This window comes from Paraburkholderia sp. D1E (assembly GCF_052682275.1).
Genome location: NZ_JBQYMB010000001.1, coordinates 401,835 through 517,177 on the forward strand (window position 1 = coordinate 401,835; position 115,343 = coordinate 517,177).

The 115,343-nt window shown below is 58.0% G+C and carries 97 protein-coding genes and 10 pseudogenes (1 of these 107 only partly in view); 70 read left to right on the forward strand and 37 right to left on the reverse strand.

Annotation, left to right across the window (positions count from 1 at the left end; genetic code table 11):
- Window positions 1–631 precede the first annotated feature (631 nt).
- The 5 genes from ACUN0E_RS01950 to ACUN0E_RS01970 form a co-directional block, all read right to left on the reverse strand.
- On the reverse strand, window positions 632–910 hold the full coding sequence (locus tag ACUN0E_RS01950; protein ID WP_445565448.1) for a hypothetical protein: 279 nt from the start codon (window positions 908–910) through the stop codon (window positions 632–634).
- Window positions 911–936: 26 nt separating this feature from the next.
- Complete coding sequence (locus tag ACUN0E_RS01955; RefSeq protein ID WP_445565449.1) at window positions 937–1,389, reverse strand: universal stress protein; 453 nt, start codon at window positions 1,387–1,389, stop codon at window positions 937–939.
- Window positions 1,390–1,441: 52 nt separating this feature from the next.
- Window positions 1,442–1,627 carry a hypothetical protein gene (locus tag ACUN0E_RS01960; protein ID WP_121113918.1) on the reverse strand — a complete coding sequence of 62 codons (186 nt, stop codon included), beginning with the start codon at window positions 1,625–1,627 and terminating at the stop codon, window positions 1,442–1,444.
- Between the two features lie 435 nt (window positions 1,628–2,062).
- A complete protein-coding gene (locus ACUN0E_RS01965; RefSeq protein WP_445565450.1) occupies window positions 2,063–2,212 on the reverse strand; it encodes a hypothetical protein in 150 nt (49 codons plus the stop codon).
- Between the two features lie 889 nt (window positions 2,213–3,101).
- Window positions 3,102–4,760, reverse strand: a complete 1,659-nt coding sequence (locus ACUN0E_RS01970; RefSeq protein WP_445565451.1) for a peptidoglycan D,D-transpeptidase FtsI family protein — start codon at window positions 4,758–4,760, stop codon at window positions 3,102–3,104.
- Between the two features lie 684 nt (window positions 4,761–5,444).
- Here ACUN0E_RS01970 and ACUN0E_RS01975 point away from each other — a divergent pair.
- Window positions 5,445–5,849, forward strand: a complete 405-nt coding sequence (locus ACUN0E_RS01975; protein WP_445565452.1) for a BspC domain-containing protein — start codon at window positions 5,445–5,447, stop codon at window positions 5,847–5,849.
- Between the two features lie 502 nt (window positions 5,850–6,351).
- Here ACUN0E_RS01975 and ACUN0E_RS01980 read toward each other — a convergent pair.
- Window positions 6,352–6,534: a hypothetical protein gene (locus ACUN0E_RS01980; RefSeq protein WP_445565453.1), complete on the reverse strand. Its 183-nt coding sequence runs from the start codon at window positions 6,532–6,534 to the stop codon at window positions 6,352–6,354.
- A 1,414-nt stretch (window positions 6,535–7,948) separates the two neighbouring features.
- Between ACUN0E_RS01980 and ACUN0E_RS01985 the strand changes: the two genes are divergently transcribed.
- The gene (locus ACUN0E_RS01985) at window positions 7,949–8,659 is read left to right on the forward strand and encodes a DUF4396 domain-containing protein (RefSeq protein WP_445565454.1); all 711 of its coding nucleotides are present in this window, start codon (window positions 7,949–7,951) and stop codon (window positions 8,657–8,659) included.
- A 131-nt stretch (window positions 8,660–8,790) separates the two neighbouring features.
- Here ACUN0E_RS01985 and ACUN0E_RS01990 read toward each other — a convergent pair.
- A pseudogene (locus ACUN0E_RS01990) lies at window positions 8,791–10,142 on the reverse strand (chloride channel protein).
- Between the two features lie 111 nt (window positions 10,143–10,253).
- Window positions 10,254–10,622 (reverse strand): annotated as a pseudogene (locus ACUN0E_RS01995) (MarR family winged helix-turn-helix transcriptional regulator).
- A 517-nt stretch (window positions 10,623–11,139) separates the two neighbouring features.
- On the opposite strand from ACUN0E_RS01995, the gene ACUN0E_RS02000 reads away from it, so the two are divergent.
- Window positions 11,140–11,910: a DUF3047 domain-containing protein gene (locus tag ACUN0E_RS02000; protein WP_445565455.1), complete on the forward strand. Its 771-nt coding sequence runs from the start codon at window positions 11,140–11,142 to the stop codon at window positions 11,908–11,910.
- 838 nt (window positions 11,911–12,748) lie between these two features.
- Here the strand turns inward: ACUN0E_RS02000 and ACUN0E_RS02005 are convergent.
- Window positions 12,749–13,975, reverse strand: a complete 1,227-nt coding sequence (locus ACUN0E_RS02005; protein ID WP_445565456.1) for a tyrosine-type recombinase/integrase — start codon at window positions 13,973–13,975, stop codon at window positions 12,749–12,751.
- 157 nt (window positions 13,976–14,132) lie between these two features.
- Here ACUN0E_RS02005 and ACUN0E_RS02010 point away from each other — a divergent pair, with 157 nt between their 5' ends.
- The 10 genes from ACUN0E_RS02010 to ACUN0E_RS02055 all read left to right on the forward strand — a co-directional run bounded on the left by ACUN0E_RS02010 (window position 14,133) and on the right by ACUN0E_RS02055 (window position 22,621).
- Entirely contained in the window at window positions 14,133–15,179 is a 1,047-nt protein-coding gene (locus tag ACUN0E_RS02010) for a DNA-binding protein (protein WP_445565457.1), read from the forward strand.
- A gap of 35 nt (window positions 15,180–15,214) precedes the next feature.
- Complete coding sequence (locus ACUN0E_RS02015) at window positions 15,215–15,568, forward strand: hypothetical protein (RefSeq protein ID WP_445565458.1); 354 nt, start codon at window positions 15,215–15,217, stop codon at window positions 15,566–15,568.
- Between the two features lie 72 nt (window positions 15,569–15,640).
- Window positions 15,641–16,087 (forward strand): SET domain-containing protein, encoded by a 447-nt coding sequence (locus ACUN0E_RS02020; protein ID WP_445565459.1) that lies wholly within the window; start codon window positions 15,641–15,643, stop codon window positions 16,085–16,087.
- A 229-nt stretch (window positions 16,088–16,316) separates the two neighbouring features.
- Window positions 16,317–17,477: a PDDEXK nuclease domain-containing protein gene (locus ACUN0E_RS02025; protein WP_445565460.1), complete on the forward strand. Its 1,161-nt coding sequence runs from the start codon at window positions 16,317–16,319 to the stop codon at window positions 17,475–17,477.
- A gap of 284 nt (window positions 17,478–17,761) precedes the next feature.
- Complete coding sequence (locus ACUN0E_RS02030; protein WP_445565461.1) at window positions 17,762–18,634, forward strand: hypothetical protein; 873 nt, start codon at window positions 17,762–17,764, stop codon at window positions 18,632–18,634.
- Window positions 18,635–18,650: 16 nt separating this feature from the next.
- On the forward strand, window positions 18,651–19,868 hold the full coding sequence (locus ACUN0E_RS02035) for a hypothetical protein (protein ID WP_445565462.1): 1,218 nt from the start codon (window positions 18,651–18,653) through the stop codon (window positions 19,866–19,868).
- Window positions 19,869–20,074: 206 nt separating this feature from the next.
- The gene (locus ACUN0E_RS02040) at window positions 20,075–20,458 is read left to right on the forward strand and encodes a hypothetical protein (RefSeq protein ID WP_445565463.1); all 384 of its coding nucleotides are present in this window, start codon (window positions 20,075–20,077) and stop codon (window positions 20,456–20,458) included.
- Between the two features lie 777 nt (window positions 20,459–21,235).
- On the forward strand, window positions 21,236–21,622 hold the full coding sequence (locus ACUN0E_RS02045; protein WP_445570355.1) for an HU family DNA-binding protein: 387 nt from the start codon (window positions 21,236–21,238) through the stop codon (window positions 21,620–21,622).
- A 171-nt stretch (window positions 21,623–21,793) separates the two neighbouring features.
- On the forward strand, window positions 21,794–22,000 hold the full coding sequence (locus ACUN0E_RS02050) for a hypothetical protein (RefSeq protein WP_445565464.1): 207 nt from the start codon (window positions 21,794–21,796) through the stop codon (window positions 21,998–22,000).
- 180 nt (window positions 22,001–22,180) lie between these two features.
- Entirely contained in the window at window positions 22,181–22,621 is a 441-nt protein-coding gene (locus ACUN0E_RS02055) for an SET domain-containing protein (protein WP_445565465.1), read from the forward strand.
- A gap of 147 nt (window positions 22,622–22,768) precedes the next feature.
- Here ACUN0E_RS02055 and ACUN0E_RS02060 read toward each other — a convergent pair.
- A pseudogene (locus ACUN0E_RS02060) lies at window positions 22,769–23,621 on the reverse strand (aldo/keto reductase).
- Window positions 23,622–23,829: 208 nt separating this feature from the next.
- Here ACUN0E_RS02060 and ACUN0E_RS02065 point away from each other — a divergent pair.
- Window positions 23,830–24,362: pseudogene (locus ACUN0E_RS02065) on the forward strand (LysR family transcriptional regulator); the annotation flags it as partial.
- A gap of 56 nt (window positions 24,363–24,418) precedes the next feature.
- Here ACUN0E_RS02065 and ACUN0E_RS02070 read toward each other — a convergent pair.
- The gene (locus ACUN0E_RS02070; protein ID WP_445565466.1) at window positions 24,419–25,138 is read right to left on the reverse strand and encodes an IS6 family transposase; all 720 of its coding nucleotides are present in this window, start codon (window positions 25,136–25,138) and stop codon (window positions 24,419–24,421) included.
- A 91-nt stretch (window positions 25,139–25,229) separates the two neighbouring features.
- Here ACUN0E_RS02070 and ACUN0E_RS02075 point away from each other — a divergent pair, with 91 nt between their 5' ends.
- The 19 genes and pseudogenes from ACUN0E_RS02075 (at window position 25,230) to ACUN0E_RS02165 (ending at window position 44,408) form a co-directional block, all read left to right on the forward strand.
- On the forward strand, window positions 25,230–25,679 hold the full coding sequence (locus tag ACUN0E_RS02075) for an MFS transporter (RefSeq protein ID WP_445565467.1): 450 nt from the start codon (window positions 25,230–25,232) through the stop codon (window positions 25,677–25,679).
- Between the two features lie 33 nt (window positions 25,680–25,712).
- Window positions 25,713–26,348 (forward strand): MFS transporter, encoded by a 636-nt coding sequence (locus ACUN0E_RS02080; protein WP_445565468.1) that lies wholly within the window; start codon window positions 25,713–25,715, stop codon window positions 26,346–26,348.
- A gap of 2 nt (window positions 26,349–26,350) precedes the next feature.
- Window positions 26,351–26,470: an alpha/beta fold hydrolase gene (locus ACUN0E_RS02085; protein ID WP_445565469.1), complete on the forward strand. Its 120-nt coding sequence runs from the start codon at window positions 26,351–26,353 to the stop codon at window positions 26,468–26,470.
- Window positions 26,446–27,225: an alpha/beta fold hydrolase gene (locus ACUN0E_RS02090; protein WP_445565470.1), complete on the forward strand. Its 780-nt coding sequence runs from the start codon at window positions 26,446–26,448 to the stop codon at window positions 27,223–27,225. The genes ACUN0E_RS02085 and ACUN0E_RS02090 overlap by 25 nt, the downstream gene beginning before the upstream one ends.
- A gap of 244 nt (window positions 27,226–27,469) precedes the next feature.
- Window positions 27,470–28,039 carry a cysteine hydrolase family protein gene (locus ACUN0E_RS02095; protein WP_445565471.1) on the forward strand — a complete coding sequence of 190 codons (570 nt, stop codon included), beginning with the start codon at window positions 27,470–27,472 and terminating at the stop codon, window positions 28,037–28,039.
- A 447-nt stretch (window positions 28,040–28,486) separates the two neighbouring features.
- On the forward strand, window positions 28,487–28,852 hold the full coding sequence (locus ACUN0E_RS02100) for a YybH family protein (RefSeq protein ID WP_445565472.1): 366 nt from the start codon (window positions 28,487–28,489) through the stop codon (window positions 28,850–28,852).
- 279 nt (window positions 28,853–29,131) lie between these two features.
- On the forward strand, window positions 29,132–29,863 hold the full coding sequence (locus ACUN0E_RS02105) for an IS6 family transposase (RefSeq protein WP_445565473.1): 732 nt from the start codon (window positions 29,132–29,134) through the stop codon (window positions 29,861–29,863).
- A gap of 66 nt (window positions 29,864–29,929) precedes the next feature.
- Window positions 29,930–31,750 (forward strand): annotated as a pseudogene (locus tag ACUN0E_RS02110) (Tn3 family transposase); the annotation flags it as partial.
- An 826-nt stretch (window positions 31,751–32,576) separates the two neighbouring features.
- Window positions 32,577–33,383, forward strand: coding sequence for an enoyl-CoA hydratase/isomerase family protein (locus ACUN0E_RS02115; protein ID WP_445565474.1), 807 nt, complete (start codon window positions 32,577–32,579; stop codon window positions 33,381–33,383).
- A gap of 91 nt (window positions 33,384–33,474) precedes the next feature.
- Window positions 33,475–34,683, forward strand: coding sequence for a CaiB/BaiF CoA transferase family protein (locus tag ACUN0E_RS02120; protein ID WP_445565475.1), 1,209 nt, complete (start codon window positions 33,475–33,477; stop codon window positions 34,681–34,683).
- Window positions 34,684–34,910: 227 nt separating this feature from the next.
- Window positions 34,911–35,663 (forward strand): dienelactone hydrolase family protein, encoded by a 753-nt coding sequence (locus ACUN0E_RS02125; RefSeq protein WP_133748452.1) that lies wholly within the window; start codon window positions 34,911–34,913, stop codon window positions 35,661–35,663.
- Between the two features lie 177 nt (window positions 35,664–35,840).
- Complete coding sequence (locus tag ACUN0E_RS02130) at window positions 35,841–36,956, forward strand: MDR family NADP-dependent oxidoreductase (RefSeq protein ID WP_445565476.1); 1,116 nt, start codon at window positions 35,841–35,843, stop codon at window positions 36,954–36,956.
- Window positions 36,957–37,018: 62 nt separating this feature from the next.
- Window positions 37,019–38,101, forward strand: a complete 1,083-nt coding sequence (locus tag ACUN0E_RS02135) for a zinc-binding dehydrogenase (RefSeq protein ID WP_445565477.1) — start codon at window positions 37,019–37,021, stop codon at window positions 38,099–38,101.
- A complete protein-coding gene (locus ACUN0E_RS02140) occupies window positions 38,102–38,908 on the forward strand; it encodes an SDR family oxidoreductase (protein WP_208116933.1) in 807 nt (268 codons plus the stop codon).
- A gap of 108 nt (window positions 38,909–39,016) precedes the next feature.
- Window positions 39,017–39,400 (forward strand): nuclear transport factor 2 family protein, encoded by a 384-nt coding sequence (locus tag ACUN0E_RS02145; RefSeq protein WP_121113621.1) that lies wholly within the window; start codon window positions 39,017–39,019, stop codon window positions 39,398–39,400.
- Window positions 39,401–39,674: 274 nt separating this feature from the next.
- Window positions 39,675–40,271: a hypothetical protein gene (locus ACUN0E_RS02150; protein WP_445565478.1), complete on the forward strand. Its 597-nt coding sequence runs from the start codon at window positions 39,675–39,677 to the stop codon at window positions 40,269–40,271.
- A gap of 238 nt (window positions 40,272–40,509) precedes the next feature.
- A complete protein-coding gene (locus ACUN0E_RS02155; RefSeq protein WP_445570356.1) occupies window positions 40,510–41,610 on the forward strand; it encodes an alkene reductase in 1,101 nt (366 codons plus the stop codon).
- Between the two features lie 297 nt (window positions 41,611–41,907).
- The gene (locus ACUN0E_RS02160; protein WP_121113626.1) at window positions 41,908–43,044 is read left to right on the forward strand and encodes an acyl-CoA dehydrogenase family protein; all 1,137 of its coding nucleotides are present in this window, start codon (window positions 41,908–41,910) and stop codon (window positions 43,042–43,044) included.
- 617 nt (window positions 43,045–43,661) lie between these two features.
- A complete protein-coding gene (locus ACUN0E_RS02165; protein ID WP_121113944.1) occupies window positions 43,662–44,408 on the forward strand; it encodes a GntR family transcriptional regulator in 747 nt (248 codons plus the stop codon).
- Window positions 44,409–44,913: 505 nt separating this feature from the next.
- On the opposite strand, the pseudogene ACUN0E_RS02170 reads toward ACUN0E_RS02165, so the two are convergent.
- The 4 genes and pseudogenes from ACUN0E_RS02170 to ACUN0E_RS02185 all read right to left on the reverse strand — a co-directional run.
- Window positions 44,914–45,132, reverse strand: a pseudogene (locus ACUN0E_RS02170) (IS256 family transposase); the annotation flags it as partial.
- An 853-nt stretch (window positions 45,133–45,985) separates the two neighbouring features.
- Window positions 45,986–46,809: pseudogene (gene panB, locus ACUN0E_RS02175) on the reverse strand (3-methyl-2-oxobutanoate hydroxymethyltransferase).
- A gap of 278 nt (window positions 46,810–47,087) precedes the next feature.
- Complete coding sequence (locus tag ACUN0E_RS02180) at window positions 47,088–47,531, reverse strand: PaaI family thioesterase (protein WP_445570357.1); 444 nt, start codon at window positions 47,529–47,531, stop codon at window positions 47,088–47,090.
- A 125-nt stretch (window positions 47,532–47,656) separates the two neighbouring features.
- Window positions 47,657–48,598 (reverse strand): annotated as a pseudogene (locus tag ACUN0E_RS02185) (LysR substrate-binding domain-containing protein).
- A gap of 80 nt (window positions 48,599–48,678) precedes the next feature.
- Here ACUN0E_RS02185 and ACUN0E_RS02190 point away from each other — a divergent pair.
- The 8 genes from ACUN0E_RS02190 to ACUN0E_RS02225 all read left to right on the forward strand — a co-directional run bounded on the left by ACUN0E_RS02190 (window position 48,679) and on the right by ACUN0E_RS02225 (window position 56,059).
- Window positions 48,679–49,077, forward strand: coding sequence for a nuclear transport factor 2 family protein (locus tag ACUN0E_RS02190; RefSeq protein WP_445565479.1), 399 nt, complete (start codon window positions 48,679–48,681; stop codon window positions 49,075–49,077).
- Between the two features lie 295 nt (window positions 49,078–49,372).
- Window positions 49,373–50,443: a branched-chain amino acid ABC transporter substrate-binding protein gene (locus ACUN0E_RS02195; RefSeq protein WP_445565480.1), complete on the forward strand. Its 1,071-nt coding sequence runs from the start codon at window positions 49,373–49,375 to the stop codon at window positions 50,441–50,443.
- An 86-nt stretch (window positions 50,444–50,529) separates the two neighbouring features.
- A complete protein-coding gene (locus tag ACUN0E_RS02200; RefSeq protein ID WP_445565481.1) occupies window positions 50,530–51,447 on the forward strand; it encodes a branched-chain amino acid ABC transporter permease in 918 nt (305 codons plus the stop codon).
- Window positions 51,447–52,733 carry a high-affinity branched-chain amino acid ABC transporter permease LivM gene (livM, locus tag ACUN0E_RS02205; RefSeq protein WP_445565482.1) on the forward strand — a complete coding sequence of 429 codons (1,287 nt, stop codon included), beginning with the start codon at window positions 51,447–51,449 and terminating at the stop codon, window positions 52,731–52,733. Before ACUN0E_RS02200 ends, livM begins: the two co-directional genes overlap by 1 nt.
- The gene (locus ACUN0E_RS02210) at window positions 52,730–53,581 is read left to right on the forward strand and encodes an ABC transporter ATP-binding protein (protein ID WP_445565483.1); all 852 of its coding nucleotides are present in this window, start codon (window positions 52,730–52,732) and stop codon (window positions 53,579–53,581) included. The genes livM and ACUN0E_RS02210 overlap by 4 nt, the downstream gene beginning before the upstream one ends.
- Window positions 53,574–54,299, forward strand: a complete 726-nt coding sequence (locus ACUN0E_RS02215) for an ABC transporter ATP-binding protein (RefSeq protein WP_445565484.1) — start codon at window positions 53,574–53,576, stop codon at window positions 54,297–54,299. The genes ACUN0E_RS02210 and ACUN0E_RS02215 overlap by 8 nt, the downstream gene beginning before the upstream one ends.
- Window positions 54,300–54,695: 396 nt before the next feature.
- Window positions 54,696–55,505, forward strand: coding sequence for an NAD(P)H-dependent oxidoreductase (locus tag ACUN0E_RS02220; protein WP_445565485.1), 810 nt, complete (start codon window positions 54,696–54,698; stop codon window positions 55,503–55,505).
- Window positions 55,506–55,585: 80 nt separating this feature from the next.
- On the forward strand, window positions 55,586–56,059 hold the full coding sequence (locus ACUN0E_RS02225; RefSeq protein ID WP_445565486.1) for a VOC family protein: 474 nt from the start codon (window positions 55,586–55,588) through the stop codon (window positions 56,057–56,059).
- 96 nt (window positions 56,060–56,155) lie between these two features.
- Here the strand turns inward: ACUN0E_RS02225 and ACUN0E_RS02230 are convergent, their stop codons facing one another.
- The 7 genes from ACUN0E_RS02230 to ACUN0E_RS02260 form a co-directional block, all read right to left on the reverse strand.
- Window positions 56,156–57,634, reverse strand: coding sequence for an aldehyde dehydrogenase (locus ACUN0E_RS02230; RefSeq protein WP_445565487.1), 1,479 nt, complete (start codon window positions 57,632–57,634; stop codon window positions 56,156–56,158).
- Window positions 57,635–57,716: 82 nt separating this feature from the next.
- Window positions 57,717–58,544: an HpcH/HpaI aldolase/citrate lyase family protein gene (locus ACUN0E_RS02235; protein ID WP_445565488.1), complete on the reverse strand. Its 828-nt coding sequence runs from the start codon at window positions 58,542–58,544 to the stop codon at window positions 57,717–57,719.
- Complete coding sequence (locus ACUN0E_RS02240; protein ID WP_445565489.1) at window positions 58,537–59,913, reverse strand: MmgE/PrpD family protein; 1,377 nt, start codon at window positions 59,911–59,913, stop codon at window positions 58,537–58,539. The genes ACUN0E_RS02235 and ACUN0E_RS02240 overlap by 8 nt, the downstream gene beginning before the upstream one ends.
- Before the next feature lie 24 nt (window positions 59,914–59,937).
- Window positions 59,938–61,116, reverse strand: a complete 1,179-nt coding sequence (locus ACUN0E_RS02245; protein WP_445565490.1) for a CaiB/BaiF CoA transferase family protein — start codon at window positions 61,114–61,116, stop codon at window positions 59,938–59,940.
- Between the two features lie 10 nt (window positions 61,117–61,126).
- A complete protein-coding gene (locus tag ACUN0E_RS02250) occupies window positions 61,127–62,287 on the reverse strand; it encodes an acyl-CoA dehydrogenase family protein (protein ID WP_445565491.1) in 1,161 nt (386 codons plus the stop codon).
- A 20-nt stretch (window positions 62,288–62,307) separates the two neighbouring features.
- On the reverse strand, window positions 62,308–63,183 hold the full coding sequence (locus ACUN0E_RS02255) for an FAS1-like dehydratase domain-containing protein (protein ID WP_445565492.1): 876 nt from the start codon (window positions 63,181–63,183) through the stop codon (window positions 62,308–62,310).
- Window positions 63,184–63,287: 104 nt separating this feature from the next.
- A complete protein-coding gene (locus tag ACUN0E_RS02260; protein WP_445565493.1) occupies window positions 63,288–64,208 on the reverse strand; it encodes a LysR substrate-binding domain-containing protein in 921 nt (306 codons plus the stop codon).
- A 290-nt stretch (window positions 64,209–64,498) separates the two neighbouring features.
- Here ACUN0E_RS02260 and pruA point away from each other — a divergent pair, with 290 nt between their 5' ends.
- The 3 genes from pruA to ACUN0E_RS02275 all read left to right on the forward strand — a co-directional run bounded on the left by pruA (window position 64,499) and on the right by ACUN0E_RS02275 (window position 68,570).
- A complete protein-coding gene (pruA, locus tag ACUN0E_RS02265) occupies window positions 64,499–66,052 on the forward strand; it encodes an L-glutamate gamma-semialdehyde dehydrogenase (protein WP_445565494.1) in 1,554 nt (517 codons plus the stop codon).
- Between the two features lie 78 nt (window positions 66,053–66,130).
- Complete coding sequence (locus ACUN0E_RS02270) at window positions 66,131–67,345, forward strand: pyridoxal phosphate-dependent aminotransferase (protein ID WP_445570358.1); 1,215 nt, start codon at window positions 66,131–66,133, stop codon at window positions 67,343–67,345.
- Between the two features lie 61 nt (window positions 67,346–67,406).
- A complete protein-coding gene (locus ACUN0E_RS02275) occupies window positions 67,407–68,570 on the forward strand; it encodes an NAD(P)/FAD-dependent oxidoreductase (protein WP_445565495.1) in 1,164 nt (387 codons plus the stop codon).
- Between the two features lie 18 nt (window positions 68,571–68,588).
- Here ACUN0E_RS02275 and ACUN0E_RS02280 read toward each other — a convergent pair whose 3' ends face one another.
- The 3 genes from ACUN0E_RS02280 to ACUN0E_RS02290 form a co-directional block, all read right to left on the reverse strand.
- Window positions 68,589–69,353 carry a helix-turn-helix domain-containing protein gene (locus ACUN0E_RS02280; RefSeq protein ID WP_445565496.1) on the reverse strand — a complete coding sequence of 255 codons (765 nt, stop codon included), beginning with the start codon at window positions 69,351–69,353 and terminating at the stop codon, window positions 68,589–68,591.
- 130 nt (window positions 69,354–69,483) lie between these two features.
- Window positions 69,484–70,089: a thiamine pyrophosphate-dependent enzyme gene (locus ACUN0E_RS02285; RefSeq protein ID WP_445565497.1), complete on the reverse strand. Its 606-nt coding sequence runs from the start codon at window positions 70,087–70,089 to the stop codon at window positions 69,484–69,486.
- A gap of 8 nt (window positions 70,090–70,097) precedes the next feature.
- A complete protein-coding gene (locus tag ACUN0E_RS02290) occupies window positions 70,098–70,613 on the reverse strand; it encodes a phosphonopyruvate decarboxylase (protein ID WP_445565498.1) in 516 nt (171 codons plus the stop codon).
- A gap of 301 nt (window positions 70,614–70,914) precedes the next feature.
- Between ACUN0E_RS02290 and ACUN0E_RS02295 the strand changes: the two genes are divergently transcribed.
- The 4 genes from ACUN0E_RS02295 to ACUN0E_RS02310 all read left to right on the forward strand — a co-directional run bounded on the left by ACUN0E_RS02295 (window position 70,915) and on the right by ACUN0E_RS02310 (window position 78,028).
- On the forward strand, window positions 70,915–71,664 hold the full coding sequence (locus tag ACUN0E_RS02295; protein ID WP_445565499.1) for an electron transfer flavoprotein subunit beta/FixA family protein: 750 nt from the start codon (window positions 70,915–70,917) through the stop codon (window positions 71,662–71,664).
- A 13-nt stretch (window positions 71,665–71,677) separates the two neighbouring features.
- The gene (locus ACUN0E_RS02300; protein ID WP_445565500.1) at window positions 71,678–72,613 is read left to right on the forward strand and encodes an electron transfer flavoprotein subunit alpha/FixB family protein; all 936 of its coding nucleotides are present in this window, start codon (window positions 71,678–71,680) and stop codon (window positions 72,611–72,613) included.
- 754 nt (window positions 72,614–73,367) lie between these two features.
- Window positions 73,368–75,038, forward strand: coding sequence for a phage integrase family protein (locus tag ACUN0E_RS02305; protein WP_445565501.1), 1,671 nt, complete (start codon window positions 73,368–73,370; stop codon window positions 75,036–75,038).
- A gap of 8 nt (window positions 75,039–75,046) precedes the next feature.
- Window positions 75,047–78,028 (forward strand): Tn3 family transposase, encoded by a 2,982-nt coding sequence (locus ACUN0E_RS02310; RefSeq protein ID WP_445565502.1) that lies wholly within the window; start codon window positions 75,047–75,049, stop codon window positions 78,026–78,028.
- A gap of 8 nt (window positions 78,029–78,036) precedes the next feature.
- Here the strand turns inward: ACUN0E_RS02310 and ACUN0E_RS02315 are convergent.
- Window positions 78,037–79,122 (reverse strand): annotated as a pseudogene (locus tag ACUN0E_RS02315) (IS256 family transposase); the annotation flags it as partial.
- 624 nt (window positions 79,123–79,746) lie between these two features.
- Here ACUN0E_RS02315 and ACUN0E_RS02320 point away from each other — a divergent pair.
- The 3 genes from ACUN0E_RS02320 (at window position 79,747) to ACUN0E_RS02330 (ending at window position 83,638) form a co-directional block, all read left to right on the forward strand.
- Window positions 79,747–80,799 (forward strand): porin, encoded by a 1,053-nt coding sequence (locus ACUN0E_RS02320; protein WP_121113628.1) that lies wholly within the window; start codon window positions 79,747–79,749, stop codon window positions 80,797–80,799.
- 295 nt (window positions 80,800–81,094) lie between these two features.
- Window positions 81,095–82,486, forward strand: a complete 1,392-nt coding sequence (locus ACUN0E_RS02325; RefSeq protein WP_121113630.1) for an MFS transporter — start codon at window positions 81,095–81,097, stop codon at window positions 82,484–82,486.
- 219 nt (window positions 82,487–82,705) lie between these two features.
- A complete protein-coding gene (locus tag ACUN0E_RS02330) occupies window positions 82,706–83,638 on the forward strand; it encodes a LysR substrate-binding domain-containing protein (protein WP_445565503.1) in 933 nt (310 codons plus the stop codon).
- 73 nt (window positions 83,639–83,711) lie between these two features.
- On the opposite strand, the gene ACUN0E_RS02335 is transcribed toward ACUN0E_RS02330, so the two are convergent.
- Window positions 83,712–84,650, reverse strand: a complete 939-nt coding sequence (locus ACUN0E_RS02335; RefSeq protein ID WP_445565504.1) for an oxidoreductase — start codon at window positions 84,648–84,650, stop codon at window positions 83,712–83,714.
- 81 nt (window positions 84,651–84,731) lie between these two features.
- On the opposite strand from ACUN0E_RS02335, the gene tnpA reads away from it, so the two are divergent.
- From tnpA to ACUN0E_RS02355, 4 genes are read left to right on the forward strand one after another with little or no spacing between them, the layout of a single operon-like run.
- Window positions 84,732–85,154 carry an IS66 family insertion sequence element accessory protein TnpA gene (tnpA, locus tag ACUN0E_RS02340; protein WP_445565379.1) on the forward strand — a complete coding sequence of 141 codons (423 nt, stop codon included), beginning with the start codon at window positions 84,732–84,734 and terminating at the stop codon, window positions 85,152–85,154.
- On the forward strand, window positions 85,148–85,495 hold the full coding sequence (gene tnpB / locus ACUN0E_RS02345) for an IS66 family insertion sequence element accessory protein TnpB (RefSeq protein ID WP_445565378.1): 348 nt from the start codon (window positions 85,148–85,150) through the stop codon (window positions 85,493–85,495). Before tnpA ends, tnpB begins: the two co-directional genes overlap by 7 nt.
- A 59-nt stretch (window positions 85,496–85,554) precedes the next feature.
- A complete protein-coding gene (gene tnpC, locus ACUN0E_RS02350) occupies window positions 85,555–87,069 on the forward strand; it encodes an IS66 family transposase (RefSeq protein WP_445565413.1) in 1,515 nt (504 codons plus the stop codon).
- A 14-nt stretch (window positions 87,070–87,083) separates the two neighbouring features.
- Window positions 87,084–87,575 carry a hypothetical protein gene (locus ACUN0E_RS02355; RefSeq protein WP_445565412.1) on the forward strand — a complete coding sequence of 164 codons (492 nt, stop codon included), beginning with the start codon at window positions 87,084–87,086 and terminating at the stop codon, window positions 87,573–87,575.
- Window positions 87,576–88,145: 570 nt separating this feature from the next.
- On the opposite strand, the gene ACUN0E_RS02360 is transcribed toward ACUN0E_RS02355, so the two are convergent.
- Window positions 88,146–89,081 carry an electron transfer flavoprotein subunit alpha/FixB family protein gene (locus ACUN0E_RS02360; protein WP_445565505.1) on the reverse strand — a complete coding sequence of 312 codons (936 nt, stop codon included), beginning with the start codon at window positions 89,079–89,081 and terminating at the stop codon, window positions 88,146–88,148.
- Window positions 89,082–89,104: 23 nt separating this feature from the next.
- Window positions 89,105–89,854 carry an electron transfer flavoprotein subunit beta/FixA family protein gene (locus tag ACUN0E_RS02365; protein ID WP_445565506.1) on the reverse strand — a complete coding sequence of 250 codons (750 nt, stop codon included), beginning with the start codon at window positions 89,852–89,854 and terminating at the stop codon, window positions 89,105–89,107.
- A 334-nt stretch (window positions 89,855–90,188) separates the two neighbouring features.
- Here ACUN0E_RS02365 and ACUN0E_RS02370 point away from each other — a divergent pair, with 334 nt between their 5' ends.
- Window positions 90,189–90,812: a hypothetical protein gene (locus ACUN0E_RS02370; RefSeq protein WP_445565507.1), complete on the forward strand. Its 624-nt coding sequence runs from the start codon at window positions 90,189–90,191 to the stop codon at window positions 90,810–90,812.
- A gap of 161 nt (window positions 90,813–90,973) precedes the next feature.
- The gene (locus ACUN0E_RS02375; RefSeq protein WP_445565508.1) at window positions 90,974–91,948 is read left to right on the forward strand and encodes an oxidoreductase; all 975 of its coding nucleotides are present in this window, start codon (window positions 90,974–90,976) and stop codon (window positions 91,946–91,948) included.
- Window positions 91,949–92,144: 196 nt separating this feature from the next.
- Here the strand turns inward: ACUN0E_RS02375 and ACUN0E_RS02380 are convergent.
- The 4 genes and pseudogenes from ACUN0E_RS02380 to ACUN0E_RS02395 all read right to left on the reverse strand — a co-directional run.
- A pseudogene (locus ACUN0E_RS02380) lies at window positions 92,145–92,234 on the reverse strand (SDR family NAD(P)-dependent oxidoreductase); the annotation flags it as partial.
- 266 nt (window positions 92,235–92,500) lie between these two features.
- Entirely contained in the window at window positions 92,501–92,893 is a 393-nt protein-coding gene (locus ACUN0E_RS02385; protein WP_121113640.1) for a DUF4148 domain-containing protein, read from the reverse strand.
- Window positions 92,890–94,488, reverse strand: coding sequence for an MFS transporter (locus tag ACUN0E_RS02390; RefSeq protein ID WP_445570359.1), 1,599 nt, complete (start codon window positions 94,486–94,488; stop codon window positions 92,890–92,892). Before ACUN0E_RS02390 ends, ACUN0E_RS02385 begins: the two co-directional genes overlap by 4 nt.
- 281 nt (window positions 94,489–94,769) lie before the next feature.
- The gene (locus tag ACUN0E_RS02395) at window positions 94,770–95,696 is read right to left on the reverse strand and encodes an AraC family transcriptional regulator (protein WP_121113644.1); all 927 of its coding nucleotides are present in this window, start codon (window positions 95,694–95,696) and stop codon (window positions 94,770–94,772) included.
- Between the two features lie 239 nt (window positions 95,697–95,935).
- Between ACUN0E_RS02395 and ACUN0E_RS02400 the strand changes: the two genes are divergently transcribed.
- The 12 genes from ACUN0E_RS02400 (at window position 95,936) to ACUN0E_RS02455 (ending at window position 111,986) form a co-directional block, all read left to right on the forward strand.
- The gene (locus tag ACUN0E_RS02400) at window positions 95,936–97,012 is read left to right on the forward strand and encodes a zinc-binding dehydrogenase (RefSeq protein ID WP_445565509.1); all 1,077 of its coding nucleotides are present in this window, start codon (window positions 95,936–95,938) and stop codon (window positions 97,010–97,012) included.
- Between the two features lie 5 nt (window positions 97,013–97,017).
- Complete coding sequence (locus tag ACUN0E_RS02405; protein ID WP_121113648.1) at window positions 97,018–97,389, forward strand: glyoxalase; 372 nt, start codon at window positions 97,018–97,020, stop codon at window positions 97,387–97,389.
- A 142-nt stretch (window positions 97,390–97,531) separates the two neighbouring features.
- Window positions 97,532–97,798: a transposase gene (locus ACUN0E_RS02410; RefSeq protein ID WP_445565510.1), complete on the forward strand. Its 267-nt coding sequence runs from the start codon at window positions 97,532–97,534 to the stop codon at window positions 97,796–97,798.
- Window positions 97,799–98,868: 1,070 nt separating this feature from the next.
- Window positions 98,869–99,738, forward strand: a complete 870-nt coding sequence (locus ACUN0E_RS02415; protein ID WP_121113652.1) for a sugar phosphate isomerase/epimerase family protein — start codon at window positions 98,869–98,871, stop codon at window positions 99,736–99,738.
- Window positions 99,739–100,191: 453 nt separating this feature from the next.
- Window positions 100,192–100,965, forward strand: coding sequence for a TetR/AcrR family transcriptional regulator (locus tag ACUN0E_RS02420; RefSeq protein ID WP_121113654.1), 774 nt, complete (start codon window positions 100,192–100,194; stop codon window positions 100,963–100,965).
- A gap of 558 nt (window positions 100,966–101,523) precedes the next feature.
- Complete coding sequence (locus tag ACUN0E_RS02425) at window positions 101,524–102,312, forward strand: enoyl-CoA hydratase/isomerase family protein (RefSeq protein WP_445565511.1); 789 nt, start codon at window positions 101,524–101,526, stop codon at window positions 102,310–102,312.
- A gap of 463 nt (window positions 102,313–102,775) precedes the next feature.
- Window positions 102,776–103,654: a sugar phosphate isomerase/epimerase family protein gene (locus ACUN0E_RS02430; RefSeq protein ID WP_445565512.1), complete on the forward strand. Its 879-nt coding sequence runs from the start codon at window positions 102,776–102,778 to the stop codon at window positions 103,652–103,654.
- Window positions 103,655–104,258: 604 nt separating this feature from the next.
- On the forward strand, window positions 104,259–105,338 hold the full coding sequence (locus tag ACUN0E_RS02435) for an ABC transporter permease (protein ID WP_445565513.1): 1,080 nt from the start codon (window positions 104,259–104,261) through the stop codon (window positions 105,336–105,338).
- Window positions 105,339–105,423: 85 nt separating this feature from the next.
- Window positions 105,424–106,530 carry a sugar ABC transporter substrate-binding protein gene (locus ACUN0E_RS02440; RefSeq protein ID WP_166660475.1) on the forward strand — a complete coding sequence of 369 codons (1,107 nt, stop codon included), beginning with the start codon at window positions 105,424–105,426 and terminating at the stop codon, window positions 106,528–106,530.
- 37 nt (window positions 106,531–106,567) lie between these two features.
- Window positions 106,568–108,097: a sugar ABC transporter ATP-binding protein gene (locus ACUN0E_RS02445; protein WP_445565514.1), complete on the forward strand. Its 1,530-nt coding sequence runs from the start codon at window positions 106,568–106,570 to the stop codon at window positions 108,095–108,097.
- A gap of 1,332 nt (window positions 108,098–109,429) precedes the next feature.
- Window positions 109,430–110,206, forward strand: coding sequence for a glucose 1-dehydrogenase (locus ACUN0E_RS02450; protein ID WP_445565515.1), 777 nt, complete (start codon window positions 109,430–109,432; stop codon window positions 110,204–110,206).
- 688 nt (window positions 110,207–110,894) lie between these two features.
- A complete protein-coding gene (locus ACUN0E_RS02455) occupies window positions 110,895–111,986 on the forward strand; it encodes a porin (protein WP_445565516.1) in 1,092 nt (363 codons plus the stop codon).
- Between the two features lie 90 nt (window positions 111,987–112,076).
- On the opposite strand, the gene ACUN0E_RS02460 is transcribed toward ACUN0E_RS02455, so the two are convergent.
- The 3 genes from ACUN0E_RS02460 to ACUN0E_RS02470 form a co-directional block, all read right to left on the reverse strand.
- On the reverse strand, window positions 112,077–112,460 hold the full coding sequence (locus ACUN0E_RS02460; RefSeq protein WP_445565517.1) for a nuclear transport factor 2 family protein: 384 nt from the start codon (window positions 112,458–112,460) through the stop codon (window positions 112,077–112,079).
- A gap of 85 nt (window positions 112,461–112,545) precedes the next feature.
- Window positions 112,546–112,953: a nuclear transport factor 2 family protein gene (locus ACUN0E_RS02465; protein ID WP_121113672.1), complete on the reverse strand. Its 408-nt coding sequence runs from the start codon at window positions 112,951–112,953 to the stop codon at window positions 112,546–112,548.
- Between the two features lie 55 nt (window positions 112,954–113,008).
- Complete coding sequence (locus ACUN0E_RS02470) at window positions 113,009–113,794, reverse strand: SDR family NAD(P)-dependent oxidoreductase (protein WP_445565518.1); 786 nt, start codon at window positions 113,792–113,794, stop codon at window positions 113,009–113,011.
- Between the two features lie 310 nt (window positions 113,795–114,104).
- Here ACUN0E_RS02470 and ACUN0E_RS02475 point away from each other — a divergent pair, with 310 nt between their 5' ends.
- Window positions 114,105–115,004, forward strand: coding sequence for a LysR family transcriptional regulator (locus ACUN0E_RS02475; RefSeq protein WP_121113676.1), 900 nt, complete (start codon window positions 114,105–114,107; stop codon window positions 115,002–115,004).
- 116 nt (window positions 115,005–115,120) lie between these two features.
- Here ACUN0E_RS02475 and ACUN0E_RS02480 read toward each other — a convergent pair whose 3' ends face one another.
- Window positions 115,121–115,343, reverse strand: the 3' end of a protein-coding gene (locus ACUN0E_RS02480) for a zinc-binding dehydrogenase (RefSeq protein ID WP_121113678.1). Its footprint extends 797 nt past the window's final position; 223 of the gene's 1,020 nt are visible here — the last part of the coding sequence; the start codon falls outside the window, past its right edge; its stop codon occupies window positions 115,121–115,123.

Sequence of the window (115,343 nt, forward strand, 5' to 3'; positions counted from 1 at the left end):
CTACGCCAGCCAACGCAACGGCCGCCCGTTATTTCGCTGAAATTCCGGTGACGGTTGTCGGCGCGTGCGGCCATACGACACTCAATATGCTATCGAGCGGACCATTCATACTGGTGCAGTGGCCGGACGGCTGTTGTTCGGAAAGCAGCCGATGGCATATGGGTGGCACGCGTCAAAGCCCTACCGGCGACGACCAGCATGTGATCTTTCTCTGGCCCGCACTGTAGACGATCCGTCAGCGCGACGAACAATCCGAGTGATGCATCGTCCGGCCGCCGACGCTTGTCGCATCGGAGGCTAAGGTCCCGGAAAGCAGAGGGGAGATCACCGGACCGATGTTGCCAGCAGCGTCAGGGTCCGTGACGCGTGCGATTCCACCAGTGCCTGCCGGCCGCGTGCCGGAGAAGCCGTTCGCGAATATTGCTCCGGGGATCCTGAGCGATGACGAAAAGAACCACCATCGCCAGCACCGCAGCCGAAACAGCAATCTGTATGAGAAGATCTATGATCATCATCGCCTCCGCCATGGATGTGCGTTCAATAGAGAGGTCTTGGGTGCCTGGCGCACAGATCACCGTTACTGCACCCAGTGACGACTGTCCCGGTGTCCCGTATGCAAACGCCGGTCTGGCTATGTGACACAGACACGCGCGAGCGTCGTGTCGATATAGCGCTTCGCCATCGCGGCGGCGATTCTCAAAGCGTCTCCGGAACGATGGAAAATCCGTCGCTTCGGGTCACACAGGAGTTTTCTGTGCGCCCCGGTGCTGTCGTGCCATTCGATGACGGCCACCGATTGATAGATCGCGCCTAGCTCCAAACCTTCGCCGGCCACAGGATCAAGCTGCGCGCACGCGCAGAGCTGGAAACCCCTGTAGTTCTCGTATGAATGTTCGTTCATCGCGCCCATCCCGATTCGAATTCACGCAAAGATCGTCAGGCGGCCACCTTGAACAGGACGCCGCAAGATACGCGGTCGAGCAACAATGCGTGGTTTTCTCCCGTCCACCATCGCGCGAACAATCCGTGCGGGTGATGTCCAATGACGATCAGGTCAACCTTCAATGAATCCGCCAGGCGGGAAATCTGGTCAATCGCGTTGCCGACCGAATAATGTCCCGTTGCAGTCACGCCCCATGCCCGCAACCACTCAATACCCTCGCACAGTGTCTCTCGCGCGGCCTCCTCATCGACCTGGAATCTCATCGACGACAGCACGTCGAACCCGCTTGACCAGTATGTGCAGTCGAAGATCGAGAGCAGATGGGTTTCAGCCTGCAACTGCTGCGCAAGGGCCGCACCGCAGCGCAGCGCGATCCGTCCTTCCGGCGTGGCGTCGTAGCAGAGAAGGATCCGGTTGAATGGAGCCATGATGGATTCCTTTGCCAACTTTCGCGGTCTCGTCCATTCGAGAGAGCGAACCGGTTCGCCGCGAAATTGTTCAGGTGAACATCGGCACGGCCTCGATCAGCACGAAGCCCAGTAACGCGCCTACCGTTGCACCGAGCAGCTTGGGGTGCCAGCGCTGCAACTGCAGCATGTTGAGCAGGTCGCCAACCAGGATAGCGCCGAGCAGCGCAAATGAAATCAGCAGGTAGCTGATTTCAAAGTCGTTATTGATGATCACTGGGCCCCCTTCATGTCACGTGAGACTGTGTCGCCATAACTCTGAATGAAGTTCATTGCCGACGCGCCGTGGTCGCTTTCGCGGATTCAGGTTTCTTTGCTCCAGTTGCATTCTCGATGCATGCCGGATTCTGACGCGGACCTTCAAGTCAATTATATGTCACATCATGACAGGAATGATCAACTGTAGACCGTAAAATTCACCGTGGCCCGTGTTCTGGAATCGGGACAAATGGGTGAGCTGAACCATCCCCATTTTCCCGGGGTAAACCTGCCGCTTTGGCGCCGAACCGCGCACACGTCGGTATTAACGCTGCAAGACCGTCGGGCGTAAGATCCCTGCGCATTGAATGATGTCGGTTTCATAGCGTTGCCTTTGCCAGAAGGCTGAAACGTTTTGCCATAACGGACAGTAGCATCGTCTACACGCCCGGACTCAGTCACGCCGATCCGATCCACGGGTTTGCCGTGCATCAGCTTGACGATTCACGGAATCCGTTCCGAACAGCGCGGAGAGGCCGATGGCGATCACGCCTGGAACGATCAGACCAAAAAAGAAGAGAACCCAGTGGAAGTTGACGCTCATCGTCGTTTCCTGATCAGGTAAATTGGGCACTCGTCCCGCCCTGGTAGGTGGCTCCTGTAGCCGGCAGCCTCGTGCGGGAAATATTCCCGCGTCCGCGCACCTGCCTGCGGGCCGGCAGCCAGAAAATTATTCCGCACTGCCCCTTGAATTCACTCTCTCAAATAGGGCTGTATGTCACATCGTGATATTCTGTGACTATCCTTCGACGAAACTGATCCCAATTGAGGGTCGTTCTGTGCTCTTGAAATAAAAACTTTCGTCCAACGCAGCTTTGTCCCTATCATTTCTGGCTTGCCATAGCGGCGAAGATATCCCGACGCGGAACTACGTCTTCCGGTCCCAGGTCCATTACTGCGCGCTAACACAACCCGATCACTGCCTTAACCTTGAATCGAGCCGCCCACGCGCGAACTGCGATGGATTCCTTATCACCTTTGTTTGACTGAAAATTGTCTCTATTGTTCGCCTTTGCCGGCGCGCCGCGTGCGATCGCCGGCTCCTGAGAGGCAGCCGTCTCGATCGCCACGGGACAGGGATTGATAATCGACGCGATAACATCCATGCGTCGCATCAGCTTGGCGCTGGTTACTGAATGGGGAGGGTAACTGAACTGTTTACCGCCTTGAACTTGTTGCCATCAATCGCTCGGAAGAAATCGGAGAGGCGATCCAACTGACAGACCGGACGCGAACTGCCCGGATCGCCCTGCCTTTCGTTGTTTTGCGGAGGAGGGCGATAGTCTCAAGGGCTGGCATCAACCGCACGGTCGACGACATCAACTCGACATCGCACTGTACCTCGTGCCCCGTGCTTCAGCCGTCGACTCGACTGAATGCGTTAGCGGTAAATACCCGACGGGGTGCCACAACGTACTCTTCGCGATCATCTTTCATGTGACAGGACTCGACTCGCCGTGAACGAAGTAACGTTCCGGATTGTCTGGTGTGACGCCCAGCAGATTCATGGTTTTCTCGGCGATGTCGGAAAATACCGGCCCAGCCACTGCGCCGCCGAAATGCGAACCGCGCCGTGGACAGTCGATCGAAACCGCAATCACAACGCGAGGTTGCGTTGCCGGCACAACTCCGACAAAAGACGCCCGATACTGGCTGCGATCATATCCATGAGCCGTCCATCGATATGCGGTACCGGTCTTGCCCGCGACGGTGTAGCCCGGTACTGTGGCCTGAGGCGCCGTTCCATCCTCGGAGACAACCGATTCAAGCATGGTCAGCACTTGAGCTGCAACGTGCGGCGAGTAAACGCGCCTGCCTGGAAGGGATCCATCGCGCCGCATGGCGATGGTAGCGGGCACAAACACTCCGTTATTGCCGAACACTGTGTACATCTGCGCAAGTTGCAACAGCGACGTGGACAGGCCGTAGCCGTAAGACATGGTGGCCTGTTCGACGCGTCGCCAGTGTTGATAAGGACGCAGCGTGCCCTCGGCCGCACCCGGCAGTCCCGCATGCGGTGGACGGCCGAGACCGACCGCACGGAAATTGCTCCACATGTCGCGTGGTTTCATCAGCAGTGCGATTTTGCTCGTACCCACGTTACTCGACTTTTGCACGACGCCGCTTACGGTCAGTGTGCCGAAGTTCTTGTCGTCGTGAATCGTTACGCCGTCGAGATGCAGTCGGCCGCCGTTGGTTGGGACAATGGTGTGCGGTGAAACGTCGTTGCGCTGAAGCGCCAGTGCGATCGTGATGGGCTTCATCACTGAACCCGGTTCGAATACATCGGTTGCCGCGCGATTGCGCATCGCGTCAGCGGATCTCCTTCCGTGGAGGTTTGGATCGAAGCTCGGCCAGTTAGCCATGGCGAGAATCTCGCCCGTATGAACGTCCAGCACAATTGCCGAGCCTGACCGGGCGTCGGATCGCAGGACGGCATCATGCAACGCACGAAACGTCGCGTACTGGATGGGCCGGTCGATAGAAAGCGCCACGTCCTTGCCGGCGATCGGCCGCAGCAAGGCCAACGTATCGATGACCTGACCGCGGGCATTGCGCAGCACGCGGCGGCTACCGTCGGTCCCCATCAGCCGCTGGTTGTCGATTTTCTCGATCCCTTCCAACCCTTTGCCGTCGACGCCCACGAAGCCTGTGACATGTGCAGCAATATTGCCCTCCGGGTAGTACCGGCGGTAATCCGGTTGTGCGTAGAGCCCCGGCACACCAAGTCCCAACGCGCGTTGCGCGATGCTAAACGGCACCTGGCGCTTGAGGTAAGCGAATGATCGGTGAGAAGCGGAGATCGCTTCGATCCGTCCTGCGTCGAGATCCAGAACACTCGCCAACGCTTTTGCCTTGATATCGGAAAGCGGCGCGGAATCCGCAGCATCCATCCATAACGCGCGGGTAGGCAGGCTGAGCGCCAGCGTTTTCCCGCTGCGATCGAGGATGCGCCCGCGAGATGCATGAATGACGAATTCACGAACCTGCCTCGCCTCACCCTGCTTCCGATAGAAATCGTCGTTGATACCTTGCACCCACACTGCTCGCGCCGCAAGCACGAGAAAGCCCAGAGTGAACGCTGCACCCATCGCGTGGGAGCGCCATCGCGGCATGGTGCGAGATGTGATTGAGCGGGAGGAGAACTGCAAGGGCTTTGAGCGCAGGCGCATTGGGCTATTTTCGGAGAAGCGGCTTGCATCAAGTTCGCAAGAACCAGTGCAGGCCGTAGCTACATGAGGTAGCCGATCATTGCTGGTGAAGGCAACTCTTTACGAAGGCGACATAGATTTGGTCTGCCGAGCGCGCTTCGAAAAACTCCACCGTTGTTTGCTGAATGCCGCGAGTGATCTTGACGCCAATCGGCACATCCCGAAACAAAGTTCTGCCCTGCAAACGCACCGTTGCTCCAATATGTGTGCGGTGCAGGTGACGCGTGCTTCGCTCCCACCTGCCCGCAATACATTCGACCACGGACGAAAGACTTTTCTCCGAGACGCCGGAATATTGCGGCGCTCCGGAGAACACCGGATCAGGTCGGGAACACGACGCGACAACGAGGCAAATACTCGCCAGGAGCAGGAGTCTGAGCCCGGTTGCTCGCAAGGCGTATCCGTCGTCATGATGCGCCGGTGAGCAGCCAGGTTGCTTGGACGCACAAACGCCTCCGCTGCGAAATAGGTGGCAAATGCGGGCTGATTGTTCGAGAAGCGCGTGTATACTCATGTGCCGTCATGCTGTTCTGAAGTTACCCGCATCCGCGGGCACCCATCCCCATGAAGCTTACCACCGTCATTTTCCTGCTTCTCACTTTCAGCTGGATCTGCCTGCGTGCAAATGCGCAGCCGCAAGTGGATATCCCGGAAGACTATGCCTATCTACGTCGCATGCATGTGCCCGATGTGGTTGTTAATTGCGTGGCCGCTTTCGACCGCTGGGTTCGAACTACACCACGATATGACCTATTTGTTATCTCGGAGCGCCGCGCTCTGACTGCAAAAGTACTATCCGGTAAGGCCATTACGAGCGATACGGCGGCACTGCCGATCGACACCGTCGTGAAGACGCCGGCCTTCGCCAAAGTACGCGGCAAGTATGTATGGGTTCCGGTCAAGGCGACGTGCAAAGTGTGGCACGGACACGTCGTGGGACTGACGGCCCAGCCAACCACCGTTCGATGATGAACGAGCCGTAACCAGCGCGGCTTGTGCGACCAGGGGAACGAGTCCGATCGTGAGCCAAGGTGCGTTTGGTTCCGGGGTCGATTTTGGACTCCTGCTAGCCGGCAAGCTTTGCGAGACGCGGCTTACCTTTGCGGTCAGATATCCCCGACCCGACGCACGACAAGCGGGCGTATGCGTGCACCATTGATGTCACCCGGGTCAGCACGCAGGCCCCTGTTGCCGCGGCATCCAGACATGTTCCATCCTTCACTCGGATTGCCCAGTGAATCGCCGCCGAACCATCCGGCGGCCAGTTGACCCGGCTGGCAGCGTATCCTTTCGCCTTCCACGGTATCCACGGACCGTCAAGAGCTCATCGACAGAAGTTATCCAGTACCGCACTCCACCGACGGCGCGACCTGACCTGAGTCCATCACGACGGTGGCCACGATTTGTTTCAACATCAAGATGCCGTTTCCAGGGACATAACGATCCCCGGAACGTCAGCGTCTCACCGGGTTCAAGAGCCTCCGTGCCAGTGGTGGCCTTTGCGCTCGGGGCCGATCCCGATCGCCGGTGCCGCATAATAGCCGGCGGCGAATATAGATGCGTCGTCGAGCGCCGGGTCTGACCCGTGCGGCAGGGCAGCGATGCAGCCTGCAAAGCCGATCATCCGTGCGAAAACACCCAGAAGTCTGATCATGATTCTCCCGCTTTCACGAGGCACATTTTGGAGATGACCGGCGGTTTGCTGGCCCGTATTCCGTTTTCAGGGGCGTGTCAGCCGGCTGTCGCGAAGCAGGTCGGCGTAACCACACCCGCGACGAGCTTACATTCAGTCGCGGACAGCCGAAAGGTGGAGAACCCGGATGCCCTCGCCGGGCGCCTTGGCGCGACCCCGCGCATGTGGCGATCGGGAGTGCGAAAACGAGGCACAAATCGTTTCCTGGTTGCGCATCCTGGCCGCGGGTTCGACAAGTCTTCAAGACGTTGGCCGGTGATTACGCCGCGATCCGCGGCCATTGGATCTGGCGGAAAACGACAGGCTTGTTTCGTCGACTTGCAGTGCGGTTGCATTCTCGACCCAAACATTGCGGCGGTATCCTAAGGCAACTTGGTCCTTCGTTGACCATAGTAAGCTTCCGGGCAGTTTCCATGCAGGATCACGTATGTACAGACAGGGTTCGGATGTTTCAGAGAAAATCCATGTGCCGTCTAGGGTTGCGGGGTAGAAGATCTCTTCTGGGTGGTCTCGCGTTGGGACTGTTTTCGGCATCACTTTACGCAGTACCACCGTCGCCGTTAGACCCCCGAGTGACCCAGTCGACCATTGCACGGACTATCTGCGACCGCGATTACCTCGCGAAGGTTATGCCGTCGGTCGATGAGCGGATAGTTCGCAAGAGTCAGCTTCTTGCACAGCGCACCATTACGCCTGAGTTGGCGCCCGACTATGCGCTTGACTTTCGCGTACCAGTACTGCTCGGCGGATCGCCGGACGCGACGGAGAATTTCGGGCTGATTCCGTGGGATGGTCCAGACGGGGAGCGAAGAAAGCGCCGCTTCTCTGTTTTCCTTAACCGCTGTGTATGCGCCGGCGAACTGCCACTGACGAGGGCCCAGGCTGCCTTGTCGGGAGACTGGGCAAACAGGTATTCGAATCTATGGGTGTTGAAATGCACGGGCGTGACCGACGCGAGGTGAGATACGACGTGTGATGCGGGGCCGCACGAACTTCCGGTCTTCATCCATCGGGTAGCAGGGGCCAACATCGCTCGGACCAGCTGCAGAATGGGGCTTAGCTTGCCGCCTTCTACGGCGCCGCAGCTTCACGATCTGTTTTTGGAAAACCCCGCTGACTACGACTGCGATGCCGCCTTAACTGGCTAAGGTACGTCCGGCACCGGTTATCAACGCGCCGCGAATTTGTCGCGGCAATGCCCGACGCTCAGGGTGTGCTGCGGTACCGTAACCAGTTCACTGTTTCGTCGTGCAAAGTGCAATCCGGGCGTCCGTCCGACGCCGAGCGTGGTTTAAAGGCCGACTGACCGACGAGGACGATCCTTGCTGCTGATGCCGTCTAGCGTTGCCAGCACAGATATTTCCGGGAGCGAACAATGAGCTACGGCACTTTCCCTGCCTGGTTGCATGACCTGTCAACTGCATGGATTTCGTTGGGCGCGATTTGTACCGTTGTAATCGCCGCTGACGAGGTAAGACACCCTCAAAAGATGTGGATAATGAACCTGGTCTGGCCCCTGACCGCTTTATTCAGAACCGTTTTCTGGCTAACTGGCTACTGCGCATGGGGGCGAAACGCGTCGACGAGCATGGCGAACAGTTCAGAGCCACCATTTGCAGCAATGGTGATGAACAGAACGAGCCATTGCGGCGTGGGCTGTACGCTGGGGGACATCATCACTGAATGGGCTGCATTCGCCTTCCCGGCTGGCGGTCCGGTTCGGATGGCACAGGCTTTTCGACGAAAAAACCTTCGCCGTCTGGATCCCGGATTTCATCGTCGCTTTCCTGCTCGGCATCGTCTTCAGTACTTCACGATCAAACCAATGCGCGGCCTGTCGGTCGGGCGGGGTGTGATCGCCGCCGTGAAAGCTGACTTCGCCTCGATAACAGGGTGGCAGATCGGCATGTATGGATGCATGGCTATCGTCCAGTTTCTGTGGCTCAGGCCGTTATACGGCGGCGTCGCGGGTGTCGCGAGCCCCAAGTTCTGGTTCGCAATGCAGTTTGCCATGCCCGCAGGATTCGCCACCAGGTATCCCGTCAAATGGTGGCTGATTCGCCTGGGTGTGAAGGAGAAGATGTAAATGGAAGCTCCGGCCCTGAGGGAGCATCCCTGTCCGCAGCCCAGATGGCCGCACAATAATTCTGTACAGGCGACGTTTGTTGCGAGCTCAAGCGGCCGCATTCACCAGTCTGGAACAGCGGCAGTTCGGGATCATTCCCGACGCTGGTGTTCCGCGACGGCAGGTTTCGGTGCGTCGCTCGGGGTGCGATAGCGCTCCGACAGCGCTTCGTACAAAGCAGGGGCAAACAGCTTCGACACCTGGCTTGCTATCAGCGCAGTCGCCATCAGCGAGATGACGAGCGCATGGCCGTTGATCATTTCGATGACAATCACGAACGCGGTAATGGGGCTCTGTGTCACGGCTGCCAGATAGCCGACCATGCCGAGGGCAATCAGCATCGGAAGCTGCATCTGGCCGAATATCAGGTGCAGCGCATTCCCAATTCCCGCACCGATGGCAAGCGACGGTGCAAACAGGCCGCCTGGCGCCCCCGGCAGATACGACCCAACCATCGACGCCATCTTGAGCAGCGGATAGGTGGCGCCGAGCTGCGCTCGTCCTTCCAGCATTGCACGTGCCTCAGCGTAGCCGCTACCGAATGTGTGTCCACCCGACGCAACGCCAATCACAGCGACGATCATGCCGCAGACAGCACCGAACGCGACCGGCTGGCGGGCGCGCCAGTTCGTGACAGAAGTCGGCAACCAGCGGCGGGTATTCAGTAGCAGCCAGCAAAACAGGCCGCCTGCGACACCCGACACCGCGCCGATCAGCAGGACCGCTACGGCGAGCAGATCTGGAAAATGGCCGCCTACGTCGATCGTTCCAAAGTAGGTATAGTTTCCCTGCAGTCCCAATGAAACGACACCGGCGAAAATAATGGCGGTGATCAGCACGCCACTCGTGCGCTGTTCGAAGCTGCGGGTCAACTCCTCGATGGCAAAAACGACACCAGCAAGCGGTGCATTGAAGGCCGCCGACAAGCCGGCAGCAGCCCCCGCGAGCGCGAGCCTGCGCTCGAGCTCGTACCGCGAATGGCCCGGAATCGCTGCGGATAAAAACGCCGCAGATTGAACATTAGGGCCGCGCCAACGTGAATGGTTGGGCCTTCGCGGCCGATCGTGAATCCACCCAGTATTGACAGAAATGACACGAGTATCTTGCCCACCAGAATCCTGATGCTGAGAAGCCGGGGAGCGAGAGTGCCGTCGTCATGGAGTGTCGCGATTACCTGCGGAATGCCGCTGCCTTCAGCCCCCGGAAAATAGCGTCGGGTTAGCCAGACGCCTGTCGCTCCGATGACGGGCGTAACCGGCAACGGAAGCCACCAGTAGCGTGTCGCATACAACAGGAAAGTGTTGTATCCGAAGTCGATCAACTGCGCGTAGAGGACGGCAAGGAGGCCAGTCACGATGGCGCCCAGCCAGAACACACCGTAGTGCAGCCATAGCCGCCGGCAACGTTGTATTGCACGTTTGTCGATAAGTTCTGGAATATACATGCCGCCACCGCTGGAAACGCATCAGTATAGTAGATATAGCACAACGTGCCATATCTGGGCGCGGGCCGCGTATGACAACGCGGCCGCCGCTGGTCTGCGCAAAAGCGACATTCATGGCTGTCCAGTCGTTTTGCCAAATGCCCAGCCAAAAGACTCGATCTCCGGTTTGTGCAGCGCTGCCAGTTTCAACAGGCGTCGGTCACCCTTTACCGTGAGATGGACCGGTACCTGGCGTCGGTCGGCTTCGCCAGGTTTGCGAATCACCAGACCAGCGGATTCGCAGCGCGACACCAGGGCGGCTGTGCCATTGGGCGCCGCCTGCAGCCGTTCAGCCAGTTCGCCCACGGTTGCCCAAGACCGGCCGGGGAAACCTCTGACCTACAGCATGAGTTGATACTGCAAAGGCGTAACCCCCGCAGCATGAGTGACTTCTTCTGAAAACCGCAGGAAGCGTCGCAGCCTGTAGCGGAACTCGGACATCGTCTCCAGATCTTCTTTACTCAGTGTTTCAGGCAAAGCACCTTGCGCGAACTCATGTGCTCTCCGGGCTATCAATCATGTTTGAGATATTGAGCGCGGCGCATCTGTCGCCGCACCAACAAAAAATGCGTTCAGCCAAGGCGTCGATACAGCCGAGATGAATCGATGCTCGTTTGGGATTTTAAAGTGAGTCAGGCAAAGATGTGAACAGGTCAGACAAGCAGGCTGATGGTTACGCTTCAGCTGACAAGTAATGCTGTTATGTGGCTGGCGAAAGTGGGCAGCGTGCTGCCGATCATCGTCAGAATTGTCGCGCTCTATGGAGTATGAACAAGGTACGCGCTGATGTTCTGCAGCGCATAAAGCAGAGGATTTTTGGGTTAGCGATCGCGGGCGATCTTGCACGGCCTTGTACAATGATCGAGGCCACGGTCGCTAACCAAAAAATCCTTGCTGAAATGCCGTGCGCTGCGCCGACTACAATGGATGCCAGCCTAAAGACGGAATGCGACCAGCCATGCATTTTTCCTCGATCCATCAAGCGCGGAAACGAACGGTCCGGCCAGTCTGGATCGCCGCGTGCATCGTACTCCTTCTGTTGCCACCGGCCCTCCTTGCCCAGGACGAAAAACCGGGCATTGCCTTTTCCATGACCGAGGCCGCCGCACCACTGCCCGCAGGCTGGAAGAACTTGCCGGTCGCGCACGGCAAGCCCATGACGCAATACACGCTCGTTGACGACGGCCACACCACCGTCCTGCAGGCGGACGCGAACCGGTCTGCCTCCGCGCTGATGCACGAGGGTAATATCGACCTTGTCCGCACGCCCGTCGTGGCATGGCGCTGGAAAGCAGAAAAACCGATCGCGGGCGCCGACAACCGCGTCGGATCGAAGGAAGACGCGCCTGCGCGACTGGTGTTCCTATTTGATGGCGACAAAAGCAAACTATCGTTTTTCGACCGGGCCAAGATGGACCTGGCAAAGCGCCTCGGTGGCGAAGAACTGCCCTATGCCACGCTGATGTATATCTGGTCGACCACCGCTGCGCCAGGCACCGTCATTGCCAATCCCCACACGAACCGCGTAAAGATGATCGTGGTCTCTGGTCTGTCCGGCGATGCGGGTCAGTGGCAAAGCCTGCGCCGCAATATCGTGCAAGACTACGAACGGGTCTTTCACGAACCGCCAGGACGAATCACCGGCTACGGGCTGCTGACCGATACCGACAACACCGGTACTTCAACACGCGCCTGGTACGGAGACGTCGAGTTCCTGACAGGGCCTTGATAACGCAAAGCCATTGAACTAACTGGGCCCATCGGTACGATGCGAGTGGCTGTCGTCGAGCACTTTCGCCGTGCGACTGTCAGTCGCGACCATTCTCCCTGGGGCAACGACAACTTTGTGACGGCACGGGTCAGCGGGTACAACCCGCCATGAACCGCCATTCGTTACATCGCCGCCTATGGCAGAAGCTTGGCTGATTGCTATCGATACGCTCAACCGCGCGAACTGGTGTGACGCCTGGTACGTCAGCCAGCGCAACCCGGTCCGATCGCAAACGCCATGATACCGATGGACTCGAGCGTCTGGCGTTGGTTAATGTGGGATCGCTTCTAGTCTTCGCCCTTGCGACACTCGGCCGGGCTCCTGTGTTCGTCAATCCAGTCGATTGCTCATTTGTACGGCATCCGCCTCGTTGCCGAAGTCTCCAAAATCGCCCGACTCATGTACTTCGTCCAGATCTGCCTCCGATAAATAATCCTGGGAGGGCTCTATGCTGGCACGCGCAAAGTTACTGGCCGAGCGAACGCTCTGGAGTTACATCAATGTGGCATGTCCGATATAAAGATTGCACGATTCGCCTCCGAGAGTCATGCCAACAGCACGTCAAAGGTGACGCCGGCCAAAGTAGTTGTCGCTGACACGACCGGCCGTGGTGCTTGACGCTGTCTAGTTCAGCATCGCGACGCTTCGGGGGCATCTCCGTTTGCTCAGGTTTAAAGGCTCCGGTGCCAACCATACGTGGCAGCGATCCGTTCGCTGGCGGACACAACCGGTCGCGAGCGCAACGGCCTTACTGCCCAAGGCGGAGCGAGTGGCCCGGCCCATCTCGGACGGAAGTTCAGGCGCGGTTCTTCGTGGGAGCAGGCTCAGCGGCGGGCTGCTGCTCCCAGTTCATCCGGTGGCGTCCTACCGTTTCACGATGACGTTTGTCCTCTTCCTCATGCAGGTAGAGGCTCGTGGTGTTCAGTGACACATGACCGAGATTGTCGCGCACCGTGCGCAGGTCGACACCCCCGTCGGCCTGGTGCGAGCCCGATGTATGTCGCAGCCAGTGCGCCGATGCACGGTCCAGCTCGTCGGCGCGATCGGTGAACTCAGGTCCGCGGGCGCGCAGCCACGCGGCGGCGTTGCCGAATACGCTTTTGATCGCGTCATGCATGGCTGAGCGCGACATGCAGCGGCTTTTTCCCCGGAACGGGATGACCAGCGGCGTCGCGTCGGCGCGGCCTGGCAGTGGCGGCAGACCATTCGCCTGGCGGTAGCGGGCCAGCTCGGCGACCAGTTCGGGCGAGGCGGGGACGATCCGTTCCTTCTCACCCTTGCCGATGATGTCAAGCCACCACTGCTCGCGTCCGTCGGCACCGAGCCGGCGCGAGAAGTCGCCCATCCTGCCGGCGGCAACCTCGGAGAGCCGCATACCCTGCAGGTAGAAGAGGGTGGTCAGCCAACGGCAGCGGGCGTGGTACGCCTGCTGGAGGGCGGTGTCCCGCGGCAACTCCCCGACGAAGGCCTTGACCTCATCCCACAACGCGATCGACAGGTAGCGCGTGACACGCGGCGACGCGCGTTTTGCGCGCTGGCGCAGCAGCGCCAGCGGGTTGCCGCGCAGGTAACCGGCATCCACCAGCCAGGTGAACATGCCATTCAGGATGGTGTGTGCCTGGCGCTGGCTGGCCGGTGAGAGCGGGCCGTTGAACGGCCGCCAGCGGGCGTCGCCGCGTGGGTACTTGCCACCACCCGCCGATACCCAGCGGTCTGCGGGCTGCGGGTCGACGAGGAACGGCCTGTAGCGCAGCAGATCCTCGTGCGTGAGCGAGGACAGCGGCTTGCCGGACTGCACGACGGCCCATAGCAGCAGCCGTTCGGCTTCCTTGCGGTAACTGTCGAAGGTCGTCTTCGTATCGGCGTAGTTGGCAAGCCACGCGCGCACCGCGTCCAGGTCATTGCGGGCCGCCAGCTGCGAATTGCGGGCGTCGCCGCGGTTGGTGCCGTCGCGACCATCGAGGCGTTCCGGAATGACGAGGGATTCGACCGTCTGGATGGACGCAATCTGGCTGTTTGACACGGTTCGGGCGATTTCCAAGGGTGCAACGCGGCGTTGGTCGGATCATTCGGCGCCTTACACGACATTATAGGCCTAATGTCGTGTAAGACGCCATACACGTTGTATATTTTGCGTTTTACGTTGTATTATCAATGCTACTTATTCAAATTCCCGATCCATGTCTGACGCTCAGCCTGCTATCCAACCTGACGAGGCCCGTCTCGCCGCCGAGATCGACCGGCTGAAGGGGGAATTCCCGCGGACGCGCGAGCTGTACCGCGAGGTCTGTGCGCTGCTGTTTTTCCGCTTCGGCCAGACGCCGACCGCCAACCGGCTGTACCAGCTGGTCCGGCGTGGCAGCATGGGCACGCCCGCTGCTGTGCTCGGCGAGTTCTGGACGGAGTTGCGCGAGAAAAGCCGGGTGCGCATCGAGCATCCCGACCTGCCCGCCGATCTTGGTGCTGCCGCGGGCGAGCTGGTGTCGACCCTCTGGGCCCGCGCCACCGCGTCAGCGGAGGCCGCGCTCGACGCGCTGCGCGACGAGGTCGAGGCGCAGCGCGTCGAGGCGCAGCAGGCGGTCGTCGCCGCGCGGGACGAGCTGGGACGCGTGGAGACCGCGCTCGAGCAGCGCACCGCGGCGCTGCTGGCCGCGCAGGTCGAGATACGGGATCTGGACCGGGCACAGGCCGAAGGCCACGCGCAGCGACAGGCGCTGGAGGCAGAACTCGCGCGGGTCCAGGCGGCGCTGGCCGCGCGCGAGCGCGAACTGGTGGCGGCAAGGGAAGGGTTTTCGCGCGATCTGGCGAAGCAGCGGGAAGCGGCCGAGCGCGCCGAGGAGCGGCTCAGGGCGTCCGAAAAGCGCGCCCTGCTGGAGATCGACCGCGAGCGCAATACCGCGACGAAACTGCAGAAGGAGCGGGACGAAGCTACGCATCGCGCGGACCGGAAGGACGCCGACCATCGCCGTGCATTGGAAACCATGCAGGCGCAGCTGGGCGACGCGCGTCATCAGGCTGGCGTACTTCAGGGGCGGCTGGATGCTGTTCAGGCGGAGAGCACACGGCTGCAGACAGAGATGATGACGCTGCGGGAAGCGGAAACGCATGCACGGGAAACCCGGGCGTCGTCCGAATCGGCTGGAGTCCGGAAGGCACCACGGCCGACCCGGTCGCCTCGTGCCGTGCCGACCGCCAAACCAGCAACGCGTCGCAAAAAAGCGGTATAACCGCAAAGGTACTTGCCACCAGGGAAATGGGCTGCATGGCTGATATCTACCGGCTCGCCGGACTGACGCTTCCACAGGGCGTCGCGCATGAGTCCCTGCCCGGACCCGTGACGCAGTTCATGGCGGATTGCTGGTACGGGATGAGCCGCACGCAGATGATTGCTCGCGCGAAACGGCGGGGGCTGCGCCTGTCGTTCCGCGCAACGGCGCCATGTCCGTCTGGCGAAACCGGCGTGTTCGAGTTGAGCTTCAACGATGGCGTAGTCGAATATCTGATGCTGGCGCGGCTACAGCGGGTCGGAGCCCGGAGCAGTAAACGGCGACAGGCCAGCCGGACTGACGTATCCCGACCCCCGCCACGCGATCCCCGGCAGACCCGGTTGTTCTGACGCGATCGTGCCGGTTGCCGCGCAGCGCGCGGCTCGCTATGCTCGCAGGCTTCAACGGATCAGGAGTCAGAAGTGCGGCGCGTGACGGTCAGGAAATCATCGGTGCATGGGCGAGGCGTGTTCGCGCTACGCGCGATTCCAGCCGGCCAGCGGATCTTCGAATATCGCGGTGAGGTGACCTCGTGGCGACGGGCCTCTGCCCGGCACCGGCGTTCCGGAATGCCCGGCCACACGTTCATTTTCGGACTGGCTGACGGTCGCGTGATCGACGGCAGCGTCGGGGGCAACAGCGCCCGCTGGCTAAACCACTCCTGCCAGCCGAACTGTGAGGCGATCGAGGATGAGCGGGGGCGGGTTTTCATCGAGACGCTCAGAGACGTGATGCCGGGCGACGAGCTTTCTATCGCGTATGGACTCACTATCGATGAAGCGATGACTCCCGAATTAGTCGCCGGCTATTCTTGCCGCGGTGGGACGAAGAGGTGTACCGGTTCGATGCTGGCTTCGGCGAACGGTTAACATGCGTCGACTCGTCGACCGCATCCGGGCGCCGGTCGCAATGCTGGTTCTACTACGTATGCAGCGGAAGGATTGGCAACGTGGCACTAAGGGCCCGCGTATGCGATTTCGGGCCGGTCGGCTGCCAACATGGATTTTCATCGACGGACCGGGTGCGGACAGCGCAAGACCATGGTAGCCATGTCCACCGTGAACTCATTAACGCTGAAACTACCTGCTGATAGTACCCATGACTGATATCGCATTAAGCGGCGCCGATTACAGTGGCATACACGGCGATATCGTTGCGCTTCTGGAACACGGTCGCCGTGCTGCGGCCCGAAGTGTCAACGCACTGATGACGGCGACCTACTGGGAGATTGGTCGTCGTATAGTCGAATTCAGTCAGGGCGGGGAGGGGCGTGCCGCCTACGGTCAGGCCCTTTTAGAGCGACTGTCGGTCGACCTGACAGCCCGCTTCGGGCGGGGGTTTGGCGTGGACAATCTGGAGCTGATGAGGATGTTCTACCAGACCTACCCGCCAGCCACGATTTCCGAATCACTGATTCGGAAATCTACGCCCACAGGCCATCCGGGAAATTCCGAACCGGCGATTCGGAATTTCGATCTCGACCAGCTCGCGACCACATTCCAGCTGTCCTGGACGCATTACATCCACCTCATGCGGCGAACCCGGTCAGTTGAAGAAAGAGCGTTTTACGAGGCTGAAGCGCTTCGTGGCGGCTGGAGCGTGCGACAACTGGATCGACAGATCAGCAGCCAGTTTCACACCCGTGCGATGCTGTCGAAGAACAGGCCGGCGATGCTACAGAAGGCGGGCAAGGCGCAACCGGGCGACCTTGTGACCGCAGAGGAGGCAATCAAGGATCCTTATGTCCTTGAGTTCCTGGATCTCAAGGACGAATATTCAGAAAGTCAACTGGAGGAGGCATTGGTCCATCGGCTCGAAGACTTTCTTCTTGAGCTGGGTGGCGATTTTACGTTCGTCGGCCGCCAGCGTCGCCTTCGGATTGGTGAAAGCTGGTTCCGGGTAGATCTTCTGTTCTTTCATCGGCGTCTGCGATGCCTCGTTATTGTCGATCTCAAGCTCACCGAGCTCAACCACGCCGATGTGGGTCAGATGCACATGTACTGTAATTACGCGCGCGAGCACTGGACGCTGCCAGGAGAGAACCCGCCCGTCGGGCTGATCCTGTGTGCGCGAACGAATGCCGCGGTGGCGCGTTATGCATTGGAAGGGTTGCCAAACAAGGTGCTGGCGGCTGAGTACCATATGGTCCTGCCGGATGAAAAACTTCTCGCCGACGAACTGGCCAGAACCCGACGTGCATGGGAGGCCCAACATCGGTCGGAAGAGGGCGCTGACGGTTCAGACGGCCAACTGTCGTGACAGGGCGCACCATCACGATTGCGTCACGCCCGGTTAATCATCAACAACCATTCAGAGACGGACTGCTTGTTACGATGGCAATCTGTGTGCGGAAATACATCTCCTTAGCGGTTCGGCGAACCGTACAGGATGAGAATCAGAGCATGACACGGAGCGTGTGGTCGCCGACGCGAGCGGTCGACGCGCAATCGTCGAGAGTCGATGAACACCGCAGAAAATTGAGAAGCACGGTCAAATGGATTAATCTCGTCAGCCTGACCAGCCAACTGTTCTGAATCCGACGGATGCAGCTCGACATTTTCAACGACAGCCGCGACGTGATGCTGCGCAATGACGTCCTGTCAGCGTTGCAGCAGTACGATGCCGCAGGCGCGCGGCGCGCGCTGCAGGCCCTTGCGAACGAGTATCCGGACGATGTCGCCCAGGTGTATTTCGGGTCAATCGTCAATGCTCTCGAGGGGCGATCGACGGTACCGTTTGCCCGTCACGAAGCCGCCCTGCAGGCTCGCCAGGCGCTATCTCAAGAAGTCCAGCCCGCAGTCGCGCATGTGTTCCCGAGGCAGAGCGGGGCGACCTGGCTCGCGCCGCTCTGGGCAGAACTGGCCGGGCGCGCTGCTGCGTTGCCTTTCCGTGCGGACCACGCGGATGCGCACGCGGCGCCGCTCTTCCTGCTTGCTGCGCGGTGGGCCGAGGCCTCTGATGCGATATTGCGCATCGCGTCCTGGCGACGAATTCCAGCGCCGCTTTGCTGGATGACGGAGGCACGTTACCGGCTCGATGGCCTGGAAGCGGCCTGGCCGTTGCTGGTGGAACTTGCGTGGCTTTCTCCATCCCGGTTTGACCAGCTTTTAAGCCGGCTTGGCGACGCGTGCGTCAATACGCTGCGGCGCACCTTCGATACGTCGTTCGACGGCGCCGGCGACATTGACGATCTGGCATGGTTTCCGGCATGGGTACTCACGGAAAAGGCCGGCCTCGCGCCGCTGTTCAAACAGGCAGAGCCTTCGCGACGGAATGCTTCCGAGCGGGCGGCGAAGGTGATGCTCGAGTTACTCAGTCTGGAGCGTCAGGGCCGGCATCACGAACTGCTGGAAACCCGGCGCGAACTGCAGGCGCTCAACACGGCGCTGTACGCCGCCTATATGAAGACGCGCTGAGCTGGCACCCCGGAGCATGACACGCACAACCTCTCACCAATGGGCTTTCGCCACGCGGTTCCGGCGTGGCGCCTTCGGCTGGAAATCCGCGTTGCCAATCCAGCGTCTGAAAGAAGCGCTGGCGGAGATCCGGCAGATCGCCCGTGCCGATCCTGTTCTCGCGGCGGACGGTGCGGTCGCTTTGCTCGAAAAGCTTTCGCCGGCGCTTGAACACGTAGACAGCTCTTCGGGGGCAATCGGTACCGCCGTGAATCGCACAATCGATGCCCTTGTGCCGGTCATCGCCGGGGTGGACGTGCCCGCTCCGGTCCGGATGCGCTGGCTGGAACGCCTGTTTGACGCGCTCCAGGATGACCCGATGCCGTATATCGAACAGCTGGGCGATCGCTGGGGTGACCTGTGTACGTCGCCCGACATCGCATCCTTATGGGCAGACAGGTTGTTGCCGATTACAGCGCGCGTGATGGGCGCTGAAGGACTGGGAGAGCATTTCGCGGGTACCACCGCCTGCCTGAGTGCGCTCAATGCCGCCGGGCGCCATGAGGAACTACTCGCTCTCGTGAATGGCGCGCGCCTGAATTGGTGGGGGTATCGCCAGTACGGGGTGGATGCGCTGATCGCATTAAATCGTTCGGCTGAAGCACTGTGTTACGCGGAAGCGTCGGGGGGGCTGAACGCGCCCACTGTCGCCATTGCCCGCAAATGCGAAGCGATCCTCCTGTCGTCGGGCATGATGGACGAGGCCTATCGGCGTTACGCGATCGAGGCCAATCAGGCCACCACGCATCTCGCAACATTCCGTGCCATCGCGAAAAAATATCCGGACAGGAGTTCCGACAGCATCCTCCACGATCTGGTCGCGAGCAGTCCGGGCGCCGAGGGGAAATGGTTCGCGGCCGCGAAGGACGCCGGCCTGCTCGATCTGGCGGCGTCGCTTGCGATGCGCGGCCCCACCGACCCGCGAACCCTGACGCGGGCCGCACGCGATTTCGCGCAGCGCAAGCCTGAATTCGCGGTGGCCTGTGGCACGGCAGCGCTGCACTGGATGGCCGCAGGCTTTGGGTACGAAATCACGGGGAGCGATGTGCTGGATGCCTACGGGGCGCTGGCGGATGCGGCCCTTGCTTCCGGCATGGAACGTGATCAGCTCAACAGGCGTCTGAGGGCGCAGTTTGCGGCTCTTCCGGGGCGCTCGTTCGTCGCCACGGTGCTGTCGCATCATCGGTCGACATGACGTTGCGATGCATCCAGGTCGCGGGACGGACGGTTCCCGAACGGCCCGCGGCCCGGCGTGTTGTCGTCAACGGGTCGCCCCGGGTCGTGTGGGACGGGTGCCCGTTATGCCGCCGATGACTGAACTGAAGCGCAACGCAGCGGTAGACGCCAGTTTTACGACAGGCAAGATTTACGACAGGCAAGAGCCAGTACAGGACTAGCATCATGAAAGAGTACAACCCCGAATGCGCACCCGAACCTGAATCGTGGCTCGAACTCGATGAGCAGGAGCGAATTGTTCTCGTCGAAACGTATCACCGCGTTGCCCGGAGCAAGCTTTCCAACGTCGCGGCACACGCCGCGCTACATGCGATCGTCGAAAACCAGATCGCCCTGAATCTTGAGCCAGTGGTCCGCGCGATGCATCGCCTCGGGAAAGAAGGGCTTACGCGACACGACGCAGTTCACGCGATCGGCTCAGTCGTCGCGGAGCATCTGTTTGATATTTTGAAGATGGATCAGAACGACGATGCTGCGACTTCGCAGGCGCGTTACTACGCGGCGGTGGAGCGGTCGACCGCCGCAAGCTGGCGCAGAGGTGAACACTGATGCCGATACATCGAAACTTCAGCCGTGGTTTGAAGCGAGGCAGCGTTTCAGATTGAGCCATGCTCATATCCAGATGGCGCGCGAACTGCGAGCGAATCCCCGAAAATTCAGGTCACTGGCTAACGGGCAGCAGGAACCGTGGAAGCGCCCCCTGTCGGAATTTATCGCGCATTGCTATCACAAGCGCTTTGGTCGTACTACGCCAGAACACGTGCAATCTCTTGAGGACCTCGTGAAGCGAGTGGAAGGGTAGCGCAGCGAGCGGCGGGCAAGAAAAATGAACAGAGCGGTTCCACCCACGGCGCCATAACGTAGCGATGACGGATCAAGCGAAAAGTTGCCGGAGCTCTGCGCACCCGGCGGTGAATTGGGTACCAATGGCACGGACGGACATGACGACCGTCCAGGTGGGCGACGTCACGATTTGCGCCAATGTTGCTTCTACTTTTACTTCCAAAACGCTGCTACTTTCGCTTCATCGCACGGAGCCGGCGTGCGCGCAACCGGATAGCCGCCATGCGGCCCGGACGCCGGACAGCACGCCGGGCGCCGACGCAGCAGGCGCGACCGGCAGCGGGCGGTTCCTCAGACGTACCCGACGGTGCGCGCGGGCGCGCCTGGAGCGACCGCATTGCGCAGCCGGTGCGTCGCCGGAGCGGCTACGCCCGCCTGGTCATCAAACTCATGCCGCTGACACGGGCGATCGGCAGCACCAGGATGCGACCGGTGCGCAGGCCCGGTTTAATGGCGGCGGCATGCACCGCGCACGGCTGGGATATGCGTACAGTGCCTGTGATCGCAGATCAGTCCGGCCGTCGGCCAATTGCGCAAAGGCGGCCGGATCGGGTAGGGTGGCAACATTCACAACGACAGAGAGGAAACGCAATGAACAAGCAGGAACTGGTGGATGCGGTCGCCGCAACGACGGGCGCGAGCAAGGCGGCAACCGGCGAGGCGATCGATGCACTCATTGGCGCAGTCACGGCCGCCGTCAAAAAAGGTGACGCCGTGCAGCTGATCGGCTTCGGGTCGTTTTCGACGGGCGCACGCGCCGCGCGGGCCGGCCGCAATCCGGCGACCGGCGCCGAGATCCAGATCCCAGCAGCGAAGACCGTCAAGTTCACGGCGGGCAAGGCGTTCAAGGATGCCGTGAACGGCGCCTGAGACCGGACGCAAGCCGTCGGCCGGCAGCCGCTGCAGGTACTGGCGGTAGCGGCGGCACAGAGTGATCGGGCAGGGCCTGGACCCCGGCCAGTCGGCCTGGTAGCATCAGTGCGAGATGCCGGAATGTCCTGCGGCCCCTGCGATTTGCTGCATGTCTATATAGATATCCGTATGGAAAAGAAACGACCGCGGACCCGGCGCGAAACCTCGTGCCCAACGATCGGTGCGTTACTGCGCTACCGGACGCGCACCGTGCGCGTCATTGCGGAAGCCCGCGGGCAACGCGCGATGATTGAATCGCTCGACACCACAGGCAGGACCTTCGTGAGTACGGTGAAGTGGGTCAGCCTGCGTGAGCTGGGTAGTCAGCTTTTCTGAAGCCGGATCTCTTCGCGGGCGATCGGTCATTCCGGGATACCTGCGGGTCAGATACCTCGACTCTCCAGCTTCGATATGCCCGCCGGTGCCCGAACGTGGCAAGCGCGTGCTCTTCCCATCACACTGGATGCGGAAATTTGCTGCTCGTATACTGGCGCTGACATCGACAAAGGAAAGAGTATGCGGCGCGTGATTGTCCGGCGGTCTGCAGTTCACGGCAAAGGCGTGTTCGCCATTCGTCCGCTCGCGGCGGGCGAGCGCGTGCTCCAGTACAAGGGTGAAATAACGTCGTGGCGCAAGGCGGTGCGGCGTCACCAGCGCGAAGGCATCGCAGGTCATACGTTTCTCTTCGGGCTGTCGGACGGGACCGTGATCGACGGGAGTCGCGGCGGCAATAGCGCGCGCTGGCTCAATCACGCCTGTGAGCCGAACTGCGAGACCATCGAGGATCAGGGACGGATTTTCATCCACACGCTGCGCCCGATCGGGTCGGGCGAAGAACTGTTCATTGAATATCTGCTCGCCACTGAGGATCCGCTGGATGAAGACGTCCGGGCGCAGTATGCGTGCCGGTGCGCTGCGGCGGACTGTCGTCACTCGATGCTGGCCGAGGCAGCGTGAACAGCGCGGCGGCCGAGCCAGTTGGCAGCATCACGATCCAGAAAATTGCCGGGAGTCCGAACCGGGAGAATGTTGGATTTGTCCGGCTCGGCGTGGATTTGGTTTGCCGGTTGCGCATTGAATTTTCCTGGTCAACCAGATTGCGCATCAGAGGCCAAGCTTTCGTTCGCTCATCCACTTCACGATCGCCGGATCGCGATGGGAGAAGAAGCTGCTCTTGCCTGTTTCCAGCGTTGCGACGTCCTGCATGTCTTCCCCGGACAACTCGAAGTCGAAGACGGCCAGGTTTTCCAGCATCCGTTCTTTCCGCACGGACTTCGCGAGGGCAACGACGCCGCGCTGAACCAGCCATCGCAACACGACTTGTCCCACGGTCTTGCCGTGGCGCTGCGCAATCGCCACCAGTTGCTCGTTCTCGAACAGATTGTTCCGTCCTTCGGCGAAAGGCGCCCAAGCCTCCGGCTGCACGCCAAGCTCGCGCATGAACTCCACGCTTTCGGTCTGCTGGTGAAAGGGATTGACCTCGATCTGATTGACGGCCGGTGCGATCTCGTTGAAAGCCGAGATATCCATGAGACGGTCCGGCTGGAAGTTGCTCAGTCCGATCGCACGCAGCTTGCCTGCGCGATGCGCCTCCTCCATGGCCCGCCACGCGCCGTGAACGTCGGAGAACGGCTGGTGGATCAGGAACAGGTCGAGGTAATCGAGGTCGAGTCGCTTCAGCGACTTGTCGATGGCCGCTCGAGCACGTTCATAGCCCGCGTCCTCAACCCACAACTTGCTGGTAACGGAAAGCTGGTTGCGGGGTACGCCGCAACGCTTGAGGCCACGCCCGGTCGCCTCCTCGTTCTTATAGGACGCGGCGGTGTCGATGAGGCGATAACCCGCCTGCACCGCGTCCACGACGCAGCGTTCGCATTCCGCCTCGTCGGCGATCTGGAAGACGCCGTAGCCGAGGATCGGCATCTTCATCCCGCTGTTAAGCGGTTACATGTTGCATGGCATGTCCTTGGTGTTGAACGTCGCTGGCAGTATCCAGGATGCGCTTCTTGCAGTAGATGACGAGGGCTATGGCCCGATGCCCGTTACTCTAGGCGTGGCGGTTTCAAGCGACTAGTGGATTGCACCTTGCACCAGTATCAAGCTCAGGTTGATACTGGATGGCGCCGTGCGGCGCTTCCATCCGCATTTCAGCAAAAGAATCGACCATGCCCATCAACGACTTCAAGGCCATCGCGACCTTCGCCAAGGCAGTGGAACTCGGCAGCATCCGACAGGCGCCCTGGCCCAGGGCGTCACGCCCCAGGCTGCCAGTCAGGCCATTGCACAGTTAGAACAGCATCTTGGTGTCCGCCTGTTGCATCGGACGACGCGCAGCCTCGCCCTGACCGAGGAAGGCCAACGGTTCCTGGAGAATACGCAACCCGCCCTGGCGGCGCTGGGCAGGGCTCTGGCCTTGGCGCGCGAGTCCAAGGATGAGATCGCGGGGCCGCTGCGCATCGTTGGGCCGAAATCGTCGTTCGCCGTCATCCTCATGCCGCTGCTCGATGAATTCTGCCGGGAGCACCCCGGTATCCAGCCGGACGTCCAGTTTGATGACGGTATCGGCAACTGGGTGCTGGACCGGGTCGATGTCGGCTTCCGGATCGGGGCGTCAGCCAGCGAGGGCGTGATCGGTCGGCAACTCTTCCCGATCCAGATGATTGCGTGCGCGGCGCCAAACTACCTGAAAGCGCACGGAACGGCTCTGGTGCAAATAGCGGAGCTTGTCGAGCAAGTTGGTTTTGATAGGATGCCTCACTGAGCCGAGAGGACCGCACTCCAAACCGCAGGCACAGTGATATCCTTGAGGCGCAGTTGGGTGAGGCTAAATTGTCCTTTTCGAATGCGATGCATCAATTCAACGCCCGCCAGCGTGATCGCGGCGTTCTTGAATTGCTTGAAACCAAGCATGACGTTCGTCCTTGACTTGATGTTGCGATGGTCTTGCTCGACCTGGTTGTTCAGGTACTTCGAGGACCGGACCTTGGTGTCTTCGGGAAGCACGCCGTCTTCCTTCATCTCACGAACCGCGCGATGCGAAGCCGCGGAGCCATCGAGCGTGATGGTTTTCGGCAGCTGGCCCTGATGCTTGATGGCCTTCTTGAAAAATGCTTTTGCTGCGGCCACGTCGCGTTTGGCGCGGAGCATGAAGTCTACTGTCTGGCCTGCCCGATCCACCGCTCGATAAAGGTAGACCCACTTGCCACGCAGTTTGATATACGTCTCATCGACACGCCAGGACTGGCCGGTGGGCGCGCCGAACCGGTTCCAGCGTTTGACGAATTCGGGCGAATAGCGCTTCACCCAACGCAAGATCGTGGTGTGCGCCAGCGACAGTCCTCGCTCGGCCATCATTTCCACCAGATCTCGCAGGCTGAGCTTGTAGCGCAGGTACCAGCGAACACACACGATGATCACCTCGCGATCAAAGTGGCGGCCCGCGAACAACTCCTCCAGACTCTTAAACTTACTCATCGTAGGCTCTCAAATTCGTTCAGCCCCAAACTGTAACCGTTTCGACCACGCTATTTGCACCAGAGCCCCTGGCACCGGGTTATTGCTTTCATTGGCGACATTTGCTGCGGGGTTCCTTGCTCGCCTGGTCGGCGCCGCCATCTTTGGGCATGTTGGGGATCGTCTGGGTCGCAAGATAACTTTACAGATCACCTTGACGTTGATGGGCATGGCTACGATCGGCATCGCGCTGTTACCAACCTATCGAGAAATCGGTGAGATGGCGCCGATCATTCTCGTCACATTCAGGGTAATCCAAGGTATTGCAGTCGGTGGTGAATGGGGCGGCGCTGTACTTCTGATCGGAGAGCACTCCACCCGCAATCGGCGGGGTTATTCATCGAGCTTTGCTCAGCTTGGTTCACCTGCGGGGACGCTACTCGCGAACGCAGTCGTCCTCGTCACAATCGCTTCGATGTCGACGGACGACTTTGTAGCGTGGGGCTGGCGGCTGCCATTCGCAGTCGGCGCGCTCCTGCTTGCGGTGGGGTGGTATATGTGAAGTGAAGTCGAGGAGACGCCCGTTTTCGAGGAGTTGAAACGTACGCACAAGGTTGCCAGATCCCCGGTCTATGAGGTCTTGAAGAATCACCGGACGCGCCTGCTCCTGTCGATCGGCACCACGTCAGTGATTTTCGGCGGCTACTACCTGTTTACGACTATTTGCCTGGCGTTCATTGCCGCGCAACGCCTCACGCCTTCTGCTGGTCTTTATGGGACGATCATCGGATCAGCCGTCGCGCTGCCGATCATATTGTGCGCGGGACGTCTTTCCGACAGGATTGGTCGCCGACCGCTGTACATGATCGCGTCCATCGGCATGGGGACATGGTCTATGATTGCTTTCGCGTTGATCAACACCGGTTCATTGTTTTGGACAATCGTTGCCATCAGTGTGGGGCTTGCACTTTGGGCAATTGCTTACGGGGTGCAGGGCGCTTTCCTTCCAGAACTTTTCCCGCCCGAAATACGATATACCGCTGCGTCGCTTGCGTACCAGGTGACGGGTGCTATTGGCGGACTGTTGCCGCTGGCAGCTGCTTATCTGATGAAATCGTCAGGCGGCCATTTGGCCGTCTCGTGCATGATTCTGGCGACGGCTTTGCTTACGCTTGTTTCAGCTTTCTTCTGTCCCGAAACATCGAGAATCGATGAGATTCAAGAGAGGTAAAAATGGAACAAATCGAACACCACACTGCGGACCTGTCATGCGCCCGATTGCATTACGTGACGGCGGGTGAAGGCGAGCCCCTGGTTCTGCTGCATGGATGGCCGCAGACATGGTACTGCTGACGACGGGTGATCCCTTTGCTTACGACGAGGTATCGTATGTCGCGCCCGACTTGACAGGGCTGGGTGACTCAGTCTCAAAGACAGATCGCTTCGACAAACGTTCTATCGCCGCTGACATTGTTGAACTGGCGCATGAGCACCTTGGACTCGGCAGATTCAACCTCGTCGGCCATGACTGGGGCGGTGGCGTTGCCTGGGCCGTTGCCGCGCACCATCCTGGGCATGCGAAAACGTTGATGCTGGTGGACATCGCGATTCCAGGAGATGGCAATCCGAACATCAGTCAGGGAGGTGCCAGGTGGCACCACGCCTTCCACAATACGATAGGCCTTCCCGAAGAGTTAATAACGGGTAGAGAAGAGATATATCTTGGCTGGTTCTACAAAAATTATTGCGCCATGGAAGACGCAATTAGCAGCGACGAAATTGAAAAATACATCTGTTCGTATCGCAGGCCCCCGGTTTTGCATGCCGGATTTGAGTACTATCGTGCAGTCGGGCAAGATGTTGAGGATAACTCGTCCCGCGCGTTGCAATATCGTCCAGACATTCCAGTTCTCGCGATTGGCGGCGGGAAGTCCTGGGGCCGGGGCTCGCAGGTCGGCGAGTCAGCCAGGAGGATGGCAGACAACGTGACAGAAGCAATCGTAGAAGACGCGGGACATTGGATACCCGAGGAGCAGCCGGAGGAACTTGCCAACCTGATTGACGGGTTCTACCGAACTACCTATGAAAAGAAGTCGCGAGCCCTGTGAGACTGACCCGTAGCCAGGCATTAGTTCAGGCGGACCCATGGGGTTAAATTTACAGGCTGGCCACTTGTCAATCCAGCGAGGTCAGTCGGAACGCTCCAGGCGCCTCCAATGTCGGCAGTCACCTGCAGCCTCGAAATTGCGGGCTCTGATGAGCGTTGATCTCGCGCCGGCCCGCTGAGTAAACGATCGGTTCCCGAGGCGGTGCCGAATTCCAGATCGATTCCTAATTCGTATATCTACACACATGCGCTCCTCATTTCCTTCCGTTGGTGCCGTACTCTTGCTGATTGACTTGCAACGAGCGATTGACCATCGGAGTTGGGGAGAACGAAACAATCCTCAAGCCGAGCGGCAAGTTGGCCGATTGCTTTTCCATTGGCGCAGCAGACGTTGGCCGGTGTGGCATATCAGGCACGACTCCGCAAACCCGGAGTCTCACTACCGGTCCGGCCAGCCAGGAAATGAATTCAAGCCGGAGGTCGCGCCCGTGGCCGACGAACTCGTTATCGCAAAGCAGACAAACAACGCGTTCATCGGAACCGACCTGGAAGATCGTCTTCGAACTGGCCGCCACGATACGTTGGTCGTAGCAGGCGTTATTACCAACAATTCAGTCGAGGCAACAGTTCGCATGGCGGGTAACCTCGGATTCCAGACCTATCTCGTGGCTGACGGCTGCTTCACTTTCGCTCGCACCGACTGCAACGGGATGCTTCGAAGCGCCGAAGACGTTCACGCGATGTCGTTGGCCAACCTCGACTCTGAATACTGCACCGTCATTACTGCGGATGTGTTGTTAGACACGTCCGGCTAAGGTGGACGTGCAATGACACTTCGACTTCCAGAAGGCGTCATTCGAAGATTGACCACTCTTAAGTGCGCTCCGGGTCGACATCAGCGATGTGTCAGGCAAAGATGGGCCAATTTCAACCGTTCGACATCAGTGCCCCTGATCGTTAACAATCGGCATGCCATCATGGTGAAGTTCATTTCAAGGAGAGCCGGCTCTGCGTTACTGAGGTATTGCTGCTTATACTATCAACGGTGGCAAAACAGGAATCTGTCGGTAAGCCCATGGTTGGAGTACCCGGAAATCATCCAGAAACTCTCGTACAAAAGATCGCGAATTGTAACCACAACGAATCCGTCGCCAGCGCGACCACATCTCGTGTTTCCGATGGGACGAGTGTCGGATCGTGGATCGCAAGAGCGGTGCCTGGAGCACGATATCCGCAGGAAGACCTTGCTGAGGAAAACGAAGATGACGTACGAAGATGCTGAAGTGCATGCGAAGGACTGGATCGAAGCATGGAACGCTCACGATCTGGAGCGGATTATGTCGCATTACTCACAGGATGTCGTGTTCGAGGCCGAAACAGTTAGAGCACGCTGGAAGCAACCGGACGGTAAGCTCCTCGGAATCGCGGAGCTGAGGAGGCACTTCGCCTTGGGTCTGACACTGGCGCCGCAGCTGAAATTTCAGCTTGAAAACGTGCTCCTCGCACCCTCAGGCTATGCAATCCTATACAGGAGGGAAAACGGGAATCGAGTGATCGACTGCGTCACCTTGAATGATGTCGGTCAGGCGGCGAAGGTGACTGCATACTACGGAGGCGCGCAGCGATAGGCGCGTACGCGATTTCACCGCAAGCGTGTCGGCCGACGGAAGCAGGATCGATTTCCGCATTGTCTTATGCGACTGGCTTCACGGACTGCGCAATTACACACGAGGCACTTGAAGTCCATTTCTAGCTGTCACCACGCGCCGATGCGAGTCGTTTTCTCAAAACATTCGACGACGGTCGAAATCGCATCGTTGCAGTCGTGGAGAGAAAAATGCGGGGCCGGCCGGGCCATCCGGTTCGGCTCTGTCAGCTTGACGGGGAGGCCGCGGTAGAATGAAGTGATGAAGAAAACGAAATCGCTTTATCATGGTCACCGCTTCCCTGCCGTCGTCATCAGCTGCGCGGTTCGCTGGTATTTCCGGTTCAGCCTGAGCCTTCGCGACATCGAGGAATTGTTGCTTGAGCGTGGTGTCGTGGTCACATACGAAACGATCCGTTGCTGGTGCGACAAGTTCGGCGCTCGATTCGCCCATTGTGCCAAAGCGGCGCAGCGCAAGCCGGGCAGCACATGGCATCTGGACGAAATGTTCGTGACGCTGCGCGGCGAGCCGTATCTGTTGTGGCGAGCGGTCGACGAGCATGGCGCCGAACTCGACGTGCTGCTGCAAAAGCGGCGCGACAAGGCCGCGGCAAAACGCTTCTTCCGGCGGGTGCTGCGTTCAAACCCGCTGCCGCGCAAGATCGTTACCGACCAGCTGCGCAGCTATCCCGCAGCAAAGGCTGACATTCCCGAGCTCGCTCATGTAAAGCACGTCTTCGTCAAAGCGGCTGCACGCGTGAACAACCGTGCCGAGAACAGCCACCAGCCGACCCGTAGGCGCGAACGCCAGATGTGCGGCTTTCGCGATGCGCGTCGCACGCAGGCATTCCTCTCATGCTTCGGCCAAATCCGGCAGCACTTCGCGTTGCCCAGACATCAAATGAACGCGGCATGTCATCGTGCCGTACTCAAAGAACGCTTCGCCACGTGGCATGGTTGGACTGTTACTGCCGCAGTCGATAAAGTTATATGATAAGGATACCTACGCTTTTGCTACGCAGGCAGTCTACGGCCGCCAAGTTGACAGAGCCTTGATTACTACACACAGCTGCGGCGGTATTCGCCGGTATTTCTGGACACCTTCGACTTTCGTGGCGCACCTGCCCGGCAGTCTCTCCTTGACGCAATTGCCGCGTTACGGGAAATGAATCGCACAGAGACTCGTAAAGTTCCGGCCGACGCGCCTACGGCTTTCATAACGCCAAGATGGAAGCGATTCGTCTTTAAGGACGACGGCGTCGATCGTAAGTTCTACGAGCTTGCCGTCATGAGCGATCCAAAAAATGCGCTGCGCTCGGGTGACATATCCGTTATCGGCAGCCGGCAGTTCAAAGACTTCGACGAATACTTGATTCCACGTGCCACGTTCGACAACCAACGCCGCGACGACCGGTTAGGCCTGGCGGTCGATAAGTCCGCCCGAGCATGGCTTGACGAGCGCCTCGCGCAGTTGCGTGACGCGCTCGACGAGACGGCCAGGCTTGCGAAAGCGGGCGAGCTTCCCGACGTCGAACTGGACGACAAGGGTCTCAAAGTCTCGCCGCTGGATGATGCAACGCCGACAGAAGCCAAGCGATTCACACAACGAATGTACGACCTGTTACCCCGGGTGAAAATCACTGACTTGCTGCTTGAGGTCGATCAGTGGACCGGTTTTACCCGACACTTTACGCATCTGAAAAGCGATTCGGAACCAGCCGACCGGACATTGCTACTGACGGCGATTCTCGCTGACGCATTCAACCTCGGGCTCGAGAAAATGGCCGATGCCTGTCCGGGCACGAGCGTGGCGAAGCTTTCGTGGTTGGTCGCCTGGCATATCCGTGATGAAAGTTATCAGAATGGGCTGGCGGAACTGATCAACTATCAACATCGGTTGCCGTTCGCCGCATACTGGGGCGCGCGCACGACGTCATCATCCGATGGTCAGCGCTTTCATGCTGGCAGCCATGGCAGCGCAGCTGGCTACAGGAACGCGAAGTACGGGAACGAACCGGGCGTGTTGTTCTATACGCATATCTCCGACCAGTACGCGCCGTTTTATACGAAAGTCATCAACTCGCCAGTGCGAGACGCCACGCATGTGCTCGACGGACTGCTTTACCATGAGTCGGACTTGTTGATCGAGGAGCACTACACCGACACGGCCGGTTTCACCGATCACATTTTCGGTCTATGCCCCTTCGTTGGATTCCAATTTGCACCGCGCGTCGCCGATCTCGCCGACAAGAATCTGTACGTGCCTGGAAAAGCGACGGACTGGCCGGCGCTTGCGGCGTTGATCGGCGGTTCGATCAACAGCAAGGTAGTCGAACGGGAGTTTGACGACGTGCTCCGTTTGGCCGCATCGATCCAACAGGGCACGGTGACTGCGTCGTTGATATTGCGCAAGCTCAGCGCGGATCCGCGACAGAATGGCCTCGCAGTTGGCTTGCGCGAGATTGGCCGTATTGAACGCACGCTCTTCACTCTGAAATGGCTCAGGGATCCTGTGCTGCGCCGCCGCGTTTCAGCAGGACTGAACAAGGGCGAAGCCAGAAACACACTGGCCCGAGCAGTCTTCTTTTACCGGCTTAGCGAGATTCGTGACCGTTCGTACGACAACCAGCGTTACAGGGCCAGCGGCCTGAATTTGGTGGTGGCAGCAATTACGCTGTGGAACACGGTCTATTTGGAACGGGCAATCGCTGCGTTACGACAGCGTGAAGATATCGACGAGAGTCTGCTTCCACATGTGGCTCCGCTCGGGTGGAACCACATCGACCTCACCGGCGACTACATTTGGCACGCGAATAAGCGGGTTGCCAAAGGACGCTTTCGGCCACTGCGGGCGGTCAAATCGAAATTGCCGCCGCCTTAGCGTACGTAAAAATCCGTTTCTTGAGGGCACCCCGTATACGCCAGCCGGTACTCGCGGCCGCCTCTGTAAGTCCAGACTTCTTCTGGTCCTTCGACGAGAAACCTCCTCATGCCGTGTGGGCGTTTTCACAGGATTTTCCCTGGCAGAATCGAGTTTGACATGCGCTCATAATGGTTCTACCATTGGTTCATTGGACGAAGGGATGTAAGTGTTGGAGCGGCGGTTCGCGATCGCCCCGACCAATGAATATGCGGAACTCGCTTTCGGGCGCAAAGGTAGAAACCCACTGTCGCTGCGTGATGCCTCGATAACCATTCCATGGACTTGGGAACGCATGGCGGAAGTGGGAACTCATTGCGACGGGGCGGAGATGTAGGAGAAGGATATGGAAGCGCCAAAGAGGTCCCTGCGCGTGTTGGTTGATAAATGGCTGGCAGCGCCAACGATAAGGCCCGTCGGGGTTACACGGTTCCAATGGCACTACTCTGAGCGCCTTCGTTGTGTGCGCGTCGAAGGCGTTAGCGCACACGGGGCTGTTGCGTTCTTTTTCTTTCGGCATGACAACGGTGATTGGAGCATTTTGCCCCCAGGCCAACGATTCCCGTCCTTGAGCATCCTCGATGTTCAGTAACAGGTTGTCACGCATCCGGAGTAGAGGGTCTCTCCCACAAGCTACGGGGATCGAGGTGCATGGGGTCCGCACGACGCCACTTCAATGTCCGCGTGAGTGGCATAGCCCGGCATACGTTTTGACCACCACGAACCTTACGTCAGGCTGGGTTCTCGACTAAACACAGAAATCGTAAGAATTAATTTGGAGACGACGATGCACCGTTACGACCATTATCAGCACCTCAAAATCGAAGTTGAAGGCAAGTTGGCGACGGTCACCTTGAATCGGCCGGAAGCGCGCAATGCGATCAACCAACGGTTTATTCACGAACTTCGATCGATCTGGATCGACCTCGCCGACGACCAAGACGTGAATGCCGTGTTGTTGACTGGTGCCGGGGACTACTTCAGCGTCGGCGGCGACGTAAAGGCGATGTCCGAGCGTCCCGGCGGCGATGTGCTCGAGGAGGGCGAAGTGCATGATCCGATGGTCATGCGTCGGATCGTAAATCGCATTCTGGAGCTGGATAAGCCGATTGTCTGCGCGATCAACGGCGACGCGGCGGGTCTGGCTTGCACCATCGCGCTTCTGTGCGATATCACCGTGGTATCGGAGATGGCCAGGATCGGTGATCCGCATGTCCGTGTGGGCCTTGTGGCCGGAGACGGCGGCGCGGCAATCTGGCCGCTTTTGGTCGGTGTGAACCGGGCCAAAGAATGTCTCATGCGCGGGACCATGATCCGCGGAGCAGAAGCCGAGCGCATTGGTCTCGTGAATTATTCCGTACCAAAGGCCGAAGTACTTGAAAAGGCACGTGCGATTGCGGTTGAACTAGCAACGGGTGCGACTTGGGCGATACGGTGGACCAAACTGTCGGTGAACAAGCTTCTCAAGGAGCGTGTCAATCTCATACTTGAGACGTCCATGGCCCTCGAGCAGGTGACATTCGAGACGGCAGACCATCGAGAGGCCACCGCGGCGTTTGCAGAGAAGCGAAAGCCGGTATTCATCGGGTCTTGAGGACATGGTGACGGCCCGGGGTCATTGAAATCCATGAAATTGGGTACTTCCCCGTTGTGGGGGCACGCGTCATAACCAGAACTTCCGAACCATGTCTGAAACCACGGGTGTGCATTCATCGTCATCGATTCACGGGCCGTTGGAAGGGCTGCGAATCATTGACTTTAGTATCGTAATGTCTGGGCCAATGTGCGCTCGAATGCTGGCTGACGCCGGCGCGGACGTTGTCAAAGTGGAGGCGCCGGGCGGCGACGTGATTCGCGAACGCCCGCCGTATCGGTCGGGGTATAGCACATACTTTGCCGCCCTCAATTGTGGCAAGCGCAGTATTGTGCTTGACCTTCAGACTGAAGATGGGAAACGAGTGGCCCGTGACCTGATCGAGCAGGCGGATGTAGTGATAGAGAATTTCCGGCCGGGCGTGATGCGTCGCTTTGGGTTGAATTTCGACTCGGTGGCAGCGTCGAATCCTAGATTGATCTATTGCTCCCTGTCCGGATTCGGCCAGACTGGCCCTCTTGCCGATGCGCCTGCCTATGCTCCGGTAATCCACGCCGCCTCAGGGCTTGAACGTGCGCAGATGTTGTATCAACAGAACGGCGATCGTCCCGCAAATAGCGGAATTTTTGTGGCTGACGTTCTCGGCGCAATTCATGCTGCGTACGCAATTCAACTCGCGCTTTATGACAGGGAGCGCACGGGGAATGGGCAGTATATCGACGTGGCAATGATGGATGCGATTCTGGGCGCGCTGGTGTACGAGACACAGGCGGCACAATTTCCTCCGGTCCGAGCACGCCAGGTCTACCAGCCTGTGAAGGCCAGTGACGGATACGTAATGATCGCGGCCGTCACGCTGAAAAATGTGCACACGCTGTTCGACATCATCGGGTTTCAGGAGGGAAAGGGCGATCCGAGATTCGCTACTGTACAGGCGAGAGAAGAGAACTGGTTGGAATTGCTCGCACTCACCGAGCGATGGACTGCGAAGCGGACGGCGGCGGAGTGCGAACGAATATTGATGACTGGCGGCGTGCCATGCTCACGCTACAAATCTGTCGAAGAGGCAATGAACGAAGAACAAACGCGCACACGTGGTCTGCTATCGCGGATCGGATCCGAGTCAGAGCCATTTATGGTGGCAAACGGCCCGTTCAAGTTCTCTCGGAGCAGGAACGAAGCAAGGCACTTGCTGCCTGAACTCGGCGAGCACACGGATCAGGTACTGAAGGAAATTCTTGGCTACCAATCATCCGACCTCGTAGCGTTGCGGAAGAGAGGCGTGTTTGGTGGTGGATGAAACTTATGGAGCGGCTAGTTGCGCCGGCGTGAGACGGAAAAGTTCACGCATGACTGGGCGGACCGAGCTTTTACTCCACTTCTGTACGATGGAATAGGAAATCCGGACGGTCATTTATGGACTGTCCAGCGACGACAGGCAAGAATGTAAGGGATTCGATAAGAGCTTGATCGGTGCATTTTGAGCCGATGAGAACAAGCCTAGCTTGAATACAACAGGAGCGTGCAATGATCGAGAGACAGATCTATATAAAGACGGCGGCAGGTCAAATGAGGACGTTCGTGTGTCATCCGGAGCGTAACGGACCACACCGCGTCGTGATCTTCTTCATGGATGCGCCAGGCATTCGGGAAGAATTGCGTGATATGGCTCGCCGGCTGGCCACGTCTGGTTATTACGTCTTACTGCCGAATCTATATTACCGGTCAAACGTAGAGGAGCTTGAGCCGTTTATTGGCAAGACAGGTCCTGCGGCCGACGCATCGCGCGCAAAGATGGCCGAGTACATGAACAGCCTGACCATTCCGATGGTCATGGAGGATACCGCGACTCTGATCGACTTCGTGAACGCGGACCACGCTGCGTCTCCGGGACCAATCGGCTGTGTTGGCTACTGCATGAGTGGCCAGTTCTCGATCAACGCTGCAGTGCGATATCGGGACCGCGTGCGCGTGGCGGCATCTTTCTACGGCGTGAAGCTCGTCACTGACAGTGACGATAGCCCTCATCTAGCCATGCAAAGCACGAGATCCAGACTTTATTTTGGCTGTGCGGAGACCGATGATTGGGTGCCCCCAGAAATGCTGAACCGCTTAAAGTCCGATGCCGCAGTTGCAGGCACGAACACCGAGGTCGAAGTTTACTACGGCGTCGAGCACGGGTTCGCGTTCCCCCAGCGATCGGCCTACGACAAGCCTGCGGCCGAGCGACATTGGGAACGACTATTGGGACTGTTCGCCCAAGAGCTTAAGCCAGACTGATACCGCAGTTCAAATCCTTTCCCGCACACCGGAAGGGAAGCAGGCGTCGCTCGCGTCGTGGACATTGGCGGCACGGCGTTTGGGGGCGATGCCTTGCCGGACATACGTTGCGCATTGTCGAGTCAATACCAATCTATAGGGCCGGCTGATTTCCTTGGTAAATGGTTTGGAGTGTTGATGACATATAGAAAATGGATCATTACAAAACCGATGCTTGGCTCGGAGCTCAGCGTGGATTTGTTTGAGCAACGCGAGTTACCGATTCCTGAGTTAAAACCGGGTGAAGCCTTGGTTCGGGTAAAACTCCTGAATATTCATTCTGGAACTCGAATGCGCATCGCCCGTGGGATGACCACGATGGGCGAGACTGACTCCACCAACTATGCCTGCGCAGAGGTCGTTCAGTCACGCGACTCCGCTTTCCGTGAAGGCGACGTGATCGCCTGTCAGGCGGGCTGGCAGGACTACCAGATTATTCGCAGTAGCGATGGACCGGTGGGTGGGTACGCCGAAGCAAGTGAACTGGTCAAAGCATTGAACGGCACGAACTCGCCTTGGAACTATGTATTTCGGCCGGCTCTCGTGAAGATGTGGGCTCCTGAGGTTCTCATGGAGATGTTTGGTACCTCGGGCATGACTGCGTACTTCGGAATGCGAGAAGTCGGGCCGCTCATGCCTAAGGATGCGGTAGCAGTCGCAGGCACGAGCGGCTCCGTGGGGTCGATCGCCGCGCAGCTTGCGAAGATTGCCGGATGTTATGTCGTCGGGTTTGGCGGCGGTTCTGACAGATGTAGTTGGGTCTTGAATACCTTAGGTATCCACAGATGTCTCGACTACACGGTGAGTGACTTTGCGGCTGAGCTCAGGGCGGCGTTTCCGGGCGGCATCGATGTGTATTCGGACGGGGTAGGCGGATCTCTCACAGAAGTGGTGACCGGTCTGATGAATCCCAATGCACGGCTGTTTTCGTTTGGGACAGCTGCGGCATTTTATGCTGGAAAGCTAGCTTCCGTGACTGCGCAACGTCCTCCCATGCGCCAGGCATTTGGAATTTCCGAAAGCATCGAACGCCTATTGAAAACCCGAAACATCAAGTCTGTTGCGTGGATTGTCGATGCGTTTTATCACGAACGACTAAAGGCAGAGGACGACCTGTCCCGGCTACTGCGAAGCGGTGCGCTCAAGCCAACAACTAACGTTGTGGTCGGTTTCGACAATCTTCCCAAGGCGATCGTCGACCTGTATGCGACGGCTCGCGCCGGGAAGTTGCAAGTGCGATTCGATCATTCCTGATACGTAAAGCCGGTTCGATCGTGAGATTGAATCGCGATCAGGATTTTTTTGTGGGGACTCTCATGGCAACAAATATGAAGGCCTGGCGACTGGAGGGAATCGGCGGCAAGCTCAGTCTTTGCGACGTAGCCGTGCCCGAAGTACGGGCTGGCAGCGTGCTCGTACGAGTTGAAGCATCGTCGCTTATGTCTTACCTGAAGGCCTATGCTGAGGGAAAGTTGCCCAGCTATCACGCTCCCGAGATGCCGTTCACCCCGGGCGGCAACGGCATTGGTGTGGTCCATGCAGTGGGGCGCGATGTATGGCATCTGAAGGTAGGTCAGCGGGTGGCTTTGTCGTCTCACTTCGCCGCGACGGAAAACGTGCGGGATCCCGCGCAGATCCTGATTGGGGTGACGTCGTTCGGCCCTGAAAGTGAGGCCGTGCAAGCCGATTGGCCGGACGGGACACTCGCTGAATATGCGTTGATGCCCGTATCGGCGGTCACGCCCGTCGAAGGACTGAATGAATTTGAATCGGCTCAACTTGCCGTGTTGAGCCGCTGTGCCGTGCCGTTCGGTGGATTGTTGCGTGGTCGCCTCACGGCAGGCGAGACGGTTATCGTGAACGGGGCTACAGGCGCCTATGGAAGCGCTGCGGTGCTTGTCGCAATCGCCATGGGTGCCGCTAGGGTCGTAGCCGCAGGTCGCAATGCCGACGCACTTGAGGCGGTCGGGCGGGCGGCCGGTACCCGTGTGGTCACTGTGCGGCTCGAGGGTGATGTCCAGGCGGATGCCGAGTCGTTGAGAGCGGCAGCGGGCGGGGGCGCGCAATTGGCCTTCGACATGGTCGGGCAGGCGGGTGAACCGAGCTCGACACTCTCCGCACTCAGCGCTCTGCGACGGGGCGGCAGACTCGTTGTCATGGGAAGCATGACGGTCCCGCTGCCCGTTTCCTATATGCAACTCATGTTTCACAACCTGGAAATCATCGGGAACTTCATGTATCCAGCCGACGCCTATCGCCGATTGATCGAATTGGTACGGGGCGGTCTGCTGGATATCAACCCGATTGTTCCAAGGATTTTCCCCTTTTCGGCGTTGCCGGAGGCGATGGAGGCAGCTGCAAAGGCGGGAAACCTCGAATGTGTCGTGCTGCAGCCGTGAGTGGCGGAAGTTGGTGTTATCGCAAGCAGCGATAGGAGAGAGACATTGGAAATGTCAGTTAAAGGTCGCGTTGCGCTGGTGACCGGTGCAAGTCGCGGCATCGGACAGGCAACAGCCATTGCGCTGGCGGAGGCTGGCGCCGACGTTGCAGTGAACTACCGCGAGGATGCAGAGGGAGCCGAAGAGACAGTTGCGATGATCCGGCAGCGTGGTCGAAAGGCCAACGCGTACAAGGCTTCGGTCGGCAGTTATGAAGAGGACGCGCAGATGATCGCGGACGTCGTCCGCGATTTCGGGGGGCTCGGCATCCTGATCAACAACGCTGCCACGGGAACCGGAGGAAAGAAAGTCGCTGATTCAGACCCTGACGAGCTTGATCGGGTGCTGCGGGTAAATGCCGTCGGCCCGTATTGGCTTGCGCAACTGGCGATGCCTCATCTGCGTTCCGCGCGTCGCGGTGACATCGTTATGGTGTCCAGTGTTGCGACGCTGAAGCTATTGCCGAACACGGCCACTTATTCGATGAGTAAGGCCGCGGCAGAGGCTCTATGCGGCGTACTTGCGAAGGAAGAACGCGAATACGGCATTCGGTGCAACGTGGTTGGTCCGAGCCTTACCGATACAGTGATGGCAAGGGGGGCCGTACGTCGGCTGTTCGGTGTCGAGAACATTCACGATCTTGACGAAAAGCAACCGTTCGGCCACGTATGTAGTCCTCAGGAGGTGGCTGCGGCAATCGTCTACCTGGTCTCGGATGCGAATCCATACGCGAGCGGCCAGAAATTCTATATCGATGGTGGCGGTTGACGGATCGTGGACGAACGCCAGAGTCATTGAACCCGTTGACGTGAGGCGGAGAAAGGCGGGTGCGGTGGTTCCGAACCCGACAGATATTGTGAAAAGGAGGTTGAGATCGTGGCGCTTTCGATAGAAGACAAATTCGAGCTGCAGGACATTATGGGTCGTTACTGCCACCTGATGGACGATGGCGACGCCGCATGGGCAGACCTTTTTACCGAGGATGGGATTTTAGCCGGCGCTTTGCCTGATCCAGTGATCGGCCGGGATGCGTTGCGGAAGCTGCCAGGCCAGGTGATGGGCCGGAGCGACGGTTTTTACCGGCATCTGTTGGGAAGTGTTGTGATCGACGATGCAGGTGAAAACGCTGCGATGGTACGGGTGTACAACCTTGTGACCGACTGGCGGGAAGGCGGAAACCTGTTGCGGTTTTCGCGTGCCAGTATCGATGCGGTCAAAACGGCGGAGGGCTGGCGCCTGCAGCGCGTTCAGGCCTACTGAGCGGGACTGCCATCACGTCGATTGTCGGGCATGTTGAACAGAACGAAACGAAACCTCTAGTTTGGACATGGCGAAACGTGATCTAAAGCCTTGGCAGTATCGACGTTTCGCGTCCCATAGCATGTGGAGTTTCGTATACGGACGTGAGACTTCAAGAGCGGTCCTAGCAGTGCGCGCGGTAATAGTTTTAACGCGAAGAGGTCGGCGTGGCAGTCGTGAACGTATATCGGACACGAAGCGAAAACTGACTCCATCAACACTCGGGAGACTGGTAATGAAATTTGACATTGTAAAGCGCATGGAAGTCGTCGACCGCACGATCGATGAAACCACCAACCGACTCCACAAGGCGATTCTCGAGAACTATCGACGGCATGCCACCCTGGAAGTGACTGGCCTGTGGGAACAGATCCTGATTCCGGAAATGACCGTGGAGCATCCTTTATACAAGATCCACAATTTCGACAAGTTGATTGTCGCCGACGGCATGGATGCCGTAAGGAAAATCTATCGCCGAATGGCCGAAAACCAAAGCACGGTGATTTACCACACCGACGAATTCATCATGGTCTCTGACGATGGATTGATGACTCAATACGTCAGTCATCGCTTTTGGCCGGGAGACAAGCTTGCCGCTCTGGAGGGAAAGGATATCTACGGCAAGGATAGCCACTACATTGTCAGTCAGACGCTGATCAACTTCTTCACGTACAACGAAAATGGCATTCTCACCGGGGAGATCGTGTACCACGGCGCCGACCGATCTGTCCGACTTTGCGCACCAGAGGAACTAATCACGCTCGAAGAAGCCAGGGAGCGTTTGCTTCCCGGGCTTCGGCCGGTGGAATCATTCGCTCTTTGGGCGAATTGAATAACTGAGGTTTCCACCGGCTGTTGCGGGTGGTTTGTTAAAAAGGCGCCGATACAGTCAGGACGCGCTCTGTGCTCGCGCCGCGCAGGAGAGGAGCGCCTTGCTACGAAGCCGGCGGTGTGGGATGCCCGAATTTCGGGCGCGGCCGATGTGAAAGTGATTTCAGTCTAGACATGGGCAGAGAGTCCGTTCTCCTGCGTTCATGTACTGGCGCATTATCGGGGTTAGCGCAATTATGATTTTTGAGAAACTCTTGTCTCCCGTCACCCTCGGAGCGGTCGGTCTGCCTCATCGTGTCGTGATGGCACCGTTGACACGCAGTCGCGCTTCCCAGCCGGGCGATGTACCGAACGATCTGAACGCGGAGTATTACCGGCAGCGGTCCAGCGCGGCGCTGATTATCAGCGAGGCAACCTGCGTTTCCCGTCAGGGTAGAGGTTATTCGTTAGCACCAGGCATGTACAGCGATGAGCAGGAGGCCGGCTGGAGGAATATCGTTGAAACAGTGCATCGCGAGGGCGGTCGAATTGCGATGCAGCTTTGGCACGTCGGTCGAATATCTCATTGTAGCCTGCTGGATCGCGGAGAAGCACCCGTTGCGCCATCTGCGATTCGCGCCTCCACAACAAAAATATTCGTTGTGGACGCAGAAGGGCAGGGTGGCATGCAGTTGGCAGATGCGCCTCGGGCACTTGAGACAAGTGAAATTCCCGAAATCATTTCCCAGCACGTGCGCGCGGCCGAACGCTGCAAGCGCGCAGGCTTCGATATGGTCGAATTGCATGGAGCCAACGGCTACCTGCTGCATCAGTTCATGTCGACCAATACCAACACGCGAACCGATCGCTATGGTGGATCTCTGGCAAACCGAGCAAGATTTACGATCGAAGTTCTGGAGGCGGTTTGTAGCGTATTCGGTGCGAATCGCGTTGGCCTGCGTTTGTCTCCAAATTTCACCGGGCAAGATATGGCGGACACGGAATCTGAGAAAATGGCGCTATTCGTCGCACGGGAGTTATCGCGGCTGGGTGGGGCGTATCTGCACATTGCGGAGCCCGACTGGCTCAGCGGTGAACCGCTGTCCGACCAATTTCGTCACGCGTTACGTGAGGCATTCAACGGCAGCCTCGTGGTCTGTGGCAACTATACGGCGGAGGCAGCCGAGGCACGGATTGCTTCCGGACTCGCCGACGCGGCAGCATTTGGTCGCCCGTTCATAGCCAATCCTGACCTGGTGGAACGCTTCAGGCGCAACGCAACGCTGAGTCAGGCGGATCGCGCCACATACTACGGTGGTGACGGAAAAGGCTATACGGACTATCCGACACTTGCCGCGTAACGGTCGCCCGGTCGATGTCACCGTTTCGTGATGACGATACAGCGTCAATCGCTACTGGCGAGCATGTGCTATCAGGCGAATGGAAAAAGGGGTATTCGCACAGCACGTCGATGCGCTTGGGTTACACATGGCACGAGACAAGTAACCGGGTGCAGGTAGGCAGATCGCCACTCCATCTTGCGACGATATGGTCTAGAAAAATTAGTAATACGAAATTGTAGAAAACATTTTTCGACATGACGGCGATTGCCGCATGAGAAAAAGCATCTTTTATCATGCATAAAGAGGTACGACGCAATGGACTTTAATCTCCCTCCCGAAGCCGCTGAGATGCAGGCCGCGACTCGCGCGATGGTCGACGATATGCTCAAGCTGGAGGCACAATATCAAGAAACGGGGGTAGTACCCGCCGAGGTCGAAAATTCACTCCGCGAAATGGGCTTCTACGGGATGTCAATTCCGGAGGAGTACGGCGGGACACCGGTGGACCACATCACCAGCGTTGCCGTGCAGCTCGAACTTGCCCGGCTGCCACCGCAATTCTGGCCGTACGTTCGCTCGACCTTAGGGCCTGGGGTTCACATCATTGTCGACCACGGAAGTGATGCGATTAAACGCAAATGGCTTCCAGAGCTTGCAAGCGGCCGTTCGATCAACTGCATTGCCATTACTGAACCGCATGCGGGTTCTGATGCGGCACGCATGATCACAACAGCGGTTCGCGATGGCGACTACTATGTTCTCAATGGCCTGAAGACCTTCATATCGAATGCGAATCATGCGAATTCGATTACGGTTTTGGCGTCGACCGACCGGTCCGCCGGCAAGCGAGGGATATCGGCCTTTTTGCTTGACACCACTACGCCGGGTTTCAGTATAGTGCGGCGTATGAAAACGATGGGGTGGATGGACGATAGTCTGTGCGAGATCGCATTTACCGATTGCCGTATTCCGGCTGAAAACCTGTTGGGCGAAGAGGGTCGGGGACTATCATACGCGATGGCTGGCATGAACGAAGGCCGTCTCAACGTTGGGTGCCAGGCGCTTGGATCAGCACAGATTGCCCTTGACGTGACGATCGAACACGTCAAAACGCGCAAAACCTTCGGTACGCTTCTGGGGGAGCATCAGGTCATCCAACACGCCATCGCAGATATGGCGATGGACTTGCATGCGGCGAGGATGGTCTTGTTCGAAGCAGTCTGGCGCTCACAGCGTGGCGAGGACGCTCGAATGAAAGCTTCTATGGTGAAAGTATTCTGTACGGAAGCGGCTTGCCGGATCGCCGACAAGGCCCTGCAGATTCATGGCGGATCGGGGTACGTGTTCGGAACGATTGTCGAACGTGTCTATCGGGATCTTCGCGTGCTGCGCATCTACGAGGGTGCCTCGGAAATCCATCGCAACATGATTGCACGCCATCTGCTCGCGTGAGTCGAGCGATGCGCGTTCGTTGCATACTCGATCTTTCGTGCAGTCGTGAAAGAAACTCGCAAGAGGGCGGGCGTTCCGCGCCCTCTCATGGCGAGGATGCCGATGTCGAATGAGCTTCGCGTCAGTTACAGCAACGGGAGGCGGCCATGCTCGTTTGCCGTCCAACCTTATCTTTTTAAGCGAAGCCAAATTCCTGTTGCTTCGCGGAGGATTCCTCGGGCCATAGAGTTCCCAAATGAGCGGCCCGTGCCTCGCTCGTTGGAGGAGTGTCTGTAGGGCTAGATTGACTGGCCGTGCAAGTTGCGGCGTTGATAGGATTTATCAATGGTATGACCTATGATATAGTAGCCATTGAAATCTATGCGTTGCCGTGATTTGTCGCCCGTATCGCAGATGGTCCACAACTACAACCGGTGTGAGGCTGCTGGCTCCTCTTGGGCCTGCTGGTCGCGCAGAACGGCCCTCGCACTCTACATAGAGCGGGCAGCCGCTCTAGGATGAAGGACGATGCATACGGAGCGTTCGACATGCATCTGCTCACTATGAGTGGATTGCACATGACCCTTCGGTCTTGGTCATATGGCGAGCCATTAACCTACTTGGCGTCTGGACGTGCTATGGAACAAGAGAACGAATGGGCTGCGGCGGAGGAAGTCGCATTTGGCCGAATCTCAGTCAACAGAGCGCTTGACGAGATTGCGAACCAGATCCGTCAGGAGGTAATGGCTGGCCGCCTCAAACCTGGGCAAAAGCTGCCTGCAGAACGAGACCTCTGCGAAAGATTCGGGGTCAGCAGAAATACCTTGCGTGAAGCCCTGCGTGCGCTCGAGGTTACGGGGCTGATTGAACTAAAGAAGGGCGCAAAGGGGGGGGCTTTCATCAAAAGTGGCGACCGTGAGGTTGTGGTCAAAGCGCTATGCGACCTGTATTACCTCGGCTCCGTAACACCAGAGCAGTTGACCGAGGCGCGATTGATGTTGTCCGACTCAATCGTCAGAAGCGTCTGCAGGAAAGCGACGGAATCAGATATTCAAGCGCTGCGGGACAATGTGGCCCTAGCAGAAGCCGCTCACGAGGCGGGTGATTATGCGGGCCGCTCGCTCATCCACTTGCAATTTCATCTATTGTTGGCACAAATTTCCGGCAACCCAATAATCATGTTGACGATGGCGGCGATCCTGGAGGTTGTCACCCAGTACGTCAAGGTGATAGGTCCGGGTGACAATCGCTTCGTGATTCCATCCCGTCGACGCCTGATTAAACTCATCGAGGAACGTGACGAAGACGAAGCTGCCAAAGAGTTAGCTTCACACCTCAAGAGGATTCATCGCTTCTACCTGTCTAAGGTCAGTTCAAGCCGGTAAAAGTTCGTCCGCGAACTCGCCGACCGTAGCCCCGCCACGTGTCCGCGGCGGGAATGTTTGTATAAGCCCGGGTGCTCGTTGTCCATCAAACGATCCCTGCGGCCAGATTACACAGATCACTGATCTCACCGCAACGACATTGCGCTGTGCCCCCAGACGGTCCGCTCCCTACCTATTTTTCTCCGCATACTCGTCCTCAAATTCGGCTTCGGTTCTCAAGCAGCGCGTCACGGCGAGAGGCCATGACGCGATCGCTCTGGATGCTCGCTGCCACACCGCCCATCTTTGAGTGTTCAAACGGCCGGTCGACGGTCGGTCAGGACTGTCGCTGAGTTTTGCCGTATTTCCGACGGGAGTTCCGCCGTCGCTGTCGCGGAATCGTTATCCGCTCGCGGAGCGCAGTGAACGTACTACCATCGAGGAAGGTCTGCGAGCTCTGAGTCATGGTGGTTTGTCGGGAGCTAACGTCAAGAGTGGTGTATGGGCAGCTTGATAGCGTTCGACTTTAGGCGGCGAGTTTCTGCTGAACCGGTTGATCGCCTTGCACCGGTTCGCCGTCCCTGAAGGCAATGCCCTCCAGCAACAGCTTGATCTGTTCGGGGCCGTTGATACGGCGCCAGGTTTTTTCGGCTTCCTCGATCAGCTTGAATGCCAGACCGAGGAAGGTTGGTCGCGACACGCAGTTGCGGGTGCGAGTCGTCCGGTGGCTCACGGTCGCGAATGTCAGGCCTGGCCGGGATTCGTAAAAATTCCGCCACATCTCGGTCTAAGTGGCTAATTTAAATAAAAAATCGATGGTCGGATCGAGCGGTGGAACGGGGCGTTGAAGATCCAGCAGATAGTCCCCGAGCCGGTTAATGTGCTCCAGCCGGTACGGGGTGTCCCCAAGATTCGGGTCTTTTCGCACGCCAAGCGATGTCGCTTGCCGGCCCATGAACCGCCAAATGGACACGTTAGTCAGCTGACCGCTATGTGGCGTAGTACGGACAGTACGGTAGCGTTTGCTCCCATGGAGATCATCGCCCGATTCGCGCAGGACGAGCTATGTCGGCCACGCTGATTCACTGTAGCCGTGTCACCACGCGCTTGCTGATTTTTTATAGGCGTGATTGACCCGGACCGCTGTCAGGATATTCGCTGCGGCCTGCTCGCGGACCGCTCGCCTCACTCTCACGTTGCGACAGGCGCACAAGCGATCGAAGCGAGAAGCGGCGGCAACGCGTACTGGGCAAACCGCTTCACGATACGGAGATCGACGCCAATATAACGACCTTCTTCGTGAAGCATGTTCAACGTGCCTGCGGTGTCCGGTAGCGCTGTGACAGCAAACGCCTAGCCCGAAGAACTCAAGGTGCGCTTAGGGTCGCGTACCGTCTCTCGCAGAGCTTGGCGCACGCACTGCAATGCTCATCACTTGAGGCATTCCCCGGCCACTGGACCTAAACCGCTCGCGCTCCCGCATAGCCGTTCGAGCGTCGACTCCGCTCTGGCAGTGGAGCACCGCTCGACTGTCGTTGGTGCACAAGCCGTGCGCGGTCCTACATGGAAATGAGGAAAGCCTTTTGTTCTTGCCGTGCTTAAAAGCAGTGTTCCGACGCGGGGAAGAGATTCTCCTTCACTGCCTTGACATACGCGCGGATAGCTCCCTCGATGCTCGACTGACCATCCATGAAGTTGCGTACAAAGCGAGCGGTCTTGCCGGGAAAGACGCCCAACATGTCGTGCATCACAAGCACTTGCCCCGAACAGTCCGGACCAGCCCCGATACCGATTGTCGGGATATCCAGCAACTCCGTCACCTCCCTGCCGACGGAAGTCGGAATGGCCTCAAGAAGGAGAAGCGATGCGCCTGCTGCCTGCAGTGCAATGGCGTCGGCTTTCAATTGCTCCACGTCTTCCTTTTTTCTCTTGCACCTTAAACCCACCGAGTCGATGCACGGACTGCGGCGTGAGGCCAAGATGAGCGAAAACCGGTACGCCACGCTCAGTGAGAAATTTGACGGTATCGACCAGCCAGGCGCCCCCTTCAAGTTTGACCATCTGCGCACCCGCTTGCATCAATTTCACTGTCGAATGCAGATTGCGGAGTTGCATAGGTACCGAATGGCATGTCAGCGGCCACAAATGCAGATCGGTTTCCTCGAGTGACCGACGCTGTGTGATAGGCGATATCCGCCAGATTGACCGGCAATGTCGTGCTGTGGCCCTGCAGTACGTTGCCGAGTGAGTCGCCCACTAGCACCATATCAACGCCACATCGGTCCATCAACGATGCGAAGCTGGCGTCGTAACAGGTCAGCATTGCAATCTTCTCGCCTGCATTTTTCATGTTCAATAGCGAAGACACGGTGACCGCTTTGCGGCTTACGGCGCTCTCGCCTTCCTGGAGATATCCCGCCATATTTCCTACTCGTCGTTAAAAAGGGGGCACCGGTCGCTTGCTTTCCAAGCTTTCAACGGGGAGAAAGCACTCATTTCATGTTTTGACTGAGTTCAACTCGCAAATGCTTCCGGCGCACGCGCAGAGCGCCATGATAAAGGACCGGGTGCACTCGCCCGATATGGAGCAACACTTTGTACGCATCTGCGGGATTGGCCAAGCTCTCCGCGTTCCGCAGACGGGCCGGGTGCAACCGCACGCGAAGTCGTCATGCTGCGCCGGCCGCGCTCAACCTCGATCTACTTCTCTACCTTGCCGTGCATCACCATGATGGTTTGTTGCATCAACGCACATAGCGTTTCATTGCCTCCTTTGACGGCGAATACTTCTGCCTGAGTGACGATAAGCGTACGGCCGGGACGGACTACCCGGCCACGGGCAATCAGGCTGTTGGCGTCGGCCGCGGCAACCAGATTCAGCTTGTATTCGACGGTCAAGACTGAGGCGCTGGCCGGTACCAATGTCATAGCGGCATATCCGCCAGCAGAGTCGGCAATCATTCCCACGACGCCGCCATGTACGAAACCATGCTGCTGCTCGACACCATTCCAAACCGGTAGGTGAATTTCGGTGTGGCCATGTTCAACCACGGGCATAGTCGCCTGGATCAACGTCATCGCATTCTGGCGCATGGAGCTGGCGCGAATGCGTTCAGCGAATAGGGAGTCGGGTATATGTGCCATGAAGGGGATTGTATTGTCAGATTCCATATTATCGAGCGACGCAAGCAGCTCCAACTCCAATGACGCGACTGATGGATCTGCGAACGCATGTGGCGATCGCCTTCTGTTTGGCGTACCCGCGTCAGTCACTCTTCTTGCGCCAATCGCACGAGGATGTCGGCAAGCGCACGAATCTTCGGCTGGGCCGCACGTTGAGATGGATATACCAGGAAGTACGACGCACCGTTTCGCAATGCCTCGCGAAACGGTGTCGTCAGGGAGTCCGCTTCAAGCTTGTCTTGCGCCATGCGTGGGTCGCCGATTGCAACCCCATGACCTTCTGCTGCGGCAGTGAGCGTCAATTCAAGTGTGTCGAATACAAGCCCCTGTCGAGCATTGATGTACGTCGCCCCGACACTATCAAGCCAACCACGCCATTCCGCCTAACCAGGTCCAGGATGTAGCAACGTCACGTCCGCAAGATCAGCGACCGATCTGAGAGACGCAGCCAATGCGGGTGTGCACATTGGCGCGAGCGTCTCGGCAAACAGCGGTACCGCTTCTACGCCCACCCACTGTCCGGTGCCACGCACGACAATGGCGTCGACATCCGGCGCGGTGAAATCCGGCATGTCGTCAGCGGATGTCGAGATCCGCAGCTCAATGCCGCCCAGCGCAATTTTGATTTCTGCCAGCCGCGGGAGCAACCAGCGAATCGCAAACGTGGACGGTAACCGAACCGTGATCACCGACGCCGCGCCATGCTGAATTGCAGCATGTTGAACGAGTTGCGTCAGCACTTTGACTGCCACCGTAAGAAGCGTGTCTCCCTCTGCTGTCAATGCCAGCCCTGACGCGTGACGCACGAACAGTGCACATTGATAGTGCGCTTCCAGTTGCTGGATCTACCGACTGACCGCTCCCTGCGTGCGGCACAGATGCTCTGCGGCCTTACTCACGCTGCCGAGAGAGGCCGCAGCGACGAACGCCTGAATTCCGGCTAGCGACGGCAGCGGGCGGGTCAGATCTGCCAGCGGGTATGTTCCGGGCGCATACCCCGCTTGCGGATTTTTCGATTGTTCGGTCATCGGCGCGTCGCTATCGTGTTTCAACCAGGGGCGTGCTCGTTTGACCGGGCCGCATCTTTAACGAATTATCGGAGGTTACTGTGGTGTCATCGCCGGAATTACTCTATACGCGGCAAGTTCGCACCTACCTCGAAGAGTTGGAGCGCGGCGACGTCGCCGCGATCTGCGCCCTGTTTGCACCGGACGCACAGATTTTCTCGCCGTTTCTCGGTTGGATGCAAGCGGCACCGTTCTTTGCCAAAGTCAGCGAAGCATCGGGAGACAGCACGATCACGTCTATCGACATCTGTGTGAGCACAACGGGCGCTCGTCGTGCCACAGGTTACTTCATCTACGATTGGGTGCTCAAAGACGGTTCCACGGCCAGGTTCGAGTGCGTCGATGTGTTCGAGTTCGACGCCAACGGTCTGGTCGAGCGCATGATAATTGTGTACGACACTTATCCTATCCGCAGCACTGTCGGCGATAAGTACGCATAGTTTGCCGACTAGTCGTTTACTCGGTCATGTCTCTGGTCAAACCGCTGAATTGTGCGTTTTGCCGTGCATGCAACGCGGTATTCCGCATCTTTAGGCTGCACCTAATCCCCGCTTTCGAACAATCAAATTCCAACCTGTTTTTGGTGTCGGCAACCTGCGTCCTACCTCGTGAACGAACGCGAGGCGACACTCAGGAACGATAGCCGAGACCTGTTCGTTCCTGCATCGAAGCCTGCTCTTGGAGATGGTTATGAACGGCCGGAAAGGATTGGTTAAATTAGGTGCGGCACTCAGCATGGGCGGAATCGCTCTGGCCTGCTCGGCCACTGCGGACGCAAGCGTTGTGGTGGGAGTGGCGGGTCCGATGACGGGGGAGTACGCGTCGGGGGGCGACCAGTTTCGCAAAGGTGCGGAACAGGCGGTGAAAGACATCAATGCGGCAGGTGGTTTGCTCGGGCAGCAACTCGACCTGGTCGTCGGCGATGACGTTTGCGATCCCAAGCAGGCGGTTTCCGTCGCCAACAGTTTCGTCAACAAGAAGGTGGCGTTCGTCGACGGCCACTGGTGCTCCAGTTCCACGTTGCCCGCGTCAGATGTCTACAACGACGCGCAGATTCCGCAGGTGACTGTGTCGACCAACCCCAAAATTACGGAGCGCGGCATTAAGGGAATTTTCCGTATCACGGGCAGGGACGACCAGCAAGGACAGGTCGCGGCCGATTATATCGCCGCGAACTTCAAGGGCAAGAAAATCGCCGTCATTGACGACAAGACGGCTTATGGCGGCGGTCTGGCGGACGAGATTGCAAAAGATCTGGCGGCGAAGCAGACACCCGTGGCGCTGCGCCAGTCGATCACAGCCGGTGAGAAGGACTACTCTGGCTTGATCAGCAAGCTGAAGGCGAACGGCATTCAGATTCTTGCTTACGGCGGCTACTACCAGGAAGTCGCATTGATTCTGCGGCAGGCGGCGCAGGCAGGGCTCAACCTGACCGTCCTCGGCGGCGACACGCTGACCAACAATGAACTGGTGACTGCCGCAGGGCCGGAAATCAACAAGGTCCTGTTCACCTTCCCACCCGACCCGCGTAAGAGTGCGGCGGCTGCAAAGGTGGTGGCGGCGTTTCGCGCGCAAAAAATCGAGCCGGAAGGCTACATGCTGTACTCGTATGCCGCCATGCAGGTTTTTGCAGAGGCCGCGAAGAAAGCCAACTCTACGGACTACGCGGCGATCGTGAAGCAGCTTCACAACGGATCGTTCAGTACGGTAGTCGGCCAGGTGGACTTCGACGCGAAAGGCGATCTGAAGAGTCCAGGCTACGTGGTCTATCGCTGGAAAGGTAACAACTATGACTATGTAAAGTGACGCGTCCTGTCCAGTCTATGTAGCAAGGAAAGAGGCGGTGCGTCGCTCTATTGCGCCGCCTCTGCAGCAGATTCACCGGAGAGGACATGAGCCAGGCACTGCAACAACTGATTAATGGGCTGACGTTGGGCGCCGTCTACGGCCTGATCGCGATCGGCTACACGATGGTCTACGGCATTATAGGCATGATCAATTTCGCTCATGGCGATATTTACATGGTGAGCGCGTTCATCGCCGTGACCTGCTTTACGTTGCTTGCTGGCAGCGGAATCTCGTCTGTCGTGGCGAGCGTTGCTATTACGCTGATCGTATCTATCGCGCTGACAGCCGTATTCGGCTGGACAGTCGAGCGTGTCGGTTATCGGCCGCTACGCGGATCCAATCGACTTGCACCGTTAATTTCGTCGATCGGGATTTCGATTTTCCTGCAGAACATGGTTCAGCTTACTCAAGGCGCACGAGTCAAGTCCATCCAGCCGCTCGTGACCGGCGGGGTGAACCTTTTCTCAGGTGAGCAATTTCATGGGCCATACGTCTCGTATGTGCAAATCCTCATTGTTTCAGTGACGATCCTGTTGATGTGCGCCTTCACGTTGTTCATCAATAAAACACCTTTCGGCAGACAGCAGCGAGCCTGTGAACAGGATCAGCGGATGATGCAGTTCCTCGGCTACAACGTCGATCGGATCATCGCCCTGACGTTTATGATCGGCGCCGCACTCGCAGCCGTCGCAGGCGTCATGGTCACGCTTTACTACGGCGTGATCGACTTCTCGATTGGATTCGATGCCGGTATCAAGGCGTTTACCGCAGCCGTGCTCGGCGGAATTGGCTCGATTCCCGGGGCAATGCTGGGCGGTGTGATCATCGGTTTGATCGAAGCATTCTGGGCTGCCTACCTCTCGCCCGAATACAAGGATGTGGCCACATTCGTGATCCTGATTGTGGTCTTGATGTTTCGTCCATCCGGGCTTCTCGGCCGACCCGAAGTGGAGAAGGTGTGATGAGTTCGACAGTCATGCAAGAAACGAATCTACATTTTCGTGTCAAGGATGCACTTGGCGCGGCGCTGGTCGCCGGCCTCGTCGGCTTGCCTATGCTGGGTTTGACGACGCGAGATGGCAGCAATGGTCTCGAGGTTCAGACGCGATGGGCGCTGCTGGCGGCTTTCATCGCGATCGCATTTGCCGGGCGCCTCGTCATGCAGCTTTTGCTGCAGCGTTTTAGTCTTTTTTCAAATCGTCGGTCGCGCGCCAGACCCGCTCCTCAAGTTGCGGGTAATGGCTCGCTTGTCTGGGCCGGCGCCGGATGCGTGGCGTTCGCCGTGTTGTTGCCTGCGTTGTTCGCTGGAAACCGCTACGTCGTCGATACAGCGACGACCGTGCTGATTTACGTCATGCTTGGCTGGGGCCTGAATGTCGTCGTCGGTCTGGCGGGGCTTCTGGACCTCGGTTATGTTGCGTTCTATGCGGTGGGCGCGTACACATACGGCCTGTTATCGACGCATTTCGGCTTTGGTTTCTGGCAGTGTTTGCCGATCGCCGGTGGCGTCGCTGCGGCGTTCGGCATGTTGCTTGGCTACCCGACACTCCGGCTCAGAGGCGACTATCTAGCCATCGTCACGCTCGGATTCGGGGAAATCATTCGGTTGGTGCTCGTGAATTGGGGCGACCTCACAGGCGGGCCCAACGGCATCTCGTCCATTCCGAAGCCTACCTTCTTCGGGCTCCCCATGCAGGCATCGGGCGACGGTCCGACCTTCGCGACAGTGTTTGGCCTCGATTACTCGCCCGGCCAGCGCGTCGTCTTTCTGTACTACCTGATCCTCGCACTTGCGCTGCTGACGAACCTCCTCGTCTCGCGGCTCAGACGGCTGCCCGTTGGGCGCGCGTGGGAAGCAGTGCGCGAAGACGAGATCGCCTGCAAAGCAATGGGCATCAACGTAACGAATGTGAAACTGTCCGCCTTTGCGACGGGTGCCATGCTGGCCGGATTCGCCGGCGTGTTCTTCGCAGCGCGGCAGGGTTTCATTTCGCCAGAGAGCTTCACCTTTTCGGAGTCGGCCACGATTCTCGCGATCGTGGTGCTCGGCGGTATGGGAAGCCAGCTCGGCGTTGTCCTTGCGGCAGCCTTGCTGGTGATTTTGCCCGAGTTGGGGCGTGATTTCTCCGAGTACAGAATGTTGCTTTTCGGTGTTGCAATGGTCTTTATCATGGTCGTGCGGCCCGGCGGGCTGATCAGCCATCGCCGTGCGACTGTCAGCGCGCCTCGCGTGGAGGCAAAGCCATGAACGCCTCCACTTCGCTGCTCAGCGTTGAAAATCTGACGATGCAGTTTGGCGGCCTTCGCGCGATCGAAGACCTGTCGATGACGGCGCGCGCAGGAGAGGTGACGTCGGTGATCGGGCCGAACGGAGCCGGAAAGACGACGTTTTTTAACTGCCTGACGGGCTTTTACAAGCCGACCCAAGGCGCCATCACGTTGGGGCATCCCCGTCATGGGAAGCTCAGGCTGGATGCGATGAAGAATGTCGACGTGGCACGGATTGGCCAAGTCGTCAGAACGTTCCAGAACATACGGCTGTTCCCGCGTATGACCGTGCTCGAAAACCTGATGATTGCCCAGCACAATGTGTTGCAGGACGCGTCCAGGTTCTCGATTGCCGGCGCACTCAATGCGAGGTCGTTTCGACGCGCGAACGACAAGGCGATAGAAAACGCTTTGACGTGGCTCGAGCGATTAGGTGTTCGAGATATAGCCAATAAACCTGCCGGCGACATGCCTTATGGGGTGCAGCGTCGCGTCGAGATCGCGCGCGCGATGTGCGCGGACCCCATTCTCCTCTGCCTCGATGAGCCGGCCGCCGGCCTCAATCCGCGCGAATCGGGGGAACTCACCGCGCTATTGACCTCGCTCTCCCGGGAGCAGGGTATCGGCATATTGTTGATCGAGCACGATATGAGCGTCGTGATGAAGGTTTCTGATCATATTGTCGTGCTCAATCATGGGAAGAAAATTGCAGAAGGCTTGCCTGATGACATCAAGGTGAATCCTGAGGTGATCAGCGCATACCTCGGCGAGGACGATGAGACGTCGTCACTCGGTGAAGCAACGCAGGAGAAGTCAGCTCATGCTTAAGATTACCGAACTCATTGCCCACTATGGCAGCGTCCAGGCGCTACGCGGGGTGAGCCTGGGCGTGAAGACTGGCGAGATCGTCACCTTGATCGGCGCGAACGGCGCAGGCAAGTCGACGCTGATGAATACCATCTTCGGCTATCCCCGTGCCAGCGGCGGTGTGGTTGAATTCGACGGACAGAATATTTCGAATCTGCCATCGCATGCGATCGGCAAGCTCGATATTGCGGTTGTGCCTGAAGGGCGCCGCATCTTTCAGCGGATGACTGTGCTCGAGAATCTCCTGATGGGGGATACGTCGGGCAACCGCCGGACCGCGGATGATCTCGAGCGCATGTACGAGATGTTTCCGATCCTGAGAAGCAGAGCCTCGCAGCGTGCCGGCACACTGTCAGGAGGGGAGCAGCAGATGCTCGCGATAGGACGCGCATTGATGTCGCAGCCGAGATTGCTGCTACTCGACGAGCCGTCGCTCGGTCTCGCGCCGATCTTCATCAAGAAGATTTTTTCGGTCATCAAGGAGTTGAACGAGCAGCTCGGAATGACGATTCTGCTTGTCGAACAGAACGCGCATCACGCCTTGCGCGTGGCGCATCGAGGGTATGTTCTCCAGCATGGGCAGATTGCCCTCGAAGGGAGAGGGGTCGAACTGCTAGCCAACCCAGCCGTGCGGGCCGCGTATCTGGAGGGCGACACTTCTCAACTGGATGCGGCCTGAACGGTGATCCGGAGGGCGCGGGCCGCTTGCCCCTGCTTTTCGAGGTTCGGGGCAACGGGAATTGCGGCAATTCTCCGCAGAGCCACGGCGCCTGCACGTGAGTTGAGCACCATTGCGGAAAAGGGTTCCCCGGTTTTCGTAGGGTCGCCTATCCTCAAGAAATGTGCAGAATTCCGCGAAAATTAGCCGAGCCCACTCAAGACCGGAATGTCGCAAAGATCCAGAATGTTGTAAACCGAATCGATCGTCGCCACCGGATTGCGTTCCAGAATGAGGGCCGATCCATGAGCCTGCCTACTGGGACTACACGGGACGATGGCGGCATATACGGAACAAATTCAAGTGCAGGTCACCGGCCCGCACGCTCAAAGAACTGGTTTTTTGTGGAGTTTTCGCATGAAAGTGCTCATCGTTTTCGCTCACCCCGAACCTAAGTCGTTTAACGCTGCGCTGAAAGATACAGCTGTTTCGACCTTGAAAGAACAGGGTCACGAGGTTCAGGTAACAGACCTGTATCAACTGAAGTGGCGCCCCGAGCTTGGCGTCGAGGACTTCGTGGGTGAGCGTCTCAACCCCGACTTCCTCGATCTTTCGGCGGAACAGGAACATATGTTCGGGACGTCCACGAAACCAACGCCTGACGTCTACGCCGAACAACAGAAGGTGCTGTGGAGCGATCTCATCATCTTCCAGTATCCGATGTGGTGGTTCGGGATGCCCGCGATCCTGAAGGGCTGGGTGGATCGTGTGATGACCCGCGGATTCGCCTATGCGACCGGGCGGAAATACGAGACCGGTATGTTCAAGGGCCGCAAGGCGATGGTCTCGACCACGACGGGAACGGCCGCGAGCCTTTACGAGCCGGACGGCGTCGACGGTGATATCAATCACATTCTCTGGCCGATCCACAACGGGATCTTCAATTACCTTGGCTTCGAAGTGCTGCCGCCCCATGTGTCGTGGATGCCTGGCCGCGTGAGCGCCGATGAGCGGCAAGCATACCTCGACGCCTATGCAGCGCGGTTGAGCACGCTTGAGAGTACGGAGCCCCTGTTCTTTCATCCTTTTGCGGACTTTGGTCCTGACCAGCGTCTGAAGCCAGGTGTCGTGGCCCGTTCCGGCTTCCAGTGGAACCCGGCCGTCGGCCAGTCGCATGATGATGCGGCAGAAACGTACACGCCGAAGAGGATCGCCAAGGCGGGATGATCCGGTGTGACGTCGGGCCGCAGCTGCTGTCGAAAGCTTCTGTGGCCCAGCATCAAAACTGACCAGGAGTGAAACGCGCGATGGAAAAGCTACCCATGTTTCAGAAGCTGCACCACGTCTGCATCGTGGTTCGTGACATTGACAAGGCCGTGAAGTACTACGAGTCGATCGGAGTCGGTCCGTGGACAGATTTTCCACCGATGGATGCGCACGAACTGGACGGCTACGATCGTCCAGCCTTTCTGAAGATGCGTTATAAGTTCGCGAACATCGACAACGCCCAACTGCAGCTTTGCCAGCCAGGAGACGGAGACACGCCGCAACGACGTTTCCTGGAGTCGCGCGGCGAGGGTGTTTTTCATCTCGGCTTCTCTGTCGATAGCTGCGATAAAGCTGAGGAACAGGCTGCGAACGCCGGACTGGATGTTCTGGCACGCGGTCGTCTCGACGATCGAAGCGGCTTCACGTACTTCAAGACGGTCAACGAAGGTGCTGGAGTCACGTTGGAGGTTCGGGCACCGAGTACCAAGGCAACTCAAGGCATCAAGTCCTGATACACACTTGTTGCGTGATCCTTTCGTTATCCCCGTCGTCCTAACCCTGCCCGAACTCAGAACTGCCCCGCGGTACGCTCCGGGGCATCGTCATTTTTATCTCATGACGAACGGGTTTGCAGTCTTGACCCCAGTATTGATCCAGACGCTTTTCGTTTGCAGATACTCGCGGATCGCGTCGATACCGTTCTCGCGGCCAAGTCCCGAATCCTTGTAGCCGCCGAACGGTGACATGTAGCTCACCGCGCGATAGCTGTTCACCCAGACCATGCCGGCCTGCAGCTTTTCAGCGACACGAATGGACCGGCCGATATCTTTCGTCCAGACCCCTGAGCCCAGACCGAAGCGCACATCATTGGCCAGTGCAACGGCCTCGTCTTCGTCCTTGAACTTGATGATAGACAGGATAGGACCAAAGACTTCTTCCTGTGCGATCCGCATCCTGTTGTTGACGTCACCGAAAATGGTTGGCTCGACGAACCAGCCATTGCCGCATTCGGGGGCACTCCCGGGCTTTCCACCGAGCAGCAGCGTCGCCCCTTCCTGCTTTGCGGTTTCAATGTACGACAAAACCTTCTGGTATTGAGGACGCGTCGTTACCGGCCCGACCTGTGTATCCATACTCGACGGATCACCCATTTTCGCGGTGCGCGCCAGCGTCAGGAGTTTGTCGACGAAGGTGTCGTAGATGGTTTCTTGCAACAACAGCCGCGAGCCGGCAATACAGGTCTGTCCGGTCGCAGCGAAGATGCCGGAAACCGCGCCATTTACTGCGTCTTCCAGATCGGCATCCTCGAACACGATGTTGGGTGACTTGCCGCCGAGTTCGAGACTAACGTGTTTGAACTGACGTGCGGCTGCCTCATTGATTGCGCGCCCTGTGGAATCTGCGCCGGTGAACGTGATCTTCTTGACTAGGGGGTGTTCCACCAAAGGCGAGCCGACGTCCGCACCGAATCCGGTCACGACATTCACTACGCCTGGCGGAAAGCCGGCTTCGGTGAAGAGTTTCGCAAACTCGATCGTGGACGCCGAAGTGAACTCGGACGGTTTGATCACAACCGTGCAACCGGCGGCCAACGCGGGCGCAATCTTCCACGTGGCTAGCAAAAGCGGCGAGTTCCACGGCGTGATTGCGGCGACGACACCCAGCGGTTCGTTGCGGGTGAAGTTGAAATAGCCTTTCTTGTCGAGCGGAATGACGGCGCCCTGAATCTTGTCCGCCAGGCCGCCAAAATAGTAGTACCACTGGGGCAGATACTGGCACTGGCCAAGCATTTCCGCCATGAGCTTGCCGTTGTCCCGTACTTCGAGTTCGGCGAGCCGCTTGGCGTCTCGCGCGATCAGGTCGCCGACCCGATGAAGCAGCAGGCCTCGCTGGCTCGGGGACATCTGTGACCAGGGTCCTGTACTGAATGCGGTGTGCGCCGCTTGCACGGCTCGATCGACGTCGGTCCCGTTGCCCTTTGCGATCTGCGCCCAGGTTTCTCCAGTGAACGGATTTTCCGTATCGAACCATTCGCCCGAAGCTGATTGGCATGATTCGCCGTTGATATACATCTCAAACCGTTGCATGACTTTCGTCTCCTTTGTCGACCGGAGTTAGCGCTTTAGCGCTTACTCCGGTCGCATGTAAGATGCTGCTGTTAATCTTCAATCAGGCGCCAAGAGGCAGACGCCGCTGGGACTCTGCCAGGATTTCCTGCGCCTTCAAAATGACCGGCCGGTCTACCATGCGGCCGTCCACAGCGACGGCCGCGCCGTGGGACGCAGCTGCGCCTTCGACAACCCGGTGCGCCCATTCGACGTCTTTCTCGCTTGGGACGAACGCAGCGTTGACCGCAGCCACCTGCCTGGGATGAATACAAAGCTTGCCGCCGAAGCCGAGCCGCCTTGCACGGATCGTGTCGCGGGTGATCTGCTCGGGATCGTCGAGTGTGGTGCTAACCCCGTCCACCGGCGGCAGCAGGTTGCCGATGCGAGAGGCGAAGACGATCTGTGAGCGGAAGTACAGAAGCGGCTCATCGTCGCCGTCAATGCCGAGGTCGAGCTGGAAATCCACATTGCCGAATACGAGTCGGGTGGTCAGCCGGTGCTGGGCGATAGCGACTACATTCCGAAAACCTTGAGCCGTCTCGATCATCGGCAGGATGTCGGTCGGCTTGCCGGCGAACTCGCAGAGGAAGATATCGTCGATGCGTTCCGTCTTGGGCAGCATGACGGCGGCGACGGATGGCGCACGGCATACGGCGATGTCGTCGCGAAACCATTCGCTGTTCACATCATTTACCCGCACTGCCACCGGCGTACTGTTTGTCGAAAGCCACTCGGCGAGGGCCGCCCGCGCGATCTTCTTCTCGGCGGGAGGCACTGCATCTTCCAGATCGATAACGACCACATCGACACCCGACGCAGCCGCCTTGGCGAATCTGTCCGGTCGGTTGCCAGGAACGAAGAGATAGGAGCGGGGTGCAAGGTCAGCCATGTTGGGCCTCCAGTTTCGATTCGGGGAGCAGTTTTGGTACGACGGTTGCATCGCTAATCGTCCATACTGATGTGATTGAGCGCTTGAGTTCGTCTTCGGTGGCCGCATTGCCATACAAACCCAGCGTCATCGTTTTGTGCTCGAGTTCGGCGCGCGAGAGCGTGTTGCCCGGATCACCCTTGGGATCATCCACGCGGCCCTCGAAGGTACGGCCATCCTTCGTCTGAACAATGACCTTCCCGATCCAGCGTGACGGATAGGCCGTATCGACTTCAGGATCGAGCACCATCGAAACTTTTTTGCAGAAGTGCGCGATCCTGCGTTCCTTGTAATGGCCGTCGAACTCACGCACACCCGCGTGGCCGAATTCCGCTACCAGAGCGAGCACGGTGCCCATGGAGAACTTTGCCTGATGGACCGTCTGGGGATCGGTTACGGGTCCAAGGACATCAATCGCAGCCTGGTGGACATGGGTCACCACCGTCTCGATGTCATCCGGCACGAGCTTCTCGCGCTGAATAACCTGCAGCAGAGCATCGGCCGCCGGATGAGTGTGCCGGCAGGAAGCGTGATACTTGAAAGACGTTTCGATCAGCGCCCATCGCTTGCCAAGCGCTTCGGCGAGTTTGTCCGGATGCGTTTGCGTGGACATCCCGGCGCCCATGCCTTTCGCGCCCTCGAAGATGTCCTTCGCACCGGTGAAGCCGTCGGCCGCCAGGTAGGCAGCGAGAAGACCGTTCGCTGCAGCCTTGGCCGTGTGGAGTTGCTTGGAGTCCGCGGCGTCTTTCAAAAATTCCCAGAGTCCGGCTGCCTGGGTGCCGGCGGAGCCAAACGCATTCACCATCTGCTCGTCGCTCAATCGCAAGAGATTACCGACTGCTGCTGCAGCCGCGATCGTCCCGACCGTGCCTGTGGTATGAAAAATCTTGTAGTGCGACCGGCCGAGGAATTCACCGACACGGATGCCCACTTCATAGCCTGCGACAGATGCAGCGATGAACTCTTTGCCACTTCTGCCAAGCGCTTGCGCGGTGGCCCATGCCGCGGGGAAGACGACGGTTGCCGGGTGCAGGACGGAACTGTTGTGAAGGTCGTCCTGTTCAGCGAAGTGCGATGCGGCGGCGTTGATCATCGCCGCGAACAGCGGGCTGGTGGTTCGGCGGGAGATCAGTACTTCGCAGGGACCGGACTGCCGCCCGAAATTCAAAGCGAGTTTCTGAATCGTCTCGACGGGGCGCGCTCCCTTACCGGCCAATGCTGAGCCGAACCAGTCAAGGAAGAGGTCTTCCGTGCGGGCCACCACGTCCCTGGGGATCTGTTCAAACTTGAGACTGGCCGCAAACGAAGCAAGAATCTGGGTGTTGCTCATAACAGGCTTACCTTGACTGGGGAGTTAGATGACGGCCGCTTCACGAAGCTCGCGGATGGCATTGGTCGAAAAACCCAATTCATTCAAAAGGGCTTCGGTGTGCTGGCCTAACGCGGGCACGGGGTCCAGTCGAACATCGGATGCGGTACTGACGCCTGGCGGCAGCAAAGCGGGAATGGAGCCGGCAGGTGAGTCGATGTTCACCCAGCGATTGCGTTCCTTAAGCTGCGGATGCGACCACACGTCGGGCATATCATTCATTCGCGCGTTGGCGATCTGCGCGCTATCCAGCCGACTGATGACTTCTTCCGAAGTCAGTTTGCTGAATGCGGCGACAATGATTTCGCGCAGTTCCTCGCGTGCGGCTACCCGCTTCGAGTTGGAACTGAAACGAGGATCGATGGCGAGCTCGGGTTCCAGCAGAACCTGTGAGCAGAAGACACCCCATTCACGTTCGTTCTGCAATCCCAGCATGACTGTCTTTGCATCGCCGGCGGGGAAGGGGCCATAGGGGTAGATGGTCGCGTGAGCGGCGCCGGCACGAGGTGGCGGGGATGCGCCATCGAACGCGTAGTAGAGGGGGTACGTCATCCATTCCACCATGCTCTCGAGCATCGAGACATCGATTTCTCGTCCCAAGCCGGTCTTCGATCGTTGCAGAAGCGCGGAGAGGATGTTCGTGTAGGCGTACATCCCTGCAGCGATGTCAGCAATGGAGCAGCCGGCTTTTGCCGGTGAGTCCGGGCCGCCGGTAATCGAAAGGAACCCGGACTCACTCTGGATCAGCAGGTCGTAGGCTTTCTTGTCCCGATAGGGACCATCCGATCCGTAACCGGAGATGTTGCAGACAATCAGGCGGGGATACTTGTCACGCAACGCTTCATACGACAGTCCCAAGCGCGCCGCAGCGCCGGGTGCGAGGTTCTGCACCAGCACGTCGGTGTCCTCAAGCAGGCGCTCGAAAATACCCTGCGCCTGCGGGGCCTTGACGTCGAGCGTGAGGCTCTCCTTCGAGCGGTTGCACCATACAAAGTGCGAGGCCATGCCGTGCACGCGCTCATCGTAGGCGCGCGCGAAGTCCCCGACACCTGGGCGTTCGATCTTGATCACGCGTGCGCCAAGATCCGCAAGTTGACGGGTGCAAAACGGTGCTGCAATCGCGTGTTCGAGGGTGATGACCTTCACGCCGTCCAGCGGTTTCATGTCCGTCTCCTCAGAAAGAGCGCGGCAGTCCGAGCAGATGCTCGGCTACATACGAAAGAATAAGATTGGTCGAGATCGGTGCGACCTGATAAAGCCGTGTCTCGCGGAATTTGCGTTCGACGTCGTATTCGTTCGCAAAACCGAAGCCGCCGTGGAACTGCAGGCACGCATTCGCGGCCTCCCAGGAAGCGTCCGCGGCGAGCAGCTTTGCCATGTTGGCCTGCGCGCCGGCTGGCTGTTTGGCGTCGAAAAGCTCGCAGGCCTTATATCGCATCAAGCTCGCCGCTTCGACGTTGATGTGCGCGCGGGCGATCGGAAACTGCACGCCCTGGTTTTGTCCGATCGGGCGGCCGAAGACGACGCGTTCCTTGACGTACTTACAGACCTTGTCGAGGAACCAGTAGCCGTCGCCGATACATTCAGCGGCGATCAACGTCCGCTCGGCATTCAGGCCATCGAGGATGTATTTGAATCCTTTGCCTTCCTCACCGATCAGGTTTTCGACAGGGATCTCGAGGTTGTCGAAAAAAAGTTCGTTAGTCTCGTGATTCACCATGTTCGGGATGGGGCGAACGGTCATGCCTTTGCCGATTGCCTGATGCAGGTCGACCAGAAATATCGACATGCCTTCGGATTTCTTCGCAACCTGATCGATCGGAGTGGTCCGCGCGAGCAGAATCATGAGATCGGAATGCTGGATCCGGGAGATCCACACCTTCTGACCGTTGACGACGTATCTGTCGCCTTTGTGAACCGCGGTTGTCTTGAGCTTCGTGGTGTCGCTGCCGGTCGTCGGCTCGGTCACGCCCATCGACTGAAGCCGCAACTTTCCGCTGGCGATTTCCGGAAGGTACCGGGCCTTTTGCTCTGCCGAGCCGTGCCTAAGGAGTGTCCCCATGTTGTACATCTGCCCGTGACACGCGCCGGAATTGCCACCGCTGCGGTTGATCTCTTCCATGATCACCGAAGCTTCGGTCAGTCCGAGCCCCGAGCCGCCATATTCCTGCGGGATGAGGGCGGCCAGCCAACCGGCGTCGGTTAGGGCTTGCACAAAGGTCTCTGGATAGCCGCGCTCCTCGTCGACCTTGCGGAAATACTCGGCGGGAAAGTTGGAACACAAATCGCGAACCGCTTCGCGAATGTCCTGATAGGGGTCAACGTTAGCCAGCACTTGTCTCTACTCCTCAGAGTTTATTTTTGAAGAACATACGCGGGTGCCGTTAGCGTCGCCTCGGCATCGACGCATAACACGCCATCGGAATTGGCCGCCCAGAGCTTCACTTCGGTCGATCCGGGGGCACGGGCCGCGTAGAGATGAAACGGCGCCCGGTCAAACAGCGGGTTGACCGCTTTGAATGAGAAAGAAGCTATCGATTCACCGGGAACACTGCGCCGGACGAGGTCGATCAGCAACGTCGCAGTCAGTGGTCCGTGAACGACCAGCGCCGGATAGCCTTCCTGCTCCTGGGCGTAGGTGCGGTCATAGTGAATGCGGTGGCCGTTGAAGGTATCTGCGGAGTAGCGAAAGAGCAGGACCGGGTCGGGCACGATCTCCCGCTTCCAGGTGAACTCCGCCGGCGCGGCCGGGCCGGTTGCCGCGGTGTACGCTGCCGTGGCGGACTCGCGGTACACAACGTCCTGCTCCTCGGAAATCAGCGGACCTTCGAGGTCTTCCAGTTCGTGACGCAGACGTACAAACACGAGCTTTCCGGTGCGTCCTTCCTTGGCCGCGACGTCAAGAATCTGCGACGTCCTGGTGACTTCGCTGCCGACCACGAGTGGACGCTCGAACCGGACGCGACTGCCCGCCCACATGCGTCTGGGCAGTGGCACTGGCGGCAGGAATCCACCGCGTGTCGGATGTCCGTCCGCGCCGACCTGTGACTGCGAAACAATATGAGGAAAAAATGCCCAATGCCACAGAGGAGGCAATGGACAGCCGGTATGCGGGACGTCCTCATAGTCCAGCGTAGCGGCGAGTTGTTGCGCAAGGCGTGGCGAGACGAATTCGCGCTCAGCCTGTGTGCGGCCGATCCAGGTGCGAAGATAGTTGAGTTCAGCAGTCATGGGGTCGTCGGGTAGCGTCGTTCACCCTAGATTGACGTACCTGCCTGCTGACTACAATTTGTGTCTGGAGAAGAGGGCTTTAAACGCAGACTAACTGCCGATGTTCAGGCCGGCTGGGACTCGTGCCCGGTTTTGCACTTCTGCGTGAGGAGGTCGACCAGTTCTCGCGCGAAGGACGGCAGCAGGTCGAGATTGCGCACGCAGATCAGCAGATTGCGCGTCGCCCAGTCGTTCTCGATTTCAACGAGCCGGATGTTCATGGTTTTGACGTAGCGCACCGCTGACGAGCAGGGCAACACGCCGATCCCGACGTTAGCCTCGATCATTCGACACAGTGCTTCGAAGTTACCTACTTCGATTCGCACCTGAAGTTTCTTGTGCATGTCGCTTGCTACGCGGTTCAGAAAGGTATGAATCGCGCTAGCTTCGGGCATTCCGACGAAGTCAAACCCGCTTGCCTCTTCAAATGGAATGGACGTCTTTCCGGCGAGGGGGTGCGAATTCGAGACCGCCAATATGAGCCGGTCTGAGCGGTACGGCAGGACTTGCAGAGATTCGGGCCTGACATTGCCAGCGACTATCCCGACGTCCGCAGTGCCTTCACTGACCGCGCGCACCACGTCATGGCTTAACCGTTCGCGAAGCTCGACGTTCACGTCGGGGTGTTCGGCGAGAAAGTTACGCAGATCGTTAGGAAGAAATTCAGTGGTGGCAGTCGTGTTCGCAAAAATTCGCACATGACCTTTGACGCCGCGCGCGTACTCCTGCATGTCGCCGCGCAACTGCTCGAGCTGCGACAGGACGACCCGCGCGTGGTGTAGGAACGCCTGACCCGGTGGGGTGAGGGTCACCCCCTGGCTGGTCCGATACAGCAGTTTTGCTCCCATGCTTTCTTCGAGATTCTTGATCCGGGTGCTTGCTGCGGGTACCGACATATGAAACCGCTCGGCGCCACGCGTCAAGCTATCCGTCTCAGCAATACATGTGATGAGACGAAGATCAACCAGATCGAAATGCATGGCCATGATACGTCCTCCGAATGAAGAGATGCCCCGTTGATTCAGTGTAGCAAATAGCAGAAATCCGCAAATCTGTATTTTCGATGCTTTCTGCATTTTTTATTAAATCACTGTATATTAGGCCTATCGATGGATGTTGACGCTGGTACGATTTATATAACTATGCAGAATTCCGCATAAATCAAGGGAGGCAGATCAAGACCGGAAAATTTTCGCGCCGGACAATCGGTTCACGGTAGCGTGCCGCGCTCTTCAGGGCGGCAGAGCGTCCCAAACCATTCAATCTGGAGAAAGCGATGTTGATTGCGCCGTTCAAGAACGAGCCGTTCGATTTGTTCGACACCGAGGGTGCCAAAGCAGACATGCAGCAGGCGCTGAAAAAGGTGCGTGCCGAGTTTGGCCAGACCTATCCGCTGGTGATCAATGGCGAGCGCGTGCAGACCGAAGCGACACTCGTCTCGACGAATCCGTCGAATCCAGATGAGGTCGTCGGCTATACCGCCAAGGCGACGACGCGGCACGCGGACGCCGCACTGGAAGCAGCCTGGACGGCTTTTGATTCGTGGAAGCGCTGGAGCCAGGAAGATCGATCGCGCGTTATGTTGAAGGCCGCAGCAATCATGCGCAGGCGCAAGCGCGAGCTCGAGGCATGGCTGGTTTATGAAATCGGCAAGAACTATGTCGAAGCCAGCGCTGAAGTCGCGGAAATGATCGACTTCACCGAGTACTACGCACGTCAGGCGATCAAGCACGTCGGCGGCCTGGGTGCGCTGATTGACTATGCGGGTGAAGAAAACGAGAGCTTCTATATCCCGCTGGGCGTGGGTGTGACGATTTCGCCGTGGAATTTCCCGATGGCGCTGATGACCGGCATGACGGTCGGTGCGATCGTGGTGGGTAACACCGTCGTTTGCAAGCCTGCGGAAGATACGGTGGTGTCGCTGGCGAAGATCTTCGACATCTTCGCCGAAGCAGGACTGCCGCCCGGCGTGGTGAACTATCTGCCGGGTACCGGACGCGAGATCGGTTCGTATCTGGTCGCCCATCCGAAGACGCGCTTCATCAACTTTACGGGCTCGCTCGCAACCGGTGCCCAGATCAACGAGTCCGCCGCGAAGCTGGCCGAAGGCCAGAAATGGTTCAAGCGGGTTTTTCTTGAACTCGGTGGCAAGGACGCGATTCTTGTCGATGAGACGGCCAACCTCGATGACGCAGCGACTGCGGTGATCCAGGCAGCGTTCGGCTATTCCGGCCAGAAGTGTTCGGCCTGTTCGCGTCTGATCGTGGTGGACTCGGTCTACGACGCATTGCTCGAGAAGGTCGTTGCGAAGACGAAGGAACTGGTTGTCAGTGAATCCAAGGACAATCCGAGTTTTGGCCCGGTCTGCAATGAACTGCAGTACAAGAAGGTGCTGTCGTACATCGATATCGGTCACAGCGAGGGCAAGCTGTTGACCGGCGGCAAGGCCGTAGAAAATACCGCGGGCTATCTGATTGAGCCGACCATCTTTGGGGACGTGTCGCCTCGCGCACGCATTGCACAAGAGGAAGTGTTCGGACCGTTCGTCGCCGCAATCCGCGTCAAGGATTTCGAGGAAGGTCTGGCTGTGGTCAATGACACGGTCTACGGGCTGACCGGCGCGCTCTTCTCGAACGACCGCAGCCGCATCGAACGAGCCCGCCGCGATTTCCACGTCGGCAATCTGTACTTCAACCGCAAGTGTACGGGCGCGCTGGTCGGTGTTCAGCCTTTCGGCGGTTTCAACCTGACGGGTACCGATACCAAGACGGGCGGTCCCGACTACCTTCTGCAGTTCCTGCAAATGAAGGCAGTGGCTGAACGTCTGTAAGCATGCGTGTTCCGGGGCGCCACCGAGAGGCGACCCCGGTTCACGCACTGGGATCTCCCTATAAACGGAATGAACACAATGGGCTTCATTGCAGACCGCATTGGCCAGATCGCCCCTGCGCAAACGATGGCAATGGCAGCAAAAGCGGCAGAACTGCGTCGTGCCGGGAAGAACGTCATATCCCTGTCGCAAGGCGAACCAGACTTTCACACGCCCGAGAACATCCAGGCAGCAGCGATTCGTGCGATGCGCGAAGGCAAGACGCGCTACACGGAGGCCGCAGGTATTCGGGAGTTGCGCGAGGCGATCGTCGCGAAACTGAAGCGCGACAACGGCGTCGACTACCCAGTGGATGGCGTCAGCGTATCGGTTGGTGCGAAACAGGCGATTTTCGCGGCTTTCTTCGCGACCCTCAATCCGGGCGATGAAGTGATCGTGCCCGCGCCGTGCTGGGTCTCCTATCCGGAGATCGTCAAAATGGCGAGCGGCACACCTATCGTCGTGGCGTGCGATGAGGCGGCGGGCTTCAAACTGACGGCTGCTCAGCTGGAGGCGTCGATTACGCCGCGTACCAAGTGGCTGATGCTGAATTCGCCGTCGAATCCGACCGGCGCGGTTTACTCGGTTGAGGAACTCCGCACCATCGCGGAAGTACTGCGTCGACACCCCCATGTCTGGGTGCTGTCGGACGACATCTACGAAAAGCTCATCTATACCGGGAGCCCATTCGTCAATATCCTGAATGTGGCGCCAGAGTTGCAGGAGCGGACGCTCATCATCAACGGTGTGTCCAAGGTGTACTCGATGACAGGCTGGCGGATTGGCTACTCCGCCGGACCGGCTGCGCTCATCCGGGCCATGAATCTTGTGCAGGGGCAGATTGTCACCAGTGCGTCGTCGGTGTCGCAATACGCTGCGATTGAAGCACTCAATGGTGATCAGTCATTTGTAGAGAGATCGCGATCGGCTTTCGACGACCGCCGGAAGCTTGTGGTCAAAACGCTGAGCGACATACCGGGACTCCACAGTAACGAGCCCGAAGGCGCCTTTTATGCCTTCGTCGGCTGCCATGGCGTCATTGGAAGCCGTACGCCGGGTGGCAGGCTTCTGGAGAACGACCAGGACTTCGTCATGTATCTGTTGGAAGAAGCGAACGTGGCGGTGGTTTCAGGTTCCGGGTTTCTGCTCTCACCGTACTTCAGACTCTCTTACGCCGCGTCACTCGACGACTTGAACGAAGCGCTCAGCCGGATTCGCACCGCGTGTCAAAGCCTCGAAACCGTAGCGGTCTGATCGTCCGTTATCCACACACCGCTCGGCTCTCAGGAGCCCAACGAGCCTTCGAAGGTAAATCATGAGCGAAAGAATTGTCATCACGGGTGGTGGTGCAATGGGTTGTTCAATCGCGTATTTCCTGAGCCTCCAGAAGACGCCAGGCCGAGAAATCTGGGTGATCGAGAAAGATCCGACCTACAGAATCGCGTCATCATCGCTCTCGGCCAGTTCGATCCGGCAGCAGTTTTCAACGCCCATTTGCATTCAGCTATCGCAGTTCGGTTATGACTTCTTCTCCTCGTGCGAGCGGGAGAAAGCGCGGTACGGTGCCGGCGTCGATCTGGTGGATTGCGGCTATCTGTTTGTGGGCAATGCGCAGCAGGAGAGCGTACTACGTAGGCGGAGCTCACTCGCCAGATCGTTAGGGGTCGAGCTGCAGGAACATTCCGCTGAAGCCTTGCAGCAGCGTTACCCGTGGATGAACGTCAGCGATCTGACGTATGCCGTTGAAGGCCTTGCAGGCGAAGGCTGGTTCGATGGCTACAGCGTCATGCAGTGGTTCAGAAACCGTGCGCGCGAGGCGGGCGTTCATTTCGCCACGGGTGAAGCGGCGGGCTACCGTACACGCGGAAACCGGATTACCCATGTCGATCTGACGGATGGGCGGGAAATCTCCGGGGACACGTTCGTGAATGCAAGCGGAGCGTGGTGCGCGCCTCTTGCCAAAAGCGTCGGTGTCGATCTGCCGGTTCGGCCAAGACGGCGTTCGGCGTTCGTCGTGTCATGCCCGAAGTCGATCCCGGATATGCCGATCCTGATCGATACGTCTGGCGTGTACCTGCGCAGGGAGCAGAACCATTTCCTGTGCATCGTCTCGCCCTCGGCGGAGAGGGATCTGGATAATCTGCCGCTCGACGTGCAGTTTTGCGAATTTGACGAGATCATATGGCCGACGCTGGCAGAACGGATCCCCGCGTTTGAAGCGCTACGCGTGGAACACGCATGGGCTGGCTACTACGAATACAACATCCTCGACCAGAACGGCATCGTCGGTCAGTCGGGTCCGGACAATTCGTTCGTGGCGGCCGGGTTCAGCGGCCACGGCATGATGCACAGTCCGGGTGTCGGTCGTGCAATGGCTGAACTGCTGGCCTTCGGCGAGTTCAGAACGTTGGACCTCTCGCCGCTATCGCCGGCGCGGCTCACTTCGGGCCAACTAGTGATCGAGGAGGGTGTTTACTAGCGCCGGGCAGGCGGTTGATCAGTGAGGATGCAGGCCACGCCCTCGCGCATTTCGATACTGTCGGGGCGTGATGTGCGTGGCGGACTTGAATTGCCGCGTAAAAGCGCTGTGGTCCGCGTAGCCGCAGTCCGTCGCGATATCCGTAATGCTGTTGTCAGTCGTTTCGAGCAGCTTGCACGCGTGATCGATCCGCAATTTCATCAGCAGTTGCTTGGGCGTCAGATGGAACACTTCGCGGGTTAGACGTTCCAACGTGTCGACCGAGATGGAGGCGCGTTCCGCCGCCTCAGAGACCAGGATGTTCTGTCCGAGGTTCTGTTCCAGATAATCCAGATATTCCAGTAAGCGCCGGTAGCCGTGATGCCGTTCGTCGGGGCGAGGCAGATCGCGCGAGATGCCGATCAGTCCGATCGCTTGCCCGGCCTCGTTGAGAACTGGAAACTTGGAGCTTAGGCACCAGTATCGATGCCCCGATCCGGACGAGTAGAGGCGCAGACGATCGACAATCGGAGACTGGGTTTCGATAACGTTCAGATCTTGCGCGTTGGTGCTTGCACCGGTCACGGGAAATAGCTGGTCAGCCGTCTGGCCAATGACATCGTCGCGCGCCATCCCACTTCGGTTGATGAGCGTTTGATTGACGGAAAGATAGCGCGCCTGGGCATCCTTGATGTAGTACAGCACGTCCGGAAAACAATCGAAGACGCGCTCGAGCATCTCGGGTTGCCGGTCCAGCTGTCGAAAGACCTCCACCAACATATCGGAATAGGCCTTGGCGGGCATAAGGGGATCAGCGTGAAGTCACAGTGATCCCGATTGTACAGGGGGTGTAAGCCGGGGCGGGAGCGAGGAAAGCGGTGGGGCGGCAGCTAGCCGCTCCACCGCTTTCCTGCAGGAATCCGTGCCTTGGCGCTTATTGACTCGAGTGGGCCTTGGCACCAAGCAATGCTTCACGGAAGCGGCTTCGCAGGTACGGACCGTCACGTGGGGGGAGGGCGGTCGGTTCGGGATCGGTTCCTACCTTCACCGTGGCGAGTACGGGACCCGGTGCCTTCAGAATGACGTCGACATACTCTTCGAGCTCGCCTTCGGCATAGATTGTCGTCGCCTTTTCGAATCCAGCGGCGCGCGCGATTGCGGTGATGTCCACGCCACGTCCCGCATGGGCCAACTGCATACCCGTTTCCGCGTAGTGTTCGTTGTCGATAACGACGATGGAGAGATTGGCCGGCCGATCGACGCCTACGGTTGCCAGCGATCCCAGTCCCATCATCATTTCGCCGTCGCCAACGAACACAATCACGCGCTTCTCAGGTTGTGCAAGCGCAATGCCGAGCCCGAAGGAAACGGCTCCCCCCATCGCACCCCAAAGGTAGAAGTTCTGTGGCGTGTCGCCGGCGGCGGCCACATCGAAGGTCGGATTGCCAAGGCTGGTCACTGCCAGAACGTCCTGCTGCCGATCGCGGAGAATCCGCTTCACCGTCAGTCGACGGTTCAGGGGCGTCGTCTGCTGAGTCATGTTCGTACTCACTTGTTAAAGTTTTTGGTGCCGATAACGCGCTGTCCGATCAGGACAGCGACCATCCGGGAGGTGTTGTAGCCGAAATTCAGCGCCGCGCGCACGGTCTCGGGGACCTCGGCGGGATCATCCGCGCGGTAGACATAAACGCCGGCCGATTCGAGGGCTTCCTGGGTGGATTTGCCCATGGCGACTTGCCAGGGATTGAATTCGCCCCACTCTCCGCGCATCGTGACCAGCATCACGATGGGCATGCGGCATTCGTGTTGCAGAGAAAGCATGTTGATGCAGTTGCCCACGCCGCTCGATTGCAGCAGCAATACGCCACGCTGGCCGCCGACCCATGCGCCGCCCATCATGGCCACCCCTTCTTCTTCGGTGGTCAGCGAAACCGCATGGATTTCAGCGTCTGCTTCGCAGAGCTCGATAAGACGTTTGTGCCCCGCATCAGGCACGTATGCCACTTGCCGCAGGTCAGCGGCTTTGAAGTGCGCGAAGATTGTTTCCGGCCAGTTGACTGACATGATGACGAGTTTTGGTAGGTTGATGAAAACGGATAGCCGTCGCGATCAGCAGGGGCAATCGATTACCTTGCTTTGATGAGTGATAGCGTGCATCAGCAAAAGTCGTCGCTCAATTACTGATTGCGGAAGGCGCGATTAGGCTGGGGTTAACGGGGTTTGTCGGTGCGGATTCACGCGCGGATCGTTTCCCTTCTGGCTTGCGCGCGTATTCGAGCGTCTGGAATGCGGCGTTCCAGAATGCCGAATTCCAACCCTTGGTTTGAGTACGCACACTAGCGTTCAAACGACTGGAGAGGGAACCATGAAGATTGTTGTGCCGGTTAAGAGAGTGGTCGATTACAACGTGAAGGTCCGTGTGAAGTCCGACGGCAGTGGCGTTGATCTCACGAACGTGAAGATGTCGATGAATCCGTTCGACGAAATCGCGGTTGAAGAAGCCGTTCGTCTGCGCGAAGCGGGCGTGGCGACCGAAGTGATCGCCGTGTCGGCCGGTGTGACGCAAGCGCAGGAAACGCTGCGCACGGCGCTGGCCATTGGCGCGGACCGCGCGATCCTTATCGAGTCAGGCGAAGAACTGCAGCCGCTGGCGGTCGCCAAGCTGCTCAAGGCGCTGGTCGACAAGGAACAGCCGCAACTGGTTATCCTCGGCAAGCAGGCGATCGACGACGATTCGAACCAGACCGGCCAGATGCTGGCTGCACTGGCGAACCTGCCGCAAGCTACGTTTGCGTCGAAGGTTGTCGTCGCTGACGGCAAGGCTACGGTTTCGCGCGAAGTGGACGGCGGTGCTGAAACGCTGTCGCTGACGCTGCCCGCTGTGATCACGACCGATCTGCGCCTGAACGAGCCGCGCTACGTGACGCTGCCGAACATCATGAAGGCGAAGAAGAGGCCGCTGGAAATCATCAAGCCGGAAGACCTCGGCGTTGATGTGACGCCGCGCCTGAAGACGCTGAAAGTCGTTGAGCCGCCGAAGCGCTCCGCCGGTGTGAAGGTGCCGGATGTGAAGACGCTGGTCGAGAAGCTGAAGACCGAAGCCAAGGTGCTGTGAGGAGACGGACGAAATGACGAATCTGGTAATTGCTGAACACGATAACGCGTCGATCAAGGCCGCGACGCTGAATACGATTGCAGCCGCGCAGAAGATTGGTGGCGATATTCACGTGCTGGTGGCAGGTCACAACGCGCAGGCCGCAGCGGATGCCGCAGCGAAGATCGCAGGCGTGAGCAAGGTGTTGCTGGCTGATGCGCCGCAACTCGAGGCAGGCCTGGCAGAAAACGTTGAAGCGACGGTGATGAACATCGCGAAGGACTATTGGCACATCCTCACGCCGGCGACTGCTTACGGTAAAAACATCGCACCGCGTATCGCCGCGAAGCTGGACGTCGCACAGATCAGCGACATTACCGCAGTGGACAGCGCAGATACGTTCGAGCGTCCGATCTACGCAGGCAACGCAATCGCTACGGTGCAATCGGCTGACCCGATCAAGGTCATCACGGTCCGCTCGACCGGTTTCGACGCAGTGGCAGCAGAAGGCGGCAGTGCAACGGTCGAGAAGATCGAAGCCGCAGCCGACACCGGTCGTTCGCAATTGGTGAGCCGCGAAGTGACGAAGCTGGATCGTCCGGAACTGACCTCGGCGAAGATCATCGTCTCGGGTGGCCGGGGTCTCGGCAACGGCGAGAACTATACCAAGGTTCTCGAGCCGCTGGCTGACAAGCTGAACGCAGCGCTGGGCGCATCGCGAGCGGCAGTCGATGCAGGCTTCGTGCCGAACGACTATCAGGTCGGCCAGACCGGCAAGATCGTCGCGCCACAACTGTACGTGGCAGTCGGCATCTCAGGCGCGATCCAGCATCTGGCCGGGATGAAAGACTCGAAGGTGATCGTCGCGATCAACAAGGATCCGGAAGCGCCGATTTTCAGCGTCGCCGATTACGGTCTGGTGGGCGATCTGTTCACGGTCGTGCCGGAGTTCGAGGCGGCATTGTCCTGAGTGTAGTGCGAAGACAGGTCAACGTGTGAAGAGGGGACCGGTGAGCAATCTGAGTGAGATGGGACATGTCCGAGCGGAGGCAGCCTTGGCCGCTAACGCCGAGGATGCCTCCATTTGGCGGTGGTTTGCTCCGCTCCTTGAAGAGAGGAGAATTCGGTGGTGCTGCAGTGGCGACCGTTGGCTCGTGAGCGTCGATAACAGGCACGTTGCTACGGATACCAGCTTTGACAATGCTATCCGCATCGCAAGGGACGCCACGCAACGATCAAAACAAACACTATCGCAAAGGGCCGCGGCGGGGGCCACGCATTGCTCGATACAAAAAGAGGGCCTCTTCGGTTCCGGGAAGGGCTGAGGCGGTTCCCGACTTTCGACTGTGCGAAAACAAATCCAGCTGTTTACCGATCCAGAGGAAGGAAGCCGCGCAATGTTAAGTGTCCTCTGCTTGGCTGAGAGCGTCCGCTCACTGACTTCAGGCAGCCGTTCGACCTGATTTCATAAAGGGCTGCTCAGGACCCGCTCAGAGTCATTTGAGATACCCGCTCTGGACGCTTGGCGTACGAAAAAATCCGGATCCTGAGGGCGCACCCCATGACGCACGCACGAGATTGAAAATCCGACGTGCATCAAGATGCACCCCGATCGCTAACTCTTATTATCGATAGGGACTCATTTTTTAGCAAAACTGCCATATTGCGAAACGCGTCACACCCGACAGTCACGCCGCTGTCATCTTGCCGCCTATAATCTTCGCATGCCTGATTGTCCGACTTCACTACCCTTTCCCGATACCGCGTCCTTGTCCGCGCTACGCGCGTGGTATGCGGGCGTTGGCTCGCGCGAGGCGCTCGAGCGCTATTGCCCGCAGGCACTCGAAGGCGGCCAGTCGGCGCGCGGCGTGATCGGCCGGATTCGTCGGCAGCTCGCCAGTTTCGCCCGCAGCCGGCATCGCGCCGATCTGGCCCGGCTGTTTCAGTGCGCGGTGGGCGAACGGACCCGTTACCGCAAGGCCGCGACCCGGGCGCTGGACATCCTGCCGGCGCTTGCGGTCCCGCAACCGCAGTTGAGCGATCCGATCGGTGCCTGGCTGTCGCCTCGTGTTGTCCCCGTGCTGCATCAGTATGGCATCCGGACGCTGGCCGATTTGACGGTGCGCATCCCCCGACGCCGGCGCTGGTGGCGCACGATTGCCGGACTCGGTTTGCGCAGCGCACGTCATATTGAGGCCTTCTTTGCCTCCCACCCGGTACTTACCGAACGCGCCCGCGCGCTGATCGTGGTGGCGACGCCGGAACCCGTGGTGCCGTGGGAAAACATCCACGTGCCAAATGACGTCGACGGCTCGCGTGGCGCCTTCCGCGCACCGAAGCCGATGTGCGCGCTCGAGGCCGATAACGACTATCAGGCGATCAGCGCCTGGCTCGACCGGCACGAAGCCGCCGAAACTCAGCGTGCCTATCGCCGGGAAGCCGAGCGCCTGCTGCTCTGGGCGATTGCCGAGCGCGGCAAGGCGCTGTCTTCGCTGACCAGCGAGGATGCGACCGCTTATCGTGCTTTCCTGCGTCACCCCACACCCCGCGCCCGGTGGGTCGCGCCGGCGCGACCGCGATCGTCGTCCGAATGGCGGCCGTTCACGGGCGCGTTGTCGCCAGATTCCATCGCCTATGCGCTGTCGGTGCTCGGCGCGATGTTCCGCTGGCTGATCGAACAACGCTACGTGCTGACGAATCCGTTCGCGGGCCTCAAGGTACGCGGCGCGCAGCGCACTGGTCAACTGGACATATCGCGCGCCTTCACCGCCGGCGAATGGGAACTGATCCGGACGCTTGCCGACGCGCTGGAGTGGTCGCATGGCTGGACGGTGCCTGCCGCGCAGCGCCTGCGCTTCCTGCTCGACTTCGGTTACGCGACCGGCCTGCGCGCAGGCGAGCTGGTCGGCGTGGTGCTCGGCGGCATCATAAACGGCGCGCACGGCGAGCAGTGGCTTCACCTCACCGGTAAGGGTGCGAAGGCCGGCAAGGTGGTATTACCGCCGCTCGCGCGCTTTGCGTTGGACCAGTACCTGATGCAGCGCGGTCTGCCTGTGAGTCCCGCACGCTGGGCATTGGATACGCCGCTGCTCGGCCATCTCGATGAACCCGGCGGCATCACCACGCCGCGCCTGAGGGAGGTGCTGCGCCGGTTCTTCCGGACCGCTGCCGACGCCATCCAGACCGACCATCCCGCGCTCGCCGACAAGCTGCAGCGCGCGACGCCACACTGGTTGCGGCATACGCACGCGACACACGCACTGGCCAAAGGTGCAACGCTAACGACCGTACGCGACAACCTGCGTCACGCGTCGATCACGACCACCTCGATCTACCTGGACGACGACGAAGTCCAGCGTACCCGGCAGATTGAGCGGATTTTTACGCGACGATAGCCGCCGGCATGAACACTGTCCACGAGACCATCTATCCAGTGCTGCCTGCGGAACCCGGCGCGGCGGAGCTGAAAGCGGCGTTCACCCCAAGTGCCGCGGAAATCCGCTTCGTGCGCCGGCAATCCCGGCAGGAAGCCAGCGCGGTCCTGATCATGGTGCAGTTGAAGCTGCTGCAGCGTCTCGGTTACTTTCCGATGCTCGTGGATGTGGCGCCCGTCATTATCGATCACATCCGAAGTGCGATGCGGGCCCGCACGCTGTCCCGAGCGGCGATCGCGCGGTACGACGTGTCCGGCACCCGCATCCGTCACCAGAAGCTGCTGCGCCGCTGGCTCGACATCCGGGCGTTCGATGCGAGCGAGACAGCGTGGCTTACTGAACTCGCGTCGGCGGAAGTTCGGACAAAGATCGAACTACCCGATCTCATCAACGTGCTGATCGAGGAATTGGTCCGACGCCGGTATGAGCTGCCGCCACTGGCGACGCTGCAGCGCATCGCCACGCAGGCGCGCAACGATTTCAACGAAGCGATCTATGGGGCCATCGCCGGCGCACTCGATGCAACACTCATCGAACGGATCGACACGCTTCTCGTCGTCAAGGCCGGCAAGTCTGGTTGGGACGATCTGAAACAGGAGCCGAAGCGACCAGCCGCGCGGGCGATCGCCAGCTTCCTCAAACATATCAACGGGATCAGGAAACTGGCGGAAGGCTTGCCAGCGCCGCCCGCGATCCTGTCTGTCGGCAAGCGGGCCCAACTGGTCACCGAAGCGCGGGCGCTCGACGTCGCGGAACTGCGCTCACTCAAGACCGCGAAGTGTCATGCGCTTGCGGTACTGTTCATCCAGGCGCAGTTGCAGAAGGCGCTTGATGATATTGCCGAGATCTTCATCAAGGTGGTGCGCAAGCTGGAGTCCTACGCGAAGGTCCGGCTGCAAAAATATCAGCTCGAACACACCGACGTACTGGAGGGACTGGTCGGCCAGTTTCGGGACGTCCTGCAGATCCTTCAGGATGAAGAGGTATCGGAACGCGAACGGTTGCCGAAAATCCGCGAGACGCTCGGCGACCAGACCGAGGCGCTCGCGCAGTGTAACGAGCACATCGCCCATGCCGGACAGTTCGACCTGCCATTCATGCTCGTGCCGTACCGCAACCAGCGCGCGCTGCTGTTCCAGTGCCTGGACGGGCTGCCGCTGCGATCGAGTTCGCAGGACCGTGCGGTATTGGTCGCACTCGCGTGGCTACAAGGCTTTCGAAACGCGCACCGCGAATACCTGCTGCTGACGGAGAACGACCTCGCGAACCTGCCGCTAGACTGGCTTCCGGAAAAATGGGAGCGCGCGGTGTTCCCGCACGGCCGGGATAGCCGGATGCTGCACCGCCGGTTCTTCGAGCTGGGGGTCTTCAGCCAGATCATGCGGGAGCTAAATGCCGGCGATCTTTACGTCGAGGGTAGTGATCGCTTCGACGATTATCGGGTGCATCAGGTCTCTGATGAGGAATTCCGGCGTGAGCTGCCGCGCTACTGCGAGATCGTGGGCTTGCCCACGGACGGCAAGACCTTCGCGAAGGATCTGCGAGACAAGCTTAACGCGGCGCTCGACGAGACAGATGGGAATTTCCCGGCAAACGACAGCATCGAGTTTGTCGATCAGGAACTCGTCATTCACAAGCCGGGCAAGGAGCCCGAGCCGCCGAACCGCACGCTGATCGACCAGGCCATCACGGCGTCGATGCCGCAGATCAGCATCCTGGATCTACTCACCGAAACCGAGCAGTGGCTGGACCTGCATAAACTGTTTGGACCGCTGTCCGGGTTCGACGCGAAGATCGACGATCCGCGCAAGCGTTTCATCACGACGCTGTTCTGCTACGGCTGCAACCTGGGCCCCAGCCAAACGGCGCGCTCGGTGAAAGGGCTCAGCCGCAAACAGGTCGCCTGGCTGAACTTGAAACACATCACGGAGGAGCGGCTCGACAAGGCGAATGTGAAGGTGATCAACGCGTACAACCAGTTCGCGCTGCCGAAATACTGGGGCAGCGGCAAGCGCGCGTCGGCCGACGGCACCAAGTGGAGCCTGTACGAGCAGAACCTGCTGTCCGAGTATCACGTTCGCTATGGGGGATACGGCGGGATCGGCTACTATCACGTGTCCGACATGTACATCGCGCTGTTCAGTCACTTCATCCCGTGTGGCGTCCACGAAGCCGTCTACATTCTCGATGGGCTGATTCTGAACGGTGGCGACGTCAAGCCCGACACGATCCATGGCGATACGCAGGCACAAAGCGGTCCGGTCTTCGGTTTGTCGTACGTGGTGGGCATCAACCTGATGCCGCGCATACGCAACATCAAGGACCTCGTGCTGTACAAGGCGGACCGGCGTCGCAAGTACAAGCACATTGACAGCTTGTGCCGCCAGTCAATTGACTGGGCACTGATCGAACGGCACTATCTCGACATGATGCGCGTTGCGGTGTCGATCAAGGCAGGTAGGATGACGCCGTCGACGATCCTGCGCCGCCTCGGCTCGGAGAGCACGAAAAACAAGCTCTACTTCGCGTTCCGGGAGCTGGGGCGCGTGATCCGCACGCTGTTCCTGCTGAAATATCTGGATGACCCGGAGCTGCGTCGCACGATTCACGCTGCGACCAACAAGAGCGAGCAGTTCAACGACTTCGCGCAGTGGCTAATGTTCGGCGGCGAAGGCGTCATCGCCGAAAACGTCCGGCACGAGCAGCGCAAGGTAATCAAGTACAACCACCTCGTCGCGAACATGGTGATCCTGTACAACGTGCAGTGGATGTCGCGCAAGCTAAAGGAACTGCAGGAGAAGGGGCATCCGGTCGATGCCGAGGTGCTCAAGGTGCTGTCGCCGTACCGGCGGGAGCACATCAACCGGTTCGGGGACTATTTGCTGGATCTCCAGCGCCCCGTTCCACCGCTAGATTCGACCATCGATTTCGCATTTAAATCAGCAGCTTAGTCTGAGATGCGGCGGATTTTTAACGAATCCCGGTCAGGCCTCAATGTCGACTCAATCGCATTCGTCGTGCGCAAATGCTGCCAGTGCTCGGAGGGGAAGTCGTAGAACGCCAGCAGGCTCTCCCGGTCCTTCTTCAGCGTTTCGGTCGCCTTCGGATATTTCGCGGCGTAGACCGTCACGAAACGATCGAACGCGGCATACGCGTCGGCGCGCGTCGCGGCCATCCAGACCGCCTGCAGGTCGGCCTTCGCGCGCCCCTGTTGCGACTTCGGCAGCGCGTTGAGCACGTTGCCCATCTTGTGAAACCAGCAGCGCTGGCCGCGCGTTGCAGGAAACACTTCCTCCAGTGCGGCCCAGAAACCCATTGCGCCATCACCGACGGCCAGCAGCGGACCACCCTGCAAGCCTCGCGATTTCAGATCGAGCAGCGGCTCCTGCCAGGACGCCTTCGACTCGCGATACCCGTCGCCGATTACCACACGCTCCTTGCGTCCATCGGGTCTCACTCCGATGACCACGAGCAGGCACTGGCCGTCAGAGTTCTCGCGTCGCAGCCCGGTGTGAATGCCGTCAACCCACCAATACACGTAGCGCGACTTTGATAGGTCCTGCCGACTCCAGCTGGCGTGCTCGTCGGCCCATTGCGTTTTCAGCCGACTCACCACATTGGCCGACAAGCCTTTGGCGTCATCTCCCAGCAGCACGCTCAGCGCCTCGCTCATGTCGCCCGTCGAGATGCCCTTCAAATACAGCCACGGCAGCGCGGCACTCACGCGCGGCGACTTCCTCACGTACGGTGGCACAATCGATGAATTGAACTTCACACCTGATCCTGATCGATCGCGAACCTTCGGGACCTTCACCGCAATGGGGCCGGCCGCGGTCAGCACTTCGCGCTCCGGCAGATAGCCATTGCGCACCACAGCACGCTGTCCGTGCAGGGTCCTGACGTTCTCGAACCGCTCCAGCAGCGCCGGCAGCTCTGCTTCGATTACCTGCTGGATCACCTGCCGCGCTCCCTGCCGGACCAGTTCGTCCAGACCCAGAGCGGTTGCCGATAGACCTACGACTTCTTTTTCCGTAAACTTGCTCATGGTGGATGGTTTGTTGTTTGCTGGTTTCCGACTTCGACAATCAGATTCTGAGCGGAAGCCTCCACCGCGTTCAATCTCCCGCCTCAAATCCCCCATACATCAGATTCGAGCTTAGCTCTTTGTCGGTTTGTCGAGCGTGCTCGCGTAGCGGTAGCCCGGCATCGTGGCTCGGGGCGAGGATCCCGCTGGGGTCGCATTGTCAAGGTTCTGCAAGATAAAACGTGGGGTTTGTGCTGAGTTGCTGCGAGAAGCAAACGGGCATATATTTTCCCTACTGATTCTATTGGTTCTACCATTGATAGACGTGTTGGGGTGGAGCGATAACCCGTCGATCCTGAAGTGGTGACTCGGCCACATGTGGTGTCGCTAGCGCCATTGTCAGGTTCTCAGGACTCGTCTCTTGCTTTGCGACGATTCCGGCGCGTCTTGTCGCTACGACTTGATCGTGGCATCGGACTGCACGGGCGACGATGCGGAAGTCGGATTCTCAATGTAAATGGTTTTGACCAGTCTATTAAGTTAGAACAACGTATTAATTTATGGGCGGACCTGCCCGTACAGGTAAGAAGGATCAACACAACATGAAGAGAATTCATAGATCAGAGACGAGTCCTAGGAGGAGAGATGAAAACTGGAGTTGCCCGCGCTCTCGCTGCATCGGGTCTTCTTGCTGTCAGTGCACTATCGGACGCGCAGAGTAACGTGACCCTATACGGCGACGCTGATGCAGGTCTGTATTACCAGAGCAAGACGCCGAAAGACCAGGGGTCGACGTTTCAATTCATGGACAGCGGTATGTACAACTCCGATTTTGGTATTGAGGGTACTGAAGACCTTGGGGGCGGTATGCATGCGGGGTTCAAGCTGGAGAGCGGTTACCAGTCCTCGAATGGAGCGATCGGAAATTCCAATGGCGGCCTCTTCGGACGCAATGCCTACGTCGAGTTGGGAGGGAATTTTGGTACCGCCAGGGCAGGGGTGCAATATTCGCCCTTCTTTATGGCCGTGGTATATACGGACCCCCGCGGGTTCCCGGATCAAGCGAGCGGGCAGATACCGTATCTGAACAACTTTGGAATTGCCGGACTGTTTACCAGCGACGTAGTGACCTATACCACTCCCAGCCTCGCCGGTTTTGTTGGTTCTGTGATGTTCGGACCTGGTGGCGTTGCAGGCAACTTCAAGGCGGGGAAGCAGGAGTCGTTCTCTCTCAGGTACAAGGGTCGCGGCCTGGACGCGGAACTAGGTTATCTGGACATCAATGACGCGACTGGTGCGACAGCGCAACAGGGACGAATGGCCGGTGCGTCCTATACGTGGGCCGCACTTAAGGTTAGTGCAGCCATCGTTAACTACAGAATGCCCACTTCAACCGCGATTAGAAACGTGTATGTGTACAGCGGTGGTCTTTCGTACAATTTCACCCCTGCATTCATTGCAAATGCTGGTGTCTATTTCTCGCGCGATCAGGACAACAGCGCGAATAGGTCAACACTGGGTGGCTTGGGCGTCCTGTACCTCTTGTCGAAACGCACTAGTGTTTATGCCCAAATTGGAGTCGTCAACAATAAGGGAATCATGGGAACCGGTTTGAATTCGGAAGGAACCGGTACGTTATTTGGATTTCCCGCTGGCACAACGACAGGCGTCAACGTCGGGATAGATCACCGCTTCTAAATCGTCAAAAATGTTTGTGCGGATGGAGCGCTTCCGCGAGGAAATAAACACCGCGTTTAGGGGCAATATTTTGACTTCAATGGATAGTGTTTGAGTAAACATCATTGCTGATCTTCAGCACCCGATCGGAGTCAGCCGGCTGCGCGTGATGCGTTTGTCGAACGAATGGTGCCTCGGGTGCGTGCGGGTTAACAAAAAATCCAAGTCGGTACGGTATTAAATCTGTAGAAGGGGATGCGCACTCCTTCAACGGTGAACCGCATGCCATAGCGAATTCAATTGAGGAGGTATCTTCATGTCAAGTAACCAGACGAGTGCACCATACAGTGCGGGGAAAGCGTGGTTCGTCACCTGGACTTTGTGCTTTCTTTATGCGTTATCCTTCGTGGACCGACTCGTACCCTCTCTTCTTGTGCAACCCATTACTACGCACCTGCACATCAGCGATGGTCAGATGGGGGCCATGTTTGGCGCCGGATTTGGCGTGCTCTACGCCATTATTGCGATTCCAGTTGCACATTTAGTTGACAATCACAACCGGATTCGGATCCTGTCGATCGGCGTTCTGTTGTGGAGTATATGTACGATTGCTTCCGGGTTTGCGACCAGCTACTGGCATCTGGTGGCCTGCCGATCTGGCGTTGCAGTGGGCGAGGCCGTCTTGTCCCCTGCGGCGATTTCGCTGATAGGCGATATGTTTATTCGCCAGAAACGCACGCTCCCCACGGGCCTCTTTATGGCGACTGCCTCCGTGAGTAGCGGTACGTTTATAGTCGCTGGAGCCGCTTACCGGCTTTCGCAGAATCTTGCATCCGGCGGGGGTATGCAGCCATGGCAACTGACGTTCATGATTGTTGGCTTACCAGGCGTCATACTGGCTCTCCTGCTGTTAAGCGCGAGAGAGCCGGAGCGCATCCAGCAACACGACGATCAGAAGCAGTATGCAACTGTAGCCCAAGCCTTTGCTTATATCCGAAGCGAGAAGCGACTCTTTGGGTTTCTGTGCCTTGCTATGTGCGTGTTTACCGCACCCGCCTACGCGGTGCTCAGTTGGGCGCCAACGTTGCTGGTGCGCGGATATGGCATGTCGCCTGCAGAGGCTGGATATACGTATGGCACAACCGCACTGATTGGCGTTGTTGGGGCGATATTCTGGCCGTCGCTCGCCGGTTACTTCCTGCGTCGAAATCAGCCGTCGATGATCGCCGTCGCATTGGCCATCGGTATTCCCGTGGGACTTATCGGAATGGGATTGATAGGCGTAGCATCAACGGTTACCGGCGTATTGGTGGCGGTTGCCATCTTCACGTTGGGCGGGTCGAGCTGCTATGTTCTTTATGCGGTGATCATTCAAACCGTGGCGCCCTCTAATGTCCGCGCACGATTGATGGCGGCAATGATGGGGGCTGGCAATCTCGTCGGATTGGTGGTGGGTCCCTCGTTGGCGGCGTGGTTGGCAAATCATTATTTCTCGGGTCCGCGTGCCTACGGCGCCGCTTTTTCATTGATAGGGTTCACCGCAACGCCAGTTGTTCTGATTTTGCTGTTGATCGCGCGTGGGCGCTTCGCCAGCGCGTATAAGCTTGCTGCAGAAAGCGAAGCAAGGGCGCTATCCGTGCTGAACGCCCAACGTGCGTCAATGGGTACCCAAGGAGAAATGGCGTGCCAGGCGGATCCCGCCGATTGAAAATGCCGTGGCAAGCGAAGTTCTGCCTAGGTTTGGAGATAATTCCGTTTCATGTGAGCGGTTACCCGATGAGTGTTTTCTGGCCTTTATTCGACCGGCTTGATGGATCTCGCATAGTGCTTTTGTGTGTGCCGCGCCTCAGACGTTCAGCGCTGAATCACAACTCCGACAAGCCTGCGCCAGGTACCATGCGAGCCACTGTATGAGGGGATTGCTGCCATGACGCAACACTTCGATCTGACGGATATCCGCCTGTTCGTCAATATTGCAGATTGCTTGAGTTTAACCCGCGGTGCCGAGCGCGCTCATATGTCGGTTCCAGCGGCGAGCGTACGTATCAGGAACCTCGAGGAAACCGTCGGCACCAAGCTGCTAAAAAGGGGGCCGCGCGGGGTCACGTTAACGGCGCCGGGGCAAGCTTTCGTTCACCATGCCCGTTTGATCATGCATCAACTCGAAGGGCTCTGGGAGGATCTTCGTGACTATACAGAAGGCGTTAAAGGTCATCTTCGCCTGTCCGCCACTACCACGGCGATGGCTGAGTTTCTCCCGCCCGTGCTGCGTGGTTTTCTCTCGAATCATCCAGATGTGAGCGTTGAACTTCGCGAGCGATCGTCCGGCGACATTGTTCGCGCACTGACAGAATTGCGGATCGACATCGGGATCGTCGCGGGTCGCGTTAATACCGAGGGTCTGGCAGTCATGCCGTACCGGAGTGATCGATTGGTGCTTGTCACCCCAATCGACCACTCCTTAGCGGGTGGTGAAAATGCCCGCTTTATCGAGACATTGGATTTCGACCATGTTGGTTTGCATGAAGCGGCGGCGATTCACTCATTCGTACAGTCGCATGCGCAAGAACTCAACCGGTCGGTTCGCCTACGGATTCAGGTCGGCAATTTTGAAGCTGCCTGCCGCATGATTGAGGCGAATGTCGGAATTGGTATCCTGCCAGCCTCGGCAGCCAACCGCCATCAGAACAATATGAGCATCCGGGTTGTACCATTGAAAGACGAATGGGCAGTTCGGCACTTGAAGGTGTGCGCGCGGAGCTTTCATAACCTCCCGCCTTTTGCCGTCGATCTGATCGAACAGTTGCGGATGGATGCCGGGAACTGCGCCGCGACGCCCGAATTCGCGTGCCTTCTTTGAACAGAACGCACTGAGTTCGAGTGTAAATCGGCTGGCGAAACCGAAAAGACCAACGGCAAAGGACCGCAATTATTCAGGGACGGATGAGTGCCTTCGCAGCATTAGTTTCGTTCGCGATAAATTGGGAGAATGCATGTCGGGGATCCAGACTCAGGTCCGGTGCTAGTCCGTCTCCGAGTCGCAACAACTGACTCGCATACCAGCCCTGTAGGAATGCGCTCAAGGACTGACCATCCCGATTTTGAGCGTCGGCGTACTTGATAACGAAGGCGCGTTCATGGGCCGGCAATTCATCTATTTGGCCCAGCAATAGAGTTGCAGCGGATTCCGATGCCGTGATGAACGGCCGGCCAACGCCGACCATATCCAGCGCGTCGCTCCGAAGGGCGTTCTCCATAGCCAGACGGGAGCGAAACCCACCCGTGACCATCAGGGGTCCAGGAAAAGCCGGACGCAGGAGATCGGCCTGTTCAAGAAAATAGGCTTCGCGCCGCAGTGTGGATGCTTCCTTAGTCAATCCCAACATGCTTGTCTGCTCGTACGTGCCGCCTGACAATTCAAGCAAATCTACGCCGTCCGTATGTAGCCAGCTCACGACTTGCACGCATTCATCCGGAGTGAAGCCGCCTTGCTGAAAGTCGGATGAATTTAGCTTGACCGCGACCGGGAAATCCGTTCCGACTGCCCGGCGAACCGAACGGACAATGGACCGTAGCAGTCGCGCGCGATTTTCCAATGAACCTCCCCAGTCGTCATCGCGGCGGTTGGCCAGCGGATTCAGAAACTGTGAAAGTAGGTAGCCGTGCGCGGCATGCACCTGCACACCTGTGAATCCAGTTTCTCGGGCGATAGTGGCGACGTGTGCGAACCGATCGATGACGTCCGCGATGTCTGCCTCGGTCATAGCTCGAGGTTTCGCGAATCCGGGGCGGCTGAGTGCGACCGCGGAGGGGGCGGGCGCGACGGGGCTGAGGACTGACGGAGCTTGTCTGCCAGGATGGTTAATTTGCATCGTAAGCGTCAGCGGATCCCGTCTTGAATCGCGACTTCCCGAATGTGAAGGTGATGCTTTCGTGAGAACGAGGGCAATGCGATGGAAGACGAGAACATTAAGGCTGCAACGGCGATGGGTACGCGTCGCCCACGGCAAGGGGAAGCGTTCTGGGGCGAAATGGTCACCACCTGGAAAGCGAGCGGTGTCGGCGCTCGGCGGTTTTGCCGAGAACAGGGTCTGGCGGTAAGCACCTTCAGCCTGTGGCGCAAGAAGCTCTCAAGCCCGGTCAGAGAGATTAAACAGCCACTCGCGGTTACTGCGGATGCCGCATTCATCGGTTCCAATCTGGATGGTGAACTGGCTTCCTCAAGGCCGCTTGTTGCAACGCCGGCGGCGGATGTATCGCCGTCGCGTGACGGGGTGACGCTCTCGCTCGCTGGCGTTCGTATCGAACTGAGCGGCGTTCACGCCGAGCGCATCGTGCGATATGTGCTCGGGCAGCTCGGAGGTGGTCGGTGCTGATTACCTCGGACGTTCGCGCTTACATTTGTCGCGACCCGGTCGACATGCGCAAGGCGATCGATGGGCTGTCTTATCTCGTCGAGCCGCTACTTGCTCAGAAGCCTGCATCGGGCAACCTGTTCGTTTTCGTGGCGCGAGACCGCTCCAAAGTGAAGATTCTTTATTGGGACCGGACCGGTTTCGCGCTTTGGTATAAGCGTCTCGAAAGAGGCCGTTTCCCGTCACCCTCATTACTCGCTCAGCGCGGCTTCACGCTCGCGGAACTCAACGCATGGCTCGAAGGCATCGAGATCCCGGCGCGAGAGCCACACCGCACCGTGGCAGTGACGCGCGTGGCATGAGGTGCTCCAGCGCGGCCCCGAGCTTGTAAACGTGGCTTGAGTTAGGCATCATGGAGCACATGCCACCCAACGCCGTCACTGTCGCGGATCTTCCCGTCGAGCCCGATGCGCTGCAAGCATTCGCGCTTGAACAGAACCGGCTCGCACGGGTGTTGTGGGAGCAGTTGGAAATCCTTCAGTATCAGATCGCGCAGTTGAACCGTGCGCGCTTTGGCGTGAGCTCCGAGCGCCTGGCGGGCCAAGCCGAGCTGTTCGACGCCGCAACCGATATCCCGGCACCGCCGGCGGTCGACGCCATTCCCGTAGGGAGTCACACCCGTAAAGGGCGTCCGGCGCTACCGAAGGACCTGCCGCGCACACGCATCGAATACGATCTGAGCGACGAACAGAAGATGGCGTTCGATACGCTTGCACGGATCGGCGAAGAGCGCAGCGAGACGCTGCATTACGAGCCGTCCAGGCTCACCGTCATTGAGCACATCCGCTTCAAATACGTGGCGAAGAAGGATGGCGAATCGACCATCGTGACCGCAAGCGCTCAGCCGTCGCCGCTGCCAAAGAGCAATGCGAGCGCGAGCCTGCTCGCCAATGTCCTGGTCAATACCTATGTCGATCATCTGCCGTTGAATCGACAGGAAATGCGCTACGCGCGCCGTGGTGTGTACTTGCCACGCGCTACGTTGTGCGAATGGAAGCTGGCATCTGCTGAGCTGCTCTCGGTACTGCTGCCTGGTTTGCGCGCTCACCAGTTGAAGGCGCCGCGCATGCACGTGGATGACACGACGCTACCTCTGCTTGAGCGAGGGCACCCATCAACGCGCACAGCACGATTATGGGGTTATCTGGGCGCGGGCCAGCGCAACGAGAACGGCGTCTGGGTCGACCACCCGCCAGCGGTCGTGTTCGAGTTCGCTGAGTCACGCGCGGGCGCGCATCCGCTGCTGTACCTGAATAAATACAAAGGCTATCTGCAAGCCGACGCGTACAGCGGTCATGGCGCGCTTTACGCGCGAGGTGACATTATTGAGGTCGGATGCTGGGCTCATTGCCGTCGACGGTTCTTCGAAATTGCCAAGGCTCAGAAAGACCCCGGCCTCGCGGCGCAGGCACTGCAGTGGATCGCCAAGCTATATGCGATTGAATCACGTGTCAAAGACCAAACCCCGGACATCAAACTTGCAGCACGGCAAGCGCAGACGTTGCCGGTGTTGGCACAGTTTCGTCAATGGCTAGAGGCAAACAGCATCGGTTTGCCCGCGCAAGCCCCGCTCGGCAAGGCCTTCGGTTATGCGTTGCGACATTGGGAGGCGCTTGTCCGATATACAGAGAACGGCGTCCTGTTGCCAGACAACAATGCGCTTGAGCGCCAAATCAGACCGATTGCCCTCGGAAGGTCGAACTGGCTGTTCGCGGGGTCTCCACGAGGTGCGCGTGCGGCGGCAACAATGTATTCACTCCTTGGGACCGCTCGCCTTAACGGTATCGAACCCTATGCGTGGCTCGAACGAACACTTGAGAAACTGCCGTCGTATCCCGTCAATCGCGTGCACGAGCTCTTGCCGCTCGCCCGTTAAAACACCTCTACATCATGGACATTCTGGATTCGCTTCGGCAGGCGCCTAGTGCCGAACTCTATCGCCTCTATCTTGCTATCGGCAAAATGCTTGATGACCCCCGACGTATTCTCGAAATACGTCAACGCCTGCACCTGGGGATGGCCGTCAACTACATCGGCGACAACCCGCTTGGACCACCGGCGCAAGGCACCATAGTCGAACTTCGTCAAACACAGGCTGCAGTTCAGGATAGCGCGACTCGACGCCGTTGGGGCGTGCACTATGCAGCGATCATCCCAGAAACTTCCAGTGCTCAGCCTCACGTCGAACCGACACCACCGCCGAGAACGCAGCGTGAAGAATTCTTCATCGGCGACACAGTCGGCTTCACCGACAAGCACCTAAGCGAGCGCGTCGGAATCGTCGTGAGGCTGAATGCCAAGACCGCATCGGTCGCCGTCAATGACACCGATGGCCACTGGCGCGTTTCGTACTCTCTATTGCGAAAGATCGTCGACATTTAGCCGCGAAAACTGCCCTAACGGGTTGTGCTGACGGATACTTTGCATCCACAAGTGGTTGCCGCCGCACGTGCCGGCGATCGCGTAGGCGCGGAGCGCATCCAGTCCGTCGTTGCCGTCGATCGCGACGTTACCCGGCCTCTCAAGGTAACGTCGATCGACTTGCACATTGCCCGTGATCAACAGTGCGGCCCCGCTGAGGGACCAAGGCCTGTAAAGGCGGCAGTGCCGCTCGGTAGCTCGGTTGTACCCGTCGCTAAGCCCCTCTGTTAGAGCGGCTTTGGCCAGACGGTTTGACAATATTGCGCCGCAGGGAAGGCGAAGTGGTGTGCCGAGTCGATTCGCTGTTTGCATCCTGTCCTGCATATAAAATCCTTCGTTTGGTTAACGAATCTCGGCGGGGGAGCCCGCTCGGGCGGCGCTCGCCCCTGAGGGTGTAACTGGGCCCCGTACCATCCATGCGGACGCCGTGATTTTGTTGGGCTACTCGGCGCTGACGTTCAACGGCAATCGCATCTAATATCACTATCCCTACGTGACGGAGGTCGCGGGTTAAATGCTGAGTTTGTCCGGTCACTCGAGTTGGGCGGCTAGGTCTGGAACAACCGTAAAAAGATCACCGACGAGGCCGTAGTCAGCGACGCTGAAAATCGGCGCTTCCGGGTCCTTGTTGATCGCGACAATCACCTTCGAGTCCTTCATGCCGGCCAGATGCTGGATCGCACCCGAGATGCCGACGGCCACATACAGTTGCGGCGCGACGATCTTGCCGGTCTGACCGACCTGATAGTCGTTCGGCACGAAGCCCGCATCGACCGCTGCACGCGATGCGCCCAGCGCTGCGTTCAGCTTGTCGGCCAGCGGCTCGAGAACCTTCGTGTAGTTCTCGCCGTTGCCGAGACCGCGGCCACCCGAGACGATGATCTTCGCCGAGGTCAGTTCCGGACGGTCCAGCTTCGTGACTTCACGGCTGACGAACTGCGACAGACCGCTGCCGGCTGCGGCTTCGATCTTCTCGACCGTTGCGCTGCCGCCAACGGCCGCCACCGGGTCGAAACCGGTCGTGCGGACCGTGATGACCTTGATCGGATCCTGGGATTGAACCGTTGCAATCGCGTTGCCTGCGTAGATCGGACGCTCGAACGTGTCCGCGCTATCTACAGCCGTGATGTCGCTGATCTGCGCGACGTCCAGCTTCGCGGCGATACGCGGCGCGATGTTCTTGCCGTAAGCCGTCGCCGGCGTGAGGATGTGCGAATAGTCCTTCGCGATGTTCAGCACCGTCGCTTCGACGTTTTCGGCCAGCCCTGCTTCGAGTTGCGGCGCGTCGGCCAGCAACACCTTCGAAACACCTGCGATCTTCGCTGCGGCATCGGCCGCAGCTTGTGCGTTGTGACCTGCCACCAGCACGTGAATATCACCACCGATCTTCTGCGCCGCTGCGATCGTGTTCAGCGTCGCGGCCTTGATCGACGCGTTATCGTGTTCTGCAATTACCAGATTCGTCATTTCGTCCGTCTCCTGCGTTGTCCTTAGAGCACCTTGGCTTCGGTCTTCAGCTTCTCGACCAGCGTCTTCACATCCGGCACCTTCACACCGGCAGAGCGCTTCGGCGGCTCGACAACCTTCAGCGTCTTCAGACGCGGCGTAACGTCGACACCCAGGTCTTCCGGCTTGACGATTTCCAGCGGCTTCTTCTTCGCCTTCATGATGTTCGGCAGCGTCACGTAGCGCGGCTCGTTCAGACGCAGATCGGTCGTGATCACAGCCGGCAAGCTCAGCGACAGCGTTTCGGCACCACCGTCCACTTCACGCGACACCGTAGCCTTACCGTCGGCCACAACCACCTTCGAGGCGAACGTGGCTTGCGGCAGGTTCGCCAGCGCAGCCAGCATCTGGCCGGTCTGGTTCGAATCGTCGTCGATGGCCTGCTTGCCCAGAATGACCAGCCCAGGCTGTTCCTTGTCGACCAGCGCCTTGAGCAGCTTGGCAACGGCCAGCGGCTGCAGTTCTTCGTTCGACTCGATCAGGATCGCACGGTCCGCACCGATCGCGAGCGCTGTACGCAGCGTTTCCTGCGCTTGCGTCACGCCGGCCGACACGGCGATCACTTCTGTCGCCACGCCTGCTTCGCGCAGACGAACGGCTTCTTCAACCGCGATTTCGTCGAACGGATTCATCGACATCTTCACGTTCGCGATGTCGACGCCCGTGCCGTCCGACTTCACACTGACTTTTATATTTGAGTCGTTCACCCTCTTCACAGCCACCAAAAGCTTCACTCGTGTTCTCCTCACTATCATGGCGGCCCGCACGCATGCGCGGGTTCTTCAACTGTCGCAGAGTTCGGCACTTTGAGGAATCGCGAATTTCATAAGTCAAGGTTCTCGCCAGGTTAACCTTCAATGTCATCTTGGCCGCAGCTTTGGCTCGCCGGCCGACTGCACGCCACCACGCACCTGCGGAGAGTGCTACGCAAGCGCGGAAGCAGAGTTAAGGATTTGAAAAGTCTTACTTCATCAAATCCTAATTGAATGTCCCACCAGGGCGGCGCATCCTGAGATCGACTATACGAATTGCCACCGGAAGGTGTGACCAATCAACTGGAGACGCGCGATGAGAAATTATGATTTTTTGAACGAAAAGAAGCTGAAGATGCCCGAAAGTTTGCGAAGGGTTGATGAACTTCTTGCAACCGATGCTCTCTCACCGTTGCAACGGCAGATGCTCCTGAACTATCAACGTCATTCACGCGCGGAGAATAGTGGAAACTGGGAGCAAATTTTTGATCCGGGGATGATGGTTGACGACCCACTATATATTCTTCGCTTTAAGAATCAGAGAGTTGAAGTCAGGGGTACAGTGGCTTTGAAGGAATACTATAGAAAGATCGCCGAAAGCTCGCCGGTCATTTACCAGCACGACCAGGAGATTCATCTGTCTGCGACATCGTTCACCACCTTCTCCACATCCATCAACTTTGTAACGGGGCAGCAAATCCTCGCAATGGGCGAGAAGTGCGACGACCCTGAGGGCTTCTATGCTCGGGCGAAGACAGCACTCACGTTCTGGCCGTTTGATGAACGTGGGCAACTCAGGGGGGAGTTTGGTGGAGAACTAGGCGCAGCGACGAATATTCAGATTCCTGAGCGCCTGTTTATCACTCCGGCGGAAGCGCGCGAAACCCTGACGCCATTGATTCGGCCTCTGCCCGCTTTCGAACCCGGCGTCGAGGCGTGAGCCAAATCTGAACGAACAGGAGGCCGACGTAATGGACGACGCGCGCGCAATTCCGGTTCGCCCCCGCCACGTTCGGAGCAACGAACCGTCTTTCATCCGCTGGGTGGAAACCTTCACGGCCGCGACGTGCGTGCGCAGAGTCCTTTGGGAGTTAAGCGAAAGTGACAACTATTCAAGCGCCTATTCACTCGGGTTTCGGGGGAAGGACCACCGCCCAGGAAGCACTGGACGGGCAAGACCTTGGCGGGAAGACCGCGATCGTAACAGGAGGTTATTCCGGCATCGGCCTGGAGACGACGCGAGCTTTGGCCGATGCAGGAGCGACGGTCATTGTTCCTGCGCGTAGGCCGGATCACGCGCGGATTGTGCTTCGGGATGTTCCGCGAGTCGAGGTTGGCGAACTCGATCTGTCAGACGGCGGATCGATCGATGCTTTTGCTCGAGGTTTCATTGAAAGAGGCCGCAGCCTGAACATTCTCATCGATAGCGCAGGGGTTATGGCAACACCATTGCAACGCGATGCGCGTGGCTACGAATTGCAGTTCGCTACAAATCATTTAGGACATTTTCAGCTTGCCGCGCGCCTTTGGCCGTCCCTACGTTCCGGGGGAGAGGCACGGGTCGTATCGGTTTCCTCACGGGCGCATCGCAGGGGCGGCGTGAATTTCGAGGATCCAAATTTCAAACGCCGGGAGTATCGCAAGTGGGATGCATATGCTCAGGCCAAGTCTGCCAACGCACTCTTTGCGGTCGCTATGGATGCGCGCGGTGAGGCGTACGGCCTTCGCGCATTTTCTTTGCATCCTGGATTCATCGCCACGGATTTGAGCCGACACCTATCTGGCGACGAAATGCTTGCAATGGGATTTCGTGACATGCATGGCAACATACCGGCCGAGAAGGCTCATCTCTACAAGACCGTCGAACAAGGCGCCGCGACAAGCGTCTGGTGCGCTACGAGCAAACTGCTAGACGGCCTCGGTGGGGTCTACTGCGAGGATGTCGACGTCGCCGAGATCGTTCATCCGGATGCAAAACGGGAGTCTGGAGTGCGGCCTTGGGCAATTGATGCGGATCTTGCCGAACGGCTTTGGATCTTGAGCGAAGGGCTAACGGGGGTAGCATTTAACATTTAAAGTTGGCTTCGGCGTCGTAAGCGAACCAGATACAGGTTGTGCCCGCGAACTGCGTCGGCGCGGCTTCGTTACTACACGGCTTCGTTAATGGAGAGCCGAATCAGCTAGTTCATCGACTCTCCGTCGCATCCGCACGGACTCCCTCTCTCTTCAAATCCGTGGGCCGAGTATGCGTCCAGGATCAGGCATTCATGCCGCCATCCGCGGCCAGACGTTTCGCGATTTCCGCACCGATGCCGCGTGAACCACCGGTAACGATTGCCACTTTTTGAGCTAACTTAGACATGTATTTCCTGAAGTTTCCGTGAGCGATTCACCGCGTCACTAAGCCGGTTGATGATTCATTGCCTGTTATCCTTGTCCGAAGCATTATTAGAACGAAAACCTTTTCGGCTCTGCTCCATCACGCAGATGAACACCTTCGTGCGCTTCCTGGCGCCGATGGCAGTACTTGAGGGTTTCTGCAATCAGGCCAGCGAACTTTTTCATAGCGCCACTGTTGATCCAAGGGGGCAACGACTTTAAGGTCTGCTGGGCATGGGACAGCCCAGCTCAAGGCTGTGTCGTACTTGGCTGGCTTACCGATGTTGACGAGAACCGTCCCGACGATTTGGCGTCCGAGGCTGTTGCCTGTGCAGAAGCAACCCTCCGCTGCGCAGCTTCCAGGCTGGCTAAGTAGTCCAGTTGATTTACGCGGGGGTCGTAGCCAGCCTGCTCGAGTTGAACGAGTTCCCGCTTGACTTGAGCTCGCGTTAGAGGGGTTTGCGAGGTTTGCGCACAGGAAGGTTTCACAACGAGGAGCGCTGCGAGAAACGGGATTGAAGAAAAGTGGGTTCCTTTGATGATTATTCTCCGAATGAGTTGGGCTTGGAATTGGAAACCGGAAGGCAGAATCGCAATACAGCCGATTTGACCTATCCGCGTATTTTCGCTCCTGACAGTCATTCCGCGGGCATTAACGGATTGAACGGGTTACCTAATTTTGTGCGCGGTACTCGACACGCTTGCCAGACGGCGATCAGCGCGATGGCCGCCGCAAATGTCAAGCCGACATGAATCGCATCAACCAAAGCATGACGGGCGGTATTGAGCAGCAACTCACCCCTCTGTCCAGCGTCGGCGACTTGCGATAGTAATGCGCGTTGCGCGGAGCGATTCACCAGAATCTGCGGGTCACCCAGGCTATTCGTCCATCGACTGGCTCCGCACTTTCCTAAGGCTAGTCGCACGCGACCGCTGTAGGCGTGACGGACGATCGTACCGATCAATGCGGTACCGACCATGCCGCCTAACATGCGAAGCGACTGTAACAGGGCAGATGCAATTCCCAGATGTTCACGGCCAGCTGCCTGCTGCGCGAATACAGTCAAGTTGGGCATAACAAAGCCAAATCCCATGCCGCCGACCAGCATGAAAGCAAGCAGGACCTGGCGTGGCATGGCAGATGTGGTGAGCGCTGAGCCAGCGCAGGAGATTGCCAGCAACGCGAAACCGACAAAAAGCATGACGTTCGGATTGGTGACTCGCGTGACGACCCGCCCGTTCAGGATGCTGCCAATGGTGATAAACACCACCAGCGGCGTGACAAAGAGACCGGAATCTTTGGGCGACATACCGAAGCCTCCCTGAAACAGTAACGGCACATACAAGAGCAGGGAAAACATCGTAAAGCCCGCAAAAATCGCAAGCTTGAACAGGCCGAACAAGCTCGCGTTACGGAACATTTCAGTGGGAAGCATGGCATAAGCACAGTTCTTTTCCCATCTGAATAGAGCGACGCCGCCCGTCATGCCGACGATCAAGAAAATGAATGAGATGGAACTCAAACCAATTCTTGATACCAACTCGACAAACAATTGCACTGCACCAAGTGTGATTGCGATGAGGGCAGCGCCCGGCCAGTCGATCCGCATACCATCATCGCGATGCTTACGTTGTCGTACATACGGCAAAAAACGCCATACGAAAAACAGCGAGAGTAAGCCGATTGGTAAATTTACATAGAACACGGATCGCCAACCATAGTATTGCGTCAGCAACCCGCCAAGGGACGGCCCAATGGCGTTGGAAATGCCAAGCGCCGAACTGAGCATCACCTGCCAGCGAAGACGAAGGACCGATGAGGGAAACAAATCGGCAACGCACGCGAATACCGTGCCGAACAACATGCCACCACCAATGCCTTGCAACGATCTTGCCACCAGCAAAAACGGCATGCTGAACGCCAGGCCGCATAGCGCAGAGGCCACTGTAAATACCGTGATGGACGCGATCACAAAAGGCTTTCGACCGTAATGATCACCTAGCCTTCCAAAGATTGGTACCGTCACAACGGTGGCCAACAAGCAGGAAGTTGCAACCCAGGCGTACAGGTCGAAGCCCTTCAACTCTGAGACGATAGTCGGGAGAGCCGTACCGACCACTGTTTGATCAAGCGCGACTAGCACGATGACAAAGCAGATGCCCAACATTGCCGTCAACGATTCGCGAAAAGGAAGTAGTTGTCCTGATGAATGATGCTTGGCGGCGTGAAGAGCCATGGCTTGTTTGATCGTCGATAAAATTGCTAAAATGGAAAGCGGACCAGCGTCCACCTCGCGAGGAACCACGCTGGCCTGCCACGCGATCCTTCACGCTGCGACGAGTCAACTCGACGCGTCATGAGGTAGATTCAATGGTTACACCGATCATGAGGTGAGTCCATAACGCATCGAACACATTTATTATTAAATCGTTCAGGAATTCGTGCCGTCATCGCATCTTGAAGTTGGTCGGCCGAGAACTGGAGCGTCGGTTAAGCGCGTAGTAACGCCAAATGCAACTAGCCCCTTCGACTCTCCGTGCGGAAGTGGCCCGGGCTTTGCCCCGTCGAGCGCTTGAACGCAATGCTGAATGCCGTATCGGAAAGGTAGCCGACGTGAGAGGCAATCTGCATCAAGGACTCTTCGGAGTGCCTGAGTGCGGCGCGCGCGAGGGTCATGCGCCACTGATAAAGGTATTCGAGAGGAGCGCTTCCGACCAGGCTTTTAAAGCGCTCTGCGAACGCCGTTCGGGACATGCCTACGGCATTCGCGAGGCTCTGCAATGTCCATCGCTCTCCGGGTTGCGTATGCATCATCGAGAGCGCACTGCCGATCTTGGGGTCCGACAGAGCGCCCAGCCAGCCTTGGGGCTGCCGCCTCGACTCGACGTAGGCGCGCAGTACATTGACCAAAACGAGCGCAGCAAGACTACTGCTGGCAACCTCGGCACCTAGATGTGACCTGGTGGTTTCCCATCTCAACAAATCCAGAACCTGTGACAGTGGATGCGATTGCAGGTCCTTTGCGCGAAGATGGATTAGGGGAGGGAGATGTCGGAGCAGAATTTCAGCAACATCGTCCTCGAACGTGAATCGCCCCCCGGCCGTGCTCACTAGTGCTTGGCCACCAACTCCCTCATAACGGACGACGCCGTCGTTGCCGCGGACGGCATTGTAGCTAGTCGGTCCATCGAGCGGGGGTAGATCTGGATCGCTGGCGGTGTAGAACGGCTGGCCGTCGGTGAGCATGTAAAAATCGCCTTCCTCCAGGACCGCCGGGGCTTTGCCGCCCTCAATCCATACGTGCAGTTGTCCAGAAAGCACACACCCAAACTTGACATGCTGATAGGGGGGAAAGCGAAAGGCCCATTTGCCGCGTCCTTCGAACCTCGAAGATAGCGCGCTACTGACGCGAAGCGTTGAGAGCACGTCGGAGAGGGTGTCCATAAATGTACGATCTATAAACAAATATGATCATTTGATTATACGTCGTGAGCCTAGGCTGCGCGATCATAACAGCATCGTTGCGACAGTTCAGTGCCAACAGTTTGTTCAGATCCGCGAGGTGTTGTGGGACTGATTAAATCCCCGCCCAAAGAAATTTGGAGGGCGGCGCGGTGCTGTCGTCGAAGAAGGGGACTGCGAGCTTTCGCGGCCCCAACTTGAATCGGAGAGGAGCGATATTTATGAAAGCCTGGCAATTAGAGCGGTTAGGAGGGGCACTGAGTCTAAACGACATTCCCATTCCAGAGCCCCGTGCCGGTGGCGTGGTCGTTCGGATCGAAGCGTCCTCGCTGATGTCCTATTTGAAGGCCTATGTCGAGGGCAAGCTGCCCATCTACAATGCGCCCCAACGGACCTTCGTTCCAGGTGGAAACGGTGTTGGAGTTGTCCATTCTGTTGGTCGCGGTATCTGGCATCTGAAGCCCGGCCAGCGCGTTGTTCTCTCTTCACACTTTGTTGCCCAGGAGAACGTGCAGGACCCGGCGCAGATTCTGATCGGCGTCACCGCGAACGGCCCGATCGCGCAGCAGGTCCAAGCAGACTGGGGTGACGGAACTCTGGCCGAGTATGCGTTATTTCCGGCTAGCGCCGTCACTCCTGCCGCGGATCTGTCCCAGTTGGACGCCACGCAACTGGCAGTGTCCATGCGCCATATCGTGCCATACGGGGGGCTGTTGCGCGGAAGGCTCGCTGCCGGCGAAACGCTGATCGTCTCCGGCGCCACCGGCGCCTATGGCACGGCAGCGGTTATCGTAGCCCTGGCAATGGGCGCGGGACGCATCATCGCCGTTGGTCGAAACGAGGCGGCCCTCGAAGCAATCGCGGCGGTCGGGCACGGTCGTGTCGTACCCATCCAATCCACGGGTGACGTTGAGGCCGATGTGGCCAAGATTCGCGCAGCGGCCGACGGCGGCGCGCACATGGCCTTCGATATGGTTGGAAATGCACGCGACCCGAACATGACGCTCGCCGCGCTACGCAGCCTTGCACGAGGAGGCCGGCTGGTGTTGATGGGCACTATGACGGCGCCTTTGCCCATCCCTTACACCGAGGTGATGCTCAACGGCTGGGAGATTATTGGCCAGTTCATGTACCCGCGGGACGCCTACCGGCGCCTTCTCGATCTAATACGTAGCGGACAACTCGATATGAATGCGATTCGCCCGCGTACGTATCCCCTGTCCGCACTTCCAGAGGCAATGAACGCGGCGACACAAACTGGCAATTTCGAATGCATCGTTATGCGACACGAGGGATAACGTCCATGCGAATACTCAATCAGGCTTTTCGTCTCTATGTCGAACCTGATCGACTGGAGAGCACCATCGCCTTCTATGAGGCAATCCAAGGAAAGACTTGCGAACGGCGGATCTCCATCGCCGAGACAGGAATCGAAGTTGCTGTCATCGGAGGCTTTATCTTGCTGGCGGGAAGCGAGCAAGCGCTCAAGCCCATCCGCGACGCGCAAGCAGTGCTAATGGTGGACTCATTGGATGGGCTTGTACCTTGGCTACAGGTAAAGGGTGCCACCATCCTTCATGAACCGCGCGAAGCGATCGGTGGGCGCAATCTTCTGGTACGCCATCCGGACGGTCTTGTCGCCGAGTATTACGAAGCGGCGAAGGTCGCCCCGTAGCACATACGCGCTGTGTGCGGAACATCGATGAATGGAGCAGACCAAGCCAGCATACTTCGACAAATGCTGCTCCGTTATCGACGTTCGCGCTGCGTATCTCAGAGTAATCGTCCAACTATCCTTATAATGAACTGGATGCAATGTGGTAGATATTCCTCTTTCTGACGAGACTTGGCAGCGCGTCAGTTACTTACTGTGCTGGGATTCGAGGGAGCGGTTTGGCCGGCGCGCACGGGATCCGCGGGACGTATTGAATGCGATTCTTTGGGTCATCACCAGTAACGAGAAGTGGCACAGGTTACCGGCGCACTTTCCGCCTGCACGGACATGCTATATCAAATGGCTCCAATGGCAACGCGTCGGCCTCATGCGCAATATACTTGAAAAGTTAGAGATTGATGAAGTCTGAACGGCGGTAGTGGCATCTCAGGCAACCGACGTGTTGCGGAAGCTCCGGTGCAGCGTGTATGCGCGCGCACTTGGCACGTGCCGCCAATCGCAGGCTGGAACAATTCCTATTAGCTGGATGTTGTCGATCTTTCAATCCACTGGGATCAACGACCTTCGAACACGCAACGTCTGTAGCCAGCGCGGTATGGGTAGCGATCGTGAGTTGCTGGAAACGATACTGGATCAGAATGCGCTCACGCCGGAGCAATACGTATTGGATAGACTGCGTCGGCCCGGGCAGCTTCTGCAACGTTCTCTTCCGTAGCCAAATCCAGTACGGCTTCTGCGCTATGAGCCGATATATGCAGAACTCCCAGCCGTTCCCGGAGAAGTAGAGGGATTGACAGACGAGCGCTCCACTGTCATTCCTGGTTACTCAGTCTAGCCAACTATTTGCAGAAATCCCCCTTGATCGATGCAGTTTCGCCGTGAGAATTTTGCTGATCGCGGCATCGATTCTTTCCTTGTCCGCTCAGCTTGCCTGTCTGCATCAGCCGGAGCGATGGCGCAAGACAGCCAGACCGCCGCCGTGATCAAAAACATCGTTTTGGTATACGGATCGTGTATGGATGCCGAAGGCTGGAAGCCGGTCTATGACTGGCCGCGTAGCTTCAGGCGCCGGCGCGTTCGATTCTAATGTCTCGGGGCGTCTATCGGCATTCGTGCAATTCTCCGCTCGCATTTTCTGCTGGTGGCGACTTAAAGCTTTCTTACGTCAGCGCCCTCGGTGCATCTGCTCCGCGATGCTTATACTTTACAAGTGGTTTGTATTGATGTCTAATGGAGCAAAGGACGAGGCGCATGAGAGGCTTGGGGAACCGAAGTTTCCAGTTCGAAGCCTCCGGTGGAAGTGTTCTTGCTGTAGCCCGCCGAGCCTGTGTGGATAGCTCATATGGGTAGGTATATAGATTATTGGTGTGCATTTCGGATCGTAAGAAATGCCAATATGACCAAACCGGGCCGTAACTCCTGCTCGAGCAACCGACCCAGTTTCTGAACCGCGAAGAAGTGCGAATTGGCAGATAACAAATGAAGCGAGACAACTTGGTTATGTGGGGCGGTAACGTCAGGGCTTTGCCACTTCTCGAACGGTTTCGTGCCACGGTGCGGGCGGGTTTCGGGGGGCTAAGCGTGACTCCGCTCGAGTACTTGGGCTGGCTTGCAGCTGGGCTATCCACTGCAGACATTCTTTCAATGGCGAAGGATCACGACGTTCGGATCGTGTCCCTTGATCCTTTGGCCAGGTGGTTGCCCAGCTGGAAGCCGCATCGACTTGACCTGTCAATCGTTCCTCTCGCGTTCGTTTCTACTAGCGAGGATGACTTCTTCCGTATCGCCGATGCACTGCAGGTCGACTCCTGCACTGCAATTTCGGCGGCTCCGCCGGGGCAAGTGACGTTGGAGAAAATGATAGAACGTTTTGCGGCGTTGTGCGATCGTGCTGCGTCGCATGGAATGCGAGTTGATCTGGAGTTTATCCCACTCGATTTGGGTATTCCCGATCTAGCAACCGCGTGGTCTATCGTGAGCGCTGCGGATCGAGCAAACGGTGGCCTGACGTTCGATTTTTGGCACTATGTGAGGAGTGGTGCGGATCAGGCTCTGTTGGAAACGATTCCCGGCCAGAAGATTACTGCTGTTCAGATCTCCGACGGTCTTCGAGAAGTGCCCGCAAGTCGTTCGCGCTACCAGGATTGCTTTCTGGATCGATTGCCGCCAGGTGAAGGGGAGTTTCCTATCGAGAGCACATTGGCCACGCTACGCGAGATCGGAGCGCTTTCACGTGTTGGGCCAGAGATTTTTTCGTCCGGACTCGACGCTATGGACGCTGACATGATCGGTGACATCTGTGGTTCATCCCTGAGATCGGCACTCGACGGCGTGGGAGTGACAGTCTAGGCGCCGATCTGCTCGCTGCTGGCGCGACAGGTCAGACTGTTGGCGATGCATCTCTCCTCGACAGGCGCGAAGAGCTACCGGACCGCCTCGGAGCCACCATCTCTTATATACTGTCCTTTTCGGCAGCGAACCTTATGGTCGTTCACGTATGGCGGACTTGTACTTGGCGCACGATGCAAGATTAGTGAAGACTGCGGAAGGCGCCGGCCACGGCAAATTCGGTAGGTAGGCAGGCGCCCTCAAGATGGTGCGGGATGTCTCCTGCACATTGTTAATTCCACCGCATGTAGGTGCGGTTTAATCCACGACGGGTTATCCTGCCGATTGGGACGCTGCGCAACCGGCATAAGCGCCATGACTGCAGTTTTCATGTCCTTCGCGCGGAGGGCCGCCGTCGACGCCGTCCCCGTTCTTCGGCAACTTTCCTTCACGATTTCGAAACTTAAAGACTAGATGGAACGAAGCAAAAACTCGAAGAAAGCGACCTTGGGAACGCGTCGTCCGACGGAACTGAAGCGTGCAGAGCAACAGCGCGCGCAGGAGACCCGGTGCGCAATCCTGAATGCGGCTCTTTCCGAATTTGCAGATAAGGGCTTCGAGGCAGCGAGCGTTCGTAGCATCGCTGATCGGATTGGGCTTCAGCACCCGCTCATAACATATCACTTTCGAACGAAAGACGATCTTTGGCGGGCGGTGGCCGAGCATGTGTTCTTGAGGATTCGCGACGAGTGGGATGCGCGTCTTTCCGACAGCGATTCTCTGACGGCCGTGGAGCGACTGCGACTGGTGTACCAAACGCTTTTTCGCTTCACAGTCGAGTATCCGGAATTCCATCGGTTCATGCGTCAGGAAGCACGGACGCACAGTGCACGGCTGCAGTGGGTTGCTGATTCGGTGTTGAGTCCCTTAATCGAATGGTTGTTGCCTCAGATTCGTGCCGCGCAAGAGCAAGGGGTGTTGCCCAACGTCGAGCCAATTATCTTTCACTATTTGCTGATTAGCCTGACCTCAACGCTTTCGGGTTTCGGTCCTGAGATGCTTGCGACAAGCCATGTTTCGCCGTCGGATCCTGCTGTTGCGGATGCTTATTGGTGTACCGTAGATGAACTGGTATTCGGCAAGGCGTTAGCTGCGCAAAAGAAAGAACGTGCACCGCAGTCTTCTGGCAAAGCATCGAACGTGACGCCGCGATCGCGCGTGATAGCCGATTCGAAGGTCAAAGGCTGACGTGTTTCGGGACACGCTTGAGGCCGAGCCCGTCGGCTCGGGCCTCCGGGACTCTTAGTCAGGCGCTGCTCGCCGAGCGCGATGCGAATGCCGCAGTTCATTACTGGGATCGCGCTACGGTACGGGCAACTCCAGCGCGGTCGCTTACCATCACTGTCGCTGCCCACGCAATGTGCCTCCGCGCTCCCAGGACTTAGCTCCTACCCCGGATTCAGCAGGTCGACGGATCGGGCAGCTCCAGTCTCGAGCATCGGCTGCGATCAGCGTCGTGCGCCGCTGAATTGTCCGAGCACGAACTTCCCAACACGCTCGACGTGAGCGCCGGTTAGCTCAATACAAACGCCAACGGACCCCGGTGCATGAGCGGTCAATGTGCCGAATCCCAGCTTGGCGCATCGAACATCGTCTCCTAGTATATTTTACTAGTGGTAAGTATAAATACCAGCTGGCGCTGGAAGTGTCGATGGGTGACATTGTTGATCAACGAAGAGCACGCGCCCACGCCGATGTGTGTGGGATGGGTGTGCGTCCGATCAATCCAACGACAGAACCCCTCCGATGAAAAGCATACGCTTTGAACGTACCGACAATATTGGCAGCATCGTGCTTGCCAATCCTCCTTACAACAGGCTCGACGTGCGCTTCGCGAACTGCCTCGAGGAGGCCGTCCGTGAAGCGAGCGAAGGTGATATCCGGGTACTGGTGGTGCGTGCGGAAGGGCCAAACTTCAGCCTTGGCGGAGAGGTGCGGGAATGGCCAGGAAGGGACGCCAACTGGTTTCGTACCTTTGTCGCGAAAGTCAACAGTTCGTATCGGGCAATCGAAGCACTGCGCGTCCCGACGGTCGCGATAGTGCAGGGCGCTGCATTCGGGGGTGGTTTCGAGCTTGCCTTGAGTTGCGACTTCATTGTTACCGCCGATGACTCGATATTCCGCTGTGTCGAGGTCACGACCGCAATGCTGCCTCTTGCAGGTGCCCTGCAGCGCCTCGCTGAGCGCGTTGGACGCGGCCGCGCCTCGCGTTTTGTCATGCTAGGTGAGCCGATATCTGGCACGCAGGCGGCCAAGCTCGGAATTGCAACACACGTAGCGTCGATGGATTCTCTTTCCCGTGTTGCCGGAGAGTTGATTTCAAAGCTCGTGAATGGTCCGACAATGTCGTTCGCAACGACGCGTACGCTGCTCAAAGCATGGTCGAGCGGTGGGGCCGCGGGAGCTGACTCCAGCATGCTTGATATCTGCATCGATCTGTACGGCAGCGACGACGCAACTCGCGGATTTCTTAACACGGCAGCGGCGTTCGATATTGATGCAGTGCCGCCGGATATCTCATTTCACGGCAAGTAAGACAAGCAAGTCTACGTTGCCGTTGATTGGCTCGCGTGAAAGACGGCGATGCAGAGACGAGCGAATTTCGGGCAATCGTGCCGGCAGCGTCGGCGAGTCCCGTTGCCGCGCACTATAGATCATGCATCCACGGGCTCGTTTGGCCGCACGTGGCGGCTGGATGCACCCTCCACACCCACGGATATCGTGACGGTACAGCAGGATATCGACGGCGTAATCGAAGTTGTTCTTTCATCACCTCGGCAGAAGATCGTCACACGCTTGTCACGCTCATCTTGATGGCTCGGTACAAGTTCCTCGCCAGCAACGTAGGGTCAGGTGTCAGGTCTCAATTGAACGTGGACCGGCAACAGCGGAATGGCGATTTGGTCGTCGCGTATGACTCCGGGTTGTCGGCGATTCCGTAACGCTTTCATATTGTCGGGTCACGCCTGACGAGTTCAAAGACTTGGGAGAGAGTTTGATGAACCATATCGAAGATCTGGTGTTCTGGTCGGCCTGCGTCCGCTTAAAACCCTTTCGAGAGCACGTCGAGGCCGCCGCTGCCGGCGGCTTTACCAGCATGTCGATTGCCCCCGATACCTATCGAGATGCGCGCAAAGCCGGAATGAGTGGCTTAGAGATCCGCAATCTCGCTGAGGAGGCGGGCGTGCCAATCCGGCACTTCGACACGTTGAGCAGCTGGGCGCCGATTCGCGTGCCACCAAACGCCTCGCGCGAAATGCGGGAACGATTCGACGTCTCCATGGATGAAGCACTCGACATCTGTGCCGAGCTGGACATATCGACTATCCTCGCTGTGGCCGGATATCCGCCCGGCTCGATTCCACATGATGTGCTCGTCGAAGGCTTCGCCGATCTTTGCGATCGCGTCGCAGCGGCAGGTGTGTGGGTCGACCTTGAATTCATGCCTATCCTGGGACTCCCGACCCTCGAAGCCGCGTGGTCGATTGTCAGCGAGGCGGCACGTCCGAATTCGGGGGTGCTTGTCGATACGTGGCACTTCGTCAAGGGCGGCTCGTCACTGGAAACACTGAAGAAGATCGATTCTCGATATCTTCGCTCGATGCAACTTTCCGACGGCTTCATTGCGATGCGTGGGGAGGATCTTGTCGATGACATGCTGTCGTGGCGGGAATTTCCCGGTGAGGGGCAACTGAACGTTCTACAGACGCTAAACGCCGTAGAGGCAGCTGGTAGTTTGACGCGTATCGGATGCGAGGTGTTTTCGCACAGGGCCAATGCGATGACCGCGCGCAAGGCGGGTACGCGCAGCGGGACGACCACTCGCCGTATCTTGGTTGAGGCGGGGCTCGACGTCCACGGCCGGACGGACCGATGAGAAGCTGCAATAACCCGCTGACCAAAGAATTCGAGTTGGGTGCTGTGCCACCCGGACACAGCTGATCACGGCGATAAAGATGGATTGTGCTCTGCCATGGCGAGGCAACTATTGCAGAGGACGTCCGGGACTTATGTCGTGATCGAGCGGACGACTGCGTAACGTCCCGCAGCATCAGGATGCGACAGCTACCAGGGTAAGCGAGATGCACTTTCCAGCGCTCTTTTCGCGCCATATACTTTACACATGGTTAGTATTGTTGTTTAATGAAGCGAAGATGACGTGGGGTTGATCGGGAACAGGTTGATTCCTATGCGCTTAAGTGGAAGACCTTGATGGAGAGCGCACGCGCCGCATGTCACGAGAAGCCGGTCAATGTGCGCAGCGGTTGGGTTCAGGCTGCTGAAATTCATGTTTAACAATTTGCAGTGCGTATTAAATTGGAAGATTTAGATCCATGGTCAGAGCGATCGTCCCGGTAAGCGACGAACACACTATCTGTGTCGACGTACATTCGGATGCAGACATGGTTCACTGATCTGCGTAAGAAACACCTAGTCATTCATTTGTTGATGTGTGGGTTGAACGATACCAGGAGACAAGCATGAGCGGACATTCGTCTGCCGAACGCTCGGGAGCAGTGCCGAGCGCAATGGCCAACGCGCCGGAAGGTGCGAATCCCGCGCAAGGTCAGCACGAATATGGAGTGGGTAGTGATACTACATTACGTGCTCGCTGGCAGAGATTCGAAGAAAGAGGGCTGGTCATGACGTTGGCTGCAATGGTTTTGTGCATCGGGATTCCAAACCATGCTTTCTTTAACCTCGCATCAATCGTTAGCATCCTACGGCAGGCCTCACTTGTCACGATCATTTCATTTGGCATGGTCTTTATGATTTCAATGATCGAGTTGGATCTGTCGGTTGGCGGAATCTATGCGATGGCGACGACAATCAGCGCGATACTGATAAAGTCGTCGGGACTTGATCCATGGATGGCGGTACTCATCGCCCTTGGTGTATCAACACTACTCGGGGCCACAAATGGAATCATTGCGAACCTGATTCAGGTGCCGGTGATTATTGTTTCACTTGGTTCACTGCCGCTGTTTGTCGGCATCACCCTGACTATCTCGAATGCACAACCCATCATCGGAATGCCGGAAGGTCACACCTTTTTCCGGTTGTTCGGAAACGACTGGTTTGGACTTCCTGCTGCCTTCTGGACAATGGTCGCCGTTGGAATTGTCCTTCATGTCGTGTTTATTCATTCTCGCTTCGGAACAGCCGTGCGTGCTGTCGGCTCCAACACCCAGGCGGCGTTTTTCACTGGTATTCGGGTCTCGCGGGTCCGCGTAAGCGTCACCGCGCTGGTTGGTCTGCTTTCGGGTCTTTCTGGTGTACTGACCTTGGCATTCTTTAAGTCAACTGACCCGACTGTCGGGCACGGTTTGGAACTTCAGGTCATCGCTGCCGCGGTCATCGGGGGTACATCCCTGGCCGGTGGATCGGGAACGATGCTGGGCGCGGTTCTTGGTGTGTTGATCATTTCGACGATCAACAGTGGCATCGTGTTCTTTGGAATCGACTCAAATTATGCTGAGCTCATCACGGGACTTGTGATTCTGGTCGCCATCTCGCTGGATCGGGTACTCAAGCGGAAACGCGGCGCGGCAGCTCCGTAGCATTGAGATTGACATGCCGATTCCAATTCAGTGGTTTCGGTTGGATCGATGTTGCTTCATAAAACCAATACCAGGAGACGAGATTATGAGAATCAAAGTGTGGTGCCGATCGGTTTCGTCTATCTTTCGATCGTTGGCGATCGCTGCTTGCGCGACTGCATTGCTCGCAGTCGGAGGTCTGGCGCGCGCGGCCGAAGCCAAGAAATCCGTCACTATTTCGGTGGTGCTGGCATTTAACTCAATGGAGTGGTCGACGCAGGTGCGTGAAGGTGCAGAGGTCGCTGCCGCCCAGTTTGGCGGAAAGGTCCGTTTAAAGGTGGTTGGACCGGCGGAGTATGATCCGGCCAAACAAGTGCAGATGTTCCAAAGCGAGCTTCAGACCGGTAGCGACGGCATCGTGATCGTGGATGTATCGCAGGCCTATTTTGTTGAACCGGCCAAACAGGCCCAAGGTCAAGGCGTCGGGATTGCCTGGATGAGCGATCCACCGGCTGCAACCGTGAAGTCGGCGTTGTTCATCGGACAACATCAGTTCGTCATGGCCGAAAAAGCCGGCGAAGTTGTTGCGAAAGACATTCTTGCGCGATCAGGGAAACCGGCGTCGCAGATTTCGGGCGAGGTCATCACGGGAGCATGTGCACGTGGCATCGGAACGCTGGATGCCGATTTGGCGGGTTTTAAGCACGCCATTCACACCCAGTTACCCAATGTGGCGTTCCCGGCGACATTCGACAGCAAGATTGACCGTTCGCAAAACTACTCAGCGTGGTCACAAGCAGTCCAGGCGCATCCTGACGCGCTGGCCTATATGGACGCCTGTGAGTATGGTAACGAAAACATCGCCAAGATCATTAGTGACCAGAAGCGCGGCGTTCCGGTCATTTCGCTGAACGACGCTGTGGAAATTCTCGACGATATTAAAGGGCGCAAGATTCTGGCTGCGTTTCCGCAAAACAATTTCGTTAGTGGGTTCATGACTGTTTATCAGTTGGCCTCACATCTGTTGGCCGGTCAACCAATGCCAACGGGCTGGTTCGAGGCACCGGTCGAGCGGATCGACGCGTCTAACGTTGATGCTGTTATCGCAGCCCACAAGGACAAGGACAGTGAATACCGCTACTACAAGCCAGTGCTCGATCAGTTGATCAAGAATCCACCTCAGCTTCAGCCGCTCGAGAAATGGTATCACTAGGTCATAACCGACTATCCACTTGCAACCGGAGGAACGGATGACTGTCATCATGTCTTTGCAAGGAATCAGCAAGAGGTTCGGCGCGAACTGTGCGCTCAACCAGGTAGATTTCGACGTGGTTCGGGGGGAAGTCAAGGGCCTGGTCGGAGCAAATGGAGCTGGCAAGTCGACACTCCTCAAAATTCTGGCGGGCGCGATGCAAGCAGACGAAGGGGCGTTGCGTCTGGATGGTACTGAGGTTTCACTTTCGTCAGTGGCCGACGCGGGGAGGCAGGGAATCGCCATCGTGTCTCAGGAGTTGTCCCTCTTTCCCGCGTTGTCAGTGATGGAGAACCTATGGATGACCGGCAGTCGCGAGAAGCGCACAGAAAGAGCTCATCGAAGCTCACAGATGATGAGGTCACTAGGATTAGCGGCACCGTTGGCTACAAAGGTTGACAGCCTGTCGCTCGCCGACAGGCAACTGGTTGAGATTGCGAGAGCCTTGCTGCAGAGGCCGCGTGTGTTAATTCTCGATGAACCCACATCAGCACTTGGCAAAAACGAAGTAGACCGGCTGCATGGAGTAATTCGCAAACTGAGGGACGAAGGGGTCGGCATTGTCTATGTGTCTCACTTTCTCGAAGAGCTGCTTGATATCGCCGATAGCCTGGTAGTATTGCGCGATGGAAAGCGCGTACCAGCAACGTTCAATCCCTGCGTCGCGCGTTTGCCAGACGTTGTCGAGGCAATGCTCGGATCCGCGAAAGGGGTTCCCTGTAGCACAAACGTAGCATTGGATTCTGTCGGCACACCTCTGGGGTGCGAAGTCCGCAAGGAACGCCAGACAAATCGTTATCTGCCGCTCGAGCTAAGCAAGGTGCGCGGTCGAGGCAATCTGAATATCGACTCTCTTCGGGCCGATCCCGGTGAGATTGTGGGCGTGACAGGTCTGGCCGGGGCCGGAGTGGAGGAGTTGTTCGCCATCCTGTTCGGGCTTTCCAAGCCGGCGTCCGGGCATATTACCTATCCCTCCGGTCGAACCAACGTCACGTCGCCGTCGAATGCGGTGCACGCCGGAGTGGCGTTCATTCCGTCGGATCGGAAGCGCTTGGGTTTGATGCTTGGCCGCAGCATTTCGGACAATACAGTCAGTGTTCGATCACTTGTGCAAAGACGCGATGGTTTGCTCCTCTCTGCGCGCCGGCTGCGTGCGGCAGCAGAGCAGCGCTGCCGGTCAATCGGTGTCAAGGCAGACTCTGTCCAGCAACGGGTGGATGAGCTCTCAGGTGGCAATCAACAGAAGGTGGTTTTCGCGAAGTGGATAGAGACGGATCCTTCTCTGGTAATCCTTGATGACCCGACGCGTGGTGTCGACATTGGCGCCAAGATTGAAATGTACCGGATTGTTCAATCGCTGGCCAACGAGGGACGTGTGGTGCTGCTATATTCCAGCGATCCTGCAGAGATTCTGGAGCTGGCAGACAGGATTATCGTGTTCGCTCGCGGACGGGTCGTGACGACGCTACCTTCCGCGGGCCTGACCGAGAATCGTCTTGTTGAGGCGATGAACCAGAGCTATGTTTAAATGCGATCGATCGGAGGTCGTGTGACGACGACGGTTGGTCGTCACACGGTTCGCGCCGTCGTTTAGTCGGCATCCAGCTTTTTGGCATCCGCACCAAATGGCGTATAAGACGTTGAAGAATGTTATCCCTAAACGTCACGCATTGCCCCTCATGTGATCGAGGATCATCCAATCGACTCTCCCGATTTCAAGTGAAGCCCTGCACCACCATGTTCGATTCAATCATCGGTATCTTCCTGTCCAGATAGCTATCTCAAGTGACGGAGGGATAGGAACCCATTGTCAGACCTGGGGATTCACGCGGGAATACGGACCACGTCCCGTCATAGTGTCGAAAGAAGAGGATTGAAATCGGGCCTTCGCGTCGGATTACCTCAACGCGTACACACTTTCCCGGATCGAAGCGTGTGTGGATCAATCGCGTCACGTGGACCGGCGTGGTGTCGGCCGGTGAAAGCCATTTCTCGACCAACTGCCTCAGGGATTTGTGTTCAGAATTCATATCGATTTTCTCCTGCGTCGTACCTGTTCACTCAACAACTCGGGCGCTTGGGTACGCAATGAGTTTGGTCAAACCGAATACCGCCGTAGCGTATTTTTGACCGCAAAAATTTGAGAACCTGCCGGTCATCGTTTCCTGATCTGACCCACTAATTCTGGCTTTACTCCATCACGGCACCTTTGACTAGTCCGCGGCGCGTGTAATCGGTCGATGCCTTGCTCATCTGAATCTGCGGACCGCAAGTAGACGCTCATGTCCGTTGATCCGGCAACTGTGCAGTGATGGTCCGGCCAACTCGCGTGCAGGTCAGATCTGCCTGTCACTGCGCTGCGTTGTCGCGACAAACGTCCAGTCCGGATTGGGTTTGCCTGATGCGCGTTTACTCTTCTTGACTCCTCGGTTTATTAGATTTACCGTATGTAAAGTATAGTGCGGCAGGCAAGAAACTTCAAGGTGTCGCGACGCTGTTTCAACCTTGATCGCTGGATGGATCAAGGAGGGAGGGCGGGGGACTGTTGCTTCGTCACCCGCCTTTGCTTGTCAATTCGTCGGGGTGGAAGGCTATCCATCAGTGAAACGGAGAAATTTGTTCTGCTAGATGCGTGTCAGAAATCCCCATGACCAGAGATAGATAGGATGTCATTTATTTTGTAGACCTATTCGATTGGAGAGTCTTCGTAAGGTCGTTGATCGCGGATGCGCGCAAAAAAGTCTGGAATCGGAAAATCGAACAAACAATCCTCCGACCATGACCGTGCACAGGGTCGATTTCCAAACGGCAAGAATGACTTAATCGTCTGCCAAATTTACACACATAGTGGAGAGAAGATATGGCGCAAACGCAAACGCAAACGCAAACGCTGACGGGAAAGGTTGCGATCGTTACTGGCGCGGCCCAAGGGCTGGGCGAAGCGCAGGCCCGCTGGTTCGCCGAGCATGGTGCGATAGTTGTTGTAACGGACCAAAACGAGCCGGCAGGTCAAGCCGTTGCGAAATCCTTGGAAAGGACGCCTGGTGGTGCGGTGTTCGTTCACCATGATGTTGCGAGCGAAGATGATTGGAAGAATGTCGTCCAGTCAGCCGTCGAGCGGTTTGGGAAGGTCGACGTACTCGTTAACAATGCGGGAATCGTAGAGATCGCCCTGATCAGTGAGATGTCGCTTGATCGTTTCAGCCACGTTCTGGATGTCAACGTAAAGAGCGTATTTCTTGGATGTAAAACCGTTCTACCGGCGATGCGCATCGCGGGTGGCGGCTCGATCGTGAATATGTCGTCGATACAGGGAATGATCTCTAGCTTTGCAGGATTTGGCAGCTATTCCGCGTCAAAGGGTGCGGTTCGATTGCTCACAAAGGCGGCCGCAGTCGAATACGTTCAGTACAACATCCGGGTCAACTCCGTCCATCCTGGAGGTATCGCTACACCTCTGACGCAACCCTATCTGGACGATCCAGACAAGCGTTGGATGATAACTGGGCGGACACCGATGGGTCGCGCGGGACGGCCAGACGAAGTCGCGGCGGCGGTCGGATTTCTTGCCTCTGACGAGTCGTCTTATATGACCGGCTCTGAGCTCGTATTGGATGGCGGTTGGCTGGCCTGTTAAAGGGGTGGAAGGAAGGATTGAGTTGTGGTGATCGGTCGATTCGATTGAGACATTGGCCCTTTCCGGCTGGCGAAAAATTCTGAAAGGTTCGGGCTGGCGTCGACCATGAGTCTGCGCGGCGTTCGCCTGCCGCATGCGCCGTGACAGCGAGGCATGCTTGCCCACAATACAAGTCACGTTCCTACGTTGTGCCTAGATCGTCTGGACGTTCGTGTTGCACTCCTGTTCGAAGGTGATATGCATGTTCCGACGGTCAATCTCTTTGCACGAGGACCAGTATGAGGGTGAGGCCGTTGGTGATCTAGCAATGCTGCTCTCGCTATATGCGTCGGGCACACAATCTTGTCGCCGACTGGGGGTCTCGGCCGCACTACACGGTATTTTTCGCCACATTCCGTTCGTTTCTATATTGCACAGATGGTAAGTATAAATACCGGGTAGCAAATGAACCGTGGTTGCGCGAAAGTGGTCGTCAACGGAGTTATGGCGTGACGTAATTGGCGATGGCGATGATTCGCCGTTTTGGTTGCATCATCAATAAAGCTAATTTTTTCGACCATCTCGAAGTCACGACGGTACGAAATTCTGTCAATCGCTGCATCAGCTGACGAATAAAAGCAATGTACGTATTACCTTAAATTGGTTAGTAATACATATAATTGTAGAAATGTGAAAAAGGAGAAGGAGGATGAGACGAAGGGGCAATGGAAAGATTGGTTTGCACGGTTCAGTCGCTCTCGCGTTGTTCGTGGGATTGACGAGCTGCGTTTATGCGCAAGGAAATTTGACGCTGTATGGAATAATGGATGATTCATTATCCTATGTAAGCAAAACATTGAATTCATCGACGGGCCGAGACGCGGGGCATCAAATCGCGATGGTCGATGGTCAGATGTTTGGGTCACGATTTGGTATGACGGGTGTTGAGGATTTGGGGGGAGAGACCCATGTATCGTTCAAACTTGAGAGTGGCATTAACATCGCAAATGGTAGTATCGGCAACTCGAATGGGAACCTCTTTGGCCGGCAGGCGTGGCTACAGGTAGACGGCAACTTCGGCTCGGTCACAGCGGGCGTGCAATTCTCACCGTTCGTCTTGGCGCTAATCGAGTCGGATGCGCGAGGCGCGTCTAATTTTGGATCCCTGGCACCGATTTACGTTGGCAGTGTTCTCACGACCGGGTTGTTCAACTCCAACGCGATTACTTACGCGAGTCCGACTTTTGCCGGATTGCAAGGAAGTGTCATGCTCGCCCTCGGTGGAGAAGCGGGCAACTTCCGGGCCGCAAGGCAGTACTCGGGAAGCTTGACCTATGATCGGAACGGTGTCTTCGCTAACGCGGCTTTCTATAGCGGGAACGCGGGGGATGCGACTACCTCCGCTCCAGCATCCTCGACAGTAGCTTTCGCGGGACGCACCATTTCTGCCGGGTATAAATTCAGCAATTTGACATTGAGGGCGGTGTTCGTCGATTTTAAGATCGCGGGATCCTTCGATAGCCGCGTATATGGAGGGGGGGTAAGTTATGCTGCGACACCTGCGCTAACCGTTGACGCCGGCGCGTGGCTTACTCGGGACGGGAACAACTCGAACAACCATTCGATCCTGGCCGCTACCGGTGTGCGGTATTCGCTATCGAAGCGGACTATGCTGTATACGCAGTTCGGTTACGTAAGCAATAGCGGAAAGATGGATACTGGCTTTTCGTCCGATGGACCGTTGTATGAGGCGCCCGGAGGAACTTTCGGAGCGAACGTCGGGATAACCCACACGTTTTAACGGTGGATGGGCCGATGCCGACTGTGGGAGACGTACGATGGTGCGCCGCCCTGCTCGGGTAGCGCGGTAAGGGCCCACACGTCCACGTTGCTAGCGATTGCCAGGATCGATCGGATGTCCGTCTATAAACGCGTATAGCTCGACAAGTCTGCCGTCACGTGTGACCGCTATATCGACGCCCGTCACGGCCGTCCGATTATCTGCAGGGCCATACCCCCATGCGAGACGCCCGATTCCATGCATCGCCTCAGCCGGCCCGCGCTCGATAAAGTCGAAACCGGGAAATCGTGCCTGTAGCTCGGCAACCTTGCGATCGATGGCGGCAAATCCGACATGCCGACCGTCAGGATCGACGAAGACGCCGTCCGGCAGCCAGATGGTTTCCAGTTCCTTCATTCGTGCCGAAGAATCTCGCTCAGCGAAGATGGCGAGCAGGTTTCGAGTCAGAAGTTCATTCACCGAAAAACGCATCATAGATTCCTTGGGGTGGTCGAGGACCGGCTCGAACCGTAGTCCGCATGCACACACGCTCGTGTATGTTAAAAGTTGGTGTTACGCGTTAGCGTCGGGCAGCCATCGACACGGCGAAGCTGTCTTCCAGCATCAGGAAGCTTGCGATCTTCGCACCGGAGAACGTCAGGACGATTGCAAATGCGCTATCGATCAGTTTTCCAGTGGCGTTGACCCGTGATTGCACGTCGCCAAAAATGACGGCCCGATTGTCGTTCGCGAGAACATCCTTGATGTCGAAACTGACACTCTCGATCATGATTTGAGTGTCGCGAACGAAATCCGAAATTGCTTCGCGTCCCGTCTTGTGACCGATCCAGGGCAGCACACCTGAGTCGCCCGGAATATTCCAGTCGAGATCGGGTGCGCATAACGAAGCAATCTCATCTGGGCTGGCGCCCGAACGCAGTTTGTCAAGGAACTGTTGTGCGAGGCGAAGGTTTCCGTGAGAGTCCATGGTGTTTGTTCTCCCTTTGTCGCGCCCACTTTCGGGCGAGCGCGACGCCGAATGATCAGACTTGCGCGAGTCCGCCGTCAACGAACAGCTCGATACCCGTTACGAAACTGGCGTCGTCGGAGGCGAGGAAGGAAACTGCTTTTGCGATCTCGTCGGTGGTGCCAACCCTGCCAAGCGGAGTCGTCCCGGAAACTTCCTTGCAATACCCGTCGATTTGCTCATCGGTCATCTTGAGTTCGGTCTTGTAGGCAGGCGTGATGACGACCCCAGGGGCGACCACATTGACGCGGATATCACGGCCTTTGAGATCGGATGCCCAGGTGCGCGCGAACGACCGCAAGGCCGCCTTGGTAGCGGCATATACACCGAATGCGGGGATGCCTTGTATCGATGAGATCGATCCTGTGATCACGATCGCGCTCCCCGCAGGCATGAATGGCAGTGCGCTTTGCACTGTCAGCAATGTACCTTTCATATTGATGCCGACGTATTTGTCGAATTGCGCTTCGGTGATCTCGCCAAGCGGAGCGAATTCGCCGCCGCCAGCGTTGGCAAAGAGGATGTCGATTTTTTGGCGATCTGCTGTCACGGCCTTGACAATGCGTTCAAGATCGGACGCAGAAGAGATGTCGCCGCGGATCGCACGTGCGCCATGGCCGATTTCCGATACCGCCGCATCCAGCTCCGCCTGGCGTCGCCCGGTGATGAACACTGTGGCGCCTTCGAGCGCGAGGCGCTTGGCGGTGGCTAGGCCGATACCAGTGCTGCCACCGGTAACGAGCGCTACCTTGCCGGCGTGTTTCGTTGAATGGATGTTCGAGTAGAGAGAAGCAGACATCATTGGTCTCCTTTTGACCTTGATCAAGGACTCCAGCTTAGTAAAAACACATCGACAGATAAAGATGCTTTCTGTAGTTTCTTTGTGCACAGACGTGCATAATCGACGTGCAAACCGTCGTCCCGCGTATGCGACTCTTTCTTCAGAAGTTTGGCGCCTCGGTAGCGTCGGCCCACCACCCGCAGTATCTCGCTGCAAATAGTGGCTTGCTGACCAGGTCGGTGCCGCTATCCGTTGCGCCCATGGCTGCGCGAATGGGTAAGCGTCGCTGTCCCAGTGTCCTCGGCCCAGCGATCATTAGAGAGGTGAGTTAATGGATCACTTGCAGGCCATTCGCATTTTTGCTCGCGTCGTCGAAACAGGAGGTTTCGGACGGGCAGCGCTCTCGCTGCAGATGCCCAATGCTACCGTGAGCAAGTGGATCAAGTCGTTGGAGGCGCATCTTGGGGTGAAGTTGCTTGAGCGCAGTACGAGAAGCGTCAATGTGACGACGGATGGTGCCGCTTACTATGAACGCACCCGGCATCTGCTCATTGAACTCGACGACATAGAGGCGACGCTCGGCCGTGCTCAGGCTAGCCCGCGCGGCGCGCTGCGAGTCGATGCTGGTGGGTCGACCGCCAGCGGCATCCTCATTCCCGCGCTACCTGCGTTTCGTGAGCGGTATCCCGACATTCAGGTGCAACTGAGCGTCACTGACCGTACCGCGGATCTCATCGCAGAAAACATCGACTGCGCGATTCGAAGCACGCCGAATGATCCCAGCCTGGTGACCCATCGGATCGGCGCGCTCGCGTGGACAATCTGCGCGAGTCCAGATTATTTGGCGAAGCACGGCACGCCGAAGCATCCGAGCGAGATCGTTAATAAAAACATGCCTGTGGTTGGCTACTTCTCTGCAAGCACCGGTCTTACCCAGCAGCTTGCATTCTGTCGAGGCGACGAGAAAATTACGCTCGAAGGCGTGCGTAACGATGTGCTTGTCAGCGAAAGCAATGCCCATCTTGCTACGGCGCTAGCGGGTCTGGGCATCGTTCACACGCTGGACTTTATGGTGCGTCCGTACATCAAGCGAAGGAAATTGGTATCGATCCTCGCCGAGTGGCGGCCCGATCCACTTGAAGTGTACGTTGCGTATCCGCCTGGTCGGAGATACAGCGCGAAAGTGAGGGTGTTCGTTGATTGGGTGGCCACGCTGTTTGCGTCAATGTGAATAAAGTCGCGACGATTGCAAACTGGTTTGTCGGGAGGGTGGACGGAAGTCGTTTAATGCGCCGAATCGAATCGGCGCATCGAGTCCCGCCCGAGACGGGCTAGTAACTTCTTTACTTAAAATTTAAGAATGACGTTGCCGGCCTTACCCGGCGCCGAGACTGCATCGATCGCGGCGCCGAGATCGGTCAGATCGAACTCCCGATAACCGCCATGGATTTCCGGAACCGCTCGTGCGATCCTGATCGCCTCGGTCATGTCTTCGTTGCGCTCGTCAGGCGTTGTATCACTACGCCAGGTACCAATCGTGACGCTGCGCAGCGTCAGCGCCTTAGGCACG

Coding starts and splice junctions, on each gene's coding strand:
- ACUN0E_RS01980 (WP_445565453.1), bottom strand. CDS start 6,534: ATGATCAGACTTCTGGGTGTTTTCGCACGGATGATCGGCTTTGCAGGC.
- ACUN0E_RS02305 (WP_445565501.1), top strand. CDS start 73,368: ATGCCTGATTGTCCGACTTCACTACCCTTTCCCGATACCGCGTCCTTG.
- ACUN0E_RS02400 (WP_445565509.1), top strand. CDS start 95,936: ATGAAAGCCTGGCAATTAGAGCGGTTAGGAGGGGCACTGAGTCTAAAC.
- ACUN0E_RS02125 (WP_133748452.1), top strand. CDS start 34,911: ATGATCGAGAGACAGATCTATATAAAGACGGCGGCAGGTCAAATGAGG.
- ACUN0E_RS02100 (WP_445565472.1), top strand. CDS start 28,487: ATGACGTACGAAGATGCTGAAGTGCATGCGAAGGACTGGATCGAAGCA.
- ACUN0E_RS02300 (WP_445565500.1), top strand. CDS start 71,678: ATGACGAATCTGGTAATTGCTGAACACGATAACGCGTCGATCAAGGCC.
- ACUN0E_RS01950 (WP_445565448.1), bottom strand. CDS start 910: ATGGGCGCGATGAACGAACATTCATACGAGAACTACAGGGGTTTCCAG.
- ACUN0E_RS02420 (WP_121113654.1), top strand. CDS start 100,192: ATGGAACGAAGCAAAAACTCGAAGAAAGCGACCTTGGGAACGCGTCGT.
- ACUN0E_RS02335 (WP_445565504.1), bottom strand. CDS start 84,650: ATGCAAATTAACCATCCTGGCAGACAAGCTCCGTCAGTCCTCAGCCCC.
- ACUN0E_RS02325 (WP_121113630.1), top strand. CDS start 81,095: ATGTCAAGTAACCAGACGAGTGCACCATACAGTGCGGGGAAAGCGTGG.
- ACUN0E_RS02000 (WP_445565455.1), top strand. CDS start 11,140: ATGCATTTTTCCTCGATCCATCAAGCGCGGAAACGAACGGTCCGGCCA.
- ACUN0E_RS02455 (WP_445565516.1), top strand. CDS start 110,895: ATGAGACGAAGGGGCAATGGAAAGATTGGTTTGCACGGTTCAGTCGCT.
- ACUN0E_RS02055 (WP_445565465.1), top strand. CDS start 22,181: ATGCGGCGCGTGATTGTCCGGCGGTCTGCAGTTCACGGCAAAGGCGTG.
- ACUN0E_RS02270 (WP_445570358.1), top strand. CDS start 66,131: ATGGGCTTCATTGCAGACCGCATTGGCCAGATCGCCCCTGCGCAAACG.
- ACUN0E_RS02090 (WP_445565470.1), top strand. CDS start 26,446: ATGGCCGCAGACATGGTACTGCTGACGACGGGTGATCCCTTTGCTTAC.
- ACUN0E_RS02200 (WP_445565481.1), top strand. CDS start 50,530: ATGAGCCAGGCACTGCAACAACTGATTAATGGGCTGACGTTGGGCGCC.
- ACUN0E_RS02015 (WP_445565458.1), top strand. CDS start 15,215: ATGGCTGATATCTACCGGCTCGCCGGACTGACGCTTCCACAGGGCGTC.
- pruA (WP_445565494.1), top strand. CDS start 64,499: ATGTTGATTGCGCCGTTCAAGAACGAGCCGTTCGATTTGTTCGACACC.
- tnpC (WP_445565413.1), top strand. CDS start 85,555: ATGCCACCCAACGCCGTCACTGTCGCGGATCTTCCCGTCGAGCCCGAT.
- ACUN0E_RS02475 (WP_121113676.1), top strand. CDS start 114,105: ATGGATCACTTGCAGGCCATTCGCATTTTTGCTCGCGTCGTCGAAACA.
- ACUN0E_RS02025 (WP_445565460.1), top strand. CDS start 16,317: ATGACTGATATCGCATTAAGCGGCGCCGATTACAGTGGCATACACGGC.
- ACUN0E_RS01970 (WP_445565451.1), bottom strand. CDS start 4,760: ATGGGTGCAGCGTTCACTCTGGGCTTTCTCGTGCTTGCGGCGCGAGCA.
- ACUN0E_RS02165 (WP_121113944.1), top strand. CDS start 43,662: ATGGAACAAGAGAACGAATGGGCTGCGGCGGAGGAAGTCGCATTTGGC.
- ACUN0E_RS02280 (WP_445565496.1), bottom strand. CDS start 69,353: ATGCCCGCCAAGGCCTATTCCGATATGTTGGTGGAGGTCTTTCGACAG.
- ACUN0E_RS02390 (WP_445570359.1), bottom strand. CDS start 94,488: ATGGCTCTTCACGCCGCCAAGCATCATTCATCAGGACAACTACTTCCT.
- tnpA (WP_445565379.1), top strand. CDS start 84,732: ATGGAAGACGAGAACATTAAGGCTGCAACGGCGATGGGTACGCGTCGC.
- ACUN0E_RS02240 (WP_445565489.1), bottom strand. CDS start 59,913: ATGAGCAACACCCAGATTCTTGCTTCGTTTGCGGCCAGTCTCAAGTTT.
- ACUN0E_RS01985 (WP_445565454.1), top strand. CDS start 7,949: ATGAGCTACGGCACTTTCCCTGCCTGGTTGCATGACCTGTCAACTGCA.
- ACUN0E_RS02440 (WP_166660475.1), top strand. CDS start 105,424: ATGAGAATCAAAGTGTGGTGCCGATCGGTTTCGTCTATCTTTCGATCG.
- ACUN0E_RS02210 (WP_445565483.1), top strand. CDS start 52,730: ATGAACGCCTCCACTTCGCTGCTCAGCGTTGAAAATCTGACGATGCAG.
- ACUN0E_RS02195 (WP_445565480.1), top strand. CDS start 49,373: ATGGGCGGAATCGCTCTGGCCTGCTCGGCCACTGCGGACGCAAGCGTT.
- ACUN0E_RS02150 (WP_445565478.1), top strand. CDS start 39,675: ATGAAATTTGACATTGTAAAGCGCATGGAAGTCGTCGACCGCACGATC.
- ACUN0E_RS02245 (WP_445565490.1), bottom strand. CDS start 61,116: ATGAAACCGCTGGACGGCGTGAAGGTCATCACCCTCGAACACGCGATT.
- ACUN0E_RS02115 (WP_445565474.1), top strand. CDS start 32,577: ATGCACCGTTACGACCATTATCAGCACCTCAAAATCGAAGTTGAAGGC.
- ACUN0E_RS02120 (WP_445565475.1), top strand. CDS start 33,475: ATGTCTGAAACCACGGGTGTGCATTCATCGTCATCGATTCACGGGCCG.
- ACUN0E_RS02405 (WP_121113648.1), top strand. CDS start 97,018: ATGCGAATACTCAATCAGGCTTTTCGTCTCTATGTCGAACCTGATCGA.
- ACUN0E_RS02435 (WP_445565513.1), top strand. CDS start 104,259: ATGAGCGGACATTCGTCTGCCGAACGCTCGGGAGCAGTGCCGAGCGCA.
- ACUN0E_RS02220 (WP_445565485.1), top strand. CDS start 54,696: ATGAAAGTGCTCATCGTTTTCGCTCACCCCGAACCTAAGTCGTTTAAC.
- ACUN0E_RS02430 (WP_445565512.1), top strand. CDS start 102,776: ATGAACCATATCGAAGATCTGGTGTTCTGGTCGGCCTGCGTCCGCTTA.
- ACUN0E_RS02310 (WP_445565502.1), top strand. CDS start 75,047: ATGAACACTGTCCACGAGACCATCTATCCAGTGCTGCCTGCGGAACCC.
- ACUN0E_RS02045 (WP_445570355.1), top strand. CDS start 21,236: ATGCGTACAGTGCCTGTGATCGCAGATCAGTCCGGCCGTCGGCCAATT.
- livM (WP_445565482.1), top strand. CDS start 51,447: ATGAGTTCGACAGTCATGCAAGAAACGAATCTACATTTTCGTGTCAAG.
- ACUN0E_RS02275 (WP_445565495.1), top strand. CDS start 67,407: ATGAGCGAAAGAATTGTCATCACGGGTGGTGGTGCAATGGGTTGTTCA.
- ACUN0E_RS02040 (WP_445565463.1), top strand. CDS start 20,075: ATGAAAGAGTACAACCCCGAATGCGCACCCGAACCTGAATCGTGGCTC.
- ACUN0E_RS02425 (WP_445565511.1), top strand. CDS start 101,524: ATGAAAAGCATACGCTTTGAACGTACCGACAATATTGGCAGCATCGTG.
- ACUN0E_RS02085 (WP_445565469.1), top strand. CDS start 26,351: ATGGAACAAATCGAACACCACACTGCGGACCTGTCATGCGCCCGATTG.
- ACUN0E_RS02445 (WP_445565514.1), top strand. CDS start 106,568: ATGACTGTCATCATGTCTTTGCAAGGAATCAGCAAGAGGTTCGGCGCG.
- ACUN0E_RS02215 (WP_445565484.1), top strand. CDS start 53,574: ATGCTTAAGATTACCGAACTCATTGCCCACTATGGCAGCGTCCAGGCG.
- ACUN0E_RS02130 (WP_445565476.1), top strand. CDS start 35,841: ATGACATATAGAAAATGGATCATTACAAAACCGATGCTTGGCTCGGAG.
- ACUN0E_RS02225 (WP_445565486.1), top strand. CDS start 55,586: ATGGAAAAGCTACCCATGTTTCAGAAGCTGCACCACGTCTGCATCGTG.
- ACUN0E_RS01965 (WP_445565450.1), bottom strand. CDS start 2,212: ATGAGCGTCAACTTCCACTGGGTTCTCTTCTTTTTTGGTCTGATCGTT.
- ACUN0E_RS02465 (WP_121113672.1), bottom strand. CDS start 112,953: ATGGACTCTCACGGAAACCTTCGCCTCGCACAACAGTTCCTTGACAAA.
- ACUN0E_RS02295 (WP_445565499.1), top strand. CDS start 70,915: ATGAAGATTGTTGTGCCGGTTAAGAGAGTGGTCGATTACAACGTGAAG.
- ACUN0E_RS01975 (WP_445565452.1), top strand. CDS start 5,445: ATGAAGCTTACCACCGTCATTTTCCTGCTTCTCACTTTCAGCTGGATC.
- ACUN0E_RS02105 (WP_445565473.1), top strand. CDS start 29,132: ATGAAGAAAACGAAATCGCTTTATCATGGTCACCGCTTCCCTGCCGTC.
- ACUN0E_RS02160 (WP_121113626.1), top strand. CDS start 41,908: ATGGACTTTAATCTCCCTCCCGAAGCCGCTGAGATGCAGGCCGCGACT.
- ACUN0E_RS02235 (WP_445565488.1), bottom strand. CDS start 58,544: ATGGCTGACCTTGCACCCCGCTCCTATCTCTTCGTTCCTGGCAACCGA.
- ACUN0E_RS02460 (WP_445565517.1), bottom strand. CDS start 112,460: ATGATGCGTTTTTCGGTGAATGAACTTCTGACTCGAAACCTGCTCGCC.
- ACUN0E_RS02285 (WP_445565497.1), bottom strand. CDS start 70,089: ATGACTCAGCAGACGACGCCCCTGAACCGTCGACTGACGGTGAAGCGG.
- ACUN0E_RS02330 (WP_445565503.1), top strand. CDS start 82,706: ATGACGCAACACTTCGATCTGACGGATATCCGCCTGTTCGTCAATATT.
- ACUN0E_RS02050 (WP_445565464.1), top strand. CDS start 21,794: ATGGAAAAGAAACGACCGCGGACCCGGCGCGAAACCTCGTGCCCAACG.
- ACUN0E_RS02355 (WP_445565412.1), top strand. CDS start 87,084: ATGGACATTCTGGATTCGCTTCGGCAGGCGCCTAGTGCCGAACTCTAT.
- ACUN0E_RS02320 (WP_121113628.1), top strand. CDS start 79,747: ATGAAAACTGGAGTTGCCCGCGCTCTCGCTGCATCGGGTCTTCTTGCT.
- ACUN0E_RS02415 (WP_121113652.1), top strand. CDS start 98,869: ATGAAGCGAGACAACTTGGTTATGTGGGGCGGTAACGTCAGGGCTTTG.
- ACUN0E_RS02260 (WP_445565493.1), bottom strand. CDS start 64,208: ATGGCCATGCATTTCGATCTGGTTGATCTTCGTCTCATCACATGTATT.
- ACUN0E_RS02070 (WP_445565466.1), bottom strand. CDS start 25,138: ATGAGTAAGTTTAAGAGTCTGGAGGAGTTGTTCGCGGGCCGCCACTTT.
- ACUN0E_RS02255 (WP_445565492.1), bottom strand. CDS start 63,183: ATGACTGCTGAACTCAACTATCTTCGCACCTGGATCGGCCGCACACAG.
- ACUN0E_RS02030 (WP_445565461.1), top strand. CDS start 17,762: ATGCAGCTCGACATTTTCAACGACAGCCGCGACGTGATGCTGCGCAAT.
- ACUN0E_RS02095 (WP_445565471.1), top strand. CDS start 27,470: ATGCGCTCCTCATTTCCTTCCGTTGGTGCCGTACTCTTGCTGATTGAC.
- ACUN0E_RS02290 (WP_445565498.1), bottom strand. CDS start 70,613: ATGTCAGTCAACTGGCCGGAAACAATCTTCGCGCACTTCAAAGCCGCT.
- ACUN0E_RS02035 (WP_445565462.1), top strand. CDS start 18,651: ATGACACGCACAACCTCTCACCAATGGGCTTTCGCCACGCGGTTCCGG.
- ACUN0E_RS02450 (WP_445565515.1), top strand. CDS start 109,430: ATGGCGCAAACGCAAACGCAAACGCAAACGCTGACGGGAAAGGTTGCG.
- ACUN0E_RS02370 (WP_445565507.1), top strand. CDS start 90,189: ATGAGAAATTATGATTTTTTGAACGAAAAGAAGCTGAAGATGCCCGAA.
- ACUN0E_RS02230 (WP_445565487.1), bottom strand. CDS start 57,634: ATGCAACGGTTTGAGATGTATATCAACGGCGAATCATGCCAATCAGCT.
- ACUN0E_RS02135 (WP_445565477.1), top strand. CDS start 37,019: ATGGCAACAAATATGAAGGCCTGGCGACTGGAGGGAATCGGCGGCAAG.
- ACUN0E_RS02010 (WP_445565457.1), top strand. CDS start 14,133: ATGTCTGACGCTCAGCCTGCTATCCAACCTGACGAGGCCCGTCTCGCC.
- ACUN0E_RS02395 (WP_121113644.1), bottom strand. CDS start 95,696: ATGGACACCCTCTCCGACGTGCTCTCAACGCTTCGCGTCAGTAGCGCG.
- ACUN0E_RS02360 (WP_445565505.1), bottom strand. CDS start 89,081: ATGACGAATCTGGTAATTGCAGAACACGATAACGCGTCGATCAAGGCC.
- ACUN0E_RS02180 (WP_445570357.1), bottom strand. CDS start 47,531: ATGGCACATATACCCGACTCCCTATTCGCTGAACGCATTCGCGCCAGC.
- ACUN0E_RS02385 (WP_121113640.1), bottom strand. CDS start 92,893: ATGACTGTCAGGAGCGAAAATACGCGGATAGGTCAAATCGGCTGTATT.
- ACUN0E_RS02470 (WP_445565518.1), bottom strand. CDS start 113,794: ATGATGTCTGCTTCTCTCTACTCGAACATCCATTCAACGAAACACGCC.